Origin of the sequence: Actinoplanes sandaracinus, from assembly GCF_030009775.1 — a bacterium.
In the GTDB taxonomy this organism is placed as follows: Bacteria; Actinomycetota; Actinomycetes; order Mycobacteriales; family Micromonosporaceae; genus Actinoplanes; species Actinoplanes sandaracinus.
The window spans coordinates 121,283-236,625 of the sequence record NZ_JASCTH010000014.1; the positions used below are offsets into that span (position 1 = coordinate 121,283).

Annotated in this window: 86 protein-coding genes and 2 riboswitches (2 of these 88 running past the window's edge); of the genes, 43 read left to right on the forward strand and 43 right to left on the reverse strand. The window is 70.8% G+C overall.

Going from position 1 to position 115,343, the window contains the following annotated elements:
• The 3 genes in view from QLQ12_RS22015 to murJ are tightly spaced (at most 31 nt apart) and all read left to right on the forward strand, a layout consistent with a single transcriptional unit that may run on beyond the window.
• Window positions 1–17 carry the end of a glycosyltransferase gene (locus QLQ12_RS22015; RefSeq protein ID WP_282762166.1) on the forward strand. The gene continues 1,117 nt to the left of window position 1, outside the view, so 17 of the gene's 1,134 nt are visible here — the last part of the coding sequence; the start codon falls outside the window, past its left edge; it ends in the stop codon at window positions 15–17.
• A gap of 31 nt (window positions 18–48) precedes the next feature.
• Window positions 49–822 carry a CDP-alcohol phosphatidyltransferase family protein gene (locus QLQ12_RS22020; RefSeq protein ID WP_282762167.1) on the forward strand — a complete coding sequence of 258 codons (774 nt, stop codon included), beginning with the start codon at window positions 49–51 and terminating at the stop codon, window positions 820–822.
• Entirely contained in the window at window positions 819–2,456 is a 1,638-nt protein-coding gene (gene murJ / locus QLQ12_RS22025) for a murein biosynthesis integral membrane protein MurJ (RefSeq protein ID WP_282762168.1), read from the forward strand. The genes QLQ12_RS22020 and murJ overlap by 4 nt, the downstream gene beginning before the upstream one ends.
• Here murJ and QLQ12_RS22030 read toward each other — a convergent pair.
• Both QLQ12_RS22030 and QLQ12_RS22035 read right to left on the reverse strand, forming a co-directional pair.
• Entirely contained in the window at window positions 2,378–3,772 is a 1,395-nt protein-coding gene (locus QLQ12_RS22030; protein WP_282762169.1) for a hypothetical protein, read from the reverse strand. The two genes, murJ and QLQ12_RS22030, sit on opposite strands and share 79 nt — an antisense overlap.
• A gap of 48 nt (window positions 3,773–3,820) precedes the next feature.
• Window positions 3,821–4,843, reverse strand: coding sequence for an MraY family glycosyltransferase (locus tag QLQ12_RS22035; RefSeq protein ID WP_282762170.1), 1,023 nt, complete (start codon window positions 4,841–4,843; stop codon window positions 3,821–3,823).
• A gap of 126 nt (window positions 4,844–4,969) precedes the next feature.
• Between QLQ12_RS22035 and QLQ12_RS22040 the strand changes: the two genes are divergently transcribed.
• Window positions 4,970–5,608 carry an arsenate reductase/protein-tyrosine-phosphatase family protein gene (locus QLQ12_RS22040; RefSeq protein ID WP_282762171.1) on the forward strand — a complete coding sequence of 213 codons (639 nt, stop codon included), beginning with the start codon at window positions 4,970–4,972 and terminating at the stop codon, window positions 5,606–5,608.
• On the opposite strand, the gene QLQ12_RS22045 is transcribed toward QLQ12_RS22040, so the two are convergent.
• The gene (locus QLQ12_RS22045; protein ID WP_282762172.1) at window positions 5,541–7,022 is read right to left on the reverse strand and encodes a polysaccharide biosynthesis tyrosine autokinase; all 1,482 of its coding nucleotides are present in this window, start codon (window positions 7,020–7,022) and stop codon (window positions 5,541–5,543) included. The genes QLQ12_RS22040 and QLQ12_RS22045 overlap by 68 nt on opposite strands.
• A 113-nt stretch (window positions 7,023–7,135) precedes the next feature.
• On the reverse strand, window positions 7,136–8,113 hold the full coding sequence (locus QLQ12_RS22050) for a class I SAM-dependent methyltransferase (protein ID WP_282762173.1): 978 nt from the start codon (window positions 8,111–8,113) through the stop codon (window positions 7,136–7,138).
• A 152-nt stretch (window positions 8,114–8,265) separates the two neighbouring features.
• Here QLQ12_RS22050 and QLQ12_RS22055 point away from each other — a divergent pair, with 152 nt between their 5' ends.
• Window positions 8,266–8,793 (forward strand): molybdate ABC transporter substrate-binding protein, encoded by a 528-nt coding sequence (locus QLQ12_RS22055; protein ID WP_282762174.1) that lies wholly within the window; start codon window positions 8,266–8,268, stop codon window positions 8,791–8,793.
• Between the two features lie 4 nt (window positions 8,794–8,797).
• Here QLQ12_RS22055 and QLQ12_RS22060 read toward each other — a convergent pair whose 3' ends face one another.
• Both QLQ12_RS22060 and QLQ12_RS22065 read right to left on the reverse strand, forming a co-directional pair.
• Window positions 8,798–9,466, reverse strand: a complete 669-nt coding sequence (locus tag QLQ12_RS22060) for an adenosylcobinamide amidohydrolase (protein WP_282762175.1) — start codon at window positions 9,464–9,466, stop codon at window positions 8,798–8,800.
• A 100-nt stretch (window positions 9,467–9,566) separates the two neighbouring features.
• Window positions 9,567–10,106, reverse strand: a complete 540-nt coding sequence (locus QLQ12_RS22065; protein ID WP_282762176.1) for a GNAT family N-acetyltransferase — start codon at window positions 10,104–10,106, stop codon at window positions 9,567–9,569.
• Window positions 10,107–10,185: 79 nt separating this feature from the next.
• On the opposite strand from QLQ12_RS22065, the gene QLQ12_RS22070 reads away from it, so the two are divergent.
• Window positions 10,186–11,157 carry an Acg family FMN-binding oxidoreductase gene (locus tag QLQ12_RS22070; protein WP_282762177.1) on the forward strand — a complete coding sequence of 324 codons (972 nt, stop codon included), beginning with the start codon at window positions 10,186–10,188 and terminating at the stop codon, window positions 11,155–11,157.
• 6 nt (window positions 11,158–11,163) lie between these two features.
• Here the strand turns inward: QLQ12_RS22070 and QLQ12_RS22075 are convergent, their stop codons facing one another.
• Entirely contained in the window at window positions 11,164–12,834 is a 1,671-nt protein-coding gene (locus QLQ12_RS22075) for an alkaline phosphatase family protein (protein WP_282762178.1), read from the reverse strand.
• Between the two features lie 87 nt (window positions 12,835–12,921).
• Between QLQ12_RS22075 and QLQ12_RS22080 the strand changes: the two genes are divergently transcribed.
• The 3 genes from QLQ12_RS22080 to QLQ12_RS22090 all read left to right on the forward strand — a co-directional run bounded on the left by QLQ12_RS22080 (window position 12,922) and on the right by QLQ12_RS22090 (window position 17,295).
• Window positions 12,922–13,542 (forward strand): TetR/AcrR family transcriptional regulator, encoded by a 621-nt coding sequence (locus QLQ12_RS22080; RefSeq protein ID WP_282762179.1) that lies wholly within the window; start codon window positions 12,922–12,924, stop codon window positions 13,540–13,542.
• Entirely contained in the window at window positions 13,536–15,272 is a 1,737-nt protein-coding gene (locus tag QLQ12_RS22085; protein WP_282762180.1) for an ABC transporter ATP-binding protein, read from the forward strand. Before QLQ12_RS22080 ends, QLQ12_RS22085 begins: the two co-directional genes overlap by 7 nt.
• A 61-nt stretch (window positions 15,273–15,333) precedes the next feature.
• Window positions 15,334–17,295: an ABC transporter ATP-binding protein gene (locus tag QLQ12_RS22090; RefSeq protein ID WP_407651531.1), complete on the forward strand. Its 1,962-nt coding sequence runs from the start codon at window positions 15,334–15,336 to the stop codon at window positions 17,293–17,295.
• Between the two features lie 68 nt (window positions 17,296–17,363).
• Here the strand turns inward: QLQ12_RS22090 and QLQ12_RS22095 are convergent, their stop codons facing one another.
• From QLQ12_RS22095 to QLQ12_RS22130, 8 genes are all read right to left on the reverse strand, one after another.
• Window positions 17,364–20,699: a beta strand repeat-containing protein gene (locus QLQ12_RS22095; RefSeq protein ID WP_282762181.1), complete on the reverse strand. Its 3,336-nt coding sequence runs from the start codon at window positions 20,697–20,699 to the stop codon at window positions 17,364–17,366.
• Window positions 20,700–20,714: 15 nt separating this feature from the next.
• Window positions 20,715–20,793: riboswitch (cyclic di-GMP riboswitch) on the reverse strand.
• Window positions 20,794–21,096: 303 nt separating this feature from the next.
• Window positions 21,097–28,755: a Calx-beta domain-containing protein gene (locus QLQ12_RS22100; protein ID WP_282762182.1), complete on the reverse strand. Its 7,659-nt coding sequence runs from the start codon at window positions 28,753–28,755 to the stop codon at window positions 21,097–21,099.
• Between the two features lie 106 nt (window positions 28,756–28,861).
• Complete coding sequence (locus QLQ12_RS22105) at window positions 28,862–29,479, reverse strand: response regulator (protein ID WP_282762183.1); 618 nt, start codon at window positions 29,477–29,479, stop codon at window positions 28,862–28,864.
• A complete protein-coding gene (locus QLQ12_RS22110) occupies window positions 29,476–30,618 on the reverse strand; it encodes a sensor histidine kinase (RefSeq protein ID WP_282762184.1) in 1,143 nt (380 codons plus the stop codon). Before QLQ12_RS22110 ends, QLQ12_RS22105 begins: the two co-directional genes overlap by 4 nt.
• On the reverse strand, window positions 30,615–31,409 hold the full coding sequence (locus QLQ12_RS22115) for an ABC transporter permease (protein WP_282762185.1): 795 nt from the start codon (window positions 31,407–31,409) through the stop codon (window positions 30,615–30,617). The genes QLQ12_RS22110 and QLQ12_RS22115 overlap by 4 nt, the downstream gene beginning before the upstream one ends.
• Window positions 31,406–32,242 (reverse strand): ABC transporter ATP-binding protein, encoded by an 837-nt coding sequence (locus tag QLQ12_RS22120; protein ID WP_282762186.1) that lies wholly within the window; start codon window positions 32,240–32,242, stop codon window positions 31,406–31,408. Before QLQ12_RS22120 ends, QLQ12_RS22115 begins: the two co-directional genes overlap by 4 nt.
• Before the next feature lie 84 nt (window positions 32,243–32,326).
• Window positions 32,327–33,085 carry an ABC transporter permease gene (locus tag QLQ12_RS22125; protein ID WP_282762187.1) on the reverse strand — a complete coding sequence of 253 codons (759 nt, stop codon included), beginning with the start codon at window positions 33,083–33,085 and terminating at the stop codon, window positions 32,327–32,329.
• Window positions 33,082–34,023, reverse strand: a complete 942-nt coding sequence (locus QLQ12_RS22130; protein WP_282762188.1) for an ABC transporter ATP-binding protein — start codon at window positions 34,021–34,023, stop codon at window positions 33,082–33,084. Before QLQ12_RS22130 ends, QLQ12_RS22125 begins: the two co-directional genes overlap by 4 nt.
• A gap of 154 nt (window positions 34,024–34,177) precedes the next feature.
• Here QLQ12_RS22130 and rnhA point away from each other — a divergent pair, with 154 nt between their 5' ends.
• A complete protein-coding gene (gene rnhA / locus QLQ12_RS22135) occupies window positions 34,178–34,639 on the forward strand; it encodes a ribonuclease HI (RefSeq protein ID WP_282762189.1) in 462 nt (153 codons plus the stop codon).
• A gap of 5 nt (window positions 34,640–34,644) precedes the next feature.
• Here rnhA and QLQ12_RS22140 read toward each other — a convergent pair whose 3' ends face one another.
• Window positions 34,645–35,001 (reverse strand): hypothetical protein, encoded by a 357-nt coding sequence (locus QLQ12_RS22140; RefSeq protein WP_282762190.1) that lies wholly within the window; start codon window positions 34,999–35,001, stop codon window positions 34,645–34,647.
• Between the two features lie 367 nt (window positions 35,002–35,368).
• Here QLQ12_RS22140 and QLQ12_RS22145 point away from each other — a divergent pair, with 367 nt between their 5' ends.
• The 15 genes from QLQ12_RS22145 (at window position 35,369) to cobF (ending at window position 53,799) form a co-directional block, all read left to right on the forward strand.
• Window positions 35,369–36,631, forward strand: a complete 1,263-nt coding sequence (locus QLQ12_RS22145) for an ABC transporter substrate-binding protein (protein WP_282762191.1) — start codon at window positions 35,369–35,371, stop codon at window positions 36,629–36,631.
• A 56-nt stretch (window positions 36,632–36,687) separates the two neighbouring features.
• Entirely contained in the window at window positions 36,688–37,644 is a 957-nt protein-coding gene (locus QLQ12_RS22150) for a DNA polymerase domain-containing protein (RefSeq protein ID WP_282762192.1), read from the forward strand.
• Between the two features lie 124 nt (window positions 37,645–37,768).
• Window positions 37,769–38,881 (forward strand): sensor histidine kinase, encoded by a 1,113-nt coding sequence (locus tag QLQ12_RS22155; protein WP_282762193.1) that lies wholly within the window; start codon window positions 37,769–37,771, stop codon window positions 38,879–38,881.
• The gene (locus tag QLQ12_RS22160; protein WP_282762195.1) at window positions 38,878–39,561 is read left to right on the forward strand and encodes a response regulator transcription factor; all 684 of its coding nucleotides are present in this window, start codon (window positions 38,878–38,880) and stop codon (window positions 39,559–39,561) included. Before QLQ12_RS22155 ends, QLQ12_RS22160 begins: the two co-directional genes overlap by 4 nt.
• A gap of 90 nt (window positions 39,562–39,651) precedes the next feature.
• Window positions 39,652–42,390: a putative bifunctional diguanylate cyclase/phosphodiesterase gene (locus QLQ12_RS22165; protein WP_282762196.1), complete on the forward strand. Its 2,739-nt coding sequence runs from the start codon at window positions 39,652–39,654 to the stop codon at window positions 42,388–42,390.
• 267 nt (window positions 42,391–42,657) lie between these two features.
• On the forward strand, window positions 42,658–43,098 hold the full coding sequence (locus QLQ12_RS22170) for a TIGR03618 family F420-dependent PPOX class oxidoreductase (RefSeq protein ID WP_282762197.1): 441 nt from the start codon (window positions 42,658–42,660) through the stop codon (window positions 43,096–43,098).
• A gap of 391 nt (window positions 43,099–43,489) precedes the next feature.
• Complete coding sequence (locus tag QLQ12_RS22175; RefSeq protein WP_282762198.1) at window positions 43,490–44,395, forward strand: TIGR03619 family F420-dependent LLM class oxidoreductase; 906 nt, start codon at window positions 43,490–43,492, stop codon at window positions 44,393–44,395.
• 628 nt (window positions 44,396–45,023) lie between these two features.
• Window positions 45,024–46,049 (forward strand): ABC transporter permease, encoded by a 1,026-nt coding sequence (locus tag QLQ12_RS22180; protein ID WP_282762199.1) that lies wholly within the window; start codon window positions 45,024–45,026, stop codon window positions 46,047–46,049.
• A 101-nt stretch (window positions 46,050–46,150) separates the two neighbouring features.
• A complete protein-coding gene (locus QLQ12_RS22185) occupies window positions 46,151–47,890 on the forward strand; it encodes an ABC transporter substrate-binding protein (RefSeq protein WP_282762200.1) in 1,740 nt (579 codons plus the stop codon).
• 87 nt (window positions 47,891–47,977) lie between these two features.
• Window positions 47,978–48,967, forward strand: coding sequence for an ABC transporter permease (locus QLQ12_RS22190; RefSeq protein WP_282762201.1), 990 nt, complete (start codon window positions 47,978–47,980; stop codon window positions 48,965–48,967).
• A 31-nt stretch (window positions 48,968–48,998) separates the two neighbouring features.
• On the forward strand, window positions 48,999–50,072 hold the full coding sequence (locus tag QLQ12_RS22195) for an ABC transporter ATP-binding protein (protein WP_282762202.1): 1,074 nt from the start codon (window positions 48,999–49,001) through the stop codon (window positions 50,070–50,072).
• Entirely contained in the window at window positions 50,069–51,100 is a 1,032-nt protein-coding gene (locus QLQ12_RS22200) for an ABC transporter ATP-binding protein (RefSeq protein WP_282762203.1), read from the forward strand. Before QLQ12_RS22195 ends, QLQ12_RS22200 begins: the two co-directional genes overlap by 4 nt.
• 71 nt (window positions 51,101–51,171) lie before the next feature.
• Window positions 51,172–51,801: a carbohydrate-binding protein gene (locus tag QLQ12_RS22205; RefSeq protein ID WP_282762204.1), complete on the forward strand. Its 630-nt coding sequence runs from the start codon at window positions 51,172–51,174 to the stop codon at window positions 51,799–51,801.
• A 36-nt stretch (window positions 51,802–51,837) separates the two neighbouring features.
• Window positions 51,838–53,010 carry a DNA polymerase IV gene (gene dinB, locus QLQ12_RS22210; RefSeq protein WP_282762205.1) on the forward strand — a complete coding sequence of 391 codons (1,173 nt, stop codon included), beginning with the start codon at window positions 51,838–51,840 and terminating at the stop codon, window positions 53,008–53,010.
• 15 nt (window positions 53,011–53,025) lie between these two features.
• Window positions 53,026–53,799: a precorrin-6A synthase (deacetylating) gene (gene cobF, locus QLQ12_RS22215; RefSeq protein WP_282762206.1), complete on the forward strand. Its 774-nt coding sequence runs from the start codon at window positions 53,026–53,028 to the stop codon at window positions 53,797–53,799.
• A gap of 24 nt (window positions 53,800–53,823) precedes the next feature.
• On the opposite strand, the gene cobN is transcribed toward cobF, so the two are convergent.
• Complete coding sequence (gene cobN / locus QLQ12_RS22220) at window positions 53,824–57,357, reverse strand: cobaltochelatase subunit CobN (protein WP_282762207.1); 3,534 nt, start codon at window positions 57,355–57,357, stop codon at window positions 53,824–53,826.
• A gap of 36 nt (window positions 57,358–57,393) precedes the next feature.
• A riboswitch (cobalamin riboswitch) is annotated at window positions 57,394–57,518 on the reverse strand.
• Between the two features lie 94 nt (window positions 57,519–57,612).
• Here cobN and QLQ12_RS22225 point away from each other — a divergent pair.
• The 4 genes from QLQ12_RS22225 to QLQ12_RS22240 all read left to right on the forward strand — a co-directional run bounded on the left by QLQ12_RS22225 (window position 57,613) and on the right by QLQ12_RS22240 (window position 62,947).
• Entirely contained in the window at window positions 57,613–58,914 is a 1,302-nt protein-coding gene (locus tag QLQ12_RS22225; RefSeq protein ID WP_282762208.1) for a precorrin-3B synthase, read from the forward strand.
• A 3-nt stretch (window positions 58,915–58,917) separates the two neighbouring features.
• Entirely contained in the window at window positions 58,918–59,535 is a 618-nt protein-coding gene (locus QLQ12_RS22230) for a precorrin-8X methylmutase (protein ID WP_282762289.1), read from the forward strand.
• A gap of 68 nt (window positions 59,536–59,603) precedes the next feature.
• Window positions 59,604–61,217 (forward strand): precorrin-2 C(20)-methyltransferase, encoded by a 1,614-nt coding sequence (locus tag QLQ12_RS22235; protein WP_282762209.1) that lies wholly within the window; start codon window positions 59,604–59,606, stop codon window positions 61,215–61,217.
• Window positions 61,218–61,471: 254 nt separating this feature from the next.
• A complete protein-coding gene (locus QLQ12_RS22240; protein WP_282762210.1) occupies window positions 61,472–62,947 on the forward strand; it encodes a cellulase family glycosylhydrolase in 1,476 nt (491 codons plus the stop codon).
• On the opposite strand, the gene QLQ12_RS22245 is transcribed toward QLQ12_RS22240, so the two are convergent.
• From QLQ12_RS22245 to QLQ12_RS22285, 9 genes are all read right to left on the reverse strand, one after another.
• Window positions 62,866–64,116, reverse strand: coding sequence for a glycosyltransferase (locus QLQ12_RS22245; RefSeq protein WP_282762211.1), 1,251 nt, complete (start codon window positions 64,114–64,116; stop codon window positions 62,866–62,868). The genes QLQ12_RS22240 and QLQ12_RS22245 overlap by 82 nt on opposite strands.
• The gene (locus QLQ12_RS22250; RefSeq protein ID WP_282762212.1) at window positions 64,091–65,335 is read right to left on the reverse strand and encodes a glycosyltransferase family 4 protein; all 1,245 of its coding nucleotides are present in this window, start codon (window positions 65,333–65,335) and stop codon (window positions 64,091–64,093) included. Before QLQ12_RS22250 ends, QLQ12_RS22245 begins: the two co-directional genes overlap by 26 nt.
• Window positions 65,332–66,729, reverse strand: coding sequence for a lipopolysaccharide biosynthesis protein (locus QLQ12_RS22255; RefSeq protein ID WP_282762214.1), 1,398 nt, complete (start codon window positions 66,727–66,729; stop codon window positions 65,332–65,334). Before QLQ12_RS22255 ends, QLQ12_RS22250 begins: the two co-directional genes overlap by 4 nt.
• Window positions 66,723–67,769, reverse strand: coding sequence for a hypothetical protein (locus QLQ12_RS22260; protein WP_282762215.1), 1,047 nt, complete (start codon window positions 67,767–67,769; stop codon window positions 66,723–66,725). The genes QLQ12_RS22255 and QLQ12_RS22260 overlap by 7 nt, the downstream gene beginning before the upstream one ends.
• Window positions 67,766–69,682, reverse strand: coding sequence for a hypothetical protein (locus QLQ12_RS22265; protein ID WP_282762216.1), 1,917 nt, complete (start codon window positions 69,680–69,682; stop codon window positions 67,766–67,768). Before QLQ12_RS22265 ends, QLQ12_RS22260 begins: the two co-directional genes overlap by 4 nt.
• Complete coding sequence (locus tag QLQ12_RS22270; RefSeq protein ID WP_282762217.1) at window positions 69,679–70,773, reverse strand: glycosyltransferase family 4 protein; 1,095 nt, start codon at window positions 70,771–70,773, stop codon at window positions 69,679–69,681. Before QLQ12_RS22270 ends, QLQ12_RS22265 begins: the two co-directional genes overlap by 4 nt.
• Window positions 70,770–71,627, reverse strand: coding sequence for a glycosyltransferase family 2 protein (locus QLQ12_RS22275; protein ID WP_282762218.1), 858 nt, complete (start codon window positions 71,625–71,627; stop codon window positions 70,770–70,772). The genes QLQ12_RS22270 and QLQ12_RS22275 overlap by 4 nt, the downstream gene beginning before the upstream one ends.
• Before the next feature lie 78 nt (window positions 71,628–71,705).
• The gene (locus QLQ12_RS22280; protein WP_282762219.1) at window positions 71,706–72,380 is read right to left on the reverse strand and encodes an L-type lectin-domain containing protein; all 675 of its coding nucleotides are present in this window, start codon (window positions 72,378–72,380) and stop codon (window positions 71,706–71,708) included.
• 368 nt (window positions 72,381–72,748) lie between these two features.
• The gene (locus tag QLQ12_RS22285; RefSeq protein WP_282762220.1) at window positions 72,749–75,037 is read right to left on the reverse strand and encodes a GcvT family protein; all 2,289 of its coding nucleotides are present in this window, start codon (window positions 75,035–75,037) and stop codon (window positions 72,749–72,751) included.
• Window positions 75,038–75,157: 120 nt separating this feature from the next.
• Here QLQ12_RS22285 and QLQ12_RS22290 point away from each other — a divergent pair, with 120 nt between their 5' ends.
• The 4 genes from QLQ12_RS22290 (at window position 75,158) to QLQ12_RS22305 (ending at window position 80,555) form a co-directional block, all read left to right on the forward strand.
• On the forward strand, window positions 75,158–75,919 hold the full coding sequence (locus QLQ12_RS22290) for a glycerophosphodiester phosphodiesterase (RefSeq protein ID WP_282762221.1): 762 nt from the start codon (window positions 75,158–75,160) through the stop codon (window positions 75,917–75,919).
• A 261-nt stretch (window positions 75,920–76,180) separates the two neighbouring features.
• Window positions 76,181–77,650, forward strand: a complete 1,470-nt coding sequence (locus QLQ12_RS47395) for a hypothetical protein (RefSeq protein WP_456049087.1) — start codon at window positions 76,181–76,183, stop codon at window positions 77,648–77,650.
• A gap of 569 nt (window positions 77,651–78,219) precedes the next feature.
• Entirely contained in the window at window positions 78,220–79,062 is an 843-nt protein-coding gene (locus QLQ12_RS22300) for a siderophore-interacting protein (protein WP_282762223.1), read from the forward strand.
• Between the two features lie 314 nt (window positions 79,063–79,376).
• Window positions 79,377–80,555, forward strand: a complete 1,179-nt coding sequence (locus QLQ12_RS22305) for a CynX/NimT family MFS transporter (RefSeq protein ID WP_282762224.1) — start codon at window positions 79,377–79,379, stop codon at window positions 80,553–80,555.
• Window positions 80,556–80,687: 132 nt separating this feature from the next.
• Here the strand turns inward: QLQ12_RS22305 and QLQ12_RS22310 are convergent, their stop codons facing one another.
• The gene (locus QLQ12_RS22310) at window positions 80,688–84,872 is read right to left on the reverse strand and encodes an AAA family ATPase (protein WP_282762225.1); all 4,185 of its coding nucleotides are present in this window, start codon (window positions 84,870–84,872) and stop codon (window positions 80,688–80,690) included.
• A 174-nt stretch (window positions 84,873–85,046) separates the two neighbouring features.
• Between QLQ12_RS22310 and QLQ12_RS22315 the strand changes: the two genes are divergently transcribed.
• Window positions 85,047–86,558, forward strand: a complete 1,512-nt coding sequence (locus QLQ12_RS22315; protein ID WP_282762226.1) for a glycosyltransferase family 39 protein — start codon at window positions 85,047–85,049, stop codon at window positions 86,556–86,558.
• Here the strand turns inward: QLQ12_RS22315 and QLQ12_RS22320 are convergent.
• Window positions 86,549–87,229 carry a 4'-phosphopantetheinyl transferase family protein gene (locus QLQ12_RS22320; RefSeq protein ID WP_282762227.1) on the reverse strand — a complete coding sequence of 227 codons (681 nt, stop codon included), beginning with the start codon at window positions 87,227–87,229 and terminating at the stop codon, window positions 86,549–86,551. The two genes, QLQ12_RS22315 and QLQ12_RS22320, sit on opposite strands and share 10 nt — an antisense overlap.
• A gap of 187 nt (window positions 87,230–87,416) precedes the next feature.
• On the opposite strand from QLQ12_RS22320, the gene QLQ12_RS22325 reads away from it, so the two are divergent.
• Both QLQ12_RS22325 and QLQ12_RS22330 read left to right on the forward strand, forming a co-directional pair.
• Window positions 87,417–89,855, forward strand: a complete 2,439-nt coding sequence (locus QLQ12_RS22325; protein WP_282762228.1) for a glycogen/starch/alpha-glucan phosphorylase — start codon at window positions 87,417–87,419, stop codon at window positions 89,853–89,855.
• An 85-nt stretch (window positions 89,856–89,940) separates the two neighbouring features.
• Complete coding sequence (locus tag QLQ12_RS22330) at window positions 89,941–90,672, forward strand: AAA family ATPase (RefSeq protein ID WP_282762229.1); 732 nt, start codon at window positions 89,941–89,943, stop codon at window positions 90,670–90,672.
• 49 nt (window positions 90,673–90,721) lie between these two features.
• Here QLQ12_RS22330 and QLQ12_RS22335 read toward each other — a convergent pair whose 3' ends face one another.
• Entirely contained in the window at window positions 90,722–91,744 is a 1,023-nt protein-coding gene (locus QLQ12_RS22335) for a D-2-hydroxyacid dehydrogenase family protein (RefSeq protein WP_282762230.1), read from the reverse strand.
• A 139-nt stretch (window positions 91,745–91,883) separates the two neighbouring features.
• Here QLQ12_RS22335 and QLQ12_RS22340 point away from each other — a divergent pair, with 139 nt between their 5' ends.
• Window positions 91,884–92,384, forward strand: a complete 501-nt coding sequence (locus tag QLQ12_RS22340; RefSeq protein WP_282762231.1) for a SigE family RNA polymerase sigma factor — start codon at window positions 91,884–91,886, stop codon at window positions 92,382–92,384.
• Window positions 92,381–93,247, forward strand: a complete 867-nt coding sequence (locus QLQ12_RS22345) for a hypothetical protein (RefSeq protein ID WP_282762232.1) — start codon at window positions 92,381–92,383, stop codon at window positions 93,245–93,247. The genes QLQ12_RS22340 and QLQ12_RS22345 overlap by 4 nt, the downstream gene beginning before the upstream one ends.
• A 37-nt stretch (window positions 93,248–93,284) precedes the next feature.
• Here the strand turns inward: QLQ12_RS22345 and QLQ12_RS22350 are convergent, their stop codons facing one another.
• The 4 genes from QLQ12_RS22350 to QLQ12_RS22365 all read right to left on the reverse strand — a co-directional run bounded on the left by QLQ12_RS22350 (window position 93,285) and on the right by QLQ12_RS22365 (window position 98,232).
• Window positions 93,285–94,805 (reverse strand): ricin-type beta-trefoil lectin domain protein, encoded by a 1,521-nt coding sequence (locus tag QLQ12_RS22350; protein ID WP_282762234.1) that lies wholly within the window; start codon window positions 94,803–94,805, stop codon window positions 93,285–93,287.
• Complete coding sequence (locus tag QLQ12_RS22355) at window positions 94,802–95,356, reverse strand: hypothetical protein (protein ID WP_282762235.1); 555 nt, start codon at window positions 95,354–95,356, stop codon at window positions 94,802–94,804. Before QLQ12_RS22355 ends, QLQ12_RS22350 begins: the two co-directional genes overlap by 4 nt.
• A 74-nt stretch (window positions 95,357–95,430) precedes the next feature.
• Window positions 95,431–97,164, reverse strand: a complete 1,734-nt coding sequence (locus QLQ12_RS22360; protein WP_282762236.1) for a putative Ig domain-containing protein — start codon at window positions 97,162–97,164, stop codon at window positions 95,431–95,433.
• Between the two features lie 72 nt (window positions 97,165–97,236).
• A complete protein-coding gene (locus QLQ12_RS22365; RefSeq protein WP_282762237.1) occupies window positions 97,237–98,232 on the reverse strand; it encodes a polyprenyl synthetase family protein in 996 nt (331 codons plus the stop codon).
• Window positions 98,233–98,297: 65 nt separating this feature from the next.
• Between QLQ12_RS22365 and QLQ12_RS22370 the strand changes: the two genes are divergently transcribed.
• The gene (locus QLQ12_RS22370; RefSeq protein ID WP_282762238.1) at window positions 98,298–99,464 is read left to right on the forward strand and encodes an acyl-CoA dehydrogenase family protein; all 1,167 of its coding nucleotides are present in this window, start codon (window positions 98,298–98,300) and stop codon (window positions 99,462–99,464) included.
• Between the two features lie 117 nt (window positions 99,465–99,581).
• On the opposite strand, the gene QLQ12_RS22375 is transcribed toward QLQ12_RS22370, so the two are convergent.
• Together QLQ12_RS22375 and QLQ12_RS22380 are read right to left on the reverse strand one after the other, a co-directional pair.
• Window positions 99,582–100,718, reverse strand: coding sequence for a hypothetical protein (locus tag QLQ12_RS22375; RefSeq protein ID WP_282762239.1), 1,137 nt, complete (start codon window positions 100,716–100,718; stop codon window positions 99,582–99,584).
• Window positions 100,715–101,773: a serine/threonine-protein kinase gene (locus tag QLQ12_RS22380; RefSeq protein ID WP_282762240.1), complete on the reverse strand. Its 1,059-nt coding sequence runs from the start codon at window positions 101,771–101,773 to the stop codon at window positions 100,715–100,717. The genes QLQ12_RS22375 and QLQ12_RS22380 overlap by 4 nt, the downstream gene beginning before the upstream one ends.
• A gap of 245 nt (window positions 101,774–102,018) precedes the next feature.
• On the opposite strand from QLQ12_RS22380, the gene QLQ12_RS22385 reads away from it, so the two are divergent.
• Both QLQ12_RS22385 and QLQ12_RS22390 read left to right on the forward strand, forming a co-directional pair.
• Window positions 102,019–103,263: a VWA domain-containing protein gene (locus tag QLQ12_RS22385; protein ID WP_282762242.1), complete on the forward strand. Its 1,245-nt coding sequence runs from the start codon at window positions 102,019–102,021 to the stop codon at window positions 103,261–103,263.
• Between the two features lie 2 nt (window positions 103,264–103,265).
• On the forward strand, window positions 103,266–104,009 hold the full coding sequence (locus tag QLQ12_RS22390) for a peptidase (RefSeq protein ID WP_282762244.1): 744 nt from the start codon (window positions 103,266–103,268) through the stop codon (window positions 104,007–104,009).
• A 44-nt stretch (window positions 104,010–104,053) separates the two neighbouring features.
• Here the strand turns inward: QLQ12_RS22390 and QLQ12_RS22395 are convergent, their stop codons facing one another.
• Window positions 104,054–105,439, reverse strand: a complete 1,386-nt coding sequence (locus QLQ12_RS22395; RefSeq protein ID WP_282762246.1) for an Nramp family divalent metal transporter — start codon at window positions 105,437–105,439, stop codon at window positions 104,054–104,056.
• The gene (locus tag QLQ12_RS22400) at window positions 105,414–106,283 is read right to left on the reverse strand and encodes a shikimate dehydrogenase (protein ID WP_282762248.1); all 870 of its coding nucleotides are present in this window, start codon (window positions 106,281–106,283) and stop codon (window positions 105,414–105,416) included. Before QLQ12_RS22400 ends, QLQ12_RS22395 begins: the two co-directional genes overlap by 26 nt.
• A gap of 121 nt (window positions 106,284–106,404) precedes the next feature.
• Here QLQ12_RS22400 and QLQ12_RS22405 point away from each other — a divergent pair, with 121 nt between their 5' ends.
• Window positions 106,405–107,040, forward strand: coding sequence for a TetR/AcrR family transcriptional regulator (locus QLQ12_RS22405; RefSeq protein WP_282762249.1), 636 nt, complete (start codon window positions 106,405–106,407; stop codon window positions 107,038–107,040).
• Between the two features lie 7 nt (window positions 107,041–107,047).
• Complete coding sequence (locus QLQ12_RS22410; RefSeq protein WP_282762250.1) at window positions 107,048–108,943, forward strand: bifunctional sugar phosphate isomerase/epimerase/4-hydroxyphenylpyruvate dioxygenase family protein; 1,896 nt, start codon at window positions 107,048–107,050, stop codon at window positions 108,941–108,943.
• Window positions 108,944–109,848: 905 nt separating this feature from the next.
• Here the strand turns inward: QLQ12_RS22410 and QLQ12_RS22415 are convergent.
• From QLQ12_RS22415 to QLQ12_RS22440, 6 genes are all read right to left on the reverse strand, one after another.
• A protein-coding gene (locus tag QLQ12_RS22415; protein WP_282762291.1) for an IS5 family transposase occupies window positions 109,849–110,672 on the reverse strand; the annotation gives its coding sequence in 2 pieces (ribosomal slippage) (window positions 109,849–110,337 and window positions 110,340–110,672; 822 coding nt in all).
• 237 nt (window positions 110,673–110,909) lie between these two features.
• Window positions 110,910–112,229, reverse strand: a complete 1,320-nt coding sequence (locus tag QLQ12_RS22420; RefSeq protein ID WP_282762251.1) for a VWA domain-containing protein — start codon at window positions 112,227–112,229, stop codon at window positions 110,910–110,912.
• Window positions 112,229–113,212 (reverse strand): vWA domain-containing protein, encoded by a 984-nt coding sequence (locus QLQ12_RS22425; protein ID WP_282762252.1) that lies wholly within the window; start codon window positions 113,210–113,212, stop codon window positions 112,229–112,231. The genes QLQ12_RS22420 and QLQ12_RS22425 overlap by 1 nt, the downstream gene beginning before the upstream one ends.
• Complete coding sequence (locus QLQ12_RS22430; RefSeq protein ID WP_282762253.1) at window positions 113,209–114,093, reverse strand: DUF58 domain-containing protein; 885 nt, start codon at window positions 114,091–114,093, stop codon at window positions 113,209–113,211. The genes QLQ12_RS22425 and QLQ12_RS22430 overlap by 4 nt, the downstream gene beginning before the upstream one ends.
• A complete protein-coding gene (locus QLQ12_RS22435) occupies window positions 114,094–115,089 on the reverse strand; it encodes an AAA family ATPase (RefSeq protein ID WP_282762254.1) in 996 nt (331 codons plus the stop codon).
• 31 nt (window positions 115,090–115,120) lie between these two features.
• A protein-coding gene (locus QLQ12_RS22440) for a S1C family serine protease (protein WP_282762255.1) crosses the window boundary here: on the reverse strand, window positions 115,121–115,343 show its end. 656 nt of this gene lie beyond the right edge of the window; the window shows 223 of its 879 coding nt (coding positions 657–879); its start codon lies beyond the right edge, outside the window — the gene reads right to left on this strand; its stop codon occupies window positions 115,121–115,123.

Here is a 115,343-nt window from a genome sequence, read left to right on the forward strand (position 1 = left end):
CCACGCTCACCCGATGACAGGCACCTGCCACGAGACGGAGACGTGCCGATGACAGCTCACACCGTCCTGCCCGGAGGCTCGGCGGCCCGCTCGCGGCCCAGGGCCCGGGACTTCGAGAGGCACATGCGCGGGGGCGGCCTGCTCACCGTGGCGATGAGCCAGCGCCTCGGCGCCCGTCTCTGCGTACCGGCCCACCGGCTGGGCATGCGGCCCAGTGCTCTGACAATCGCCAACCTGGTGTGTGGCACCGGCGGATCGGCTCTCGCCGTCCTCGGCGGGCCCCGCTTGTCCACCGGCATCGCGGCTGTCCTGCTCTGGCAGCTCGCCTACTGCTTCGACTGCGCGGACGGGCAGCTCGCCCGGTACACCGGCCGGACCAGCGAGGCCGGAGCCCGGCTGGACGTGATGTGCGATCTGGCGGTGCACGCCGCGGTGGTCATCGCGATCGTGGTCTCCACAGCGTGGTACGTCCCCACGGCGCCACACTGGCTGGCGTCCGCGTTCTCCTGCGCCGTCATGATCAATCTATGCGCGTCCGCGCTGGCGACGAGCGGTCCGGCGGCCGGCAGCCTGTTCACCGACAACAACCGTGCCGTCGTACGGGCCGGCGGTCTGCTGTTCGACTATCCGGTGTTTCTCACCGCGTACGCCGGGTTCCTGACTTTCCTTCCCGGGCACCTGGACCGATTTCTTCTCGGAGTGCTCACCGCCAACCTCCTCTTCCTGGCCGTACGGCTGGGCAAAGCGGCGAACGTCAGCCTTCGGTGGCAGAGGTGCCCGGACCGGACAGCGGACCCGGCCGGCAGCCAGCCGCGTCGGTGAACGACGACGCGGTGGACCGCCGGGCGGTCGCCGAGCGCCCGGACGAGACCGTCTCGCTGCTCCGAGCCGGCCGCGGGATGGCGATCGGCGCGCTGGTCTCCCGCATCACCGGTTTCGGCCGTCTGGTGGTGATGGCAGCCGCTCTCGGCCTGGGCACCGAACTCCTCGACAGCTACAACGTGGCGAACACCATCCCCAGCGTCACCTACCAACTGGTGTTCGGGGGCCTCGCCACCAGCCTGATCATCCCCGCGGTCAGCCGGGAACTGGCGCGCGACCGGGCGGCCGGGTTCGCCTACGCCCAACGGCTGCTGTCGGCGACCGCGTATGTCCTGGCCGCGGTGGTCGCACTCACCGTCGTCCTCGCGCCGTTGCTGGTCGAGCTGTACTCGCCGGGGCTGACCGAGGAGCAGAAGCGACTGACTGTCGTCCTCAGCCGCTTCTTCCTGCCGCAGATCCTGCTCTACGGCATCGGTGCCACGGCGGCCGCAGTGCTCAACTCGCTCAGCGGGCACAGCGCCCCGATGTGGGCGCCGGCCGTGAACAACGTCATCGTCATGGCCATCGGCCTGGGCTACATCGGAGCCGGCGGCAGCACCGAACTCGGCGAACTGTCCGGCCGGCACGAGCTGTTCCTGGGGGCCGGAACGACCGCCGGGGTGATCGGCCAGGCCGGGATGATCCTCTGGGTGCTGCGACGGCAGGGCTTCCCCCTGCGGCTGCGGCGGGACCTCAGAGGCATCGGCATAGGTCGTACCGCCCGGCTCGGCGGGTGGGTGCTGTTGACGGTGATCGCCAATCAGGCCGCGTTCACGATGGCCATCCGGTCGGCCTCGCACCTCGGCCCGGGAGCGGTGAGCACCTACCAGACCGCTTACGCGATCTTCCACGTCCCGTACGCCGTGGCCGCCGTCTCGGTCATCGTCGCGGCGCTGCCCCGGATGAGCCGTGCCGCTGCCGTCCACGACACCGAAGAACTGTCCGCGCACCTGGCGCACAGTCTCCGCGCCATCCTGTGGGTCACCGCCCCGGCGGGCGTCACGCTGCTGGTGCTCGGCCCGGCCCTGAGCGCCATCCTGTTCGCCCACGGCAACAGCGCCGCCGACGCGGTGGCCCTGGTCGGTTCGACGGTTCGCGTCTTCGGGCTCGCCGTCGTGCCGTTCGCCGCCTATGCCGCGCTGACGGCCGCTTTCAACGCCGCACAGGACACCCGGACCGCCGCCGTCATCAACATGCTCGTGGCGGCGGCCGCGGTGACCGGGTTCGTGGGATCCGCCCGCTATCTGACCGCGGAGCACGCGCTCGCGGGGATCGCCGCCAGCTATGCCGTGGCATACACGCTCGGATGTCTCACTGCCGCCGCCGTGCTGTGCCGGCGGCTTCCGGGCATACGCCTCAGCTTCTTCCGCGGCGGCCGTCCGCGGACCGCCCTCGCCGTACTCCTGGTCGCGGCGATCGAAGCGCTGGTCTGGCATGCCGTCGTACGCCTCACCGGACCGGGGTTCGCCGGCTCTGTCGCCGCCTGCTCGTGCGCGACCATCTCCGCCGGCGTCGTCTATCTCCGGATCACGGCCGAGGGCCGTACCCGACCGGTGATCGATCCCCGTGCCGGCGATCTCGGGCGATCTCGGTGATCCCGCGCCGACGACCAGAACACCTGGAACACCAGGAGCACGGCCAGCAGGATGACGACGTGGGAACCGGTCCGCGAGGCGTAACTGAAGGACCCCGCCCACAGCACGTCGATGACTCCCGCCGCGGCGACGCTCGCCAGGGTGTACCGGATGAGATTGTCGTGCCGGTCCAATACCGAGGAGGCCGCGGACACCAGGTAACGATCCAGGATACGAAGCAGAATCCCGGCGCTGGGAACGAAGAACAGACCAGGGATCCCGAAGTTGAACAGCCATTCGCCGAGATAGAGGGCGACCTCGGAATGGTTCGTCCCGATCAGGCCGGGTCGCAGCACCGGCACCAGGTCGGCGCCGAGGCCGACCGGCTTCTCCGGCCACATCCGGCGCGGAACCAGCGCCACCACCGCCGCCCAGAACGTCTGCCCCCACGCGTGAGGCACACTGCCGGCGTCCTCGAGGGCGAGCAACCGGGCGAATTGATAGAGCGGGTGGACGATCGACTCGAACCCGTTCTCCTGCGTTCCGTTGCGCATCTCGGCGACGAGCGCGACTCGGAGCGCGGCCAGCGCCGTGAGCGCCGGCACCGCGCCGACCAGCACCACCAGCTTGACGATCCGCCCACGCGTTCGGTGTGACAGCACGATCAGGAAAGTGAATCCCAGCGAGGCCAGCACGATGCGGCCGAACCCGGTGAAGAAGTACTGCGTGTATGCCGCGACGGCGGCCGCCGTCGTGACACCACACACCACCCATCCCCACCCCTCGGCGCGGAGGATCAGCCCGGCACCGATGAGCGCGGTACCGGCGAAGGCTATGGCGGCCAGGACGAAACCGGTCGTCGTTCCGGCGTCCTCACCCACCAGCCAGATCGCTGTGGACAGCAGCGCCAGTCCCCACCACACCACCGCCGGGGAACCACGGTTCACCGTGAAAGGCCGCTCCGGTTCAGGCCGATGACCGGCCCAGAAGATCGCCCATGTCACCAGGTGCAGGAAATATGCCCAGGACACCGCAGTGAGGATCAGGTCCAGCGTCGGCCCGGGCGGCTGGATGAAGGTGTGATAGAGACCGGCGAACCCGACGAAAAGAGCGAACGAGAAGTTATAGACCCCGACCGCGGTGATCCGGTTACCGTCATGCGACCAGAAGATCCATAGCCCGAAGACGACGCAGACGGCGGAGAGGCCGCCGAGGGCGGCCATCCGGGCGTCGGTTCCGATCAGCCAGCGTACGGCGAGCATGCCGACACCAGCCGCGGCCCAGGCGGCAACGGCGGAGCCGATCGCGACGGTGGAGCCCTTCGGCCGCCTCGTCACGCCGACCGCCGTCCATCGGCGCGGCGAGCGGCGAGGACGCTCGATACGTCAGGCACGTGTCCAGTTCTCTTTCTGGAGGCCGGGTAGCCGCCGGCATGCGGCACGCCGCCGCGCGAGCAGGGTGGGCAGGGCCATGTAGGCGATCAGCAGCAGAACGCCGGCGGCGTCGGTTGCCAGCCGTGCCGTGACGGGCAGCCCCTCCGCGACGAGTCCGGCCGCGCTCAACACAGCGCCGACCGCGACGGTCGTGGCGGTGACGGCCTGATGTGACCAGCCGACATCGGTGAGCCGTTGAAACGCGTGCGAGCGGTGCGGCGCGTACCACCGCTCGGACCGATAGACCCGCCGGACGAGGGTGCAGCCGGTGTCGGTCAGATAGAGCGCCAGCGGGGCCAGCACCGCCTCGAGCGCGAGGCCGGCCATCAGGGCGTACACCGCGACGGCCGCCAGCAGGGCGCCGAGGCCGTAGGCGCCGACATCGCCGGGGAAGACCTTCGCCTGCCCGGCGTTCCACGGCAGGAAGGTGGCCGCGGCCACCACCGTCACGACGCCGACGAGAGTCAGCACCGGTACGCCGTGGATCCATCCGGCCGTCGCGTAGACACCGCCGGAGAGGATCGCGTTCGCGGCGGACATGCCGTTCAGGCCGTCCATGAAGTTGAAGACGTTGGCGTACCCGACCAGCCACAGGGTGGCCAGGGGGAACACCACCGTCCAGGCGGGACCGAGGTGGCCGGGAACGGTCAGCGCCGCCGCCGCGACGACTCCCGCGCCGCACTGCAGCGACAGGCGTACCGGTATGGAGGCCCCGCGTAGGTCTTCCAGCAGGCCGATGCCGCCGAACAGCAGCAGCGGCACGACGAAGACCCGGGTCGTCTCATCGATCGACAATGCCGCCACGAGGGCCATCACGATCGCGATGCCCCCGCCACGCGGGGTCGGCACGGTATGCGAGGAACGCTCGTTGGGAATGTCCAGGATCGACCGGCGCACCAGCACGCGAACGACCACCGGTTGCAGGCACACACCGATCACCCCGGCGATGATCGAGCCGGTCAGCAGAACGTGCATCCCTATATCGGCCCGTTCGGAGGATTTGACCCGTTCGCTGCCGGCGGTGAGTCACATGGTGGCATCGTGCCGGGGAGAACGGCCGGGGAGCGGGAGCCGGCCGCGGACCGATCGAGGTGGACCGTCATGGACCAGGAACAGTTCCGAGTGCTGGTGGTCTGCCACGCCAACCTGTGCCGGTCGCCGATGGCCGAGCGGTTGCTGCGACACGGGCTGGCCGCCCGGCTCGGCTCGGACGACGCCGCGTTCCAGGTGGGCAGCGCCGGCACCCACGCCGAGGCGGACCGGCCGATGCACCCCCTCGCGTGGCAGGTGCTGACACAGGCGGGCGTCGGCTCGGCCGGTTTCCGCAGCCGGCCGCTGACCGGGAACCTGGTGGCCGAGGCGGATCTGGTGCTGACCGCGACCCGGCGGCAGCGCTCGGCGTGCGTGTCGCTCGACCCGGCGGCGGTCCGCCGGACGTTCACGATGAGGCAGTTCGGCCGGTATGCCGCGGCATTCACCGCTCCGGACGCGGCGCCGGCGACGCCACAGCAACGGCTGCGGGCACTGCTCGAACGGGTTCCCCTGATCCGGGCCGGGCTACCGATCGTGCCGGCCGACCAGGACGACCTACCGGACCCGGTGCAGCAGCAGATCACGGCGTTCCGGCAGTGCCGTACGACGATCGAACAGATCGTCGAGGCGATGGCGACCCTCATCGCGGGGAACCCACCCACCCTGCCTTCGGCCCCTCCGCCGGCTGTTCGGCGTCTTCGGGCGTGACGTCCGCCGGGGCGGCGGTGGTCTCCTTGGCGCTGCCGTCCATCCGGCGACGGTGATTCCCGCGGCCCTCCTTGGACGCGTACTCGTCGTAGTAGTAATAGGCGTCGGCGCCCTTCGTGGCGAGCATGTTCAGCACACAGCCGAGAAGCCTGGCGTCCACCGCGCCCAGCGCCTTGACCGCCGTAGCCACCTGGACGCCGGTGGTCTTGCCCACCCGGGCCAGCAGCAGAGCCCCGTCGGTGCGGGCCGCGACGACGGCCGCGTCGGTGACCGGCAGCAGCGGCGGGCAGTCGACGACCACGATGTCGAACGCCTCCCGCAGTTCGGTCAGCAACTGCGCCATGTGGTGCGATCCGAGCAGTTCGCTGGGGTTCGGCGGGAGAAAGCCGCTCGGCAGCACGAAGAGGTGCTCGCCGTACTGCTGCACCACGTCGTCGAGGGCCGCCTGGCCGGCCAGCACCGTGGTCAGCCCGACCCCGCCCTCCAGACCGAGGTAGTCGGCGACCCGTGGGCGGCGCAGATCCGCATCCATGATCAGGACCCGTTGCCCGTTCTCCGCGCACAGCATCGCGAGAGCGCAGGCTGTCGAGGACTTCCCCTCGCCCGGCATCGCGCTGGTGACCACCAGCGTCTTGATCGGCTTGTCGACATCGACGTACTGCAGGTTGGTTCGCAGTTGCCGCAGCGCCTCACCCCGGGCGGAGTGTCCCGCACCCGGCGCGGTCATCTGCCCGGACTTCATCGCGGGGTCGAACGGCAGGCCGCCGATGACCGGGGCGCCGGCGAGCGCCTGCAAGTCCTCCGGGCTCTTGACTGTCGTGTCGAGCAGTTCTCGCAGGATCGCCGCACCGAGGCCGACGAGGAGACCGAGCACCGCGGCGACCGCGAGAGAGCGCACCGGACGGGGCGAGACCGGGCCGTCCGACGTCTCCGGCCCGGCCACCACCTCCACCTTGACCGAGGAGATCTGCTGGCCCAGTGGTGTCTCCAGGGACTCCACGCGATTCTTGAACCGGACTGCCAGCGCGGTGGCGACCTGCTGGGATCGCTCCACTGACGTGTCCGTGACCGTCGCCCGCAACAGGACGGTCTCCGGCACCGCTTCCGCGGAGATCCGCTCACGGACCTCCGCCGGAGTGAGACCGAGGCGCCGGTCCATCGCTACGAGCACCGCCAGCCGGTCGCTGGTCAGCAGGTCCTGATATGACCGGACGCGTTGCTGGGAGAAGAGCCCGCCCTGGTACGCGTCGGAGACCCCGGTGTTCGGGGTGGTGATGAAGAAGGTCACGGACGTCGCATACAGCGGCGTGGTCTGCATCGTGACCAGCGTGGCGATGCCGAGCGACAACAGCACCGCGGTGAGCAGCATCCACCACCGCTTGCGAGCGATCCTGATGTAGTCGCGCAGATCCATGCAAGCCCCCGAATCATGAAGAAAGCCCACAATATCGGTTTTAGGCCTCTAAAAGACTCTAATGCGACGTTACGTGGAGCAAAGGGGGTTTGCCGATCAGCAGGCCGCGCGGATCAACGGCGGGTGGCGCGGGCCAGGAAGCGGTCGGGGACGTCCTCGTAACTGTCGAGGCGCCAGCCGGAGGCGGCCAGCAGCGGGCCGAGCCGCTCCTCGCTCAGCGGCTCGCCGGGTCGCAGCGTGCGGCCGTGGCGGGCGGCCAACGCGGCGCGGCCGGTCGGGTGGAAGATCGCCAGCACTCCGCCGGCGCGGGTCACCCGGGCGAGTTCGGCGAGCCCGGCCTCCGGATCGGGCAGATGGTGGACCAGACCGGCCGCGAAGATCACGTCAGCGGTGGCGTCAGCGACCGGCAGGCGGCGCGCGTCGGCCAGCACCAGAGTGGCGCGGTCGTCGCGGCCGGCCCGGCGGGCGGCGTCGAGCATGCCGAGCGTGAAATCGAGCCCCAGGACCCGGCCGTCCGCGCCGGCCGCGGCGGCGAGCGCGGGCAGCGCCCGCCCGGTGCCGCAGCCCACGTCCAGGACGACGTGGCCGGGACGCACCCCGGTCAGGCGCACGGCCTCGGCGTAACGAGGCATGTCGTCGCCGAACTTGGTGTCCCAGTCGGCGGCGCGGGCGGCGAAGAAGGCGCGGCTCTCGGAGAGGTACCACCGATCGACGCCGGCGAGGTCGGGATGGAGGTGGCGGATCACCGGCCACTCCGGATCGCGGTGGTCGATCACGACCTGGGCGCGGCCCTCGCCGTCGCCCTCGGCGAACCGGTGGCGCGGGCCGCCGCGCAGGAACACCAGGATGCGGTCGGTGGCCGGTTCGAGGACGTTGAGCGCGGAGTCGAACATGCCGCCACCCGGCCCGGTCAGGCCGAGCACCGCGTCGACCCGCCAGGCCCGGGCCGTGGTGGGGAACGCGGCGGCCAGGCGGGCCGCGAACGCGGCGGCGGCACCCGGGTCACCGCCGTCGACGATCACGGTGAGCGGGGCACGCGGCGCCAGAACCTCGGCGAGCAGTGCGGTGACTTCGGCGATGCGTTCCGGCACGCACTCAGCATGCCGGGGCCGGCGTGACGTGCGCAACGCTCAACGGGCGCACTCTTTGTGCCAGTTTGTCACCGGACATTCGCGGTGCCGGGAACCGGCCGGGCTCCGGACGCAGTCGAACACCGGGAGGCGAGCGGCGAGACGGAGAACCGATGAGGGGACTTGCGGCGATGGTCGTGGCGGCCGTCCTGGCGGTGGGCGGATGCGCCGGCACCGGGAAGTCCGACAACGGCGGTGAGGGCGATGGGGCTCCTCCGGCGCGCGGCGAACCGGGCGGGGCCGGACCGGGCGGGGCCGACCCCGCCGGGAGCGGGCTGGTCGAGTTGCGGATCCTGGCGGACGAGTCGCTGACCGAGGCGTTCGGTGCGGTCGAGCAGGGGTTCGAGCAGCACCATCCGAACGTCGAGGTCGTCGTCACGTACGCCGACGGCGGCAACCTGGCCCGCCGGATCGCCGGTGGCGAACCGGCGGACGTCTTCGCCACCGATGACCTGTTCGCGATGCGGACGGTGACCGATGCCGCGAAGGCCGCGCGACCCGAGGAGTGGGGCGGCGGACGGCTCACCGTGACCGTGCTCGCGCATCCGGCCGCCCCCGCGGCGGCGGCGTCGTTCGTCGACTTCCTGCGCGAGGGCGACGGGCGGCGGATCCTGATCGAGACCGGCCTGCTGAGGCCCTGAACGGTCAGATCGAGGTGCGGCCGGACCAGGAACGGCCGGTGGACAGATTGGCCGTGCCGCCTTCCAGCGTCGCCCGGTGCACGGCCCGGGCGAGCGGCGCGCCCCATCGCGACCGCGGCCCGCCGTAGGGCGCGGCCGTCCCGGTGAGCGGGCAGAGCACGCAGACGGCATCGGTGGCGGTGCCGGTGGCGGCCAGGCCGAGATCGCGCAGCGCCTGCGCTTTGGCCTCGGTGACGGTGGCGACCATGTTGATCAGCGCACCGTCGCCGAGCCGCTGCGGCACCCACGCCACGATGTTGATCGTGCCCGGCTGATGATCGAAACCGGCCGCGGAGGAGGCGGCCTGGATGGGCGCGCCCAGGCCGACAGTCGCGTGGACCCGCACCCCGTCATCGTCGGCGGCGACGACGTCGGCCACGTCGACCCCGGTGAGCATGCCGACTCCGGGGCCGGTGAGGCCGAGGTCCACGGCGAGGGCGGCCAGGTGCGCGTCCGGATCGGGGCGGGCGTAGGACATCGACACCGAGGCGTTGACGAGCCACTCGCGGGGCCCGGCGCCACCGCCGAGGACCGCGCTGGAGACCGCCAGCAGCGGCTCGGGGAAACGCCAGATCAGCAGGGGAACGTCGAGGCCGTCCTCCCGGCGATGCGTCAGCGAGGGTTCCGCGAACATTGCCGGATCTTACTTTCACCCGAAGGCGGGAACGGCCCGGATCGCGGTGGCGCTCCTCACGACCACCCGGCGGCGCGGGACGCCGGATCCGGTTCGCTGCTCACTTCCACTCGGAGGCGAGGACCGCCCAGATCTCGGTGTCGTTGCGGACGCCGTTCCACGGGTACGACGAGCGCAGTCGCCCCTCGCAGGTCATGCCGAGCCGCCGGGCGACGTTGGAGCTGTCGGTGTTGTCGGGGTTGCAGTGCCATTCGGCGCGCTGCAGGCCACGTGTGTTGAACGCCCAGTCGATCAGGACGCGGGCCGCCCGGGTGACCAGGCCCCGGCCGGTCGCGGCCGGTTCCAGCCAGACGCCGACCTCGCAGTTGCCGGAACCGGCGTTGAAGGCGACGAACATGGTGCCGCCGACCAGGGTGCCGTTGAGCCAGATGCCGTACAGCCGCTGGGTGTCACGGGCGGCGTTGTCGGCGTAACGCTGAAGGGTCGCGGTGGCACTGGCCAGGTCGGTGCTGACGCTGGCCCACGGGATCCACGGGTCGACGGTGGCACGGGCCCGGTCCATGTGAGCGAGGAACTCCTCGGCCTGCCAGGGTTCGAGCGGGCGCAGCTGGGCATCTTCGGTGAGATCGACAGCGAACACCGGGGAAGCCTAGAACATGGCCGCGGGGTAGGGCCTTAAGCCCGTACCCGGCGCCGCGCGGAAGGCGCACGATGGAGACATGAACGACAGCGACGAGGTCAAGCGGGTGCTGGTCCAGGCGGCGGACGCCGCCCGGTTCGCCCCGTCGATCCACAACACGCAACCGTGGCGCTGGGTGGTCCGGGAGGACCGCCTGGAACTGTTCGGCGTGGCCGAGCGGCAGCTCCGGGAGCAGGATCCGGACGGGCGGATGCTTCTGCTCAGTTGCGGCACCGCCCTGCACCACGCGCTGGTGGCTCTGGACGCCGAGGGCTGGCGGCACGAGGTGGAGCGGCCGGCGGGCGAACCCCTCGCCACCATCCGGGCGACCGGACAGGTTCCGGCGCGGCCCGAGGCGACCCGGCATTTCCAGATGCTGCAGGTTCGACGGACCGACCGGCGGACCGTGACGGACGAGCCGGTGCCCGAGGACACACTGCGTCACCTGGTGAAGGTGACCCAGGAGGGTGGGGCCCGGCTGCACGTGCTCGGCCGCGACCAGGTGCTGGCGCTGGCGGTCGCGGTGGACCGCGCCGGGCACGCGGAGTCGCACGACGACCGCATCCGGGCCGAGACCGCCGCGTGGGTGGGCGGCGAACGGCCCGGGGGCACCGGCATCCCGGCCTCGGCGCTGCCCGAGGAGGTGCCGCTCACCACGGTCGCCGAGCGTGACTTCAAGGTCGCGGGCACTCTGGCGGCGGGCGACGGGCACGATCAGGCGGCGACGTACGCGGTGCTCTACGGGCCGGGCGACGGCCCGCAGGACTGGCTGCGCGCCGGGGAGTCGCTGAGCCGGCTGTGGCTGGCCGCGACCGAGCAGGCGGTGAGCCTGCTTCCGCTGAGCAGCCCGGTGGAGATCCCGTTCACCCGGCAGACGTTGCGCCGGATGCTCGGTGACATCGGTTTCCCCTACCTGGCCGTGCGGCTGGGGACGCTGGATCCGGCCCACTCGGCGCCGCCGAAGACGCCCCGGCTCCCGGCCGGTCAGGTCATCGAGATCGTCCCGGGGTGACCGGGCTCACTGCGGATCGCCCTCGGGACCGAAGGCCGCGAGGAATCGGTCCCGGAAGGTGTCCATCCGCCAGACCGGGGCGGCCGGGTCCGGCTTGAGGCCGTCGGTCCAGCCCCAGGAGGCGATCCGGTCGAAGACCTTCGGGTCTTTGGCGACGATGGTGATCGGCACGTCGCGGGTGGCGTCGGAGCCGACCACGACCGAGGCCGGCTGGTGGTCGCCGAGGAAGACCATCACCAGGTCGTCGTCGGCGTACTTCTCGACGTGGCCGAGCAGGCTGTCGATCGAGTAGGCGATCGACTCGGCGTACACCGCCCGGACCCTCGACTCGTCTTTCCAGATGTCGGCCGTCGACTCGGCGCCGGAGACCATCGGGCCGTAGACGCTGCCGTCGCCGATGGCGTCCCAGTCGAGCGTGTCCGGCACCGGCGTCCACGGGGTGTGGCTGGAGGTCAGGGTGATCTCGGCGAGCAGCGGGCCACGGCCGGGCCGGGAGTACTCCAGCTTCTGGAAGGCGGACATCACGTACTGGTCGGGCATCGGTGACCAGCTGAACTTGGGGCCGCGGTATCCGAGGGTGTAGGCGTCGTAGATCTGGTCGTACCCGTAGAACCGGCCCTCGGGCCAGGCGTAGATGATGCCGGGTTCGACGCCGACGGCGCGGTGGCCGGTGTTCTTGAACGCCCGGGTGAGGGTGAGCCGGTCGCTGGAGACGAGGCTGCGGTACCGCTGTTCGTTGTCGATCCACAGTCCGGACAGGAACGTCGAGTGTGCGAGCCAGCTCCCGCCGCCGGCGGTCGGCGAGCTCAGGAAGCCGCTGCGGGAGGCGAACCCGGCCGCTTCCAGTTTCGCCCGGTTGGCGGTGAGGCTGCCGAGGACCGCGCTGTTGTAGGCCGGGTCCTCGATGGCGTCGCGCCCGTAGCTCTCGATGAACGACAGGATCACGTCCTTGTCGCGCAGCGCGGTGAGCATCTGGTCGGCGGGCCGGTCACGGTAGGCGTCGACCCGCACCTCCTCGGCGAACCGCTTGCGGTCGGCCAGGTCGTTGGGCAGGGCGAGGGCGGTGTGTGCGGCCAGGTCGGCGGCGGCGTGCGAGGCGACCGGCAGGCCGCCGATAAACTGGAAGCCCATCACGGCGAGGGCCACCCAGGCCGCGCCCACGGTGCCGAGGCCACGCCAGGCGCCGGCCCGGTGGTCGAGGGCGACGGCGCTGAGCCGCTGGACCGCCCAGGTCATCACGGTCACCAGCCCGGCCGAGGCGAGCACTAGGCCGACGGCGAGGCCGACGGTCGCGGGCTTGCCGATCGCGTCGATCAGGAAGTTGAACGCGTCGTCGAACAGGATCCAGTCGAGCACCGGGTCGAAGCGCCGGGCCAGCACGGCGAAGAAGCCGATGTCGATCATCTTGATCACGGTGAGCAGACCGAGCAGCACGCCGATCCCGAGGGTGAGCGGGCGGCGGGCCCGGCCGAGGCGTCCCCGTTCGGGTATCAGCAGCAGGAGGGCTCCGGCGACGAGCGCCTCGACCGGGATTCGCAGGAGCGCGGTGAAGACCGAGTTGCCGGGCGGCAGACGGGTGATCTGGTCCGGAACGATAAGCGCGAGGAACACCAGAATCGCGGCGAATCCCGTAGTCACATGCCGGATGACCCGGCGGTACGGCTTCGTTTGGCTCACGTCTCCTTCATACGCCGGGTCCCCGGATCTGGTTCGACCGGGTAATCCGTTTGTCTGAGTGAGCACTCGCTCATTAGAGTGGCGCTCATGGAACCCAGGCGCAGACGCGTCCCGGCGATGGCGCCGGAGGAACGGCGGGCCGCCCTCATCGCGGCGACCATCCCACTTCTGCACGAGCACGGCCCGGAGGTGAGCACCCGGCAGATCGCCCACGCCGCCGGGGTCGCCGAGGGCACGATCTTCGGTGTCTTCGAGAGCAAGAGCCAACTGGTGGTCTGCTCGATGATCAAGGCACTCGACCCGCAGCCGACCCTGGACGCGCTGGCCGCGATCGACCGCGCGGCCCCTCTGCACGAGCGGGTGACGGCGGCGGCCGACCTCGTCCACGGCCGGTTCACCGAGCACGCGCACCTCATGCACGCCGCCCGCAGACTGATCCTGCTCGGCGAGCAGGATCCCGACTCCAAGGCCCGGATGATCGCCTCCCGGGAGGCCCTGGAGGCGGCGGTCACCGACGTCTTCGCGCCGGACGAGGCCCATCTGCGAGTGCCACCGCACAAGGCGGCCCGGCTGTTGCTGCTCTTCTGCGGCGCCAACACCTTCGGGCCCTACGGGGACCCCGAGTCGTTCAGCGGCGCCGACCTGGCATCGCTGCTGCTGGACGGCATCCACCTCAGGGAATCGGGAACGGAGCAGCCGACGTGCTGATCAAGCTCTTGAAGGTCCATCTACGGCCGTACCGGACGGCCATCGCCCTGGTGGTGCTGTTCCAGTTCCTCCAGACGCTGGCGACGCTCTACCTGCCGGCGCTCAACGCCGACATCATCGACAACGGCGTCGTCGAGGGCGACACCGGCTATGTGCTGCGGGTCGGCGCCGGCATGATCGGTGTCACCATCCTGCAGATCGCCGCCCAGATCGTGGCGGTGTACTTCGGGGCGCGGACGGCCATGGCCGTCGGCCGTGACCTGCGCGCCTCCATCTTCGACCGGGTGCAGACCTTCTCGGCCCGCGAGGTGGGCCAGTTCGGCGCGCCCTCGCTGATCACCCGGACCACCAACGACGTCCAGCAGATCCAGATGCTGGTGCTGCTCACCTTCACGCTGATGGTGTCGGCCCCGATCATGCTCGTCGGCGGCATCGTGCTGGCGCTGCGCGAGGACGTCCCGCTGTCCGGGCTGCTGCTGGTCATCGTGCCGCTGCTGGTCGCCGTGATCGGACTGATCATCTCGCGGATGCGGCCGCTCTTCCGGTCCATGCAGACCCGGCTCGACCGGGTCAACCAGGTGATGCGGGAGCAGATCACCGGCATCCGGGTGATCCGCGCCTTCGTCCGCGACGACCAGGAGCGGGAGCGTTACGGCGTCGCCAATGCCGAACTCACTGACGTGTCGGTGCGGGTCGGCCGGATCATGGCGCTGATGTTCCCGACCGTGATGCTCATCGTGAACATCTCCAGCGTCGCCGTGGTCTGGTTCGGTGGCCATCGGATCGACACCGGCGGCATGCAGGTCGGCGAACTCACCGCGTTCATCAGCTACCTGATGCAGATCCTCATGTCGATCATGATGGCGACCTTCATGTTCATGATGGTTCCCCGCGCCGAGGTCTGCGCCGAGCGGATCGAGGAGGTGTTGGACACCGAGTCCAGCGTGACGCCGCCCACGGCGCCGGTCACCACGCTGGACCGGCACGGCGAACTGGAGCTGCGCGATGTCGGCTTCCGCTATCCCGGGGCTGAGGCGGGCGTCCTTTCGCGGGTACGGGTGAGCGCGCACCCCCGCGAGGTGACCGCGATCATCGGCAGCACCGGCAGCGGCAAGACGACACTGCTCAACCTGGTCCCCCGGCTCTTCGACGCGACCGAGGGCCAGGTCCTGGTCGACGGCGTGGACGTGCGCGAGATCGACCCGGCGCTGCTGGCCAAGGTGATCGGCCTGGTGCCGCAGCGGCCGTACCTGTTCACCGGCACCGTCGCGTCCAACCTGCGGTACGGCAACCCGGACGCCACCGACGCGCAGCTCTGGGAGGCCCTGGAGATCGCCCAGGCCAGGGAGTTCGTCGAGTCGATGGAGGGCCGGCTGGACGCGCCGATCGCGCAGGGCGGCACCAACGTCTCCGGCGGCCAGCGGCAACGGCTCGCGATCGCCCGCACCCTGGTGCACCGGCCGGAGATCTACCTGTTCGACGACTCGTTCTCGGCGCTCGACTACGCCACCGACGCGGCTCTGCGGGCGGCCCTGACCGACTACATCGCGGACGCCACGGTGGTGATCGTGGCGCAACGGGTCAGCACGATCCGCGACGCCGACCGGATCGTCGTGCTCGACGACGGCCGGGTGGTCGGCACCGGAACCCACGAGGAACTCATGGGCACCTGCCCGACGTACAAGGAAATCGTTTTGTCGCAGTTGACCGAGCAGGAGGCCGCGGCATGACCGAGCGAAGCGAGCGTCATGAACGCGTTCTTTTCCATTCTCTGCCGGGAGGCTCAGCCCGATGAGTGACCAAGCTGTTCGGCGGCCGGGGCCGCCGCCCGGCGGGCCGCCCGCCGCCCGGATGATGATGGCGGGCGGGCCACCGGAGAAGTTGAAGGACTTCAAGGGCTCCACCAAGCGGCTCCTCGCGATGCTCAAACCGCAGCGGATGTTCGTCGGTGGGGCGCTGGTGTTCGGCGCCGCCGGCGTCTTCCTCTCGGTGCTCGGCCCCTACCTGCTCGGGCACGGCACCGACGTGATCTTCTCCGGCGTGATCGGCCGGATGCTGCCGTCCGGCGTCAGCAAGGAACAGGCCGTCGAGCAGTTGCGGGCCGGTGGTGAGAACGCCCGGGCCGATCTGATCTCCGGCGTCGACGTGGTGCCCGGCCAGGGCATCGACTTCGACCGGCTCGGACAGATCCTGATGTGGGTGGCGCTGATCTATGTCGGGGCTTGGATCTTCGGCGTGCTGCAGGGACGGCTCACCTCGCGGGCTGTCCAGGCCGCGGTCTACGACCTGCGGCAACAGGTGGAGGAGAAATTGGGGCGGCTGCCGCTGTCCTATTTCGACAAGCAGGCCCGCGGCGAGGTGCTCAGCCGCGCCACCAACGACACCGACAACATCGCGCAGACCCTGCAGCAGACGTTCGCCCAGTTGGTGACGGCCCTGCTGATGATCGTCGGCGTGCTCGGGATGATGTTCTGGATCTCCCCGCTGCTGGCGCTGATCGCGCTGGTCACGGTGCCGGTGTCGATCCTGCTGACCACCCGGATCGGCAAGCGGTCGCAGCCGCAGTTCGTCGCCCAGTGGAAGACCACCGGCCAGCTCAACGGTCACATCGAGGAGATGTTCACCGGGCACACCCTGGTCAAGGTCTTCGGCCGGCAGGGCGAGGCGGCTTCGGTCTTCCAGGAACACAACGAACGTCTGTACGCGTCGAGCTTCCGCGCCCAGTTCATCTCCGGCCTCATCCAGCCGGCGATGATGTTCATCTCGAACTTCAACTATGTCCTGGTGGCCGTCATCGGTGGTCTGCGGGTGGCTTCGGGCACGCTGACGCTGGGCGAGGTGCAGGCGTTCATCCAGTACTCCCGCCAGTTCAGCCAGCCGCTCACCCAGGTGGCCAGCATGGCGAACCTGGTGCAGTCCGGCGTGGCCTCGGCCGAGCGGGTGTTCGCCCTGCTCGACGCGGACGAACAGTCGCCGGAGCCGCCGGTCGTGGCGATGCCCGCGGTGCGGGGGCGGATCGCGTTCGAGGACGTCTCGTTCCGGTACCTGCCGGACAAGCCGTTGATCGAGGGCCTGAACCTGACCGTGGAGCCCGGCCAGACCGTGGCGATCGTCGGGCCCACCGGCGCCGGCAAGACCACGCTGGTCAACCTGCTGATGCGGTTCTACGACGTGACCGGCGGGCGGATCACTCTGGACGGGGTGGACATCGCCACCATGCCGCGGGAGCAGTTGCGCGAACAGATCGGGATGGTCCTGCAGGACACCTGGCTGTTCGGCGGGAGCATCTCGGAGAACATCGGGTACGGCGCGGACTCGCCGTCGCCGGAGCTGATCCGCCACGCGGCGGAGGCGGCGCACGTCGACGGTTTCGTGCGGACGCTGCCCGACGGTTACGACACGGTTCTCGACGAGGAGGGCGGCAACGTCAGCGCCGGGCAGAAGCAGCTCGTCACCATCGCCCGCGCGTTCCTCGCCGAGCCGAGCATCCTGATCCTCGACGAGGCCACCAGCTCGGTCGACACCCGCACCGAGGTGCTGATCCAGCGCGCCATGGCGACGCTGCGCAGCGGGCGGACCAGTTTCGTCATCGCACACCGGCTCTCCACGATCCGCGACGCCGACGTCATCCTGGTGATGGAGGACGGCACGATCGTCGAGCAGGGGACGCACGACTCGCTGGTGGCGGCGGGTGGGGCGTACGCCCGGCTCTATTCCGCGCAGTTCGCCCAAGCCGTCGTCGAGGTCGACTGACGCCGGCGGGCTCCGGGAAACGCGGAGCGGGGGCGGCCTTTCGGCCGCCCCCGCTCCGTTCGTCGCGCTTACTTGACGGTGACCTTCTTGGTGCCGGAGTAGCCGGTGTTGATGCCCAGGGACGCGTTGCCCGTGACCTTGGCCCGCAGCGTCAGCTTGGTCTTCGACTTGAAGCTGAAGGTGCCCTTCCAGCCGGTCGCCGTGGTGACGCCCTTGCCGACGGTAACCCACTTGCCGCCGGTGTAGCGCTGCACCGTGACGGCCTGGCCGGCCGTCCGCGGGTTGCCCGCCACCGACACGCCCAGCTTGCCCTTCTTCGGCGAGCTCGCCGAGAAGGACGGCAGCTGCGTCACCTTGACGGTCTTGACCGCCGAGTTGATCTCCTGCGACCGGACCACGAACGCCCAGCCGGCCGCGATCGACCGCGGGGCGAACTCGAAGTAGCCGTCGTCGTTCGCGTTGACCGTGCTGAGCTGCTCCATCTCCGCCGGGTCGGTGTTCGGCAGCGGGGAGCCCCAGAGATCGACGGTGGTGTTCGGCGCCGCCGTGCCCATGAACCTCGCGGGGCCCACGCCCTTGGCCGGGCCGGTGACGGTCAGGGTCGGGGTGACCGGGTTGGCCACGTCGTCCGACTTGATGGTGACCTCACCGACGGACGTGGTGACGGTCGCGCCCTGCGTGGTCGGGGTGCCGAGCTTGACGTAGAAGTTCTCCTCGCTCTCCTTCAGTTTGTCGTCGAGGATCTCCACGTTGATCTTGGCCTGCGTGGTGCCCGGTGTGACGGTCAGGACGCCCTTGCCGTACTCGTAGTCCTCGCCCTTCTTGGCGGAACCGTCGCCCGTCTCCCACGGGATCAAAATGGTCTGCGTGGACTTCGTGGCGTCACCGTTCGGGGTGAAGTCGACGTGGACGTCGACCGAACCCTCGTTCTCGCCGATGCTCTCGTCACGGATCGAGGCCGACGGCGGCAGGTCACCCGGGTCGTCGTTGATCCGGTAGGCACCCGTCGAGACGGGGATGCCGACCGGCGACGCGGTCGTCTCGGTCGCCGTCACGTTGAACGTCTCGGTCGGCTCGTCGATATCATCCGGCGCCAGGTAGATGTCGGTGATTCCGGTCAACGGCGGCGTGGTGTCCACGAACGTCGTACCGGTCTCGCCCCGTGCCACGCTGAGCGTCGCAATGCTGGTCGGCACGTCGAAGTCGGCGATCGGAGTGGCCGCGTTGTCCCCGGCCGCGGCAGCCGTCGCGAAGGTGAGGTCGTACGGGTACTGCGAGACACCGGTGACCTTGCCGGAGATCCGGAGCGAGGTGCCCTCCGAACCGGAGCTCGGGTTGAACGCGAAGGTCGGCGCGGCATCGTCGTTGGTGATCGCCACGCGCGACTCGTGCGAGATGTCCGACGTAGGAGTGGTGTTGTTGGTGAGGGTGCTGACGCTGCTGACGGTGACGGTCAGCGACTCGTCCCTCTCGAACACCGTGTCGCCCTTGACCGGGAACTCGAGGTACCCGGTCGTCTCGCCGGCGGGAACGATGACGCTGTACGACGTCGGGAAGTCGAAGTCGTCGTCACCGACCGTGCTACCGCTGTTCACGCCACCTTCGGTGGCGCTCGGGGAGCCCCCGAAGGACCCGGTGAAGGTGACCGGACCACCGGTCTTGCCGTTCAGCCTGATCGGCACCCGAGCGAGCGTGGTACCGCTGTCTCCCTCCTTCACCGAGATGTCGCCCACCGTCCAGGTCGGCTTCGACGCGGCGTCGGTCTCGCCGCTCTCGGTCAGCGTGATGACCGGCTCCTGGCTGGCCAGCGTGGCAGCCGTGATCGAGTTGTTGGAACTGGAAAGCTTGATGTTGAAGGTCTCGTCACCTTCGAAGGTGGTGTCACCGACCTTGGTGAACGGGATGGTCCCGTTGTACGGCGAGGTCGCCGAGGTGGGAATGGTGATAGTGCCGTTGGTGCCCTTGTAGTCGACTCCGTTGGTGGCGGTGCCGTCGACGAAGGTGTAGTCCAGCTTCACCGGCGTCTGGAGGGTGCCGAAGCTCACAGAGAACGGAACCGAGTCGGCCGGGGTGCCGCTGTCGAGTTCCTGTTCCGTGATCGCCGGGGTGTTGGTGTTGACGTCGACCGTCGGAATCGTGGTTGGGTCGTCGGTGATCGTGCCGGTCGCCGTTGTCGATGCTCCGAGCGCAACCGTGTACGGAGCCGCAGAAGTGCCGAGTGAGACGGTGAATGTCTCCGTGCCCTCGACGACAGCGTCATCAACGATCGACACCGTGCCGTAGGCCGTCTGGGTGAAGGGCGGAATGGTGATCTCGTGGGCGGCCCGATCCGCGAAGTCGGTGCCGCCGCCCACCGCTCCGCGAGTTGTCGCGGCGTCCACCCCGCTCGCGGTCGTGATCTTCACCCGGAGCTCCTTCTCGGACAAGCCTGTGAGCTTGATCGGGAAGGCAGCCGTCTGGGTCGCCGCGTCGGTCGTAGCCGGCGCGTTCTCGATGCTGACCGTCGGCGCCGCGTCGTTGTCGGTGATTCCGATGTCGGTGGTGGCCGTGCCCGTGACCACGTTGGTGATCGCGTACGCCTGCGTCGCCACCGTGAGGTACTGAGTATCGGCCTCGTCGACGTTGTCGTCGTTGATCGGAATGGTGACCGAGCCGGAGGTCTGGCCCGCCGGGATGGCGATCGTCGCGTCATAGGCGAGAGCGGTGAAGTCGCGGGTGGGGCCACCGGTGGAGACGGCGTCTGTTCCCGTGCCGTGCGTGGTCGAGGTGACGGCCGAGACCGGGAGACTGACATCACCCGACACGACACCGCTGAGGCTCGCCACGACCGTCACACTGCCGGCCGACTCGGCCACGGTTGGCGGAGCCGAGATCGACACGGTCCGCGCTGAGGCGGGCTTCGCCCAGATGGTGGCGGTCGCCTCCTTGGACGATCCATCGGCGGCCGTCGCACGCAGCACAACCGTCTCGTCGGTGGTGCCGGCGTCATCGGCTGTGGCGACGGTGAGGGTCGCCGTACACGGAGCTGCCACGCTGCAGCTGGCCAACGCCCCCGTGGTCGTGGTGGCGGCGCTATTGTTGTAGTCCTTTGTGTCCGTGCCTAGGGAATCCAGGGCAGCGGCGCCCGTCGCGGTGCCGCCCGGATACGAGTAGGTGAATGTCGCAGTGGTCGCACCGGTGTAGGTCAGCTTGAAAGTAAGGCTGCCACCCTCCCAGTTGGAGGTCGGCGTGATGGTCAGGCTGTCGGCGGCCGCCGCATAAGCGGGCGACCCGACGAACATGACAGGGATCAGGCCGGCCGCGGCGGCGGCTACGGTCGCCAGGGTTTGCCGGATTCGCTTGTGTCCCCAGAGCGTGAACGGCACCCGCTCTCGCGGCGCCGTTTGGATGGGTCGATGACGCATTCTCTTCCTGTCTCCTTCGGCGGCTGGGCTACCTCCAGCGGGGAGGCCCCTGGCTTTGCGCCCCCGCCTCGCGGCGGGTTTGCCTGTTCGGGTACCGCACCTAGGGCGGTTCGGGGCGCCGGTTTGAACCGGCCCTCTCAGCAGCGCGAACACCGGATGTGAAGATCCGTGTGGGGCGGCGCCAACTGCAATCTAACCGGCGTATCGTTCGTTTCGCGGCGGAACGGGTTTTTCGGTAGAAAGACCTTCACATAGTCGAGTTAGGGCCTCGATGCGGCGCTTGGGAAACGTCATCTCGACACCGGGCCAGCGGCGAACGTACTCGCTGGAGCACCACCATTTCCGGGGAACGGACGAAGGGCGGCCCGGGAGGACCGCCCTTCTCGACCGAACAGTTCTATTTCACCTTGATCGTCTTCGACGGGGACCTACCGGCGAGGATGCCGGCCGACGGTGTCGCGGCGATCGTCGCGCGGTACACGTACTTCCGCCCGGGGCGCAGCGCCCGCTCGGTGGTGACGAACTTGCCGTCCTCGTCGAGCCGGCCGGTGGCCACCGTGTCCCAGCCTCCGCCGTCCTGCTGCTGGACCGTGACGGCCTGGCCCGCACGGTCGGGGTCGCCGGTCACCGTGATCCGGACGGTCCTGCGAGACGGCGAGGAAGCCTTGATCTCCGGCTCCTGCTTGACCTGGATGGTGCGGATCGGCGAGATGAGCTTCCCGGACCGCACCTGGACCCGGGCGCCCTGCTTGAAGGTCGGGCTGAACCAGTACGCACCGTCGCTGTTGGTCTCCGTGGTGAGGACGACGCGGAACGTCCCCCCGCTCGGGCCGGGGGCGCTCAGCAGCTCGACCTTCTCCCCGGCTGGCGCGACCCCTTTGATGAAGACCTTGCCGGCGCCGGCCGGATCGGCCGGATCGTTCAGCGTGGGAGCCTTGGGCTTGTCGTCGTCCTCCAGGGTCACCTTGCCGTCGGACTTCTCCACCGTGACACCGGCCGGTGACGGTGCGCCGAGCCGTACCAGGAAGAGTTGGTCGTCCTCGTCCTGCGTGTCCCCGATCAGCGGCACCGAAACGGTCGCCGACCCTTCGGCCGGTTTGATCGTGACAGTGCCGTCGGCGCCCCGGTAGTCCTTACTGACCTTCGCGCTGCCGTCGACCGTCTTCCAGGGGACGGTGACGGTCTTCTCGGTGGCCGTGGTGTCGCCGCTGAAGTCGAGCGACACGGTGAGGTCGGCGGTGCCGTCGCTCTCTCCCGCCGTCACGTCGGTGATCGACACGGTCGGCATCACGTCGGCCGGGTCGTCGGGAACCCGGAAGTCGAGCGTCGCATCGCCGATGCTCAGGGTGAACCCCTCGTCCATCTCGTCGATGGTGTCGGCGACAAGCCGGACGTCGCCCAGCGATACGGTGCTGCCGCTCACGGTCCCGGCCGGGAGCTTGGTGTCCAGACCGAGTTCGTAGTCGGCCTGCTCGACCGGATCGCCGGCGCCGCCGTCCCCCGACACCGCCGGAGCGCCGAGGTCGAACTCGCGCTGGGCCTCCCCGATGACGACAGCGGTCACCACCGTCGATGCGCCTTCCACCACGGTGACCGGAGTCAGCTTGATCGTGGGCTTGGCGTCGTCGTCCGTGATGGTCAGGGTCGCCTCCCGCGGGCCGCCGGTCGCGTCCTTCTCTCCGGCCACGAGCGCCACCGTGATCTGCGCCTTCTCGTCACCCTCATAGGTCTTGTCCGGCTTGATCGGCACATCCACCGTCACGGATTTGCCGCCCTTGGGGATTTGGGCGGTGGTCACCGGCAGGTCGTAGTCGTCACCGCCGATACCCGTGCCCGCGCCGGTCGCGGTGTCGTCCCGCATGCCGAGGGTGAAGTCGACGGCATCCGGGGCTGGGGCGTCGAGTTCGATGGTCACCTTGGCGACGCCCGCGTCCTCCATGGCCGACACATTGCTCGTGACAGTGAAGGCCGGGGCGGCGTCGTCGTCGGTGATGCTGATGAAGGCCGACGCGACCTGCGGGGCGGCCTCGCCGGGGGTGACGTCGGCGGTCTGCAGCAGGAACGACTCCGGCGACTCGTACTGAGTGTCGTCGGTGATCGGCACCCGGATCGTGCCGCCGGCCTGACCGGCCGGGATCACCAGCGGGTTCGGGCTCGGTGCGCCGAAGTCGCTCGCATCCGCCTCCAGCGGCAGCGCACGGACCCCGACCGAGATCGGGCGCTCGGTGGACGTGGCGCCGTTGCCGGTGGCATAGGTCAGGGTCACCGGCACATCCACGCTGCCGGCCGACTCCGCGCTGGTCGCCGCCCCGAGGGAGACGACCGGCGGCATGTCAGCCGCGTCGTCGGTGATGGTGTAGGTGCTCTCGACCGGAGTCTGGGCGGGGGCGGTCAGATTCTCCAGAATGGCCTTGATCGTCTCGCTGGCCTCGTCGATGGCGTCGCTGGTCAACTGAATCGACCGGAGAGTGACCGGTGCGGTGCTGCCACCGGGCAGGACGGTCGCGGCGCGCGTGTCCACATAGTCGGACGACTCCGCGGGGTCGGTTCCGGCGCCGCCGAGTTTCAACAGGTAACCGATCGGGTCCTCGGCGATCCCGGTCGGGGTGGCGATCACGTCGACGGTCCCGCCCTCGGCACCGGTCGCCGTGTTGAGGCTGATCGTCGGCACCGGGTCGTCGTCGCGGATGAGCAGCGTGCTCACCTGCGCGGGGCCGGCGGCGGCGGTCTCCGCCGACGCCACCTCGACGGTGAACCTCGCGATCTCGTCCTCCTCGAAGACCTCGTCGTTCAGAACCGGCACAGTGATCTTGGCAGTCCGCTGGTCCTTGAGGATCCGCAGGATGGACGAGGGTGTGGAGAAGTCGTCGCCGCCCGGCACGGCGACAGCTCGGCGGGCGGATTCGTCGGTCGCGCTGACGGTGAAGTCGACGTCCTCGGTCGCCGGGGCGTCGAGGCTGACGGTGATCTCGGCGGGGCCGGCCTGGCCCTCCGTCGCGGAGACCTCCGAGGTCACCGTGAACGTGTGCGCCGGGGCGGCGGCGGGGTCGTTGATCGTCACGGTGGTCGCGGAGGCGGCGCCGATGGTGGCGTTCGCCGCGGAGGTCAAGCCGACCTTGAAGTCCTCGCCGCCGGCTTCGGCGACGGCGTCCGACACGGTCGGCACGGTGATGTCCCGCCTGGTCGTCGAGGGCGGGAAGGACAGTTGGACCGGCGCATCGGTGTAGTCGGTACCGGCGGCCGCCGCACCGGGGGTGAGGGTGTAATCGACCGTGACGGCCTTCTCGGTGGAGGTCGCCGCGTTGCCCGCCACGCCGGCGAAGTCGAGTGTGACCGGCACGGTCGCCGCGCCCGGTTCGGTGACCGAGACCGCTCCCGGCACGGTGACCGCCGGGGGCAGATGGTTCGCCGAGTCCTTGATCGTCACGTAACCGTTCGCATCGGGCAGGGCCTCGGGAGAAACCCTCACGCGAACGGTTTCGTCGTGCTCGTCGGCCGAACCGGCCACGGGCGTGATGGTCCCCAGGTCGATGGAGGTGGCGCCCGGCGACAGCGTGCCGCCGGGGATCAGGCCGGCCTGGGTGAAATCGTCCTCCTCAGCGGCGTCGCTGCTTCCGTCGGTGGCACCGGTCACGGACACGGTCCACGGGATCGGCTTCTGCGACTGACCGGTGACGGTCGCGCGGATCGGGATTCCCCCGGCCGTCTCGAACGCCGGGGCCGCGTCCACAGTGATCTGTGGCGGGTCGTCGTCGTTGGTAAGCGACAGGGTGGCCGACTGCGCGCCGCCGGACACGGCTGCGCTGTCCCTGGGTGTGACGACGATCGAGGCCTTCTCATCGCTCTCGAAAACGGTGTCGCCCTTCACGGTGACGTCGAACGTCCCCGTTTTCTCCCCCTGCGGAACGGTCACGGTCGACGGAACGCTGTAGTCGGCGCTTCCGATCCCGGTGCCGGCCTGAACCGCGGTGTCGTCCTCCCCGGTCACATCCAGGACGATGTCCGCGACCGCGGGATTGCTCAGCGTCACCGTAAAGGTCGCGGGCGCGGTGCTGTCGCCTTCCCGCGCAGGGCCACCGGTCACGGAGACGACAGCGGGCAGGCCTTCGTCATCGGTGATGGTGAAGCTGTGCTCGCCCACGCCGGCCGCCTGCAGCCCGACCAGATTGGACAGCACGATCTTGAAGCTTTCTCCGGCTCCCTCGTCCTCCGAGTCACCGGTGATCGGCACGGTGATCTGCTTCTCAGTCTGGTTAGGCGCGAAGACGAGCCGCCCCGGCGCCACCGCCTCGAAGTCGGCGCCGGCGGTCGCCGTATCGGCCAGGACCTGATAGTCGAGTCGCACCTCCGCGTCGACAGCGATGTTGAGCTTCACGTCGAAGACCTGGTTACGGACGCCGGTGTCACCTTCGGTGATCTCGCCGACCGGGGTCACCGTGACGACGCCGTCGACGATCTTGCCGGTCCCGGTCGCTTGCCCGGTGGTCGCGTTGCCCGCATCGGTCACCTCCAGAACCACGGTCTCCGGGACCGTCTCCTCCGTGGCATCGACGTTGGTGGTCACCTCCACGGTCTTGGTCGTGTCACCCGGCGCGAAGAGCACCTCCTGGCCGGTCACCGTCGTGTAGTCGTCGTCTCCTACCGCCGTGCCGCCGGTCGTGCCGACCAGCACCGAGACCGGCGAGGTGCTCGACTCGGCGAGGGTGACCGGAAACCTGAGGACGTTGCCTTCGGGCACGGCCACCGCGTCACCGACCTCCACGGCCGGCACGGCGTCCTTGACGGTGACGGTGGTGCTGGCCGTCGTGGTCTGGAGCGGGTCGAGGCCGTCCGAGGTGGAATAGGTGACCGTGAACGACTCGGACGCCTCGAACTGGTCATCGGCCACGGTGGGGATGGTGATCTCAGCTTCGGTTTCCCCCGGCTTGATCTCCAGCGTCCCGGTCGTGCCGGTGTAGTCGTCGGCGATCGCCGTATCGGCCGCGATGGTGTACTCGACATGGAGGGTCTTCTCGGTCGAGTTGGCCTTGTTCCCGGGGGTCGCGGCGAAGTCCAGCTCGATCGGGATCGAGGCGTCCGCGCCCTCCATGACCGACACCTCGGCGGGGATCACCAGTCCGGGCGGCGCCTCGTCGGCGGAGTCGCTGCCTCTGACCAAGGCGGTGGCCGTGCCCGCGACCCCGGCGTCGATGGTGACCTCGATGCTCTCGTCATGCTCGTCGACGCCGTCGGCCACGAAGACCAGGCCCGGCATGGCGATGCTGTCGTCGCCGGGCTCGATCGTTCCGCTGAGAACCGATTCGCCCAGCTGGCCACGGACGATGTCCTGGGCGCCGGCCGGTTCGCTGTCGGCGTCGGGGACCCCCTTGATCGACGCCGTCCAGGGAATCGGGTCCCCGGCCTCGCCGGACAGGGTGAACACGGTCACGGGGCCCGCGTCGCCTTCGCGCACTTCGGCCCCGCCGGACATGTCGATCTGCGGCGGGTCGTCGTCGTCCTCGATCGTGAAGGTGTACTGCTGGTCGCCGACGCCGGAAGCGCTCTTGTCGGCGACCAGGATCTTGAACGTCTCGTCCGGTTCGTAAGCCTCGTCGCCGTGGATCGGCACCTCGATCGTCTTGACCGTGTCACTCGCTGCGAAGGTGAGCGCGGTGGGCGGTGACGCGGTGTAGTCCACACCGGCCGTTGCCGTGACGTCCGCGGTCTGGTACTCCAGCGTCACCTCGTCGTCGAAAGCCTTGGGGAGCCGAACCTCGAATACCTGACTGCGAACGCCGGAGTCATCCTCGACGATCGTCCCGTCGGTGGTCACCGTGACGGCGTTCTCGACGATCGACCCGGTGGCGCTCGACTGCCCGGGAGTGACTGCGCCCGGATCGAGGATCTCGAGGGTCACCTTCTCGGGCGAGGCCTCGACCTCGTCGTCGGCGAGGGTCGGCACTTCGATCATCGCGAACTGCTGGTACGGCTCGAACGTCAGGTCCAGGTTCTCCACCGGCGTGTAATCGGCCTCGGGGGTGGCGTCGCCGGCCCCCGCGTCGCCGGTCGTCGTGGCGAGCCGCACGGTGATCGGCGCACTGCTCTGCGCGCTCAGGCTCACCGGGAAGCCGAGAGGTCCGCCCTCGATGACGGTGCCGGGCGACCCGACACTCACGGTCCGGGGGCTCTCCGTGATGGTCACCTCCGAGGCCTGAATCAGGGTCGCGTTCTGAACGTTGCCGTAGGAGATGGTGAAGCGCTGATCATCTTCGGCATCGCCGTCAGCGGTGGTCGGGATCAGAACGTTCGCACTGACGGCCGGCGGCTCGAACTCCACCGTGCCGCTTCTGGCGGTGAAGTCATCACCGGCGGCCGCCGAGCCGTCGCCGGTGGTGTAGTCGACCGCGACGGTCTTCTCGGTCGACGTGGCATTGTTCCCCTCGGCCGGATCGAACCACAGTCGCAGAGGCACCCCGGCGGTCTGTCCCTCCAGCACGGTGGCCAGGTGTTGCGGCACGAGCTTGGGCTCCAGGTGATCCGCCGCGTCCTGAATCGTGCCGTGCGCGGTGACCGTTCCGAACTCCTCCACCTGGACTTCGATCTTCACCGTCTCGTCGAACTCGTCAGCGCTGCCCTGCACCAGACCGAGAATGCCGAGGTCGATCTCGGAGTCGCCGCCTTCGAGCGTGCCGGACAACTCCATCCCGGTCGTGTCGACGTCGTCGGCCTCGGCCGGGTCGCTGCCGTCCCTGGCCACGCCCGCGACCGTCGCCGTCCATCGGAACGATCCCTGGAGCTGGCCGGAGACGGGGATCTTCAGGGGAACGGTCGTCCCCTCCACCTGCGGGTCGAAGTCGTTCAGGGCCAACGCCGGCGCGACGTCATTCTCATCGATCGTCAGCGTCCCGGACTCCGCCGTCCCGCCCACGTAGTCATCGTTCTCCCCCGGCGTGACGACGATGTCGGCGTTCTCATCCCGTTCGAAGACGTCGTCGCCCAGAACGGTCACGTCGAACGTCGCGGTGTTCTGCTCCGCGCCAACGGTCACCTGGTTGCCGGGCAGGGAGTAGTCGGAGCCGTCGTCCGCGGTGCCTCCCTCGCCTTTGACATCCAGGGTGATCGGCTCGATGCTGGCGCCGCTCATCCGCACGGTGAAGCTCGCGGTGCGGTCATCGCCGCTGTCGCCCTCGGTGACCGGCCCGTCGGTGGTCACCGACGTGATCGTGGGGACGGGCTCGTCCTCCTCGATCGTGAAGGTCGTCTCGTCCACTCCCCGCGCGGCCCCGCCGCTGAAGCCGGTCAGGCCGATCTTGAAAGTGTGGTCCGGACCGCCGTAGAGATCGTCGCCGGGAATTTTCACACCGACGCGCTTGGTCGTCTCGCCACTCGCGAACTCGAGCACCGTCGGGGAGATCGACTCGAAGTGGGTGTCCGCTGTGCCGGTGCCGGCGACCGTCTCGTAGGAGACCTGCACCGCGCCCTGGAAACCGACATTGAGGTTGATGTCGAAGTACTCCGTGTGTTCGGAGTCGCCTTCGGACACCGCCCCGTCCGACTCCACCGTGAGGACGGCGTCGATCACCTTGCCGGTGGCGGTGCTCTGGCTCGGCGTGAGATCTCCGGGATCGACGATCTCCAACTCGACGGTCTCCGGCGCGCCCTCCGCCTCGTCGTCCGCCCTCGTCGGCACCTCGACGTACTTCACGCTCTCGCCGGCCTCGAACCGCACCTCGACGTTCGTCTGGGCTTCGAAGTCACCCGCCGACGAGGTTCCGGGCACGGCGTCGCCGGCCTCTGTCGTGGAGACCTGGATCGAGATCGGCGTGTCGGTCACCGCCTCGTCGATCGTCACCGGAAACCTCAGTGGCTCACCCTCGGCGGCGTCCTCCGGGGCACCGACACTCACCGACGTGGCTTGGAGAGTCGTGATCTCGGACGAGGCATGGGCCGCCGCCTGCCAGAATCCGACCGCCGCCGTCGCCGCCGCCGCCACCGAGATCACCGCACCGAGCCGCCCTGGCGCCCACAGCCGGAACGGCACTTCCTGGACATCTCGATCGGCCGGACTTTCGCGCATGGTGTCGACTCCTCCGGCATTCGCCGAGGTGGGAGGTGTGCCGACACGAATGTAGTCGCCCGAATATAGGCTTATTAGAGAAATTCACGTTTTGTGGAGGGTTCGGCTACAGCAGGCCATGGCGCATGGCGGTGGTCACCGCGGCCGTACGGTCCGCCACGTCGAGCTTGTTGAAGACCCGCAGCAGATGCGTCTTGACCGTGGCCTCGGAGATGAACAGGCGCCTGCCGATGTCGGCGTTGGTCAGCCCGGCGGCGACCAGGCGGAGCACCTCGGTCTCCCGGGCCGACAACGCCGGCGGTGCCGGACTGCGCACCTGCCTGACCACCGTCGACGCCACGCTCGGCGCCAGCACCGTCTCGCCGCGGGCCGCCGCCCGGACGGCGTCCGCCAGCTCCCGCGGCGAGGCGTCCTTCAGCAGGTAGCCCGAGGCACCGGCCTCGATCGCGCGCAGGATGTCGCGGTCCGACTCGAAGGTGGTCAGCACCATCACCCGCACGCCGGGGGCGGACGAGAGGATCCGGCCGGTGGCCTCGACCCCGTCGCCGCCGGGCATCCGCAGGTCCATCAGCACGATGTCGGGGCGCTCGGCCAGGGCCAGCTCGACGCCCTCGGCGCCGGAGGACGCCTCGCCGACGACGGTCAGGTCGGGTTCGGCGTCGAGCATGCCCCGCAGCCCCATCCGCACCACGGGATGATCATCGACGAGAAGGATGCGGATCACGCGGGAATCTCCAGTTCGATCGTGGTTCCGGAAGCCGGGTCGCTGCGGACGGCCAGCCTTCCACCGACCTGCGCGGCCCTCGACCGCATCCCGGCCAGGCCGTAACCGTCGGCGGCCGCCGGATCGAAGCCCCGGCCGTCGTCCCGCACGACGAGCCGCACGGCATCGGGCGCATAGGCGAGCACCACCGCCGCCTCCCGGGCGCCGGCGTGCCGCCGCACGTTCGTCAGCGCCTCCTGGGCCGCGCGCAGCAGTACCACCTCGACCCGGGTGGGCAGATCGCGGGCATCGCCGGTCAGGCGGAACGGGGCGGGCACACCGGTCTCCTCGGTGAATCGGAGCGTTTGGCGGCGTACCGCGTCCGGAAGTGTCCCGGAAGCCAGAGCGGTGGGTGAGAGGGCGGCGACGAGGGCCCGGGACTCCGCCAGGTTCTCCCGGGCGGTGCGCACCGCCAGCTCCAGCCGCTCGTCGCGCAGCGCCGGGTCGGCGGCCTGGATCAGGGTGATGATGCTGGTGAAGCCTTGAGCGAGGGTGTCGTGGATCTCGCCGGCGAGCCGGGCCCGTTCGGCGGCGACCCCGGCCTCGTGCGAGAGCCGGCCCAGTTCGGCCCGGCTGGCCTCCAACTCGGCGATGAGACGGAGCCGTTCCCGGCTCTGCTCCAGCGCCCGCATGATCCAGAGACCCATGCAGATCCCGGCGCCGGTGGAGATCGCGGCGATGACCAGGTCGATCCCGATGCCGGCGGGATCCACGTGGTACTCGACCGCGACCGGCACCAGGTTGGTCCCGACGACCAGCGGGATGGCCTGCCGGACCGGGACCGTCTGGAAGATCATCGGGATGACCGCGAACATCAGCCAGGTGCTCAGCGGCACGTGGTAGATCGCCACGCTGAAGAGGGCGATCTGGAGGAGCACCACCGACAGGGACACGAGGTCCTCCGCGTCGCGCACGATCAGCGGCCGGCCGATCAGCAGGTGCACGAGGACCATGGCGCCGAGCGCGACGAGAGCGATCGCCCGGTTCCGCGGCTCGGCGCCGGCCACGAGGAGGATCGCGGCCGCGACCGCGGCCGCGATCACCGTGAAGTACAGATCCCAGAGCCAGGCCGACGGCGTGGGGTCGTCGGCGGGGGTCACTTGTCGCGACCGCTCCACCGGAACGTCACCAGGCACAGCACCAATCCGATCACACACCACACGCCGAGCGCCATGGCCACCGTCCCGAGCTGCCAGGTGCCGCCGATCTCACCCGCCTGCGCCTCGTCCGGCAGGAAGACGTAGCGGAAGCCCTGCGCCATCCAGCGGACCGGGAAGAGCGAGGCGACGTTCTCCAGCCAGTCGGGGAGTTGGCTCATCGGGTGGATGAAGACGCCGGAGACGAACTGCAGCGCCACCACCGGCACATTGAGGATGGCGCCGGCGTTGCGGGCGTTCTTGACCAGGCCGCTCACCGCGACGCCCAGCATCGAGCAGGCGATCACCGCGAGCAGGAAGATCCAGCCGAAGGTCAGCCAGTGCGCCGCGTCGGCCGGCAGCGGCATGTCGAAGACCAGCACCCCGAGCAGGATCAGCACGGCCGCTTCGGCGACGCTCAGGGCGAGGACCAGAAGGGCCTTCCCGATGAGGTACGCGGTCGCGGGCATCGGCGTTCCGCGGAGGCGCTTGAGCGTCCCGTCCTCCCGGTCCATCGCGAGCCCGGCGCCCATGGTGACGAACGCCGTGTTCAGGATGCCGTAGGCGATCATGCTGGCGGTGAAGACCCGGCTGACCGCGACCCCGGAACCGGTCGACTCGCTGCCGAAGATGGTGCCGAAGAGCAGTAGGAGCAGCGCGGGGAAGAAGAAGGTGAAGATCACCGCGGTCCGGTCCCGCAGGAACATCAGGATCTCGATCCAGCCCCGGCTCGCGCTCATCGCAAGGGTGCTCATCGCTGTGCTCCGATCAGGTTCAGGTAGGTGTCTTCGAGGGTGGGCCGGGTGATGGTCAGCGTGCTGAGGTCGGCGCCGCTCGCCACCAGGCCGCGGATCAGGTCGCTCGGGTCGGAGACCTGCTCGGTGCGGGCCGTGCCGCCGTCCATCCAGCTCACCCGCGCCTGGCCGGCGCCCCGGCCGCCGAGCGTGGCCGGGGTGCCCTCGGCCACGATGCCGCCGCCGGCCATCACCGCCAGACGGTCGGCGAGAGCCTCGGCCTCGTCCAGGTAGTGGGTGGTCAGCAGGATGGTGGTGCCGTCGCCGGCGAGGGTGCGGATCAGGTCCCAGAACCGGCGGCGGGCCTCCGGGTCGAAACCGGTGGTGGGCTCGTCGAGGAAGAGCAGCTCGGGGCGGCCGACGATGCCGAGGGCCACGTCCACCCGGCGGCGCTGTCCACCGGAGAGGGTACGGATCTTGGCGTTCCGCTTCGCGCCGAGCCCGACGAGCTCGATCACCTCGTCGCTCGTGCGCGGGTCCGGGTAGAAGCCGGCGATGTGCCGGACCATCTCGTGCACGGTGAGGTCGGCCGCGTCGTCGGCGTCCTGGAGCACGATGCCGATCCGGGCGCGCCAGGCCGATCCGGCCCGGCCCGGGTCCTCCCCCAGCACCCGCACGTCACCGGCGCTGCGGCGGCGGTGTCCTTCCAGGATCTCCACCGTGGTGGTCTTGCCGGCGCCGTTCGGGCCGAGCAGCGCGAAGATCTCGCCACGGGCCACGACCAGGTCGATGCCCGCGACCGCGTCCCGCCCGCCGTATGTCTTACGTAGTCCGGTTACCTCGATGGCTTCCATACATCAGATCGTGCTCGTCTCACCGGACGCGAGGGACGACCGCGCGGCTGTCACCGGCTGTCCACCGATCGATGGACAGCGGCCTCACTCCCAGCGGAATCCGCGGGCCGCCAGAGCCGGCCAGACGATCGCCCAGGCGGCCAGGGCCAGCCAGATCCCAGCCGGGACCGCGTCGCCGTGCATCAGGGTCGCCCGCAGCGCCTCGGCGTGCGCGGCCAGCGGCAGCAGGAACCAGCCGGCCGCGCCGAGGGCGGGCGCGCTGAACATGATGCCGCCGATCGACAGCATCACCACGTAGATCAGTGTCGCCGCGCCGGTGGTCGTCTCCGGTTTCAGCACGCTGGCCAGCAGCAACGCCAGCCCGCTGTAACCGGCGGCGGCGAGCACGGTCACCCCGAGCGCCGGGATCAGGGCGCCGGCCTCCGGCCGCCACCCGACCGCGAGACCGACCAGCGCGAGCACCAGCACCTGCACGACGATCTGGGCGAGCACGGCGGCGGTCTTGGCCAGCAGCAGCCCGGGCCGGGTCAGCGGGGAGGCGCCGAGCCTTTTGAGCACGCCGTAGCTGCGCTCGTATCCGGTGGTGATGGCCTGGCCGGTGAAGGCGGTGGACATCACGGTGAGCGCGAGCACCCCGGGGACCACATAACCGAGGCGGTCATCGGTGGGCAGATTGGTGACGTCGAAGAGGCCGGCGCCGAGCATGACCAGCAGCGGCACGCCCATGGCGAGCACCACGGCCTCACCCCGGCGGGCGGTCAGCAGCAGTTCCATCCGGATCTGCCGGCCGAGGATGGTCCGCATCGGCGCGCGGCCCGGAGCCGGGGCGAAGGTGCCGCTCACTGGGCTGCTCCAACCGGTGTCTGCGTGGTCAGGGAGAGGTAGACGTCTTCGAGGGTGCGGCGGCGGGTGTTCACCGCGGTCACGTCGGCGCCCACGCGCGCGAACCAGGCCAGCACCTCGGCCAGTCCGGCGGTGTCCAGCGAGCCGGTGATGGCGTACTCGCCGGCGGAGGTCTCGGTGACCGTGCGCCCGGCCCGCAGTCCGGTCAGGTCGAGCCCCGGATCGGCCCGCACCTCCAGCACGTCGATGCCGGCCGCCGAGGTCAGCTCGGCCGGGGTGCCGGTCGCCGCCACCAGCCCGGCCCGCATGATCACCACGTCGTCGGCGAGGCGCTCGGCCTCGTCGAGCAGGTGGGTGGTGAGCAGCACCGAGACGCCGTCGGCGCGCAACTCCTCGATGAGCTGCCAGGTGGTGTGCCGGGCCTCGGTGTCCATGCCGGCCGTCGGCTCGTCGAGGAAGACCAGCTCCGGGCGGCCGACCAAGGCCACCGCGAGGCTGAGCCGCTGCTGCTCGCCACCGGAGAGCCGGCGGAACCTGGTCCGCTCGAACTTTCGCAGGCCGAGCCGGTCCAGCAGCATGTCGGTGTCGAGCGGGTTCGCCGCGAACGAGGCGAACAGCCGCAGGATCTCACCGGCCGTGGCCCACGGGTAGACACCACCGGACTGCAGCATGATGCCGAGCCGCGGCATCAGGGCGTCGTGGTCGCCGACCGGGTCGAGCCCGAGCACCCGCGCCTGGCCGCCGTCCGGCCGCCGGAAGCCCTCACAGACCTGGAGCAGACTGGTCTTACCGGCGCCGTTGTGCCCGAGCAGAGCCAGCACCCGCCCGCGCGGCAGGCGCAGGGACACCCCACCGACGGCCGTCGTGTCGCCGTAACGCACCACGACGTCACGCACCTCGACCGCGGCCGCGTCGCCACCCACCATGAGTCCGCCCATCCGAGAATCCGCCACCGCCACCATACGGTGGTCCCCGCCCGGCCCCGGCCGGGTGGTGTACGCCGATGGCCTGTCTCACCTTCTCCCGGCTGCCGCCCGGACGCCTCCTACCTGAGGCCGCTCCGGCTCCACCGCCGGTAGTAGCCTCGGACGGATGGGCGTCGTGCAGATCTACACCGACGGGGCGTGCGCGCCGAATCCCGGCCCCGGCGGGTGGGGCGCGGTGCTGCGCTGGGGAAGCTCCGAGAAGGACCTCTGCGGCGGCGAGGCGAGCCGGACGACCAACAACCGGATGGAGCTGATGGCTCCGATCCGGGCGCTGGAGGCGCTGACGCGGGCCCCGCTGACGGTGGAGATCTACACCGACAGTGTGTACGTGCGCAACGGCATCACGCAGTACATGCACAACTGGAAGCGCAACGGCTGGCTGACCGCGGCCCGGCAGCCGGTGAAGAACGTCGACCTGTGGCAGCGGCTCGACGAGGCGGTCCGCCGGCATGAGGTCACCTGGCACTGGGTGAAAGGGCACGCCGGCCACCCGGAGAACGAACGGGCCGACCAGCTGGCCACCCGGGGTCTGCGCGAGGCCGTCGCCGCGGCCGGCTCGACGGGCTGAGACCGTCAGGTGCGCGGGCGGGGCACCTTGGCCCGGGCCACCCGGTCCGGGGGCAGCCGGTAGGTCGCGGCCTGGACCAGCTCGTCCGGCACGGTGTGCCGGCCCTCCCGCTGGGTGGGCACGCCCGCGACGCCCTCCGGCCCGAGCGGAACGACCTCGGGCGCGACGGACCGGCGGCCCGCGGCCCGCGCCGCCGTGCTGAAGACGTTCCGGGTCGCGGCGTCGTACCCGGTGCGGTACGCCTCACGCAGGTCAGGCCCGTTCTGCCGCCGCTGGTGCAGACGGCCGGCGGCATATCCGGTGCAGGCCATGAGGGCGGCCGCCAGAACGATGAGAAGGATGGTGTCGCCCGGTGCGGTCATCCTTCGATTGTGACGAATCGGATAGACCAACAGCTATGGCCCGTTTGACGTACCCCGGAGGAATTAGGTCAAAGGCTCAACTCACTTTGCGTGACAGCTCGGTGGCCCCCTCCCCGCCACTCCACATCTGAACTGGGCCCACGTGAGGACGACCCGTTAACCGTCAGTTACATTCTGCCCGGAGGGTGTGATCCGCGCGGCACGACAGCGGGCCCGGGACACGGCAAAAGCCCAGCTCAAGATTGAAATGGTCGCCCTGTGCAAGGAAGCGACGATAGATCACAAGTTGACACCTTTACGCGTGGAGCGGGACGGTACTTCCGATTGTCCTCGTGACAACGATGGCATTGGACGATGGGGAGAGACCATGCGCACCACACGACGCGCCCTGGCGGCCGTCGTCAGCGCCGCCGCACTGCTGGTGGCGTCCGGCTGCGGGGCCGGGGAGGACGACGCCACGGCCTCGACGGTCGAGGTCTTCACCTGGTGGGCCGAGGGCGGCGAGAAGGCCGGACTCGACGCCCTCGTCAGCCGGTTCACCGCCGCCTGCCCCGGGCAGGAGTTCCAGAGCGGCGTGATCGCCGGTGGCGCGGGCGTCAACGCCAAGCAGGTCCTCAACGCACGGCTGCAGCAGAACGACCCGCCGGACACGTTCCAGGCGCACGCCGGCGCGGAACTGCTCGACCACATCAACGCCGCCCAGGTCAGCGACCTGACCGCACGCTACGAGGCGTGGGGCCTGACCGCCGCCCTCCCGGCGGGCCTGATCGAGACCCTCACGGTGAACGGCAAACTATGGTCGGTGCCGGCCGGTGTGCACCGGGCCAACGTGGTCTGGGCCAACGACCAGGTCCTCGCCGACGCCGGCATCCTGGTCGCGCCGAAGAACCTCAAGGAGTTCGTCGCCAACCTGGAGAAACTACGCCGCAACGGGATCGAGTCCCCGCTGGCCCTGGGCCGGGACTGGACCCAGCTCATGCTGCTGGAGGCGGTGCTGATCAGCGACCTGGGCTCGAAACGGTTCAACGGCCTGTTCAACGGCGAGACGAAGTGGGACGGCAAGCCCGTCCGCACGGCGATCGACGACTTCGCCACGATCGTCGGTTACAGCAACCCCGACCGGGACTCCCTCGACTGGCCGCAGGCCGAGCAACTACTCATCGACGGCAAGGCCGGCTATCAGATGATGGGCGACTGGGTCGCGGCCGACCTCGACCAGAAGAACTTCAGCGGGTACGACTCCTTCACGTTCCCCGGCAACGGCAAGACGTTCCAGTGGCTCGCCGACTCGTTCGTGCTCACCACCGGGGCCGCCAACCCGGCCGGTGCCGAGTGCTGGCTGCGGACCGTCGCCTCCCCCGAGGGACAGCAGGCCTTCAACGCGCGTAAGGGCTCCATCCCGGCCCGCACCGACGCGCCGACCGTGGGCTTCACCGATTACCAGATCGAGGCCGTCGAGGACTGGAAGTCGGGCACCCCGGTCCCGTCCTGCGCGCACGGCTCGGCCTGCTCGCAGCCCTGGCAGAACGCCGCCAACGCCGCGCTCGGCGCCTTCTCCACCTCGGGTGACGCCGCGGCGCTCCAGGCCGCCCTGGCCGCGGCGGCCAGGCAGTTCGTCCGGCAGCCCTGATCATCCGCCCCGGCGGCGGGGCGGCACAGCGCCCGCGGATCGGGCACGATGGAACCATGGGTTCCGAACGCGACGGCGTGCCACTGACCAATCTGGATCAGGAACTGTTCCCGGGCGCCGGGGCCACCAAGCGGGACCTGGTGGACTACCTCGACGCGGTGGCGGACCGGTTCCTCCCCGTGCTGCGGGACCGGCCGCTCTCGGTCATCCGGGTGCTTCGCGGCCAGGACCGGTTCATGCAGAAGAACCTGCCGAAATACACGCCGGACTGGGTGCCCCGGGCCACCGTCTGGGCCGAGGCCTCGCACCGCGACGTCACCTACGCCCTGGCCAACGACCGCCGCACCCTGTTCTGGCTGGGCAACCAGCGGGCCGTCGAGTACCACCCGGCCCTGACGCACGCCGGTTCACCGCACCCCACCCACCTGATCATGGACCTGGACCCGCCCGAGGACGGCGGTTTCGGTCTCGCCGTCGCCGCCGCCCGGCTGGTCCGCCAGGCCCTCGACGACGCCGGGATGGCCGGGGCGGTCAAGACCAGCGGCGCCAAGGGGGTGCACGTCTTCGTGCCACTGGCCGGTGAGCCGGCCCCCGAGGACGTGGCCGCCGCCCAGCGCGCGGTCGCCGCCCGGGCCGAGCGGATCGATCCGGCACTGGCCACCACCGCGTTCATCCGGGACGACCGGCACGGCAAGGTCTTCCTCGACGCGACCAGGGCCGGCGGGGCGACCGTGGTGGCGGCGTACAGCCCCCGGGCCCGGCCGGGCGTGCCCGTGTCGTTCCCGGTCGCGTGGTCCGACCTCGATCAGGTGGCGCCTGGTGACTTCACCGTCCGGACAGCGCCCGGCCTGCTCGGTGACCGCGATCCGTGGGCCGAGGCGATGCCCGCGCCGCAGCGGCTCGACCCGGGTCTGGTCGCCGAGGGACACACCATCCCCGTCGCCCGGGTGCAGGCCATGCACGAGGGCAAACGCCGTGCCCGCGCCCGCCGGGAAGCGGCCGGCGAGGGGTAACCGCTACCGTGACGGCCATGCGGGCGTACGCCGCGGGGAGTAGCCGCGTACGCGGGAGGCGTCGATGACGGTGACAGCGGCGCGACGACGCGCCGGACAGCCGGGCGACAATAGCGTCCCCGGCATGACGAGGAACTTCACCGCAGCCGCCGCCGCACTGACCCTCCTCGGCGTTCCGGCCGGGCTCGCGCTCACCCGCGGCGACACCCGGGTCGTCATGACCGGCACGCTCGCCGTCGCGCTCGCCGGGCTGGTCCTGCTCACCCGCCGGTGGCCGCTGGCCGTGCTCCTGTTCACGATCCTGACCCTCACGGCCTGGCGGATCTCGCACCTGATCGAGGCCGGCTGGCTGTGGCCGGCCACCGCCGCTCTCGTGGCGCTGGTGATGGAGGGCCGGCTCTGGACCGCCGTGAGCGCCGCGGCGGTCACTTTGGCCTGGGGCCTGAACTGGGACATCTTCGTCGATCCGCACGGACCTGACTGGGTGCTCACGCGAGTCGGCGGGGAGGCGCTGTGGGTCGCCGCCGCGCTGGCCGCCGCGACCGCGTACCGGAACACGCTCCGCTGGCGGACCGAGGTCGCGCACCGGCTCGCCCATGACGAGCGGCAGCGGGAACTGGAGGCCGGCCGGCGGCGGGCCGAGGAGCGGGTGGAGATCGCCCGTGACCTGCACGACGTGGTCTCGCACACGCTCGCCGTCGTCGGTGTGCACCTGAACGTGGCTCTGGATGCCTTCGACACCGAGCCGGACGAGGCGAAGGCGTCGCTGAAACTGGCCCAGGAGGTCCGCGGCCGGGCCATGACCGACCTGAAGGCGCTGGTCGGGGTGCTGCGCGAGGGCGCGCTCCCGACCCTCACCGGCCTGGACCGGCTGCTCGGCCAGGTGCGCGAAGCGGGCCTGGCGGTCTCCTTCAACGAGGTCGGCGACCCGGTCGAGGTGCCGGCTCCGGTCGCCGCGGCCGTCCACCGGGTGGTGCAGGAGTCACTCACCAACACGGTCCGGCACGCCGGCGGGGCGACCAGAGTCGTGGTCACCCTCCGCTACGGCCCGTCAGACGTGCTCGTCGACGTGCGTGACGACGGGCCGGCCGGATCCTCGCCGGCGCCCGTCACCGAGGGGCACGGGATCTCCGGCATGCGGGAGCGGGTGGCCGCGCTGGGCGGCACGCTCACCGCCGGGCCCGGGCCGAACGGATTCACGGTACGAGCCCGCATCCCCGTCACGGAGCGCCCATGACCATCTCGGTCCTTCTCGCCGATGATCAGCACCTGGTCCGCGCCGGCTTCCGGAGCCTGCTGCGACGCGGGCGGGACATCTCGGTGGCCGGCGAGGCGTCCACCGGCGACGAGGCGGTCCGGGCCGCCCGCTCGCTGCGCCCGGACGTGATCCTGATGGACATCCGGATGCCGGGCATGGACGGCATCACCGCGACGAAGCGGATCCTGGCCGCGGACGGCGAGCCGGCCGCCGTGGGCGGCGGACTGCCGAAGATCATCATCCTGACCACCTTCGAGACCGACGAGTACGTGTTCGCCGCCCTCGCCGCCGGCGCCAGTGGCTTCCTCACCAAGGAGATCGACCCGGAGGGCCTGCGCACCGCGGTCCGGGTCGTCGCGGGTGGTGACGCGCTGCTCTCCCCCAGCGTGACCCGCCGGGTCGTGGGGCAGTTCGCGCACCGCCCCGTCCCGGCCGCCGCCACCCCGGGCGGCGACCGGCTGGCCGTGCTGACCGAACGGGAACGGCAGGTGGTCGGGCTGGTCGCCACCGGCCTGTCCAACGACGAGATCGCCCGGCAGCTCATGATCAGCCCGCTGACCGCGAAGACCCACGTCACCCGGGCGATAACCAAGCTGGGCGTCCGTGACCGGGTGCAGCTGGTGATCGTGGCCTACCAGGACGGCCTGGTCGGTAACTGATCGTCCGGATCTCCTCAGGACAGCCCGTACCGGCCCGATCTCCCGTTTACCCACCTGTCCGAGGTGGCGATCGGAGAAAGGGGCGAGCGGATGGCAGTCGACACGACGGTCGATGACCCGCGCGCGGCACGCCGCTGGGCGCGCAGCAGTGCCGCTGTCGGCGCTCTCCTCACCATCCTCGTCGCGCTGGTGGTGAGCGGAGTGGGCGGGCCGGCGGTGGCCCTCGCCATCTCCAGCTGGGGCCTGCTGGCGCTGGCCGCCGGCGCGTCCGCCGCCTGCCTGTGGCGGTCGCGTGGTTTCACCGGCCGGGCCCGCTGGGGCTGGTCGACGCTCGCCACGGGCCTGCTTCTCTGGGGCCTGGGCCAGTTCTCCTGGCTCGCCGAACGGGGAGTCGCCGGAGCGCCCGAGGGCCTGTTCGGAGTGTTCAGCAACCCCGGCCTGATCGGGCTGATCGTCCTCATCCCGGCGGGCCTGCTGATCCTGCCGAGCGCTTCCCAGCCGATGGCGAACCGGCTGCGCAGCGTCCTCGACGGCCTGCTGATCGCCTCGTCACTGATCCTGGTCGCCTGGGTCTTCGTGATGGACCCGAACCTGGAGTCCGGAGCGCACCGGTCGTCCTTCTACCTCACGCTGGTCTTCCCGCTGACCGACATCGTCATCGCCACCGTGGTGGCGTACATGCTGCCGGCCCAGCGCCGCCGCCATGGCTGCGGCTCCGACCTGGCGTTCTTCGGCGCCGGCATGGTCGCCTTCGCGATCACCGACGTCGGGCACGTCTATTTCGAGCTGATCGGTGACTCCGGCGCCGCCGCGGTCGTGCACCTGGCCGCCCTGGCCGGTTACGCCCTGATCCTCATGGGTGCGATCCGGCCCCGGCAGCGCTCGGCCGCGCCGCTGAACCTGCCGCCGGGTGTCTGGAACAACGCGATCATGATCCCCTACGTGGCGGTGCTGGCCGCGCTCGCGTCCAGCGTGATGTTCCACGTGCAGACCGGGCACAACGACCCGTTCGTCACCTACACCCGTTCCTTCCTCATCCTGCTCATCGTCGGCCGGCAGGTGCTCACCCAGTTGGAGAACCGGACCCTGACCCGCACCCTGGAGAGCCGGGTCGCCGAGCGCACCGCCGAACTGCACACCCGCGAGCAGTGGTTCCACGCCCTGATCCGGCACAGCTCGGACGTGGTGACGGTGATCGACGCCGACGGGATGATCCGCTACCAGAGCGACTCGATGCGGCGGGTGTTCGGCTACGAGCCCGAGGTGTTCCTCGGCCGCCGGTACACCGACCTGGTCGACGCCGAGGTGGCGATGCGACTGAGCCAGGCGATGCGGCGGGTGGCCGCGCGCCCCTACTCGACGGTCACCCTGGAGGTCGTGCACACCCACCGGGACGGCCGGAAACGACCGTCCGAGGTGATCATCACGAACCTGGTGGACGACCCGCATGTGGCCGGGTTCGTGCTGAACACCCGCGACATCAGCGAGCGCAAGGAGCTCCAGGAACAGCTGCTGCACGAGGCGTACCACGACCCGCTGACCCAGCTGGCCAACCGCGCCCTCTTCCGCGAGCAGGCCGCGACCGCGCTGCGCGAGGCCGGCGCAGTGACCGTGCTGCACCTCGACCTGGACGGCTTCAAACGGGTCAACGACAGCCTCGGCCACCTCGCCGGAGACCAGCTTCTGGTGCAGATCGCCGACCGGCTCCGCGGTTGCGTGCGCGACGGCGACCTGGTCGCCCGGTTCGGCGCCGACGAGTTCGGTGTGCTGCTGATCGGCGCGGACGAGGTCGAGGACAGCGCCGCCGAGCAGGTGGCCCGCCGGATCCTCGCCGACCTCGACGCGCCGGTGCTCGCCGGCACCCGGCAGATCCACGTCCGGGCCAGCATCGGCCTGGCCGGCACCCGGTCACTTCCGGACACCGCCGACAACGCCGGCGACCGGGCCGAGCAGCTGATGCGCAACGCCGACCTGGCCATGCACCACGCCAAGTCGGGCGGGGGCAACGTCGTCGCCGGCTATCACGCCCGCATGCGGGAGGGCCTGGTCGAGCGCCTGGAGCTGGAGTCCGACCTGCGTGCCGCCGTGGAGAACGGTGACCTGCGCCTGCACTACCAGCCCCTGGTCGATCTGGCCTCCAGCCAGGTGATCGGCTTCGAGGCGCTGGTGCGCTGGCCGCACCCGACCCGCGGCATGATCAATCCGCTGGACTTCATCCCGATCGCCGAGGCCACCGGCCTGATCGTGCCGCTCGGCCGCTGGGTCCTGCACGAGGCCTGCCGCCAGGCGGTCGAGTGGTCCACCGCGGCCGGCGGCCGCCCGCTCAAGATGTCGGTGAACGTCTCGGTCCGCCAGTTCGACCGTGCCGACCTCTCCGAGGTGGTCGCCGCGGTGCTGGCCGAGACCGGCATGCCCGCCGACCGGCTGTGCCTGGAGATGACCGAGAGCGTCCTGATGACCGACACCGACGCCAACCTGGAGCAGTTGGTGCGCCTCAAGGCCCTCGGTCTCACCCTGGCCATCGACGACTTCGGCACCGGCTACTCGTCGCTGGCCTACCTGCGCCGCTTCCCGGTCGACACCCTCAAGATCGACCGGTCGTTCGTCGAACGTCTCGGCGTCATCGCCGACGACACCGCCCTCACCGACACCATCGTCCGCCTCGGCAAGAGCCTCGGCATGGCGACGGTCGCCGAGGGCATCGAGGAATTCGGCCAGCTCGCCGCGCTGCGCGAGATGGGCTGCGGCTTCGCCCAGGGCTACTACTTCTCCCGGCCGGTCCCGGCCGCCGAGGCCGGCCGCCTCTTCCTGGAGGGCGCGGCGGTCTGACCTTTCGTACGACCTGCGAAAGCACCGCCGAACCCCGGCCGGCACGCGTTTACACCTGACCCGGGACCGTCCCCGGCCGGATCGATGAGCGGCGCCGGGCCGCCCCCGCGGCGCCGGCCTCACCAACGGCCCTCCTCCCCCGCCCACAGCCCATCCCCACGGCCGGCCGGACAAGCGCGGCGGCACCCGCCCGCTCCTCCCGCGCCCGCCGTCACCGCTGTCGACGCGTCCCGGGGCGCGGTAGGGTCGCCGCAAGGGGTGGTCGGATTGGGCGCACTGCAGGACGCGTGGGAACTCAGCCGGTCCGAGACGGGCCTGGCGATCGTCTCGACCGTGCGGGCCGACCTGACGGTCCAGTCGACGCTGGTCAACACCGGTCTGATCGATCATCCCGGCGACGGGGAGCCGGTGCTGGCGTTCGTCACCTACGGAGCCGTGAAACTGCGCAACCTGCGGGAACGGCCGCAGATCGCGGTGGCGTTCCGCAGCGGCTGGCGATATGCGACGGTCGAGGGCCGGGCGCTGCTGGCCGGCCCGGACGACCCACAGCCATGGCTCGGCCCGGAGCGGCTCCGGCTGCTGCTGCGCGAGATCTTCACCGCTGCGGGCGGGACCCACGACGACTGGCCGGCCTACGACCGGGCCATGGTCGAGCAGCGGCGCACAGCCGTCCTGGTCACCCCGACACGGGTCTACCCCGGAGCCTGACCCAACCCTCCCTCCTTACGCGACTGCCTCCCCACGCGCGGAGGACTCTGGTCGGCTTTGTCGGCCTGGTCGCGGAGCAGCCGCCTGCCTCCACGCGCGCGGACGACTCACCGGCCGCATCCTTCGCGGGCGGCTCACGTGGCCCAGCGCAGCGTCGCCGGAACAGCACGCCCTGGCACAAGCAGCGCGATACGGGTAGAACCGCGCGAGTGGCCCCGAACGGCGCGGCATGGGCGGTGAGGCAGGGACTCCGCCCGAAAGGCGCGGCCGGGCCGCGCGGCACCGCCGCCTCGCGTGGCTCGGCGGCGCCCGCGTAGGTCGTACGAGAAGAATCGGGTGAAGCGGGAGCACCCGCCGACGGTGACTGAGAAGCGGTCGCTAGGTTGCGCTCATGCTGATCAGTTTCGGATTGCCCGTCTCCGGCGCGTGGGCCCAGCCGGAGACGCTGGCCACGATCGCGCGGAAGGCCGAAGGTTACGGCTACCACGGACTGTGGGCGTTTCAGCGCCTGCTCGTGGGCCGGGGGCAGGATCTCGCGCCCGTCTATCACAGCGTGCTGGATCCGATCGTGGCGCTGACCTGGGCGGCCGCCGGGACGTCCCGGATCCGGCTGGGCGTCTCGGTGATCAACCTGCCCTATGTGTCGCCGGCCTATCTGGCGAAGCAGGCGGGTTCGCTGGACCGGCTGTCCGGCGGGCGGTTCGATCTGGGCCTGGGCACGGGCTGGTCGGAACCGGAGTTCGCGGCGACCGGATCGGATCCTCATCCGCGCGGTCCTCGCACCGAGGAGTACCTCGCGGTGTTGAAGGCCCTGTTCAGCGGGGAGGAGGCGGAGTTCGGCGGCCGGTTCTACCAGGTTCCGCCGAGCCGGATGGCTCCGGCCCCGGTGCAGCCGGGTGGTCCGCCGGTGCTGCTCGGCGGGACGGCGGACGTCGCGTTGCGCCGGGCCGGGCGGATCGCGGCCGGCTGGGTCAGCAGCAGCCGGACGAGCCTGCCGGACATCGCCCGGGGCGTCCGCATCGTGAGGGAATCGGCGGAGGCCGCCGGACGCGACCCGGATTCGTTGCGTATCGTGGTGCGTGGTGTGGTTCAGGCCGGGCGCCGGGACGAGGCGCTCCCGCTCTCCGGCGACTGGGTTCAGATCCGCGCCGGCGCTGAGCGGTACGCTGAGGCGGGCGCCACCGAACTGTTCTACGAACCCAACTGGGATCCGCGCATCGGTGGACCGGACGCCGACCCCCGGTCGGCGGCGACGCTAGGTGAGGAACTCCTTGCCGGACTTGCTCCGAACCGCTGATCGTTCCTTAAGTGGGGGAGCGGAATCGGTCGGCCATAAATGGCGGATCTTGTTGCTTCACGCGGTACTCGATCGTTCATCGGCTCGCGCCGATGGGGGTTCGGAATCTGAAACCGCCGGGAAACAGTGAGGCGTAGCAGGGCTTCCACCAGGACTGGTAACTCTCCGCAACTGCAAGAACGCATAAGCGCGGTAAACCCGACATTCCCAGCATGAAGGTCGTTTCGCCGCACCGAAGATGATGTTTTTACCCTCAAAATGGTGTCTTATGGGCCCGACACTCTATCCGCGATATGACCTAGGCCTTATGGCTACCAACCCGTTCCGTTACCGGATCGATGCGTCAACACATTTCTCGTCCTGCGGATCTCGGATAAATTTCTGAACCGCGGCAGACGAATACCGCTCACATACGCTCCAGAGGGGCGCGTCATCGGAGGGGTGATTGGTGCGTGGTACAACCAACTATCGACTCCGGCCGCATACCGACGATCCCGATGTGTTTCGACCACCCGCCGTCATCACGGCAGGAGGAGCCGACCCGCACGGGAACGGGCTGGACCGGTCTCGCTACCGCGAGTAACCGGTTCGATTCGCGACCACGTCCGCCACGAGGAGACACCGCATCATGAGCAACACCCCGGCCGCCGCCGACTCCCGCTCACCGGGCACCGAAGACACGGCCGTCGCGGTTCTCCAGCCCGACACCACCGCGGCGAAGGCGTTCGTCGGGCGCTCGCCCGGCCAACTCGCCTGGCTGCGCCTCAAGCGCGACCGGACCGCCTTCGGCAGCGCCATCACGGTGGCCGTCTTCATCCTGGTCGCGCTACTCGCCCCGGTGATCTCCCGGCTGTACGGGATGACCCCCACCGCGGGCTTCAGCGACAAACTGAACTTCGAGGGCCTGCCGGTCGGCTACCTCGGCGGCATCTCCGGTGAGCACTGGCTGGGCCTCGAGGCGGGCAGCGGCCGTGACCTGTTCATGCAGCTCATCTTCGGCCTGCGCACCTCGCTGATCATCGCCTTCGCCGCGGCGATCATCTCGATCGCCCTCGGCGTGGTGGTCGGCATCGTCAGCGGCTACTTCGGTGGCTGGGTCGACCAGGCGCTCACCTGGCTCACCGACTTCATGCTGGCCTTCCCGTTCCTGGTCTTCGCCCTCGCGATCATCCCGATCATCAACACGGCGCTGTACGACGTGGGCGAAGAGGTTCCCGGCTCCTTCCGGATCACGGTCATCATCGCGGTGTTCGCGCTGTTCGGCTGGATGACCACCGCCCGGCTCGTCCGGGGCCAGGTGCTGTCGCTGCGCGAGCGGGAGTATGTCGAGGCCGCCCGCGCCGCCGGCGCCGGCAGCGCGCACATCCTGTTCAAGCAGCTCCTGCCGAACATCTGGGCGCCGATCCTGGTCGCCTTCTCGCTGGCCCTGCCGGGCTTCATCGCGGCGGAGGCGGCGTTGTCCTTCCTCAACATCGGCGTGGTGGAGCCCACCCCCGACCTCGGCCGTCTGGTCTACTACGGCCGGCAGTGGCTCGGCACTCCCGACTGGGCCTACTTCATGATCCCCGCGACGGCCGTCTTCGTCGTGGTCCTCGCCTTCAACCTGCTGGGTGACTCGCTTCGTGACGCGCTCGATCCCAAGGCAGGGAAGTAAACCGGCCTCGGCCGGATTGAGTATCGAGATATCGACTTCCGTTCGCGCCGTGGCGGGCCGTGTGGCCCAGGCGTGCAACGGTTGAGGGAAGGAGAACCTACGTGCGACGCAGATTCGGAGCGCTGTCTGCCGGCGTTCTGACCGTTGCCCTTGTTGCCAGCGGTTGTTCTGAGACAACCAACAGCAACTCCGGCGGCGACCAGAAGGCAAAGGTTCAGACCGGCACCATCGCAACGGACCCGGCCGAGTCGCAGGGTCCCGCCAAGGCCGTCCAGGGCGCCACCAAGGGCGGCGTGGTGAAGCTCCTCCACGCGGCGGAGTTCGAGCACCTCGACCCGCAGAAGATCTACGTCTCCGACGCTCTGTCGATGGCCACGCAGTTCGCGCGGACGCTGACGGGTTACAAGGAAGACGGCACCGGCAACCTGAAGCTCGTCGGCGACCTGGCGACCAACGCCGGTGAGGACGTCAACGGCGACTGCAAGGTGTGGAAGTACACGCTGAAGGACGGCCTCAAGTTCGAGGACGGCACCCCGATCACCGCGCAGGACGTGGCGTACGGCATCTCGCGCTCGTTCGACCCGGACTGGGGCGACGGCCCGACCTACCTCCAGCAGTGGCTGGCCGGCTCGGTCGAGTACAACACCACCTACAAGGGCCCGTTCGTCAGCCCGAACGACCCGATCCCGGGCGTGAAGGTCGAGGGCGAGAAGGTTCTGACCTTCACCTTCCCCGCGCCTCAGTGCGAGACCCCGTACGCGGTGGCCATGCCCACCTCGGCGCCGGTTCCGAAGGCCAAGGACACCAAGGGTGACTACGACCGCAAGCCGGTCTCGTCGGGCCCGTACATGATCAAGGAACACGCGTACGACCAGTTCATCGAGTTCGTCCGCAACCCGAACTGGGACGCGAAGACGGACCCGATCCGTAACGCGTACCCGGAGGGCATCCGGGTCGAGTTCGGTATCGACGCGGAGAACGGCGCGAACCGCGTCGCCGCCGACGCCGAGGCCGACAAGACCGCGTTCATCTGGGCGAACGTCCCGGCCGCGGTGCTGCCGAAGACGCGTGCCCCGGAGTTCAAGGAGCGGGTCAAGAACGGCCCGTCGCAGTACGTCGAGTACACGTACATCAACATGGACCGGGTCAAGGACCTCAAGGTTCGCCAGGCCCTGAACTGGGCGGTCGACCGCGACGCGATCCTCAAGATCCGCGGCGGTGTCGACACCTTCGGCTCCACGCTGCTGTCGCCGACCATCGGCGGCTACCAGAACTACAACGCCTACGACGGTGGCCCGACCGGCAACCCGGAAGAGGCCAAGAAGCTGCTCGGCGGTCAGCAGATCACCCTGACCTACGCCTTCCCGAACATCCCGGCGCGTCAGCAGATGGCGGCCAAGACGAAGGAGGTCTACGCGAAGGCCGGTATCAACATCGTCCTCGCGCCGCTGGACCCGAACTCGTACTACAAGGCGGTCGGCACCAAGGGCAACCAGTACGACCTGATCCGTGGCGGCTGGGGTGCCGACTGGCCGAGCGCCTCGACGGTCTTCCCGGCTCTGTTCGATGGCCGTACCATCCGTGACTCGGGTAACCAGAACCTCGCCTACATGAACGAGGCCGAGGTCAACAGCGAGATCGACCGGATCAAGGTCATGAAGGTCGACCAGGCCGCCGGCGAGTGGGCCAAGCTCGACAAGATGATCATGCAGAAGTACGCGCCGGTGATCCCGCAGTACTACATCAACAACTACGAGATCCACGGTTCGAAGATCGGCGGGACGTTCCTCAGCGACTCGTACGGTCACATGACCCTCAACACCATGTTCGTCAAGCCGTAACAACCTCTCCAAGTCACGCCGGTGGGATGATCGCTTACCCGCGGTCATCCCACCGGTCGTGGCCAGTCAAAAGGAATGTAGAGAACCGTGCTCCGCTTCCTGATCAAGCGCCTGCTGCTGGCGTCGACCACGCTGGTGGCCATCTCGATCGTCACCTTCCTGCTGTTCTTCGCGGTGCCGACCAGCCCCGCGTGGGTGATGTGCGGGCGCAACTGCTCCCCTGAGCGGATCGCCCAGGTCGAGCAGAGCCTCGGTCTCGATCAGCCGATCACCACGCAGTACACCGACTTCGTCAAGGGTGTCTTCGCCGGCCGCACGTTCGACGACGCCGGCACCATCCGTGAGTGCGACGCCCCCTGCCTCGGCTACTCCTTCCGCAGCCAGGAGCCGGTCACCGATTCCCTCGCCCGTACGCTGCCGGTCACTCTGAGCATCGTCATCGGCGCGATGGTGGTCTTCCTGACCGTCGGCATCGGCCTCGGCATGCTGGCGGCGCTCCGCAAGGGCTCGGTCTTCGACCGGGTCGCCATCGGCGCCTCCGTCGGCTTCGCCTCCACCCAGACCTACACCCTCGGTGGTGTGCTGCTCCTGGTGCTCGTCTACTCGACCGGCATCCTGCCGAACCCGTCGTACACCCCGATCACCGAGAACCCGCTCGCCTGGGCAAGTGGCCTGCTGCTGCCCTGGATCACGCTCGGCCTGATCAACTCCGCGCTCTACGCCCGGCTCTCCCGGGCGCAGATGATCGAGACGCTCACCGAGGACTTCGTGCGTACGGCACGGGCCAAGGGTCTTCCGGCGCGGACGGTCAACCGGCGTCACGCGCTGCGTGCGGCGATCACCCCGCTCGTCACGATCGCGGGTGTCGACCTCGGGTCCTACCTCGGTGGCGTGGTCATCACCGAGAGCGTCTTCAGCCTCAACGGCATCGGCCGGGCGGCCGCCGACGCGGTGGCCGACCTGAACCTGCCGCTGGTCATGGCCACCGTGCTGGTGGCGGCATTCTTCATCGTCACCATGAACATCATCGTCGACATGCTCTACGCGGTGATCGACCCGCGCGTGCGACTCGGCTGAGCCGTCCAGAGCTGACGTGGAAAAGAGCGATATGACGACCTCGACCAGCCCTGCCGCGGCCACCGTGGACCCGGAGGCCTACCTGCAGGTGCGCGACCTCAGGGTGCAGTTCCCGACCGAGGACGGCCTGGTTCGCGCGGTGGACGGCGTGACCTTCTCGGTCCGCCGCGGCCAGACCCTCGGCATCGTCGGTGAGTCCGGTTCCGGCAAGAGCGTGACGAGCATGTCCATTCTCGGCCTGCACAACCCGGACCGGACCAAGATCAGCGGCGAGATCTCCGTCGGTGGCAAGAACATCGTCGGGATGAAGGAGGAGCAGATCCGGCGCCTTCGCGGCAAGGACATGGCGATGATCTTCCAGGATCCGCTGTCCGCGCTGCACCCGTACTACAAGGTCGGCGTCCAGATCGCCGAGGCGTACAAGGTGCACCACCCCTCGGCGAGCAAGAAGGCGGCCACCACCCGGGCCGTCGAGATGCTCGACCGGGTCGGCATCCCGCAGCCGCAGCGGCGCGCCAACCAGTACCCGCACGAGTTCTCCGGCGGTATGCGGCAGCGCGCCATGATCGCGATGGCCCTGGTCAACGACCCGGCGCTGCTGATCGCCGACGAGCCGACCACCGCCCTGGACGTGACCGTGCAGGCCCAGATCCTGGAACTGCTGGAGGACCTGCAGCGGGAGTTCCAGTCGGCGATCATCATGATCACCCACGACCTCGGCGTGGTCTCTCAGGTGGCCGACGACGTGCTGGTGATGTACGGCGGCCGGCCCGTCGAGACCGGCTCGGTGGAGCAGATCATGAAGCGGCCGCAGCACCCGTACACCTGGGGCCTGCTGGCCAGTGTGCCGTCGCTGCACGGTGACGCGAACGTCGACCTGGTGCCGATCAAGGGCAACCCGCCCAGCCTGATCAACCTGCCTACGGGATGCGCGTTCAACCCGCGCTGCCGTTACGCTGGCCAGAACGGCAATCGCTCCTTCTCCGAGGTTCCGGAGCTCCGCTCGGCCGGCGAGGCCGGGCATCAGGTCGCCTGCCACATGTCTTTCGAGACCCGGCAGCGGCTCTACGCAGAAGACATCGCGCACGCAGGAGTGGCCCAATGACTGATCTCGCAGATTCCACGGCGAGTGCGGCCACGACCACCGTTCCGGCTCGGGAGCCGCTGCTCAAGGTCGAAGGCCTGACCAAGCACTTCCCGGTGCGCTCCGGCGGGTGGGGCAAGGCCTCCGTGGTCCGCGCGGTGGAGAACGTGAGCTTCGAGGTGCGCCCCGGCGAGACGCTCGGGCTGGTCGGCGAGTCCGGCTGTGGGAAGACCACGACCGGCCGCATGCTGGTCCGGCTCCTGGAGCCGACGTCCGGCAAGATCACCTTCGAGGGTGAGGACATCACCCGCACCAAGGGTGCGAAGCTGCGCAAGCTCCGCCAGGACATTCAGATCATCTTCCAGGACCCGTACGCGTCGCTGAACCCGCGGCACACCGTCGGCCGGATCGTCGCGATGCCGCTGCAGGTCAACGGCATCGAGCCGCCCGGTGGCGTGAAGAAGCGGGTGCAGGAGCTGCTGGAGACGGTCGGTCTCAACCCGGAGCACTACAACCGTTACCCGCACGAGTTCTCCGGCGGTCAGCGGCAGCGCATCGGCATCGCCCGTGCTCTGGCGCTGAAGCCGAAGCTGATCGTCGCCGACGAGCCGGTGTCCGCCCTGGACGTGTCGATCCAGGCGCAGGTGGTCAACCTGCTCCGCCAGCTCCAGCGCGATCTCGGGCTGTCGTTCGTCTTCATCGCCCACGACCTGGCGGTGGTCCGGCACTTCTGTGAGCGGATCGCCGTCATGTACCTGGGCCGCATGGTGGAGATCGGCACCCGGGAGCAGATCTACGAGAAGCCGGCGCACCCGTACACCCGGGCCCTGCTCTCGGCCGTGCCGGACGTGACCCGGCTCGGCTCGGCCAGCCGCATCAAGCTGGAGGGCGACGTGCCCTCGCCGATCGACCCGCCGTCCGGCTGTGTCTTCCACACCCGCTGCTGGAAAGCCCAGGAGAAGTGCTCGGCCGAGGCGCCGAAACTGCTGCCGAACCCGAACGGTTCGACCTCGGCGTGCCACTTCCCGGAGACCGGCAAGCTTTTCTGACCCGCCTGAACGGATCATCGACCGCCTCCCGCGTCTGCTGCGCGGGAGGCGGTTCGTTTTACCCTGTGCGAGTGGATCAACGATCTCCGACCGTCTATCGCACCAAGTCCTGGCGGAGCCGGCGCCGGGTGGTGACCGTCGCGGGCGCGGCCGCCCTGCTGCTGGCCGGCTATCTGCTCGGGCGCTGGCAGGACACCCCGGCCGAACCCGTGATCAGCACGCCGGCGGCCGCTACCGCGGCGCCGCCGGCCCAGGCGCCCCCATCGGCGGCCCCGTCCGCTTCCCCCGAGGCGACCGCGATCAGGTACGCGGTGCTGCAGGCCGAGTCGGCGACCGAGCTCTCCGGGGTCGAGACGGAGAAGACCGACGACGAGGGCGGCGGCGAGAACGTCGGCTGGGTCAACCGCGACGACTACCTGCGGTTCGACAACTTCGACTTCGGCGCGGTCGCGGCGACCAAGGCGGAGATCCGGATGTCGTCGGGGGCGAGGATCACCGGCCGTGTCCAGATCCGCCTGGACAGCCGGGACGCCGCGCCGGTCGGCGAACTCTCGGTGAGCAACACCGGGAGCTGGCAGAGCTGGCAGACGGGCACCGCCGTGCTCCAGCCCGTGACCGGAACGCACACGGTGTTCCTCACGTTCACCTCGGACGAGGACGACGAGTTCGTCAACATCAACTGGCTGCGGTTCGAGCACTGACCACCCGCAGTCGAACACATGTACTAGTGTGGCGGCATGATCCTGCACGCTGACCTGGACTCGTTCTACGCGTCGGTCGAGCAGCGCGACGATCCCGCGCTGCGCGGCCGGCCGGTCCTGGTCGGCGGGGGCGTCGTCCTCGCCGCGAGTTACGAGGCCAAGGCCTTCGGCGTGCGGACCCCGATGAGCCTCAGCCGGGCCCGTGCGCTCTGCCCGCAGGCCGTGGTGGTGCCACCGCGGATGAGCGCCTACTCCGCTGCCAGCAAGACGGTGTTCGAGGTCTTCCGCGACACCACCCCGATCGTCGAGCCGCTCTCCATCGACGAGGCGTTCCTCGACGTCGACGGCCTGCGCCGGATCCGGGGCACCGCCGAGGAGATCGCCCACCGGCTACGCGCCGACGTCCGCTCCCGGACCGGGCTGCCGATCACCGTCGGGGTGGCGCCCACCAAGTTCCTGGCCAAGGTGGCCAGCGCCGTGGGCAAGCCCGACGGCCTGCTGGTCGTGCCACCCGGCGGCGAACTCGACTTCCTACACCCGCTGCCGGTGGAGAGGCTGTGGGGTGTCGGCCCGGTCACCGCCGCCAAGCTGCGCGAGCGGCAGATCCACACTGTCGGGCACGTCGCCCGGATCGGCGAGGCCGCCCTCGTCGCCATGCTCGGCGGCGGCGCCGGCCGGCACCTGCACGCGCTAGCCCACAACCGCGACCCGCGCCGGGTGGAGACCGGGCGGCGGCGCGGGTCCATCGGCGCACAGTGCGCCCTGAGCCGGTCGCGCGGCCTCAGCGAGATCGAGGCGGTCCTGGACGCGCTGGTCGACCGGGTCACCCACCGCATGCGGCGAGCGCAGCGGGCCGGGCGCACCGTCACGCTGCGGCTGCGGTTCGGCGACTTCAGCCGGGCCACCCGGTCGCGCAGCCTGCTCAAGGCCACCATGCAGACCAGCGCGATCCTGCGGACGGCGTCGGAGCTGCTGCACGAGGCGGCCCCGCTGATCGCCGAGCGGGGTCTCACCCTGGTCGGCGTCGCGGTCGGCAACCTCGACTCCGACGGCGCGGAGCAGTTGGAGCTCCCGTTCTCCGCGCCCCGGGCGGACGGGCTGGACGCCGCGGTCGACCGGGTCCGTGAGCGTTTCGGCGCGGCGTCCCTGCGGCGCGCCGCGATGGTCGGCCGCGAGATGAACCCGTCCGTACCGCTCCTTCCCGACTAAGGCAGACTGCAGGACGTGCGGAAGATCTATGTAGTCGGTATCGGCGCGGGCGACCCGGACCATCTCACCCTGCAGGCGGCCAAGGCGATCGGCCGGACCGACGTGTTCTTCCTCCTGGACAAGGGCGAGGCCAAAGCCAGCCTGGTCGAGCTGCGGGAACGGCTGATCCGCGGCTACTCGAAACCGCGCAAGCGCATCGTCGAGGGCCGTGACCCCGACCGGGACCGCAACCCCTCCGACTACACCGGCACCGTCGCCGACTGGCGGCACCGCCGCTCCCTCGTCCTGGAGGAACTGATCGTCGAGCACCTCGACGAGGACGAGACCGGGTCCATCCTGGTCTGGGGCGACCCGTCGCTCTACGACTCCACGATCGCCATCCTGGAGGAGATCCTGGAGCGCGGGGCGATCGACTTCGAGTTCGAGGTGATCCCCGGCATCAGCAGCGTCTCCGCCCTGGCCGCCAAGCACCGGATCGGCCTGAACCGGGTCGGGCAGCCGTTCCAGGTGACGACCGGGCGGCGGCTCGCCGAGGGCTGGCCGGAAGGCGTCGACGACGTGGTCGTGATGCTCGACGCCCAGCAGGCCTTCACCGGCCACCCGGAGGCCGACATCTACTGGGGCGCCTACGTCAGCACACCCGACGAGCTGCTGGCTTCCGGCCGGGTCGCCGACGTGGGCGCGGATATCGTCCGGACCCGCACCGAGGCCCGCGAACGCCACGGCTGGATCATGGACACCTACCTCCTGCGCCGCCGCGCCGGGGAAGGCCGCACCGCCGGCGAGTGACGACCCGCCGGCGGCTGAGGTCCGTTACGCCGGGCCGTCTTCCAGGTCGCCCTCGGTCTCCAGGTAAAGCTGCTGGAGGGCGGCCAGCGTCTGCGGCTCCGGGGAGTCCCAGAGCTTGCGGTCGGCGGCCTCCAGGAGACGCTCGGTGATGCCGTGCAGGGCCCACGGGTTGGACTGCCGCATGAACTGCTGGTTCTCCGGGTCGAGGACGTAACTGGCGGCCACCTGCTCGTACATCCAGTCGGTCACCACGCCGGCGGTCGCGTCGTACCCGAAGAGGTAGTCGACCGTGGCGGCCAGCTCGAAGGCGCCCTTGTAGCCGTGCCGGCGCATGGCCGCGATCCAGCGCGGGTTGACCACCCGGGCCCGGAAGATGCGGGCGGTCTCCTCGGTGAGACTGCGGGTGCGCGCCTGGTCCGGGTTGGTGTTGTCGCCGATGTACGCGGCCGGCGCCTTGCCGGTCAGCGCCCGCACCGTGGCGATCATGCCGCCGTGGTACTGGAAGTAGTCGTCGGAGTCGAGGATGTCGTGCTCGCGGGTGTCGATGTTCTTCGCGGCCACGTCGATCCGCCGGTAGGCGTTCTCCATGTCGCCGCGGGCCGGCACGCCGTCCAGGCCACGGCCGTAGGCGAAGCCGCCCCACACCGCGTACACCTCGGCCAGGTCGGCGTCGTCGCGCCAGTTGCGGCTGTCCATCAGCGGCAGGATGCCGGCCCCGTACGCCCCGGGCCGCGACCCGAAGATCCGCATGGTGGCCCGCCGCCAGTCGCCGTGCTCGCCCTGGTCGCGCAGCGCGTGCTCGCGCACGTAGTTGTCCGGCTCGTCGAGGGCGGCGACCAGCGTGAAGGCGTCGTCGAGCATCGCCACCACGTGCGGGAACGCGTCCCGGAAGAAGCCCGAGATGCGGACCGTCACGTCGATCCGCGGCCGGCCCAGCTCGGCGGCCGAGATCGGTTCCAGGGCGGTGACCCGCCGGGATGCCGGGTCCCAGACCGGCCGCACGCCGATCAGCGCGAGGATCTCGGCGATGTCGTCGCCGGCGGTCCGCATGGCGCTGGTGCCCCACGCGGAGAGCCCGACCGATTTGGGCCAGTCGCCGTGGTCGGCCCGGTAGCGGGCGAGCAGCGACTCGGCCATCGCCTGCCCGGTCTCCCAGGCGAGCTGGCTCGGGATGGCCTTGGGGTCGACGGAGTAGAAGTTGCGGCCGGTCGGCAGCACGTTGATCAGGCCGCGCAGCGGTGAGCCGCTGGGCCCGGCCGGGACGTAACCGCCGTCGAGGGCGTGCAGCACGTTCGTCAGCTCGTCGGTGGTGCGGGCGAGCCGCGGAACGACCTCGGTCGCGGCGAATTCCAGCACCCGCACTACGTCGGCGTTGTCCGACAGGTCCGAGATGCCGGACGGGGACCAGCCACGCTCCTCCATCGCCGTCACGAGCGAGCGGGCCTCCGCCTCGACAGCGTCGGTCGACGCGGTGGACGCGTCCTCGGTGAGGCCCAGCGCCTCCCGCAGGCCCGGCAGCGCGGCCACCTTGCCGGCCCACATCTGCCGGGCGCGCAGCATGGCGAGGACCAGGTTGATCCGGGCCTCGCCGACCGGGGCGGCGCCGAGGACGTGCAGCCCGTCGCGGATCTGGACGTCCTTGACCTCACACAGCCATCCGTCGATGTGCATGATGAAGTCGTCGAACTCCTCGTCCTCCGGACGGTTCGACAGGCCGAGGTCGTGGTCCATCTTGGCGGCCTGGATCAGGGTCCAGATCTGCGCCCGGATCGCCGGCAGTTTCGCCGGGTCGAGAGCCGCGATGTTGGCGTGCTCGTCGAGAAGCTGCTCCAGCCGGGCGATGTCGCCGTAGGACTCGGCGCGGGCCATCGGCGGGATCAGGTGGTCGACCAGGGTGGCGTGGGCCCGCCGCTTGGCCTGGGTGCCCTCGCCCGGGTCGTTGACCAGGAACGGGTAGATCAGCGGCAGGTCGCCGAGCGCCGCGTCGGTGCCGTCCGAGGCCGACATGCCGACGTTCTTGCCGGGCAGCCACTCCAGGTTGCCGTGTTTGCCGACGTGCACCACCGCGTGGGCGCCGAAGTCGTCGGCCAGCCATCGGTACGCCGCCAGGTAGTGATGCGAAGGTGGCAGGTCGGGGTCGTGGTAGATGGCCACCGGGTTGGCGCCGAACCCGCGTGGCGGCTGCACCATCACCACGATGTTCTCGTCGCGGAGCGCGGCCAGCACGATGTCGCCGTCATCGGTGTAGAGCTCGCCCGGCGGCGGCCCCCAATGCCGCTGGACGCTCTCCCGGAAGTCGTCCGGCAGGGTCTCGAACCACGCCACGTAGCGCTCTCCCGAGATCCGCACCGGGTTCGAGGCGAGCTGTTCCTCGGTGAGCCAGTCCGGGTCCTGCCCGCCGGCCGCGATGAGGGTGTGGATCAGGGAGTCGCCGTCGTAGTCGGTGAAGGATCCGACCTGGTAGCCGCGTTCCTGGAAAGCCGCCAGCAGAGCGACCGTCGAAGCCGGGGTGTCCAGGCCGACCGCGTTGCCGATCCGCGAGTGCTTGGTCGGGTACGCCGACAGCATCAGCGCGATCTTTCGTTCCGACGGCGGCGTGTGCCGCAGCCGGGCGTGCGCCACCGCGATCCCGGCCACCCGGGAGGCCCGCTCCTCATCGGCCACGTAGACCGAGAGGCCGTCGGCGTCGATCTCCTTGAACGAGAACGGCACCGTGATGATCCGGCCGTCGAACTCGGGGATCGCCACCTGCGTGGCCGCGTCCAGCGGCGTCAGGCCGTCGTCGCTGGCCTCCCAGGCCGCGCGGGAGCTGGTCAGGCACAGTCCCTGAAGGATCGGCACGTCAAGGTCGGCGAGCACCCCGACGTCCCACGCCTCGTCGTCGCCGCCGGCGCCCGCCGTGGCCGGCTTGGTGCCGCCCGCGGCCAGCACCGTCACCACCAGCGCGTCGGCCTTGCGCAGCTCGGTCAAAAGCTCGGGCGGCGCGGTGCGCAGCGAGGCGGTGAAGATCGGTAGCGCACGCGCGCCCTTCGCCTCGATCGCCCGGCAGAGCGCCTCGATGAAGGCGGTGTTCCCGGCCATGTGGTGGGCGCGGTAGTAGAGAACCGCGACGGTCTCCCGGCCGTCCTGCCCGGAGCGGGGCAGGAGACCCCACTGCGGAGCCTCGACGGCCGGCGCGAAACCGTTGCCGGTCAGCAGCACCGTGTCGGAGAGGAAGTCGTGCAGCGACGCCAGGTTCTCCGCGCCGCCCTGCGCCAGGTAGATGTGCGCGTCCGCCGCGACCCCGGCCGGCACCGTGGAGAGTTTCATCAGGTCGGCGTCGGGCGCCTGCTCGCCACCGAGCACGACCACCGGCACACTGCCCGCGAGCAGCGTGTCCAGGCCCTCTTCCCAGGCTCGGCGGCCACCGAGGATGCGCACCACGACGAGCTCGACACCGTCGAGCAGCGCGGGGAGATCGGCCACCCCGGTCCGGGCGGGGTTCGCCAGACGCCAGGCCGAGCCGCTGGCCCGGGCACTGAGCAGGTCGGTGTCAGATGTCGACAGCAACAGGAACACGCGCTGCACTCCCCTCGGGGTCCGCGCCCCGGGTAGATCGGATGTCACGGCGACCGGAGTTCCTGGCTCCCAGGGCGAACCCTGGTGACAGTGGCGGGACCGCGCCGGACTCGCACCGGCTTCCTCCGCGGCGTCGCCGCTCGTAGCCCCTAACCATTCCGAACGCTGGTGCGCGCCGTCAAGGCGGGGCGGCGTCTGTGACGCTCCCGACCCGAAGGTGAGGTCCCCTCGGGGGGCCGTCGTAGTATCCGGGCCATGCCTCCCCGCCGATCCTCCGACACGGACGCCTGCCCCGGCGCGCTGCGGCTGCACGCCGCCGCCGACGGCATGCTGGCCCGGGTCCGGCTCCCCGGGGGGATGCTGTCCGGCGCCCAGCTGCGCTCGCTGCGCGAGCTGGCCGAGGAGTTCGGCGACCACCATCTGGAGCTGACCTCGCGGGCGAACCTCCAACTCAGAGCGTTGACAGCCGACGATGCCCCAGCGTTGGCGAGCCGCTTGCGCGCCGCTGGGCTGCTGCCTTCCACCACCCACGACGGGGTACGCAACATCGCGTCACCGCCGCTCGCCGGGCCACCTCTCCGCGCTCTCGTAGGACACCTGGACCGCGCGCTCCTCAGCGATCCCGTCCTGGCCACGCTGCCGGGGAAGTTCCTGTTCGCGATCGGCCGCGTCCCGCTCGCCGCCGACGTGGCGGCGGTCCCGGCCGGCGCCGCGGGTTCGTTCGCCATCCGTTTCGACGGCCACGACACCGGGATCCGGGTCGGCGCCGACGGTGTGGTGCCGGCGCTGATCGCCGCCGCGCACGCGTTCCTGGCCGAACGGGAGGCGCAGCGCGAGTCACCGGACCGGTCACCGCACGCCGCCGGGCCGGCCGTGTGGCGGCTGCGCGAACTCGCCGGCGGCCCGGGCCGCGTCTCCGCCCGGGTGGTGTCCGCGCTCGGCCTGACGCCGGTGCCGGCGCCGGTCGCGGCGCCGGCCGACGCCCCGGAGCCCGGTGACCTGATCGGGGTCGTGCCGCAGGCCGGTGGCCTCGCGGCGATCGCGGCGCTGGTGCCGGTGGGGCGGGTGGGCGGCGTACCCATGAAGATCTTGGAAGAAGCGGACCTGCTGGTCGTGACGCCCTGGCGCGGGGTGGTCGTGCCCGATCTGACGCCGGAGGCGGCACGCGGCTGGGCCGGCCGCCTGGCCGGCGCCGGGCTGGCCGTGACGCCGGGCTCGCCCTGGTCCGGGGTGACCGCCTGCGCCGGGCGCCCCGGCTGCGCGAAGTCGCTGGCCGACGTCCGTGCCGACGCCACCGCCGCGGCCCGCGCCGTTCGCGGCCTGCCGGTCCACTGGGTGGGCTGCGCCCGCGCGTGCGGCAGCCCGGCGGGCCCGCACGTGCGTGCCGAGGCCACCGGCGACGGCTACCTGATCACCCGTGTGCCCGCGTCCGGCGACCACCCCGCCGTGCATGTGCCCGAGGCCGCCCCGGCGAACCGGGGCGAGCCGGTGGACGAAGGATCCGGGCCGGTGACGGGTGATCTGGGTGACGTGGTGGCTGTGGCGAGGAGGCCCTGAGTGATGGACTACATACGCGACGGAGCGGAGATCTACCGGCGATCGTTCGCCACGATCCGGGCCGAGGCGGACCTGTCCGGGCTGCCGGAGGACGTGTCCCGGGTGGTGGTCCGGATGATCCACGCCTGCGGGATGGTGGATCTGGTGGACGATGTCCGGTTCAGTCCGGGAGTGGTCACCGCGGCACGGACGGCGCTGCTCGGCGGGGCGCCGATCCTGTGCGACGCCGAGATGGTGGCGTCCGGGGTGACCCGCGCCCGGCTGCCCGCCGCCAACGAGGTGATCTGCACCCTTCGTGACCCGGGCGTGCCGTCGCTGGCGGCGCGGATCGGCAACACCCGCAGCGCGGCCGCCCTCGACCTGTGGGGTGACCGTCTCGGCGGTGCCGTGGTGGCGATCGGCAACGCGCCGACCGCCCTGTTCCGGCTGCTGGAGATGGTCGCGGCGGGCGCGCCGAAACCGGCCGCGGTCCTCGGCATCCCGGTCGGTTTCATCGGCGCGGCCGAGTCGAAGGAGGCTCTCGCGGAGTCCGGCCTGGAATATCTCGTCGTGCGTGGCCGCCGGGGTGGCAGCGCCATCACCGCGGCCGCGGTGAACGCCCTCGCCTCGGAAGCCGAGTAGGTGCTCGCTCCGGACAGCAGGTCAGCCCCCCACCCCCGGAACGCGATACAGCTCGGAAGCGGAAGAGAATGACGAACGATGCGGCCCCCGGTGACACCGTGGCGGCGAAGACCGGCCGGCTCTACGGGGTCGGGCTGGGACCCGGCGACCCGGAACTGGTCACGGTCAAGGCGGCGCGGCTGATCGGCGCCGCCGACGTGGTGGCCTATCACGCGGCACGGCACGGGCGCAGCAACGCCCGGGCGATCGCCGCCGGCTATCTGCGTGCCGGCCAGATCGAGGAAGCCCTGATCTACCCGGTGACCACGGAGACGACCGATCATCCCGGCGGTTACCAGGGCGCGATCGACGAGTTCTACACCGAGTCCGCGGCCCGGCTGGCCGCGCATCTCGACGCCGGCCGGGACGTGGTGGTGCTGGCCGAGGGCGACCCGTTCTTCTACGGCTCCTACATGCACATGCACAAACGCCTGGCCGGACGGTACGACGCGACGGTCGTCCCCGGCGTCACCTCGGTGAGCGCCGCCTCGGCCGTCCTCGGCAGACCGCTGATGGAACGCGACGAGGTGCTGACCGTGCTGCCCGGCACCCTCGCGCCGAAGGAACTGGCCGCCCGGCTGGCCACCACCGACTCGGCCGCCGTGATGAAACTGGGCCGCACCTTCTCCGGCGTCCGGGACGCTCTGGAGCAGGCCGGACGCCTCGACGACGCGTGGTACGTGGAACGCGCCACCACCGGCCAGGAGCGCTCCGGCCCGCTGCGGGACGTCGACCCCGCCACCGTGCCGTACTTCTCCCTGGCTCTTCTCCCGAGCCCGGCCGCCGCCGCCTTCACCGCCGGTTCCGCCGCCCCGGTCCCCCGCGAGCCCGCGGTGCTCGACATGCCGGACCCCGCTCCGGCCGTCCTGGACGAGGCCGCCGCGGCGACCGGCGGCTCCGGCGGGGTGACCGTCGTCGGGCTCGGCCCCGGCGCCCGGCACTGGCTGACCCCCGAGGCGCAGGAGGCCCTGGCCGAGGCCGACGATCTGGTCGGTTACGGGCCCTATGTGGACCGGGTGCCGCCGAACCCCCGCCAGCGCCGCCACTGTTCGGACAACCGGGTGGAGGCCGAACGCGCCGCGTTCGCGCTGGACCTGGCGAAACAGGGCCGCCGGGTGGCAGTCGTCTCGTCCGGCGACCCGGGCGTCTTCGCGATGGCCGCCGCCGTGCTGGAGGTCGCCGAGGATCCGCAGTGGCGCGACGTGCCGATCCGGATCGTCCCGGGCCTGACCGCGGCGCAGGCCGTGGCGAGCCGCGCCGGCGCCCCGCTCGGCCACGACTTCTGCATCCTGTCCCTGTCGGACCGGCTCAAGCCGTGGTCGGTCATCGAGGCACGGCTGTCCGCCGCGGCCGCCGCCGACCTGGTGATCGCCCTCTACAACCCGGCTTCGAAGACCCGCCGCGAGCAGCTGGTCCGGGCGGTGGAGCTGCTGCGCGCCCACCGCGGGCCGGACACCCCGGTGGTGGTCGGCCGGGACGTCGGCGGCCCCACCGAGACGGTGCGGGTCACGACGCTGGCGGCCCTCGATCCGGCCGGCGTCGACATGCGCTGCCTGCTGATCATCGGCTCGTCGCAGACCCGGTCGGTGACCCGCGGCAACGGCGCGACGGCGGTCTTCACCCCACGGCACTACCCGGCCTGACCGGCCCGGAGCAGTCGGCGGCGGCCACCATCGGCCGCCGCCGCCGGAATGAAGGCGGGTTTCCGGCCCCGCTCCCGCACCGCAACCGCACTACCCCGCATCAGCCCTGATGAGTGGTGCCCACCAGCCGAATGGAGGGGCCAATCCACCTGATGAAAGTGAAGGGCTGAACGATAGTGAGAAGTTCTCGTACCCGCGCGGCGACCCTGGCTTCCTCGCTCCTGCTCGCTGTGGCGGTACCGGCTTCCGCGTCAATGGCGGCGACCACCTCGGAGCCCTCACCCGAGGTTTCGGCGCTCCCGGTCGGCAGCCCGGCCCCCGTCACGGCACGGATCGCGTCGACGGCGACGCTGGAGAGCCGGCTCGCCGCGGTGACGTCCGCCCGGACCATCAACTACTACCCGTCGAACGCCGGCTGGTCGGCGATGTGGACGGCCTTCGACGCCGGCCGCATCGAGGAGGACATGGCCAAGGCGGCGGCGCTGGGCGCGGACAACGTGCGGATCATCGTCTTCCCACAGGCCTTCGGCTACCCCACACCCAAGGCCGAGTACGCCGAGCGGCTCCGCAAATTCATCAGCATCGCCGACTCCCAGGGCCTCACCGTCAAGCTGACCCTGTTCGACTGGTGGTCCGGCTACTCCGACGCGGCCGGCAGCGCCGCCTGGGCGCAGACCGTGCTGACGCCGTACGCCGACGACCCCCGCGTCCTGTCCGTGGAGCTGAAGAACGAGTTCGTGTCGACCGACCCGGCCGCCGTAGCATGGGTGAGCGCGCTGATCCCGGCGGTCCGCTCGGCCGTCCCGCAGATGCCGCTGACCCTGTCGGTGGACGGCCAGAGCGGCGCGGCCGGCCTGGCCCGGATCAAGGCGTCCCTGGTGGACACCCCGCTCGACTACTACGACTACCACTTCTACGGCAACTCCGAGCGAGCGCTGGCCGAGATCCGCCGGGCCCAGAGCGCGGTCAGCCCGGACCCGATCGTGATCGGCGAGACCGGGCTGAGCACCGCCACCAGCAGCGAGGGCGAGCAGGCCGCGTTCCTGGCCCGGGTCTACCAGGCGGCGAACGTCGCCGGCGTCCGGTCGGTGGCCCCGTGGACGCTCTACGACTTCGCCGACGGCGCGATCCCGACCAACTCGCAGGTCTCGAAGGTGCCGGCGCAGTACCGGTTCGGCCTCTACCGGGCCGACGGGTCGGCCAAGTTCGCGGCGACCGTGGTCCGGGCCGCCTGGCAGGGCACCCCCATGTCGGAGGAGGTTCTGGACCTCGGCTTCGAGGCCAGCCCCGGCAGCTCGCCGTGGCGGCCGTACCTCGCCGACGAGGGCGTCGCCGTCCGGGCCCGGGACATGGGCCGCACCGGCACCAACTCGGCGCGGTTCACCGGCACCACCCGGACCGCCACCACCCTGCCGTCGGTCCGCACCTCGCCGGTGACGCCGGTCGAGGCCGGGCAGGGCTGGCACGCCGAGGCGTGGGCCCGCGGCCTCGACGTCACGGGCGCCAACGAGATCGCGCTGAGCTGGTTCGACATCAACGACAAGTGGCTGGGGCAGAACACCTCGAAGCGGGTCGTGGCCGGCACCACCGACTGGACCCTGCTGACCGTGGACGCGGTCGCCCCGGCCGGAGCGACCAGCGTCCAGCTTCACCTCAAGTCGGGTGACAACAAGGGCAGTGTCTGGTTCGACGACGTGGCGCTGTCCCCGGTCCCGGCCGACGGCTCCTGAACCACCCCGATCCGCGACAGCAGGCGGGCGTACGCGTCGACCGTGCTGCTCCAGGAAGAAGGATCGGCGTGCCGCCGGCCGGTCAGGCCGGCGGCACGCATGATTCCCTCACGCAACTCGCCGGGGGTGGCCGCCGGCACGAAGACCGTGCCGCTGTACTGCTCGGCCGCCTCGACCAGGCCGCCGACCGCGGTCACCACCACCGGCAGGCCGTGGCTCATCGCGATGTGCAGCGGCCCGCTCGCCGAACTGCGCCGGTACGGCAGGACCACCACGTCGGCGCCGGCGAAGAAGTCGTTCACCTCGGCGTCGGCGACGTAGCGGTTCACGAAGGTGATCCGGTCCCGCACCGGTGAACGGTCGATCAGCTCGGCCGGCAGGCTCCAGCCCTCCCAGGTCTCCCCCACCACCGTCAGATGGTGGTTCGGGCCCAGGTCGGCGAACGCCTCGATCAGATCCTCCACGCCTTTGTACGGCCGGATCGTCCCGAAGAACAGCAGCCGGCACACGTCGTCGCCGGGTTCGCGCACCGGCCGGTCCGGCAGGTGGTGGTCGAACGGTCCGTGCAGGGCCACTTCGGCCGGGAGCGGGCCCAGGTCGTACGCCTCGGCCAGCGCCTCCCGGTCGAACCGCGAGTGCACCACCACCCCGTCGGTGCGGCGCAACAGCGGGCGGATGCACCGGCGCACGTACCGGGCCGCCCACCGGCGCTGTGCCTCGCCGGTGTCCTGCACCTCGTGAAACTCGACGACCACCCGGATCCCGAGCCGCCGGGCGGCGTAGACCAGCACCAGGTAGGAGTGCAGCACCGCGCCGGTCCACCACTGGAGCACCAGCACGTCGGGACGGAACCGGCGCAGGAACGCCACGGCCCGCACCAGGCTCGGGACGGCCCACCAGTCGATCCCGTCGAAGACCCGCACCCCGTCGGCGTACCGCAGATCGGCCAGGGACTGGCCGACCCGCTCCCGCCCGGGGTAGAGCCGCTCCGGCAGCAGCCGGCGCATCAGGATCGCGCCCACCTCGTACCGGTCGCGCAGCGCGTTGCTGAGCCGGCAGGTGTAGTAGCTGATCCCGGACAGGAAGTGCCATCCGGAACCGACCACCACTATCCGCGGCAGCCTCTCCTCCCGGAGCTCGGCTTCAGCGGGCGGCGGCGATGCAGGCACGGTAGACCTCCTCGATCTGGGGGACGACGCGGGCCGCGGTGAAGTCGAGGCCACGCTGGTGACCGTTGGCGCGCAGACTCGCGGCCAGGTCATGGTCGGTGAGCACGCGCAGCAGCGCGGCATGCAGGGAGCCGGCGTCGCCGGGCGGCACGAGCAGGCCGTTCACACCGTCGTCGCGCACCACGTCGAGCAGGCCGCCGGAGGCGGAGGCGATCAGCGGGGTCCCGGCCAGCATCGCCTCCACCGCCACCTGGCCCATTCCCTCCAGCAGGGACGGGACCACCCCGGCCGCGGCGTTCCGCCAGGCCGCCATCACCTGCGGATGCGGCACATCGGTGCGCAGGTGCACGCCCTGAGGAATCGGCGGCGTGTCGTCGCGGGTGGTGCCGAGACAGACCAGCTCGGGCGGCGCGTCCGGCCCGGACCAGCTCGCGCGCAGCTTCTCGTAGGCGTCGAAGAGCACGTCGATGCCCTTGTGCGGGCCGAGCTGGCCGACGAACAGCAGATAGGGCCGGTCCGGCAGCCACGGCGGCCGTGGCGTCGTGCGGGCCAGCTCGTCGAGACCGTCCGGCACCAGGCTGGAGATCACCTGCACCGGCAGCTCACCCGGCAGGCGGGCCAGGCTCAGCGCGGACGCCACCGACGAGGAGATCGCGGTCAGGCAGTCGATCCCCTGGTGCCGGTGCGCCCGCAGACCCAGCGTGAGCAGGACGGACTTGGGGCGGCCGTACTGGCCGGCCGCGCACGGGACGCAGCGTCCCAGGCTCGGCCCGTCACACCTGCCACCGTCCCGGGAGAACGTCTTGCGCACACAGGTCAGCCCGAAGTCGTGGGCGGTGTGCACGTGCGGCAATCCGAGAGGGCTCGAGTGCAGTGGCAGATAGCTGTACATCAGCCAGTCGTGGCTGTGCACCAGGTCGAAGTCGTTCTCCCGGAGCACCCGCGCGATCGCGGCGGTGGTCAGCGGGTCCGCCGTGGTCGGATGGAACGGCTTGCGCGGATCCCGGTTCAGCCCCGGCGCCAGGGTGTTCGTGACGCTGCGGACGCGGATCACCCGTACCCCGTTGATCACCTCGTGGTGTGGCACGGCCGGCGTCGCCAGGGTGAGCACGGTGATCTCGTGCCCGCGCCGGACCATCTCCTCACCGCTGGTGGCGATGCTGCGCTCCAGGCCGCCGATCACCGGGGCGTAGAGATTGGACAGATGCAGGATCTTCATCGGTTACTCCCGGTGGGTTCCTCGCCGCCGGCCCGCCGGCGCTTCCCCACCCCGTGGGGTACGGCCACCGCTCGCCCCTGGCCGGCGTCCGGCGTTGTGTCCGGGTCGCTGACACCGCGCTGCCCGCCGGCCGGGGTCGGGGGGTGGCGGCGGGTCAGGGTGAGCAGTGCCACCAGGAGGGCGGCGGCGGTCTGGCCGGTCAGCCAGGCGACCCCGGCGCCGGTGACTCCGTAGCCGGGCAGCAGCAGCCAGGCCAGGACCATGCAGGTGACGGCGCGGACCAGGTTGAGCCGGCGGCAGAGCCGGAACTCGCCGCGCGCCCGCCAGTGCGCGACCGCCAGGTTCGCGACCGCGTCGGGGATCGCGGCCAGCACCAGGATCTGGAGCAGCAGGGCGCCTTCGACGGCGTACCCGGCGCTGAACAGGGCGAGGATGCGGTCTCCGGCGACCAGCAGCACGGCGGCCGGGACACCGACGACGGCCAGGACCACGACCGCGGCCCGGGAGACGGCGACCGGGGCGGCGTTGGCGCGTTCCGCGTAGAGCGCCGAGGCCACCGCCGGGGAGACCATGAACAGCATCGACGCGGTCATCCATGCCAGGTAGAAGTGGGCGTTCGCGTCAGCGCCCAGAACGGCGGTGACCAGCACCGGCAGGAGCGCGGCCGGCCCCGCCTGGGTCAGGTTGATCAGGTGGTGCCCGGTGAGGGCGGCCCGCACGTGCGGGAACTCGGTGCGCAGTCCGTGCAGCGTGGGCCGGGCCCCGGGGCGCAGGCGCCGCGGACCGATGCCGGCCGTGACGACGCTGACCAGCAGGGTCGGCAGGATGTACGAGATCAGAACGGCCCCGGCGCCGTGGAAGCCGGCGGCCAGGATCGCGATCAGCGTGAAGGTCTTGCCGGCGGCCACCGTCAGGTTGCGCACCAGCATGCCGTGGCCGGAGCGGTGCGCGACGTAGAGGTTGTCGAGCAGCGTGGTGAGGGTGACCGCGACCGCGCCGGCGGCCAGTGCGGCGGCGCCACCCGGACCGGACAGGAAGGCGAAGTTGCCGGACAACGCCGGGACGATCAGCACGACGACGGTCGCCGAGGCCGCGGTGGCCACCGAGCCGAGGACCAGGCCGCAACTGACGATCCGGGACCAGGTGGCGGTGTCGCTGCCCGGCAGCCGCTGGATGAACATGTGTCCCAGGCCCAGGTTGGCGATCATGCTGACCGCGGTGGCGGCGGAGATGACGGCGGTCGCGGTCCCGATCCGGTTCGGTGGGACGGACCGCGCCGCCAGCATCCAGTAGAGGTAGCCGAGCCCGCCGTTGCTCACCGTGGTCGCCATGATCAGCAGGCTGTTGCGGGCCAGGGAGTCCCTGGACAGCCGGCGGACAGCGGTGATCAGCACGCGGTCTGCTTCCCCGCCGGCGCCGACGTCCCGGTCCCGCCGCCTCGGAGGTCGGCTCCTTCGCCGGGCAGGCCACGGGCGTAGAAGCCGGTGCTGGTGGAGCCGACACTGATGTCGATGGCGCGCAGGCAGCCGTCCGCGGGCAGCGCCGGGACATAGACCGTCAGCGAACGGACCGAGTCCGCGGCGACCGTCATCCGGCGGCTCGCCACCACCTGGCCGCCGACTCGCAGCCGCAGCAGGCCGGTGCTCTCACCGAGCCCGGCGCTGGTCACCCGCACCGGAACGACGAGGCCCCGGGGCGGGACGGTGACCGGGCTGTCGATGCCGGCCGCCCAGTCGTTGAGCGCGACGCTCAGATAGCCCGGCTCGGCGGGATGCGGCGCGGTCAGGTAGCCGCGGACGGCCCCGGCGCCGACGCCGACGGCCAGGACCACCGGGATCGCCACGGCCGCGGTCGTTCGGGCGTACCCCCGCTGGGGATGGGGACGGAGGTCCCCGGCCGGGGAGGGCGGATCGCCGGAATCCGTGGCCGGATCTTCGGCGGGAAGCGCGGACGAGCCGGGAGCCGTGGAGGACCCGGCGTCCGGGAAGGTCTCGGACGCCGTGCCCGATCCGGCGGCCGGGGAAGAGCCGGAGGCCGCGGCAGGCCCGGCGGCGTGCCGGCGCTGGGCGGGGAGGCCGAGCGAGCAGGCCGTACGGCGGCCGGCGAGGCGCTCCCGGAGGAGGGCGCCGGCCCCGAGCACGGTGACCACCGCGGCGCAGCCGATGACCAGCGGACCCGGCCGCACCGGCCGGTCCGCCGCGTGCAGCAGCAGCGCGACCAGCGGCAGTGTCATCAGGCCGGCCGCGGCGGCGAGGCCGGCGCGAATCGCCGGGACGCCCGTCTCGGTGGGGACGCCCGGCAGGGCGCGGATCCAGAGGCCGCCGGTGGCAAGCAGGGCGGCGAGGCAGAGCGGCACGGCGAGCCAGGGGCGGCCGGCGGCGGGGAGGATGCCGGCGAGGCCGGCGTAGGCGATGAGCAACAGCCGGCAGGTCATCGGGCTCCCAGGCGGATGCGCTGGCCGAGGCGGTCGAAGTCGAAGCGGTAGATCGCGATGTGCGGTCCGTCGTAGACCTTGATCAGCCAGGGCAGGGTGTCGAACTTGGTCAGCTGTGACGGGGTGAAACCGGGTCTCCCGTTGTGCGGGATCGGCTCGTTCGTCTCGAAGTAGATCCTGATCTCGGGGACCTGCTCGGCCATCCGGCGGTCCACCACCAGATACTCGAACCGCCAGCTGCGCAGTTGCTCGATCAGCGCCGGTGCCACCGGCCGGCCGGGCTGGGCGAGGTACAGGTCGTAGGTGGGGAAGCTCTCCGAACCGGTGGTCGGCTCCTGCTCGCCGTAGGACCCGAAGATCAGGCCGGAGTACCGGTCGGCGACGAGCCGGGCGCCGCGGCCCTGTGTCTCCCGCAGCCAGGCGGCCGCGGCGAGGAGTTCGGGGGTGGCGGCCCGGGTGTCCGCGCCGAAGACCGGGGGGCCCGGGAACCGGTAGGACGGGTTCATGCCGGCCGCCGTGTTACCGACCATGACCAGCGCACACATGGCCAGAAGCAGGACACCGGAACCGCTGATCCGGTGACGCGCGCGGTCCAACAGTGCGATGATCAAGGGGGCGGTCACCACGGCGATGCCGAGATAGCTGAACGCCCAGGAGCGGCGTGCGCCCTCCGCCCCGGAGGGCGTGAGGATCAGCAGTGTGGCCGGAAAATAGAGAGCGCCGAGCAGCAGCATCGCGGCCGAGCCCGCCTTGGTGATCGGATCGCACGCGCGTCTGCGACGCCACCAGAGCACTGCGGCTCCGACCGTGGCGAGCAGGGCGACCGGTGGGGCGGCGAAGGCGGCGTACTGCTCCCACAGCGGCGCGACCGACTGGCTGAACAGGGTGCGCCCGCCCGAGCCGCCGCCGGCGGCGAGGCCGCTGAACTGGCCGAGGGCCCGGCCCAGGTAAGGCTCCAGATAGCTGCCGGTGCGCGGCGACACCGCGGCCATCCACGTGGTCACGGTCAGCCCGGCCATCAGGGTCAGAGCCCATGCGGTACGGCCGGCCCGCAGCCGGAAGACCGTGCAGGCGACCGCGATCAGGCCGAGCATGCCGGTCAGCCAGATCGCGGTCAGGTGATGGGTGGCGGTGATCGCCACGATGAGCACCAGGGTCAGCGCCGCCCAGCCGGCCCCGGCGGTCAGTGCGGTGGCCCGGATGGCGCGCAGCGCGCAGACCAGCGCCCACACCAGCACACCGATCGCCAGGGACTCGTATCCGAACTGGGTGTCGAAGTAGAGGAACGAGCTGTTCAAGCTGTAGACGATGGCGGCCGCGGCGGCGATCCGCGGGTCCGGCCAGAGTTGACCGGCGAGCACGGCGACGCCGAGAGCCAGCAGCACGTGCGCCAGGATCAGCACGAACAGGGCGGCGTGCCAGACGGTGAGGCCGGTGAGCGTGGCCAGTGAGGCGACGCAGGCGTGCAGGCCGGGGTAGTCGCCGATCACCCGGATGATCGAGTTCTGCTGGAAGAGCACGCCGTCGAGCAGGATGTCCCGGCTCTGACCCCAGTGCGCGTACTCATCGTGGTAGAGCGGGCCGGTCGGGTTGCGCAGCAGTTTCGGCAGATAGGTGAAGCAGGCGTAGCCGATCAGGACGGCGAGGCGCAGGCGGGCGCCGGTGCCGCGGCGCACCGCCCACCAGGCGGCGGGCAGGGTGAAGACCAGCATGCCCGCCCAGAACCAGGAGAACGCGCCCTCCTGCCCCCACTCGGCCCGCCGATATGCGGTGACCAGGGCCCCGGCCCCGATCGCGCCGGTGATCGTCAAGGTGAGCCCGGCGGCGACCGGCCCGGCCCAGGCTCGCGGCACCGGCCCGGAATCCCGGTCGCCCCGCCGGCCGACCGTGTGATTGGCCGTGGCGGCACTCATCGGCTGACGGCCCCCACGGGCGCCGGGCGGCGCGACACCGCGGCGTAGACGTTCCGGGTCGCGCTCACCACGTCCGACCAGGTCGGCAGCAGGGCGGGACGGGTCCGCCCGATGGCGGCGGCGTCCTTGAGGGCGGCGGCCAGTGCGTTCTCGTCGTCCGGGTCGGCGAAGCGCAGCCAGGCGCTGTCCCCGGCCAGGCCGGCCACCTCGCGGTGGGCCGGGATCGGGGTGGCCACGGTGGGCAGCCCGGCGGCCAGGGCGTCGGCCACGGCCATGCCGAAGGCCTCGTGCGCGGAGGCGGAGACGGCGGCCGAGGCCTGCGCGAGGCAGGAGTCGAAGGCGGCCTCGTCGAGGCGCCCGTGGAAGACCACCCGGCCGGCCAACCCGAGACCGGCGGCGAGCTGGCGCAGGCGGTCCCCGGCGGGGCCGGTGCCGACCACGTCGAGGCGGTGCTCCGGCCCGAGGCGGGTCATCGCCCGGATCACCCGGTCGACTCGTTTGTACTGCTCCAGCCGTCCGACGCAGAGGATCCGGCGGGTGCGGGGCAAGGCCGGGCCGCGGGCCGGGCGCGGGTCGGTGCCGTTCGGGATGACCACGGCCCGGGTGCCGACCTCGGGGAAGTCCCGCATCACCAGGTCACGCTCGGCCGAGGTGACGCAGATGACGGCGGAGGCGCGGTTCATGATGGTGCGCCCGAGCGGCCGGTAGAGCGGGTGCAGCGCCGCCCGGAACCGGGTGTGCCCGGTACCGTGATAGTGCGGCGTGAACACCAGCGGGGCGCGGTTGCCCAGGGCGGCGCAGAGCGCGGCGAGAGCGTGATAGCTGTGCGCGTGCACGACGTCGTACTCGCCGGCGTGGGCGCGCAGCCAGCGCCAGAGCGGGACCGACAGCCGGTAGTTGCCGGCCGGGACGGTGAGCGGGAAACGGCGTACGAGCACGCCGTCGACGGTCTCCACCGACCGGACGGCGTGCTGGGTGATCACCTCGACGTCGTCGCCGGCCGCGGTCAGGCCGGCGCACAGTCGCTTCACGTGGGTCTCCACCCCGCCGATGTCGGGATGGTAGGCGTTCGAGACGACCGCGATCCTCATCGGGCGGCACGCTCCGCGACCCGGGCCGCGGTCCGCGCGCGGCGCGGTCTCCACTCGCGGGCGATGGTACGCAGCACGCGCATCCCGTCGGTGAGGGCGTTGAGGTTGCTGACCCCGTGGATCCGGTTGTGCTCGAAGCTGGCGACCTCGGTGATCTTCAGTTCGGCACGGGCGGCACGGAGGTTGAGCAGGGTCTCGATCTCGAACCCGTCTCCCCACAGGCGACCGTCGGTGTTGTTCGGCGCGGGAGAGGTGTGGTCGAGGTCGAAGACGTCGAGGCAGTGCGACCAGAACGCGTTGTAGCCGTAGCAGAGGTCGCTGTAGCGCGTCCCGAACATGACGTTGACCAGCACACTCAGGCACTTGTTGCCGGCCCGCCGGAGCCGGGTGATGTCGGCGCTGCCGCCGGACGGCCGGAACCGGGAGCCCTTGGCGAAGTCGGCGCCGGCACGCAGCGCCTCGACGAAGCGCGGGATCTCCATCGGGTCGGTCGACCCGTCAGCGTCGATCATGACGATGATGTCGCCGGTCGCCTCGGCGAACCCACAGGCCAGGGCGTTGCCCTTGCCCTTGCGGTTCTGCCGGACGACGCGGATGTCGGGCCGCAGCCGGCGGGCCACCGCCACGGTGTCGTCCGTGGATCCGCCGTCCACCAGGACGATCTCGTCGACCTGAGGAAGCCGGGCGAAGACGTGCGGCAGGTTCTGGGCCTCGTTCAGCGCCGGAACGATGATGCTGATCCGGGGCTCGGGCTCGCTGTCACCGTTGTCGACGGCGTCCGCGATATCCGGGAGGTCCGGGATGTTGATGACGGCTTCGGTCTCGTCGGGGAGCACACGGTCGACCGTGGGCATAACTGTCTCCGATCGGGCAGGGTGGAGTCGGCCCGGGCCGGGCCGGAGCATGGGTAAGAGGTCGGGAGTGTGGGTCGCTCAGGCCTGCGGCGCCCCGAGTGACCACGAGTAGACGTCCTGGCGCGCGGACAGGTCGCCGGTGGCGCCGGTGAACCCGATCCAGGCCTGGTCCACACCGGCACGGTCGGCCAGTTCGACCTGGTGGTCGATGACCAGCTGCTCGGCCTCGCCGGTGACGGGACGGACGTACACCCGCAGTCGCGTGCCGGCCGCGTCGTAGTGGACCCGGGCATGGAACGGCTTGCCCTTGAGCGGGACCGAGGTCTTCCGGGACGAGGCGGGCCAGTCCGGGTTGCCGCCGAGCACGACCGCCAGGTGGTTGTCGTCGGGGTCCTTGGGGTTCTGGAAGGTGTCGAACTCGACGGCCACGCTGTCGTGGATGCCGCGGTAACCCATGCCGCCACCCCAGCCGCCGAGAGCCCGCGGGCCCTCGCCCTGCACCACGAACGCGATGCCGTCGGCGCCGGCCTTGCCGTTGCGGATGTGCGCCGTGAACCTGGTCTCGAACGAGTGGTTGAGGTCCACCGGCAGGGTGCTCCACGCGGATCCGACCTGCTTGTATCCGCCGTCGGTCAGCCGGATGACGCGCTCGTCGTCACCGGCCCGCCACATCACCGAGGCGGTTCCGTTCAGGGCCAGCGGGGGCCGCCACGACGGTTCAGCGCCGGCCGCTACAGCCCCTCCCGAGTTCACCGCGGCCACTATCGAGAGCAGGGCGGAGGTCCAGAGACCGCCTCGCACGGCCGTGGACGAACGAGAAAAGCGCACGACATACTCCACTTCAAACGGATTTGCCCGACTTAGACCTGGCCTAAGCTAGGGCAGTCCGTGGAGCCGCGTGAGCGAGTCCCGTTATTTACCCCCGACGGTTTCGTTTCCGGGGTGATCCGGGCCCATCGGTGCCAGGCCCGCAGGCGCACTGGACGAGGATGGCCCGGCTGAGGAATCGGTGCGGGACCACGCCAGACGGGGATCACGCGGCGCCGGTCCTGAAGACTCGATGGTATCCAGGACGGCCTCGCGCCGAGGGCGAATCCCGAATTCACCGTCGGCGGACCCGCTCAGCGCTGGAGCCGCTCGCGGAACGGGTCGAACAGCGGCTCCGCCGCCACAGTGGCGAGGAGCAGCCGGTCGAAGTATCCGATCTCCACCTGGGTGCCGGGCGACGCCAGGCCCGACGGCAGCCACGCGTACGCGATCGGGGCGCCCACCGTCCACCCGTACGCCGCGCCGGTCACGTGCCCGACCGTGAACCCGCCGGCGTAGACCGGTTCCCCGCCGAGCGGCACGTCCCCGGTGTCCGCCAGGACCAGGCAGGTGAGCCGCCGGTCCACCGGCGTTTCCCCGGGCGGCAGCAAGCCGGCCTGGTACGGGTCGTCCTCGGTCGTCATGTCCCGGCCCCAGACGCGGCGCCCCTTCTCCAGGCGCAGACTCTCGTACGCCAGCCGTCCGGCCGCGATCAGCCCGTGCTCCCGGCCCGCCTCCCAGAGGGTGTCCCAGAGGCGTAGCCCGTACCCCGCTTCGGTGTAGATCTCCCAGCCCGGTTCGCCGACGCCGGAGAGCCGCAACATGGTGACCGGGACCATGCCCAGATGGCTCGCCGGCAGGTCACCACCGGTGAGCGGGGCGAGCAGCTCCGGGGCGGCCGGCCCCCAGAGCCCGACCCCGCAGGTACCGCCGGTGATGTCACGCACCGCGACTCCCGGTGGGGCGTGCCGGGACAGCCAGTCCACGTCGAGCGGGCCGTTCGCGCCGACGAGGAACCGGTCCGCGGCGAGCCGAGCCACTGTGACGTCGCCACGGATGCCGCCCGCCGCATCGAGCAGGACGGTGTGCGCCGCCGCACCGACCGGGCGGTCGACGTCTCCGGCGGCCAGACCGTCCAGGAAGGAGAGCGGGCCGGTCACCTCGATCCTGGTCAGCGGAGTGAGATCGAAGAGGGCGGCCTTGCGGCGGGTCAGGCGGGCCTCCGTCTCGGCGATCGGCGACCAGTGCCGGGCCGACCACTCGTCGCGCGGGCGGGGTGCGTCCGGGGGCGGGTTGCTCGCGTACCAGAGAGGGTGCTCCCAGCCGGCGGTCTCGCCGAAGACCGCGCCCAGCTCGGCCTGGCGGGGGTGGAAGGGGCTGAGCCGGAGGTTGCGCACCGGCGGCGGGTCGGCCGGGTGGACGACGCCGCAGCTCTCGACGAAGGTGCGGATCGCCCGTTTCCGCACATAGCCGGGGGCGAGCTGGGCCGCGGCGAACCGGTTGAGGTCGCACTCGTGCAGGTCGATCGCGGGCCGGCCGTCGACCATCCACTCGGCGACGGCCTTCGCCGCACCGGCCGCGTGGGTCATCCGCACCGCTTCCGCCATCCAGAGGCCGCGCACCGCCGACGACTCGCCGAGCAGCGGGAAGCCGTCGGCGGTGACCGCGAGGACACCGTTGAACGCGTCCTCCAGGGTGCTGCCGCGCAGCGACGGGATCAGCTCGATGGCCGCCACCCAGGACTGTTTGAAGGTGTCCGGAGTGAACGGCAGCTTCGCCGGGTGCGCGTCGCCGGGCAGATCGGCCAGGTTCACCGGCATCGGATCGTGCCGGTAGGAGCCGATGCCGAGGCGGTCGCCATGAGCACGGAAGTAGAGGTCACCGTCCGGGTGGCAGAGGATCGGCAGATCGTCGGCGGCGCCGGCCGGAGTCGTCCGGACGTACTGGTGGGCCATCGGCAGCAGCGGCACCGCGATCCCGGCCATCTGGCCGATCTCCGGCCCCCAGAAGCCGGCGCAACTCGCCACCATGTCCGCCGGGAAGTCCTCGTCGCCGGCGCGGACGCCGGTCACCCGCCCCGCGGCCGACGAGATCGCGGAGACCCGCATGTCGCCGAGAAACCGGGCGCCACGCGACGTCGCCCGCGCGGCCTGCGCCTGCGCCGCGCGAACGCCGGAGACGACGCCATCGGAGGGTACGTAAAGCCCGCCGACAATTAATGATTTGTCCAATAATGGGTACCGCGCGGCGCAGGCCGCCGGATCCACGACGGATGACGGCACCCCCCACGACTGCGCGAACCCGAACCGCCGGTGCAGTTCGGCGAGCCGGGCCGGCGTGGTCGCCACCTCCAGACTGCCCACTCGCGAGAGGCAACCCAGCTCGGCGAACTTGTCGGCGGTGTAGCGGGCGAGCCGGGCCATGGTCCGGGACGGGGCGATCTGACAGATCAGTCCCGGCGTGTGCGAACTGGAGCCCCCGGTTTCGAAGAGCGGCCCCTGCTCCAGCACGGTGACGTCGCTCCACCCACGGCCGGTGAGTTCGTCGGCGAGCGCGCAGCCGACGACGCCCGCGCCGATGATGACGACCCTGGGTCCGGGCATCTGAAGGGCGCCTTCCGTGGAGCCGGTCACTGTGGAACACAGGATCTTCAGCCCGGCGGCGGCGGTCAATGCCGCCCGGCTTCTTTTACTCCAGTGCACCAAGCCCGGCATACTGCCCCGGTGGATCACCCGTTCCTGGACGCGCCGCGCCCGCTCGCCTTCGCACACCGCGGCGGCGCCGCCGAGGGTGACGAGAACACCGCCGCCGCGTTCGAGCGGGCGGTCGCCATGGGCTACCGGTTCGTCGAGACCGACGTGCACGCCACCGCCGACGGGGTGGCCGTCGTCATCCACGACGAGAACCTCGATCGGGTCGCCGGACACCGCGCCCGAGTCGCCGACCTGACCTGGGCGGACCTTTCAGCCGTACGGGTCGGCGGCGCGGCCGCCGTACCCCGCCTCGACGAGGTGCTGGACGCCTGGCCGGAGATCCGTTTCAACGTCGACGTCAAGTCCGACGCGGTCGTCGAACCCGCGGTCGCCGCGGTGCGTGCCGCCGGCGCCGAGAAGAGGGTGCTGCTCGCCTCGTTCAGCGACGCCCGGCTGGCCCGGGTCCGTGCGCTGGCCGGGCCACGGATCGCCACCTCGCTCGGCATGCGGTCCTCGGCCCGGCTGCGGGTGCTTTCGACCATGGGCGTACGGGTTCGGCTGCCGGAGTCGGTGGCCGCCGCCCAGATCCCCGTCCGGCACGGCCCGGTAACCGTGCTCACCCCGCGTTTCCTCGCCTATCTGCACCGGCTCGGAATACAGGTCCATGTGTGGACCGTGGACGATCCCGCGGAAATGAATCGGCTACTCGATATGGGCGTCGACGGCATCATGACCGACCGCATCGAGGTGCTCCGCGACGTCTATGCGGCGCGGGGGCTCTGGCCCCTCTGAGTAACTGCCGGCTCACCGGTGCGTCGGCTACTCTCCCAGCTCAGCGACTTTTCCTCAAAACCGCGTGAACCCGGGACATCATCCGAACGGATGATGCCGAGAGTTCGAGCCGGCTTCCACAAATTTTCTTTAGGTTCACCATAAGAATTGCCCAATCCAGGTTCCGGAATTGCTTTCTGTGAGACGTGCTCCTAACGTCTGGGCGTCGGCGCCGGCTCCGGCGCCAGTGGACCGGAATTTTGGGGAAAAGAAGGTCTCGTCATGCGTAGCTCGGGTCAACGACGCACCCGGCTGTTGGCCGCCGGTGCTGTGATCACCGCGATCGGCGGAGTGATCGGATTCACCCAGTTCGCCTCTGCTGCGGACAGCGACAATCGCACCAAAGCCGGCGAGAGCGGAGCCGGCAAGGTGGTCGGCAACAACCTGACCATCCTCACCGACACCTGCGTAGACAGCGACCTCCCCGCACACGACGGCTTCCAAAAGGGCGACCGGTGCGTGTCCACCGAGTTCGGCGAGGTCGGGGCGGCCGCCAACAACCCCACCCTGCTCATCACCGAGGCGCCCGATGACGTCACCGTCGGCACGCCGTTCACGCTGCAGGTCAGCACCCGCAACCTGATCCGGGACCGGTTCCTCGCGGCCGGACAGGGCGGCTACTACGTGGAGAGCAGCGTCCTTCAGAACGGTCTGGTCCGCGGCCACTTCCACACCGCCTGCCGGATGCTGGCCAGCACCGACGAGGCGCCCGAGTCCGCACCGGTGCCGGCCTTCTTCGTCGCCACCGAGGACCGCCGCGGCGGCGCCGACCCGGACACGGTCACCATCCAGGTCCCGGGACTGCCCCAGCAGGGAACCGCCCAGTGCGCGTCGTGGGCGGGTGACGGCTCGCACCGGATCCCGATGATGGAGCGCGCCAACCAGACGCCGGCCCTCGACTCCGTCCGCATCACCGTCCGCGGCGCCGGCAACGACAACGGTGGTGGCGACAACAACGGCGGCGGTGGCGACAACGGCGGCAACAACAACGGTGGTAACAACGGCGGGGGCGGGAACAACAACGGGGGCGGTGGCAACAACACCAACAACGGTGAGGTCAAGCCCACGACGCCCCCCGCGCCCACCACCCCCGTGACGACTGCTCCGACCGCTCCGGCTGCTACGACCGCTCCGACCGGCAAGCCCGCCGCGACGACGCCCGCCGCGCCGAAGCCGAACGCCACAACGGTGACCGCGACCCCGCGCACCAACGCCACCACCACGAAGACGGACAAGGGCGACGAGTCGGCCACCAAGTCCGGCAACAACGGCGGGTCGAACACCGAGACCAACGAGCCGACCACCCCGAAGACGACGAGCCCGACCACCGCGCCCGCCTCCGGAAACGAGGCCGGCACCGGAAACGAGGCGGAGACGGACTCCGGGGCCACCACCAACGCCACCCCGAAGACCACGATCACCAAGAAGTCGGCCGGATCCGAGTTCGACGACCCGGAACCCCAGCCCACCGACACCGACGGGCCCGCCCTCGCCAACAACCCCGGCAACGGCACCCCCGACGAGCCGAAGAGCCCGACCGACACGCTGGCCGAGCCGCCCGCCAACCAGGAGGGCCCGCTCAACCTGGTCAGCAGCAACCTGGCCTGGATCGGCGGCGGCGCTGTCATGGTCCTGATAGGACTCCTGATCGCGGCCTTCCTCCGGGCCCGTCCCCGCAACAACTGGCGCTGACGCAAGCCACGCTGGCTCTCGCCACGCTGGCACTCGCCGGTAGCAACAGCTGGCGCTGACCCCTCGCCAGTGGCACGGCACCACTGAAGGCGGGCAGGACCTCCCCAGGTCCTGCCCGCCTTCGGCGTCCCACCCCAACACCCGGCCGTACCCCAGCCACCCCATCCACTCGCCCCACCACGACTGCGCTACGGCCGGCCCGCTCACCTCCCCCCCAGCCGTAGCCCACGCAGCCTGGGGGGCGGGCACGGCGTGCTGGGGAAGTGCCCACCCACGGGGCGCACGGCGGCCGCCTTGGCCGGTCTGGTCCCGCGTGCTGTCTCAAGCGGTTCGAGGCGGCACTTATGACCGGCCCGCAGGGTTCTTCCTGGTTAGCGGTCGCTGCTCCGCTCGGTGAGCGGGGGTGGGGCGGCCCGTGGGGGACGAATACTGGGTGTGTCCGGCGTTCGGGTGGTGGAGTTCGCCGAAGGGTGAGAAATTTGCAAGAAAGCAGAGGCGAACCGGTAGATCGCCGAGAATAAGGGTAGCCTTACCTGCCGAGATCGTCCCACCGGCAGTGAGGTGAAGTCATGGCGAACAGACCCGCGCGACCGGCCCACGAGGGTGTGATCACCCGGGTGGAGAAGCTGACCCCGCACATGGTGCGCGTGGTGGTCGGTGGTGCCGCTCTGACACGGATCGAGGCCGGGCAGTTCACCGACCACTACATCAAGGTGCTTTTCCCCCAGGCCGGTGTCGACTATCCCGAGCCCTTCGACATGGGTGTGATCCGCGAGACGATGCCGCGGGAGACGTGGCCGTGTGTGCGCACCTACACGGTTCGGAAGTGGCTGCCCGAGATCGGCGAGATGTGGGTCGACTTCGTGGTCCACGGCGACGAGGGCATCGCGGGCCCGTGGGCGGCGAACGCCAAGCCGGGTGACCCGTTCCGTTTCCAGGGTCCGGGTGGCGGCTATGCGCCGGACGCCGGGGCCGACTGGCACCTGCTCGCCGGCGACGAGAGCGCGATTCCGGCGATCGGGGCGGCGCTGGAGCGCATGCCCGACGGCGCGCGGGTGGTGGCGCTGATCGAGGTCGCCGGTCCCGGCGATGAGCAGAAGTTCGACATTCCCGGCGATCTTGGGGTCACCTGGCTGCACCGCGGTGCACGACCAGTCGGCGAGCTGCTCGTCGACGCGGTTCGTGGGCTGGACTTCCCGGCCGGCCGGGTGCAGGCGTTCGTGCACGGCGAGGCGACGTTCGTTCGTGACCTGCGCGGGCACCTGCGGCTCGATCGCGGCTTGAGCATGGATCAGCTCTCCATCTCGGGTTACTGGCGCCGCGGGCTGAACGAGGACGGCTGGCAGTCCAGCAAGCGCGAGTGGAACGAGCGGATCGAGCGCGAGCAGGAGTCGGCGACCGCGGCAGCGTAAAGCGGCCCCGTGGAGCGGCCGAGTAAGGCGACCCCCGGCGCGGACCCGAACAGCGGCGTGGCAGCGCGGATTTATGGAGCGGCAAAGCAACGTGGACCTGTAGAGCCACCGCGCAAACCCGACCAGGCGCAACGCCACGTAGAGCGAGCAAAACGGCCCGCGCAAGACGAGCCCGCATGGCCGTTCATGGCGGCCGCGTAAAGCGTGCGCGAGGCGATAGCGCAGGCCCGGCGGCCGACAAGGCGAAGACGGGAACGAGCGTGACCGCGCCCGTGTAAGGAGTGTGACCGCCAGCACCCCCTACCATGAGTGTCGTGGTGATCAAGGAAAGTGCTCGCACCAGCGGGTTGTTCGCACTGACGGCCCTCCTGCTGGCCGCGGTCAACCTGCGTCTAGCGGTCACGAGCATCGGCCCGGTACTCACCGAGATCCGCACCGGGCTGGGCATGAGCGCGACGGTCGCGGGGCTGCTCACGTCCGTACCCGTGCTGTGTTTCGCCTCGATCGGTCTGGCGGCGCCCCGCCTCGCCGCGCGTTTCGGGCCGGCGCGGGTGATCCTCGGCGGTCTGCTGCTGCTCACCGCGGGTCTCTCGGTGCGGCCGTTCGCGGGCGGGCCTGCTCTGTTCCTGCTGCTCAGTGCGGTGGCGCTGGCCGGGATCGCAGTGGTCAACGTGCTGTTGCCGTCGATCGTGAAGGACCGTTTCCCGGACAGCGTGGGCACGGTCACCGGTCTCTACTCGGTGGCGCTCAACATCGGCGCCACCACGGCCGCTGCCGCGACCGTGCCGATCACCGGCGCCTTCGGCGGCGACTGGCGCCTCGGCCTGGCCTGCTGGTCCCTCGCCGCCGTGGTCGCCCTGCCCCCGTGGTTGCTGTTGGCGCGCGAGCGCGGCGCCGCCGGTGGTTCCGCTTCCGGCGCCGATCCGGTACGGGTGAGCCGGCACCCGGTCGCCTGGGCTCTCGCCGTGTACTTCGGCATGCAGTCCACCTCCGCCTACGTGATCATCGGGTGGCTGCCGGAGATCTACCGGGACGCCGGGGTGTCGCCGGCCATGGCCGGGCTGCTGTTCGCGGTCACGTCCCTGCTGGGGGTGCCGCTGTCGTTCCTGCTGTCGTCGTACGCGGGCCGGCTCCGCTCGCAGAGTGGCATCGCCGTGGTGCTCGGTGTGTTCGGCATCGCCGGCTGGGCCGGCCTGTGGGCGTCCCCCGCCGCGGCGCCGTGGCTGTGGGCGGTCCTCCTCGGCGTGGTGAACGCGGCGTTCCCGCTGGCTCTCACGATGATCGCGCTGCGCGGCCGGAACCCGGGCACGGTCGTCCGGTTGTCCGCTTTCGCCCAGAGCGTCGGCTATCTCTTCGCGATTCCGGGGCCGATTCTGGTCGGCGCCCTGCACGACTGGTCCGGTGGGTGGCGGGTGCCGCTGGGTTTCATGGTCGCCCTGATGATCCCGCAGATCGCCGCGGGTTTCGCGGCCGGCCGCAACCGCCAGATCTGACCCGCGATCGCCGGCGGGGACCGACCAGAGGAGCGGCCTGTCGCGGGTCGGGGCACCCACGACACCGACCAGGAACCGGGATCGGAAACCCGCGACGCCGACCAGGAACCGGGATCAAGCGCGCGACACCGATCAGGAACAGAGCGGCGAGACCTTCACACCGTCGTTCCGGCTCATCGGCACGGCGATGCCGCACAGTCTTCGTACGGCCTCGGCGGGATCGATCTGCCACACTGCGGTCTGCTCGTCGGTCCCCGAGCTCGCCAGCAGCCGGCCGTCCGGCGAGAAGGCCAGGCTGATCCCGCCCTGCGTGTGCCCGGTCAGTACGGCGGTCGCCGCACGCGTGCCGGTGTCCCACAGCTGGACGTCACCGTCCACGTGGGTGACGGCCATGGTCCGCCCGTCCGGCGAGATGACCACCCGCTGGATCGAGCCGGTCTGCAAAGGGATGGACCACAGCGACCGGGAGCCGTCCGCGGTCCGCACGTCGACGGTCTGATTGGTGCCGGTGATCGCCAGCGACCGGCCGTCCGGAGCCGGCGTCAGATCGAACGCCTGATAGTCCCCCAGATCGTGGGAGCCGGCCGGCGCCAGGTCCGGCAGACGCCAGAGCAGTAACTCCGACCGGGGGCGGGTCCCCGGGGTCACTGTCGCCAGCAGGGTCGTGCCGTCCGGGGAGAAGGCCACCGCGTAGCTCGTCCGGTCCTTGCCGAGCTCGATCGTCTGGAGCGCCCGCCGTTGGCGCAGGTCGTAGACGAGCAGACGGCCCGGCGGCTCGATCCTGTCGAAGATGTCCGCCACGCCGCCACCGGTCGGCACCGCGAGCAGGGCGCCGTCCGGCGAGATCGCCACGTCCTTGGGGTCGCCGTCGAGCGGGATGGCCGACTCCAGGCGCCCGTCCGGGCCGTGCAGCTCGACCGCCCGGGCCCCCTTGTCCGGGGCGGACCGATCGGTCGCCACCACGAGCGTGCCGTCGGGCGCGTAGAGGAGGGCACGAGGAACGCCGTTCGCCGGGAACGAGGTGATCAGCCGCCGGGTCACCGCGTCCCACACGCGCACCCGGCCGTCCTCCCCGCCGGCGGCCAGCCGGCTCCCGTCCGGCGAGTACGCCAGGTCGAACACCTCGCCGCCGTTGGGCAGCCACTCCGTTCCGCGCCGGAACACCGTGGTGGGCTGATTGGCGCCGGTCACCACGAGCATCTGCCCGCTCGCCGACGCGGCCACGCCCAGGATCGTGCCGTTGCCGTTGTTGATCATGGTGGTGGTGTCGCTGTCCAACGCCCACAGCCCGAGCGTGGAGGCGCCGCCTTTCGCCGCCACGAAGCCGTCGGCGGTGACGGCCAGACCGCCCGCTCCTCCGATGTCGCCGAGCGAGTTCAGCTCACGGAGTCTCCGGCCCGAGGGCACTTCCCACCGGGTGAGCAGGCCGCGCCGGTCGACGGCGATCAGGGTGCCGTCCGGGGCGAAGTCGACGCCGAGGGCCGCCGGGATGGTGGTCACCTCCCGGCCGTCGCCGAGCTGCCACACCTTGGCCGGTGTGTCCTTGTTGTCCTTGGCGATCGCGACATGACGGCCGTCCGGGCTGACCGCCAGGTCGAAGCCGAGGTAGTCGCCGGTGGGCATCGACCGGGTCAGCCGCCCGGTCGGCGCGTCCCAGAAGCCGAGCTGGAACGTCCCGTCGACCGTCATGTCCCGGCTGGCCACCAGGGTGGAGGCGCCGGGCAGCCAGGCCACCGCGCCGAACCCGTCGAGCGTGTGCAAGGCTCGGCCGGTCGCCGCCTCCCAGATCGTCACCCCGTTCTCGGCCAGTGCCCCGGAGGCGAGGAACCGCCCGTCCGGCGAGAACTCCACGGACTTGACCAGCGACGGCTCCGCCAGCCGCAACGGCTCGCCGGCCGGTTGCAGGGTGGCCGCGTTCCACAGCCGGACCGTCCCGTCGTCGTGCCCGATCGCGATCCGGGAGCCGTCCGGGCTGACCGCCGCGGAGAAGCCGCCCGGTTCGGTGCCCAGCCGCCCGACGACGTTGCCCATCTGCGCGGAGAGAAGGGCGCCGCGGGCCTCCACGGTGGGCGCCTCCGCCCAGGCGTCGAGTGCCAGCCGCACGGCCCTCACGTCGTCGCGGACCAGGGCGTTCACTGACTCGGCCGCGTACTGCCGGGACCGCGACTCGCGTTCGCTGGCCTGGACCACGAATTGCTGCCGCACCGCGGCCAGGCCGCCGGCGACGGCCAGCAGCAGGGCCACCGCGAGCCCGGCGACCACGCGGCGCAGCCGGCGGGTGGCGCGCTCACGGGCCGCCTGTTCGCGTTCGGCGGCGGCGCCGCCGGCCGCCAGGTACTCGCCGACCACCGGGGGTACGCCGTCGCCGCCGGACGGGACGCGTTCGCGGGCGGTGAGCAGGCGGGAGCCGCGCGGCAGCAGGTCGGGGTCGCGGCCGGAGCGGTCCCAGTCACGGGCCGCCTCGGTGACCGACTGGCGCAGCAGCAGGTCCTCGCGGGCCTCGGCGACCCAGCCGGCCAGCCGGGGCCAACTGGTCAGCAGCGCCTCGTGACTGATCTCCACGGTGTCCGCGCCGACCGTGACCAGCCTCGCCCGGACCAGGCGGCGCAGCACCCGGGAGTCGCTGGCGGCCCGCTCGCCACGGCGGCGCACGGCCGTGCCGTCGCCGGTGACCGTGACCAGCGCCAGCAGGGCGTCCCGGAGCCGGTCGCGGTCGTCGGGCGGCAGGTCGAGGTAGATCTTCTCAGCGGTGTCGGCGATGGCGTGCCGGATGCCGCCGGTGTCCCGGTAGGCGGCCACCGTGAGCCGGATCCCCTCCCGGCGGTCCCAGGTGGCGCGCAGGGCATGCGCGAGAAGCGGCAGCGCGCCCGGCTCGTAGCCGTCCCGGCCGTCCGCGCCGAGGTCGTGCAGGAGCAGGTCGGGCAGGCCGGATTCGACGGTGAGGCCGGCGTGCTCGGCCGGTTCGACGACCGCCCGGCGGACCGCCCCGGCGTCGAGAGGACCGAGGACGACGTGACCGGCGGCGAGGACCTTCGCCAGCGGGGGCAGGGCGACGCAGTCCGGGTAGAAGTCGGAGCGGACGGCGATGACCACGAGCGCGGGGGCGGCGCTGGTCAGCGCGGTCACGTAGGCGAGACGCTCGGCCTGGTCGGGGCACTGGGTGAACAGTTCCTCGAACTGGTCGACCACGATGACCGGGCGGTGGCCGGCGGCGGCCGCCCGCGCGGCGAGCCGCCCGAGCCGGTGCGGCTCCTTCCGGACGGCCGGCAGCGGATCGTCGTGGGGCGTCCCGGCGTCCGGGGCGGCCAGGCTGTGCAGGCGGGTCACCAGGTCGGCGAGCGGCCGCGCCCCCGGGCTGGTCAGAACCCACGCCCAGGTGGCGGCGTCCTCGCCGAGCGCGCCACCGCCGAGCGCCGGCAACAGCCCGGCCCTCAGCAGCGACGACTTGCCCACGCCGGACACCCCGGTGACGATCAGCGGCGGCCCGCCGACCGCCTGCTCGGCCAGGCGGCTGAGCAGTTGCGCGATCTGCGTCTCGCGGCCGCGGAAACGCGGCGCGTCCTCCGGCTGGAAACTGACCAGGCCGGGGTACGGCGGAACGGCCCCACCGGGTACGTCGGGCGGCACCTCGTCCGCGGCCGGGAGCCGCTCCTGGGCGACGACGGCCAGGTGCCGGCGCACCTCCTCCAGCCGCCGGTTCAGTTCGAGGCTCTGCACCGCGAACTGCTGCCGTAGCCCGTCGACGCTCTGCCGGACGTCGGCGAGCATCCAGCCGAGCTCACCGACGCCCAGCCCCAGTTCCCGGAACGCGGCCTCCAGATGGTGGCGCAGCTCGTCGTCGGTGACGGCGGCCTCGGCGATCGCGGCGCCGACCGCGTCCACCCCGCGCAGCACCCGGGAGACCTCCTCGTGCAGGGCCCGGCTCTGCTCGTCGGCGGCGGCGAGCCGCGGCAGCAGGTCGGCCGCGATCGCGTCGCGCCACTGCTCCCCGGTCCGGCCGGCCGCATCCGGGTCCTGGTCGCGCAGCCGTTTCGCGGTGTCGTTGAGGGTGTCGGCGAGGAAGTTGCTGCCCAGCCCACCGACCTGGTCGAGGGCGGCGGAGAAGGCTTCGGAGGCGCCCAGCCCGGCGCCGGCGACCGGGGCGACCACGGAGGCGGTCAGGAAGGCGAGGATGGCGTACGGGCTGGCCGAGCGGAGCCCGGACCGGGTACGCCGGCCGGTGGACCGAACCCACGCGCGCACACCGTCGCGGGCCCGTTCGGCAGCCCGATCCGAGGCGTCCTCCGGGGCCGGCTCCTGGGGTTCGAGCTCGGTCAACGCTCCTCCATGGACATCGACGCGTTTCGCCGTCTCATGATGGCACCACCGATCCGCCGGAAGCTTGTCCCACTGGGACGCCGCTTCTGGCACGCTCCGCCGGAGTCGTCTATACGACCGTTTTGGACCAGTTGAGCGTTGGCGACAGGTGCGCACGGCCCGTACGGTGGGATCGTGGTCGATGCACTCAGTGACGTCACGGAGACCCAGCGTATAGAGTCTGCTCGGCGGCCTTTCGCAGGGTGGCCGGTCTGTCTGATCGGGATCGGCGTCACGCTACTGCTTCTGATCACCGCGAACAGATACGACTACCACCGCGACGAGCTGTACTTCCGCCTTCTCGGCCAGCATCCACAGTGGGGATATATCGATCAGCCGCCGTTCACGCCGCTGCTGGTCCGGTTCGGGACCGAGATGTTCGGCGACACGCTGTGGGCGGCCCGGGTGCCGGCCGCGCTGCTGCTCGGGCTGACCGCGGTCCTGGCCGCCGCGATCGCCCGGGAGGCGGGCGGCGGCACGGTCGCCCAGTCGATCGCCGCGTCCGGTGTACTCGGGGTCTTCCCGCTGTCGTCGGCGCACGTCTCCTCGACCGGGACCACCGACATGCTGATCTGGCTCGGCGTGCTCTTCCTCGTCATGCGCGCGCTGCTCTGGGAGCGGCCACGGGCCTGGCTGGGCGCCGGAGTGGTGGCCGGGCTCGGGCTCTACAACAAGCACCTGGTGGTGCTCCTGCTGCTGTGCCTGGCCGCGGGGCTGGCGCTGGCCGGGCCCCGGGCGGTGTTCCGCTCGCCGCACCTGTGGGTCGGGGTGATCCTGGCCGTGGCGGTCGGCTCACCGAACCTGATCTACCAGGTGGTGAACGGGTTCCCGCAGGCGGAGATGGCGGCGGCGATCGCGGAGAACAAGGGCGCCGAGTCCCGGGCCATGCTGTTGCCGCTGCAACTGGCGTTCCTGACGCTGCCGCCGGTGTGGATCGCCGGGATCGTCACGCTGGTCCGCGATCCGCGGCTGCGGCGGGTGCGGGCGATCGCTGTGGCGTACCCGCTGATGCTGGTGCTGGTGCTGGTGACGGCCGGTCAGCCGTACTATCCGGTGGGTCTGCTCTTCGGGTTGTTCGCGATCGGCGCGGTGCCGGTCGAGCGGTGGCTGACCGGGCGGCGCGGGCGCCGGGCGCTGGTCGCGGCCGGGGCGGTGGTCATGTCCCTGGCCGGGATCGTGATGTCACTGCCGGTGATCGGCGAGAGGGCCGTCGCCGGGACGCCGCCGGCGGAGGCCAACCAGACGATCGCCGACCAGATCGGCTGGCGCGAGTACGTGTGGCAGATCGGCACGGTGTACGCCGGGCTGTCCGCGACTGATCAGAGCCGGACGGTGCTGTTCACCGGCAACTACGGCGAGGCCGGCGCCCTGGACCGGTACGGGCCCCCGCTGCGGTTGCCGAAGGCCTACAGCGGACACAACGAGTTGCACCGGTTCGGGCCGCCACCGGACTCGAAGAAGGTCGTGGTCGCCGTCCTGCAGACGTCGCCGGAGCGGGCCTCGGAGCTGATCGGGGCGTGTGTGGCGCGGGCGACGCTGCGCAACTCGGCCGGGGTGGAGAACGAGGAGGTCGGCACTCGTGTCTACGTGTGCCGGCCAGCCGAGCCGTGGTCGGTGATCTGGCCACGGCTGCAGCACTACGACTGACCGGCCGGCCCGGTCCACGGGCCGGCGCCGGGGTGACGGTCGATGCACACGGCCGTCACCACCAGACCGTTCCCGATCAGGTACCGCCCGTGCAGCGTCTCCCACGGGCTCTCCACCAGGATCCGCGCGGCGAACGTCCGCCGGACCGGGTCGATCCGCAGGGCGGCGTCCTCGAAGCCGAGCCAGCGCTGGGTCAACGGGAACCACGCCTTGTAAACCGATTCCTTGGCGCTGAAGAGCAACCGGTCCCAGTGGACGGACGGGTCCTCCGCCGACAGCGCGGCCAGGTGGTCGACCTCGCCGTCGGCGGTCACCACACCGAGCACCCGGGGCGGCAGCGGGGCGTGCGGTTCCGCGTCGACGCCGATGCCCGCCATGTCCTCGATCCGCGCGACGGCCGCGCCACGGAAGCCGGCGCAGTGGGTGAGGCTGCCGGCCACGCCGGCCGGCCAGATCGGCTCACGGCGCGGGCCGCGCCGGATCGGCGCCGGATCGAACCCCAGGGCGACCAGGGCCTCGCGGGCGCATCGGCGCGCGGTGACGAACTCGCGGCGGCGACTCGCGACCGCGGTCGCGATCAGGTCCTCCTCGCCGGGGAAGCAGGGCTCCTCCTCCTCGTCGGCGAACGCCTCAGCGGTGATCACGGATGACGGCAGCAGCGAGCCCAACACCGAAGGAGTGTCCCACCCCGGCCGTGCGGCCCCAGAGAGGGTGGGGCACTGCGACGGCCGGGTGAACCCCTGCGGCCTTTGTTTCCACTGGGGACGACTGTGGTGCGGCAACCGGACATCGCGGTCGTTAGCTCCCCGGAAGTAGGAAGGGCGGTCACCGGAAACCTCAGCCGGGCACAATGGCGGCATGGATCTTCGACAGGGCATCGGTCTACGCAAACTGGGCATGACCCCCGATGAGTTCCAGCAGGACCTGTTGAGCAACCTCTATTACCGTCGCGGCACCACCGTCGAGTCGGCGAGCGCGCGGGACGCGTACGAGACGCTGTCCCAGACCGTGCGGGACCGTCTCGCCGAGCGGCGGGCCCGCACCGCCGCCGCGCACTACGCCAGCAACCCCCGCTGGGTCTACTACCTCTCCGCGGAATACCTGCTCGGCGCCCAGCTCGAACAGAACCTGCTCTATTCCGGCACCGGCGAGCTGGCCGCGGAAGCAGTGAAGGCGCTCGGCTTCAGTCTGGAGGACGTCGAGGACCTCGACGTGGAGCCCGGCCTCGGCAACGGCGGTCTGGGCCGGCTCGCCGCCTGCCTGGTCGACTCGATGGCCACCCGCGACATTCCGGCGGTCGGCTACGGCATCCGTTACGACCTGGGCATCTTCCGCCAGTCGATCGCCGAGGACGGGCAGACCGAGCATCCCGACGACTGGGCCTTCCAGGGCAATCCGTGGGAGTTCCCGGCACCCGACGACCGGCAGACCGTCGGTTTCTACGGGCACACCGAGCCGCTGCCCGGCTCGCCGGCCCGCAAGCGCTGGGTGCCCGGCGAGATCGTGCTCGGCGAGCCCAGCCACATGCTGGTCCCCGGTTTCGGCACCGAGACCGTCAACATCATCCGGCTGTGGAAGGCCCACGCCAGCGAGGCGTCCTTCGACCTGACCAGCTTCTCCGCCGGGCAGTACGCCGAGGCGGTGCAGGAGGCGGTCCGCGCCGAGAACATCAGCAAGGTGCTCTATCCCGACGACAGCACCGAGCTGGGCCGGGAGCTGCGCCTCAAACAGCAGTACTTCCTGGTCTCCTGCTCGCTGCGGGACATCATCCGGCGGTTCCGGCTGCGCAACGAGGGCTGGGACACGTTCGCCGACAAGACGGTCATCCAGCTCAACGACACGCACCCGACCATCGCCATCCCGGAGCTGATGCGGCTGCTCGTCGACGAATACGAGCTGGACTGGGACGCCGCCTGGCAGATCACCCGGAAGACGTTCGCCTACACCTGCCACACCCTGCTGCCGGAGGCGCTGGAGACGTGGCCGGTGCGGATGTTCGAGAAGCTGCTCCCCCGGCACCTGGAGATCGTCTACCTGATCAACATGCTGTTCCTGCGCGAGGTGGAGGCTCGTTTCCCCGGCGACCACGACCGGCTGCGCCGGATGTCGATCATTCAGGAGGAACCGGATCGCCGGGTTCGGATGGCGCATCTCGCGGTGGTCGGCACCGAAGCCGTCAACGGCGTCGCCGAACTCCACTCGAAGCTGCTGCGCGAGACCGTGCTCGACGACTTCGCCGAGCTGTGGCCGGCCAAGTTCCAGAACGTCACCAACGGCGTCTCGCCCCGCCGGTTCATGCGGATCGCCAATCCGCGCCTCGCCGACCTGATCACCGAGGGCCTCGGCGACGACGGCTGGATCCGCGACCTGGACCGCCTCGCCGAACTCGAACCGCTCGCCGACGACGCCTCGTTCCTGGAGCGCTGGTGGGCCATCAAACGGGCCAACAAGGTCGACCTGGCCGCCGGTGACCCCGACTCGCTCACCGATGTGATGATCAAGCGGTTCCACGAGTACAAACGGCAGCAGCTCAAACTGCTTCACGTGATCACCCAGTACCACCGGATCCGGGAGGATCCCGGCGGCGACTGGGTGCCGCGCACGGTCCTGTTCGCCGGCAAGGCCGCCCCGGCCTACCACGCGGCGAAGGACATCATCCACCTCATCGCCACGGTCGGCGCCAGGATCGCCGCGGACCCGGTCGTCTCGCCGTACCTGAAGGTCGTCTTCCCCTCGAACTACAACGTCTCCCTGGCCGAGCGGATCATCCCCGCGGCCGACCTGTCCGAGCAGATCTCGCTGGCCGGCAAGGAGGCCTCCGGCACCGGCAACATGAAGCTCGCCCTCAACGGCGCCGTCACCATCGGCACCCTCGACGGGGCCAACATCGAGATCCGGGCCCGCGTGGGCGCCGAGAACTTCTTCCTCTTCGGCATGGACGCCTACCAGGCCGCGCAGACCCGCCTCGACGGCTACGACCCGCGGCGCCACTACGACCAGGACGCCGAGTTGCGCGCCGCCGTCGACGCCCTCACCTCCGGCGTCTTCGGCGACGTCGGCCACCGGGTGGCCGGAAGCCTCCTGGGCCGGGACGAGTACCTGACCCTCGCCGACTACCGCTCCTACATCCAGTGCCAGGACGACGTCGAGGTGGCCTGGCGCGACCAGGCGCGATGGACTCGCATGTCGGTCCTCAACACCGCCCTGAGCGGCTTCTTCAGCTCCGACCGCACGGTCGCCGACTACGCCGCCCGCATCTGGCGCGTCTCCGCCGTCCCGGTTCCCCGCGAGGACTGACCCCACCCGGCTCGCCGGCGGCGCGTGCCGGACGCGCCGCCGGCGATCGGGCGGGCCGCTCTCCGCGGCGCGGTACCGTGCGGCGGTGTTCATCAAGGCGATCCGGCTCGACGGCGTCCCCCACGACGGCTACCCGTTCAGCCTCCCCGCCGTCCGCGCCCTGGCCGGTGGCGGCGACCTGCGTCTCCCCACCCCGGTGACCCTGCTGGCCGGTGACAACGGCAGCGGCAAGTCCACCCTGATCGAGGCGATCGCGGTCGCGGCGGGCTTCAATCCCGAGGGCGGCAGCACGTCGTTCAACTTCGCCACCCGCGCCAGCGAGTCCTCCCTCGGCGGCCACCTCACTCTGGTCCGGCCGCCCGGGCGCCGGCCACGCACCGGCTTCTTCCTGCGCGCCGAGTCCTACTACAACGTCGCCACCGAGATCGAACGTCTCGGCGACTCGCTGCTCGCCTCCTACGGCGGCGTGTCCCCGCACCAGCGCTCACACGGCGAGTCGTTCCTGGACCTGGCCACCCACCGCTTCGGCCCGGGCGGGCTCTACCTGCTCGACGAGCCGGAGGCCGCCCTGTCCGTGCACGGCTGCCTGGCCCTGCTGCTGCGCATCGCCGACCTGGTGGCCGCCGGCAGCCAGTTCATCATCGCCACCCACTCGCCGGTCCTGCTGGCCTCCCCCGGCGCCACGATTCTGGAGATCACCCCGGACGGCCCGATCCAGCGGGTCGACTTCGACCAGGCGCAGCCGGTGGCCCTGACCCGGGCCTTCCTCGCCGACCCGGCCCGTTTCCTGGACCGTCTGCTCGCCGACGAGCACTGACCGGCCGGGGGCCGCCGTCCGAAGCGGCCCGGCCGGGGCGGGCTGAGTCCTACAGGAGGCGGATCGGCGCGCCGGCCAGGTAGGCCTCGACGGCTTCGACCGCCTGGCGGAAGTACAGCTCGTAGTTGGCGCGGGACACGTACCCGAGATGGGGTGTGGCGAGCAGTCGCGGCGCCGTACGCCATGGGTCGTCGAGGGGCAGCGGCTCGGTGTCGAAGACGTCGATGGCCGCGCCCGCGATCGAGCCGGCGCGCAGCGCCGCGAGGAGGGCCGCCGGTTCGACGAGCGCCGCGCGAGCGGTGTTGACCAGGTAGGCGCACGGTTTCATGAGGGCCAGCCGCCGCCCGTCGACGAGGCCCCGGCTGCTTTCCGTCAGCGGCACGTGAACGGTGACGAAGTCGCTGGTGGCTAGCAGTTCGTCGAGCGACGGCGCGAGAGCGGCCCCGAACTCGGCGGCGCGCTGCGCGGTGAGGTTGCGGCTCCACGCCCGCACGTCCATGCCGAAGGCGCCGCCGATCCGGGCGACTGGCCCGCCGATCCGCCCGAGACCGATCACTCCGAGGGTACGGCCGTGCAGGTCGGCCCCGAGTGTGCTCTGCCACGGCCCGCCCGCCCGGAACGCCGTGTTCTCGGTGACCAGGTCACGGGCCAGACCGAGCAGGAGTGCCCAGGTCAGCTCGACGGTCGGGGTACCGACGGCGTCAGTGCCGCAGACGGTGATCCCGAGCCGCCGGGCCGCGTCCAAGTCGATCACCGTGTTCCGCCGGCCGGTCGCGATCAGCAGACGCAGTTTCGGCAGCCGGGCCAGCAGCGACTCCGGGAACGGCACCCGTTCCCGGACGGTGATCACGATGTCGAAGCCGGCGAGCGCCTCGGCCAGGGCGTCCTCACCGCTCAGGTGGGAGGTGAACGGAACCACCTCGACCCGCCCGGCCAGCGGCGACCAGTCGGCGATGGTGGTGGCGACACCCTGCAGGTCGTCGAGCACGGCACAGCGCATGGGAGAGCCTTTCAACGCGGGCAGGAGAGCTGGGCCGGTGGCGATCGAGATGAGCAGCCAGCCGGTCTCCACCGGGAGAACCTACTCCGCCGACGATTCGGGTGATATTCGCGTCTCACCGGCCGAGCAGTCCTTGCCGCGGGCCGGTCATGATCTCTACCGTCGTCCGGTCCGGGGGATGAGATCCGGTCGGCGAGTGAGAGGGGGGTGCATGCGCGACGACGCGTTCCGTGCGTATTTCGAGCGGCATCATGCCTCTCTGTCGCGTCTGGCATACCTGATGACCGGCGAATCCGATGTCGCCGACGATCTGGCCGCCGACGCGCTGACCGAGGTGTGGCGGCACTGGGACCGGGTGACCGCGGCCGGCGACCCGGCCGCCTACGGCCACGGCATCGTGATGAACCTGGCCCGCAACTGGGTGCGCCGCCGCGGCCGGGAGCGGCTGCTGTCGTTCGGGTCGCTGCGCCGCTCGCGCGACACCGACGTGCCGGCGGTCCTCGACGTGCGCGGCGCCCTGAGCCGCCTGCCGGAGCGCCGCCGCGCCTGCGTGGTGCTGCGTTACGCCTTCGACCTGCCGGAACGCGAGGTGGCCACGATGCTCGGCATCTCCGTCGGTGCGGTGAAGAGCGCGACGTCACGCGGCGCGAAGCAGCTCGCCGAACTGTTGGGCGACCATGTCCGCATCGACGGCTGGGAGGCGGCACGATGAGACTCTCCGACGACCAGCTCCGGGCGGCGATGCGGGCCGAGGCCGCCACGCACCGGCCGGACCGCGACGCCATGCTGGACCGGATCACCAGGTCCGCGTTTCAGGACACCGGCCACGGCCGGTGCCGCTCCGTCACCGCCAGGCGGGCGCCGCGGGTGCGGTTGTCCGCCGTGGTCGCCGCGGTCGTCATCGTCTTCGGCGGTGGTGGTGTGGGCACATGGGCGCTCGCCGGCGCCGACGACCGGGACGAGGCCACACCGGTCCCGGCCGTCACGACCGCCTCAGCCTCAGACTCCGCCTCAGCCTCCCCGGCGCCCTCCGCTCCGGCCCAGCCCGCCACCGGTGCACCGGAGACCACCAGGCCGTCCCCCGGCCGGACCGCCTCGCCGAGCCGGACCACCGGCCCGTCCGCCACGGCCACCCCGTCGGCCACCCTCACCCGGGGCCAGCCCGGGCTCACCCGGGTCAGTCAGGGACCGCTCTGGTCGGACGGCTCGATCGACCCGGACAGCGGCGACACCCAGGGCGCGAGCGTGGTCACCCTGAAGACCACCGAGGAGCTCACGTCCCTGGAGGTGGTGATCCGGGTGGCGCGTACCGCCGGGCTGGTGTCCCGGGGCGGCACCAAACAGACCTCCGGCGCCAGCGTCAGCACGGCGGTCACCGAGGAACCCGGCGCCTTCCTCTACCGTTTCACCCTGGCCTCGGCGGACACTCTGGCCCCGGGCGCCTACACCTTCACCGCCAAGTACACCTATCCGGCGGGCGGCCGCAATGCCGGCGGCGACACCTACGAGGCCGTCGCCACCAGCGCGGGCGGAGCCGGCCTCGACGTCTACGGCAACTTCTACCCGGCGAACTGAAACGGCCCGGCCGGGACCGGCCGGGCCGTCCGGGGTGCTACTTCTCGGTGACGTCGGTGATCGGTGTCGGCACGCTCAGGTTTGGCGGAGCGTTCCATTTCTGCAGCTCGGAGGCGCTGCACACGCCCACCTTGACCTTGCTGGTGCCGTCCGAGTGGGTGTCCTTGACGGCGGCGGTGAGGTCGGTGGGCTGCAGGCAGAGCCCGCCCTTCGCGCTGTTGTCATGGATCCGGTAGCTGCTGGCGTACGAGCCGGTGTCGTGGAAGACGGTCCACCCGAAGGCGCTCTTGTCCGTTGCCGAGGCGTAGAGGGTCGCGTAGTTGGTGACACACTTCTCCACCGTCACGTAGGCGTCGCCGGCGGCGCTCATCGGCGATTTCAGGCAGTACTTGATGCCGTCCTTGGTGACGACGATGGGGCCCTTCTTCGAGATCTCCTTCTTCGCCTTGTCCGGGACGGGGTGTTCCCAGATCTGGTTCCAGTCGACGATGCTGTTGGGGCTCTGCTTGCAGAACCAGGCGATCATGTACGTGCTGGCGGTGTTCTGGTTGGTGACGTCGAGACAGCGGCTGAACTGGGCGAAGTTGACCAGCTGGTTGGTCGCGTCACCGGCCATGCCGGCCCCGATCTTGGGGTCCGAGCGGAAGATGTTCGTGCTGTTGTTCGCGGTGCAGGTGGCGAGGATGACGCCGCTGCCCACCGTGTTCGGTGTCTTCACGTTGACGCAGAGGTTCTCGATCGCCTGCGTCGCGCTCGTCGAGTGGAACCGGCTGCTGCCGTCCAGGCTCCACTGGTAGACGCCGGTCGGCTTCTCGGTCGACGGGCATGCCTGGAAGACGACGGCCTTGTTGGCGGCGTGCGGCACCTCCGAGAAGAGGCACATGCCTTCCTTGTTGGCCGCCGTCTCCGAGTTGATCAGCTTGAGGTACAGCTTCTCGGTGTAGGCGAACTGCTGGGTGCTGCTGCCGCTGCACCGCTGCATCAGCACCGCCGCGCCGGGCGCCGGCGGCCGGACCATGGCGTCCAGGCAGAGGGGCCTGTCGGTGGGCGAGGAGACCCAGATGGCGCCGCCGGGGATGTTGTTGTTCGTCGTGGTGAACCTGTAGGTCGCGGTGACCGTCCGGGTCTCGGTGGTGCTGCTGCCGACCGACTCCACGGTGGCGGAGGTGGGAAGCTCGGTCAGGGGGTCGCAGGCCAGCTGTTCGCCGGCCTGGTTGCGGTACGTGATCTTCACCGAGTACAGCAGCCGCTCACCGGTGCCGTCGATCCCCGCGTCGCCGCTGAACGTGCAGCCCGGCATGTCCTCCAGCCGGCCCGCGACGTCGCTGCTGGAGTTCACGTCGGCGGCCGCCCGGACCCGGGCCATCACCATGTCGAGACCGACCTGGGCGCCGTTCAGAGCGGAGCTGCGGTCCTGGAAGGCCCGGGTGTAGGTGACCTGCCGCACGATCAGCGGCAGCATCGCCGCGGAGAGAACCAGTCCGATGGTGGTGACCAGGATCGCCATGGGCAGCGAGCCCCTGTCGTCACCGGAGAGACGACGGAACGTCACATTCATACCCTTCCTCCATCGCACGGGTTCGTCTCGGTGGTGTCCTTGTCGGTGTTCTGAGCGGTGAAGACCGAGTCGAAGGGCAGGGTGACGGAACCCGCCTTGATGGTGAAACGCAGCCTGACCTGCTGGAACACGAGCTGATAGTTCGCGCCCATCCCGGAGCTGGGACTGGCCGACAGGTAGGGCTGGTCCCCCGGCCGGTACCGGACGATCGGGTCGGGGCCGCCGCTGATCACTTCGATCCCGGCGGCGAGCGGCATCGGGGCGCCCCGCGGGCTGTCCGCCTTCCAACTGGCCATGGTCAGCACGCCTTTGGAGAGCTTGAGCTGCCGGCATCCGTCCGGGGTGGCGAACTCCACGTACCAGGAGCCGGAAGCGGGGACGTATCCGGGCTTGGAGACCCAGTTCGCGTAACGCATCTCCCGGTCCAGCCGGCGGAAGCTGTTGTCGACCTGGTCGCGTACCTCGGCGGTGTTGTCGATCCGCTTCGTGCCGGAGTAGATCTCCGCCGTGGCGCCGACGATCACCACCGTCATGAACGACATGAGCGTCATCGCGACCACCACCTCGATGAGGGAGTAGCCCCCGTCGCCGGAAACCGTCCGGGCGCCCGTCCTGCCCCGCGGACTCAACTGATCGTCCAGATGAAGGTCATCACCGCGGTCTGCGGCGGCAGAAGCTTGCTGCTCGCGGTGACCGTGACCAGGTAGGTGCCGGCCGTGGTCGGTTTACCGACGATGGCGTCCTTCCCGTTGTTCCACCTCAGGCCCGGCGGCAGGCCGGTCGCCTCGTACGACACGTTCTTCACCAGGAGCACGTCGGCATTGGTGGCGAGCTCCAGAGTCGTGTCGGCGCCGACCGCGGTGACCCGGTCCGCGCCGACCGGAGCCGGCGCCGTGAAGGTCAGTGCGGTCTTCGTGTCCACGACGAGCTCGAAGGTGCGGCTGACCACCGCCCCGGCGCCGTCGGTGACGGTGATCGTCGGCACGTACCGGCCGGCGTACTTGGGAGTCCCGGAGAGCAGGCCGGTCGCGGGCGCGATCGTCACTCCTTCCGGCAGGTTGGCAGCGCTGTACGTGTAGGTCCCGAAGCCACCGGTCGCCACCCGGGTCAGGTTCATCGCCGTACCAAGATTGATCTTCTGGGCCGGGACGGCCGTCAGGGCCAGCGGCTGCTGGATGACCGTGTGGGTGATGTCCTTGAAGGCCGTCTTGCCGTTGGCGTCCTCGACCGTGACCCGGAAGGTGTGGACGCCGGGCAGGGTGAACGTGCCGGTGATGGCGCCGGTGACGGTGCCCGCGGCCGGCCCGTCGGTGCTGGTGATGTCCAGTTCCGGCGGCAGATTGGTCGAGCTCAGGACGAGCTTCGGGACGCCCTGCGCCGCGGTCACCGCCAGGTTCACCGCCTCGCCGACCCGGCTGGTCGTGTTGGCCGGCACCGTGATGGTCGGCGGCGTCACGACGTGCCACGTGATCACTCCGCTGTCCGAGCGGCCGAGCACGTCGGTGACCGTCACCGTGGTCTTGAAGTCGCCGACGGTGGGCGGTATGCCGGGGGTGACGAGACCGTTGTTCGCGGTGATCGTGAGCCAGGACGGCAGGGTCCCCCAGGACCACTTGTTGGGCTGCTGGCCGTGGTCGACGTCGAGCCGCTGCGTCCTGTTGTCGGTCGCGTTCGCGTAGAACCACATCTCGGTGGTGACCAGGTCCGGGACGCCGGCCTTGGAGTCGAACGTCGGCTCGACCGGCTCCGAGGCGATCAGGGTGGAGGTGAGGTAGCCGCACGTGCCGGCGGCGCAGGCCTTGTTCGGCCAGGTGACGAGAACCACGACCCGGAAGTACTTCAGGATCTCGGCCACGTTGCTGGGTGGCGTGCCGACGGTCGGGTTCACGCAGTCGTCGGCACGCATGTAGTAGATGTCACACCTGCCGACGAAGATCTCCTGCTGGTAGGCCGAGGTGCCGACATTGATGGTCTGGGTCGAGGTGGAGACGGCCGCATCAGCCCCGGCGGTGGACAGCGGGTCCGTGATCTCCGGGTCCGAGACACGCTGCATGCTGTCCAGGTATCGCTTGATCTTCGGGCGGGCGGCACCGGTCAGAGCCCGGTCCCACTGCTCCTTGACCTTGATCGCGCTGCGGCCCAGCAGCAGCGAGCTGCCCTTGAGGCCACGCACCTGCTCCATCGCGCTGGCCGCGACCTGCACCGCCTGACGCTGATCGCGCTGATGGGCCACGGCGCTGCTGCCGTTGACGAAGAACGCGCCCAGACCGGCCATCGCGCCACTGATCACCGCCAGCGCCACGATCAACTCGACGACGGAGAACCCGTCGTCGGAGGACCGGACCGGTTCGCCGCGCATCTCGCTCCCTGCTGTGTCATTCCGGGGAAATCACACAGTTTTATCGGCAGGAAGACGGCAAAGCGGAGGTTTTCAGCCGGTTCGGTCGGTGATGTAGTGGCAGAGGTGCTCCAGCGTGCGCCGGGCCGCCCCGCCGGGCAGGGTGGCGACGCTGCGCCGGGCCGCCTCCGCGTAACCGTGCACCGTCTCGCGCGCCTGCTTGAGGGCGGCCGACTCGCGCAGCAGACCGAGCGCCTCGGCGTGTTCCTCGTCGTCGGTGAGCGGGCCCTTCGAGAGCAGTTCCCGCAGACGGCGGGGGCTCTCGTCACCGGCGAGCGCGTAGAGGACCGGCAGCGTGGGCACGCCTTCGCGCAGGTCGGTGCCGGGAGTCTTGCCGGACTGGGCCGACTCGGAGGCGATGTCGAGCAGGTCGTCGGAGAGCTGGAAGGCGATGCCGATCGCGGTGCCGAACTCGGCGAGCGTGACGACGTGCCGTTCGGGCAGCCCGGCGAAGAGGCCACCGAACCGGGCGCACGTGGCGATCAGCGAGGCGGTCTTGTCCTCGACCACACGCAGGTGGTGGCGGACCGGGTCGCCGCCGCGCGGGCCGACGGTCTCCGCGAGCTGCCCGCGGACCAGTTGGGACAGGGTGCTCGCCTGGAGGCGGACCGCCTCGTCGCCGAGCCCGGCGGCCATCCGCGCGGCCCGCGCCAGCAGGTAGTCACCGACGTAGACGGCGATCCGGTTGCTCCACCGCGAGTTCGCGCTGGCCGCGCCGCGCCGCAGCGGCGCCTCGTCCATCACGTCGTCGTGGTAGAGGGTCGCCAGGTGGGTCAGCTCCATCATCACCGCCGACGGCAGCAGCTCGGGGCGGTCCGGGTCGCCGAGCTGGGCGCACAGCGCCACGGTCAGCGGCCGGAAACGCTTGCCACCGGCCCGCACCAGGTGCCGGGCCACCTCGTCGATCAGCGGGTCCGGGCTGGCCACGGCGACGAGCAATTCGGTCTCCACGTTCGCCAGGAACTCCGCGACGGAGTTTCGGACGGCCGGATCGACGAGGTCGCTGAGTCCAGGGATCGATGCCACCATGATCAGAAGGCTAGATCATGGTGGCTGAGAGGACACTGACGAGCCCGCCGGTGCAGAATCAGCGCATGACCATCACCGATCCGCTCGATCTGCTGGACATCGACAGTCTTCTCAGCGACGAGGAACGGCAGATCCGCGAGACGGTGGCGCGGTTCGTGGCCGAGCACGTGCGGCCGCACGTCGCGGAGTGGTTCGAGGCCGGCACCTTCCCCCGCGAGCTCGCCCCTGAGCTGGGCAAGCTCGGCGTCCTCGGCATGCACCTGGACGGTTACGGCTGCGCCGGGACGAGCGCGGTGGCGTACGGCCTGGCCTGTCTGGAGCTGGAGGCCGGCGACTCCGGCCTGCGCAGCTTCGTCTCGGTGCAGGGATCCCTCGCGATGTTCTCGATCTGGAAGTACGGGTCGGAGGAGCAGAAGCTCCAGTGGCTGCCGCGGATGGCGGCCGGTGAGGCGATCGGCTGTTTCGGCCTGACCGAACCCGACTTCGGCAGTGACCCGGCCGGCATGCGCACCCGCGCGGTCCGTGACGGTGACGACTGGATCCTCAACGGCTCCAAGATGTGGATCACCAACGGCAGCATCGCCGACGTCGCCACCGTCTGGGCCCGCACCGAGGAGGGTGTGCGCGGCTTCCTGGTCCCCCGGGGCACGCCCGGCTTCACCACCCACACCATCAAGCAGAAACTCTCGCTGCGCGCCTCCGTCACCGGCGAGCTGGTCCTCGACGAGGTGCGCCTGCCCGACTCCGCGCGGCTGCCCGAGGCGCGCGGCCTCGGCGCCCCGCTGAGCTGCCTGGGCGAGGCCCGGTTCGGCATCGTCTTCGGCTCGACCGGCGCCGCGCTCGACTCGCTGCGGGCCGCCATCGCCTACGCCACCACCCGCGTCCAGTTCGGCAAGCCGATCGCCGCGTTCCAGCTCACCCAGGAGAAGCTGGCGAACATGGCGGTCGACCTGAACACCGCCGCCCTGCTGGCTCTGCACCTGGGCCGGCTCAAGGACGCCGGGCGGGTCAAGCCGCACCAGATCAGCGTCGGCAAGCTGAACAACGTGCGCCGGGCGCTGGCCATCGCCCGCGAGTGCCGCACCATCCTCGGCGGCAGCGGCATCACCCTGGAGTACTCCCCTCTGCGTCACGCCAACAACCTGGAGTCGGTCCTCACCTACGAGGGCACCAGCGAGATCCACACGCTGGTGATCGGCGAGGCCCTCACCGGCCACGCCGCCTACCGCTAGATCAAGACCCTCATCGGGTACGCCGTCGGCCGCCCCAGCCGCAGCCACCCGTTCCGGACCACCACGCGAGGTCCGCCGCGGCCCGGGCCGCGGCGCGACCGCCGGGCTGCCGCGTGGTCACGGTGGGCAGGTTCCGGTCTTGCGGAGTGACTCCAACCGGCCGAGCATCGCCTCGAGGACCTGGTGATCGGGGGGTTCGACCACGACCGGCGGGGTGGGACGGTCGTCGAGGGCGCGGCCCTGCGGGCGGAAGCCGTACTCGGCGGCGATGTCCTTGAGGGTGGCGTCGTCGCGCAGCAGGCGCCCGGCGGCGCCGCCGGGCCCGGTGAGCGGCACCAGGGTGTGCCAGGCGTGGACGGTCGGGTTCGGGAACAGCATCCGGTGGTCGCCGCCGTCCGGCACCCGGTGCCGGGACGCCCGGTCGAGGAACTGCGACTCGTAGACCAGGGCCATCGGGGTCCGGCGCACACCGTCGGTGAGGTACTCCTCGAACAGCACGCCGCTGGTGTCCGGTTTCTGGCCCTGGTAGGACACCAGCCGGCAGAGGTCCGGCATCACCCTCGGCAGGTCGTCGACCCCGGCGAGCGGCTTGCCGCCGTTGAGCACCGCCGACGCGATCAAGAGGAACATGACCGCCGAGTTGGAGTCGGCCGGATCGGTGGTCCGCAGGAGCACCACGCCGCCGTTCGCCGAGGCCTGGTCGATCTGCTTCCAGGTCCTTCCGGCGCGGGCCATCTCGATCAGCCGCTGGATCGAGACGACGTCCCGGCCGTCGACCGTCTCCACCGCCTTCTCCCGGCGCAGCACCTCCACGGCCGGGGCGAAGGTGGCCACACCCATCACCGAGGAGAACGGCCTGAAGGACTCCGCGACGCCGAGCTTCTCCATGATCTTCTCTGCGGCCGGGGTGCTCGATGGGAAGGCGAAGTCGTATCCGGCGGTCCCGGCGGAGAGTCGGGCGACCATGTCGAGCGACCCGTCCGGGTCGATGCGCAGGTTCAGCCCGGCGCACCGGAAGATCTCGACGACCCGGGCGTCCCGCAGGAACGCCTCCTTCTCCGAGCCGACGATGCCGATCACGTTCGTCTGCCTGCCGGCGCACCCGGTGGCGGCCGGGACCTCCTCGTCCCGCCGGGCGACCTGCCAGACGACGACCAGGATCAGGAGCACCGCCACCGCGACCGCGAGGAGCCGCAGCACCGGCCCTCGTGCCGCCGCCCGTTGCCGGGCGCCGTCGGCGGTGTGGCCGCTCATACCACTGTTCCCGGGCCGATCAGCCGCGTGGCGTCGCCGGGGCCGGCCGGCGGCTCCGGCGGGCGGATGCCCCAGCCGAGGAAGGCGCCGGCCGCGGCCAGCGCGGGCAGCGCCCACAGCGCCGACACCGGGTCGAGCATGCCGCCGGCGGCCAGGACCGCGCCGGCGGCCGTGCCGGTCACCCCGCCGACGGACGGCCAGACCACCTCCCGGGACTGCCACGAACGCGACGGGGCAGACGGATTCAGGGCAGCGCACGCTTCGTCGCCGAACTCACCGGCGCTGGAGTAGCGCTCGTCCGGGTCCTTGGCCAGTCCCTTCTCCACCACCTTCCGTAGAGCCGGCGGGATGCTCGGCGGCAGCGCCCGGGGCGGGTCGAACAGGTGGGCCCGCAGCGGGAACGGGCGGCCGGTGTCGCCGAACGGCAGCTTGCCGGTCAGCGCCTGATAGAGCACCACGGCCAGCGAGTAGATGTCGGCGCGATGGTCCGACCGGGTGCCGAGCAGCCGCTCCGGCGCGATGTAGGACGGGGTGCCGACGATCTGGCCGCCGCGGGTGATCTCCGGGTCGGCGGTGTCGATCCGGTGCGCGATACCCCAGTCGAAGAGGTACGCGTGGTCGCGTCCCTGCCGGTGCCCGCGCTCCAGCATGATGTTGGACGGTTTGACGTCCCGGTGCCGCAGGCCCTTCGCGTGGGCGGAGGCCAGCGCGGACGCGATCTGCTGCACGATGTCGACCGCCCGGGCGGGGTCGAGCGGGGCGGTGCGGATCTCCTCGGCCAGGGTGATCCCGCGGATCAGGCGCATCGCGATGTACGGCGACGGCGTCGCGGCGAAATCGTAGACCGCCACCACATACGGGTTCTCGATCTCGGCGGCCAGGCGCATCTCCCGCAGGAAGCGTTCCCGCAGCTCCGGGTCGAGCAGGGCGGCGGAGGTGAGCAGCTTGAGCGCCACGGTGCGCCCGGTGTGGCTGTCGGTGGCCTCCCACACCTCGCCCATTCCGCCCTTTCCCAAGAGCGTGATCTTCTGGTAGCGGCCGATCTCCTCGGGCATTTCTGACTCCGGGTTTGCACATGCCTGCTCGGGACAGCAGCGTACGACCGGCCCGCCCATCAGAAATCCGCTGAAATCAGTGCCAAACCTCACCGCTTGGCCATCAATTCACCGGGCATTCATCGGATCGGCGGCGACCGTCCACATGACCTTGAAAAGAACGGCCGGTGTCGGGCCGGTCACCCACCGGCAGGGCGGGGAGCCGTCACGTCCGTACCGCCGAGGCATGTTTATGATCTTGCCGCGTGATCCACAAGAAACTGTCCATAGTGGCAGCAATAGGATTGATCGCGGCCTCCGCCTTCCTCGGCACCACCCCCGCCCACGCCGACGAACCCCGGCCCGAACCCCCCGTGGTGGAGCTCGTCCTCGACGTCAGCGGCTCGATGAAAGCCGCCGACATCGGCGGCGAGACCCGGATGACTGTCGCCAAACGGGCCTTCGACGAGGTCGTCGACGCCCTGCCGGAGACCACCCAGCTGGGCATCCGGGTACTCGGCGCGACCTACGGCGGCGACGACAAGAAACTGGGCTGCAAGGACACCCAGCAGATCGTGCCCGTCGGGCCGGTCAACCGGGTCGCGGCCAAGAACGCCATCGCCACCCTCAAACCGACCGGCTACACCCCGATCGGCCTCGCGCTGCGCGAGGCGGCCGCCGACCTGGACGGCGCCGGATCGGCCCGCCGCATCGTGCTGATCAGCGACGGGGAGGACACCTGCACCCCGCCCGACCCGTGCACCGTCGCCCGTGAACTCGCCGCCGCCGGCACCAGCCTGGTCGTCGACACGCTCGGCCTCACCCCTGACGAGAAGACCCGCAAGCAGCTGGTCTGCATCTCCCAGGCGACCGGCGGCACCTACGCCTCCGCGAAGAGCGAGGAGGAGCTGACCGACCGGATCAAACAGCTGGTCGGCCGGGCCGCCCTGCCGCCGCCGGTCACCCCGGCCGTGGTCACCGGCGCGAAGGACTGCGTCACCGCTCCGCTGCTGTCGGCCGGCGTCTACACCGACCGGGAGCTGATCGGCGAACACCGCTTCTACCGGGTCGCCGTCGCCGAGGGCGACGAACTGCGGGCCTCGGTCAGCATCGCCCTGGACCGGCCGCTGAACCGGGACTACGGGGTGCTGCTCAAGGCCGCCACCACGGACGGCCGGGAACTGGTGCGCGGAGTCGACGCCGGCAGCGGGCGCGCCGACGTGCTCTCCACCGGCCTGCGCTGGTCCGGCGACGCCGAACCGGACCTGTCGGCGAGATCGGACGTCTGCCTGATCGTCAGCAACTCGTTCGCGTCCACCACCTCGGCCGGCGCCCCCGGCATGCCGGTCGAGTTGAGCATCGACCTGGTCGCCGCGTCGGACACCCCGGACGCGCCGGGCCTCGGCCGCGGCTGGCTGCTGCTGTTCGTGCTCGCGATCGCCGGCCTGGCCGCCGGTGTGCTGGCCGGCTGGCTGACCCGCTGGTGGGTCGCCAAGTGGGGAGAGAACTGATCATGCAAGCACTCATCACCGCCGCCGCGCTTCTGGCCCTGGCCGACCCCTCGGCCGGGCCGGTCCCGATCACCAGTGTCGCGGGCACCTCCTTCCTGACCGCGGTCACGATCGCCCCGCAGCAGCGGGTCGAGATGGACGCCGTCACCGGCGACTACCTGTACTGGCAGTTCCCGGCCGAGGCCGGGCAGCGGCCCGAACTGGCGATCACCGTGGCCCTGCCGCAGGCCGGCGACCGGTCCGGACCGCAGTCGTGGAACGTCGAGGTCTTCGACGGGCTGCGGCGCCGGCAGGCCTGCGTCGGCGGGGAACAGAGCCCGGTCGCCGCGGCCGCCGCCACCGAGGTCGTCCTGGGCTGCCGCCTCCGGCAGGTCCGCTCCTGGGCCGAACCGTGGGACGGCGACCCGCTGCCGGGCACCTACTACGTGAAACTGTCCAGCACCGAGTTGCCGGAGAAGGACCTGGGCCTGCCCGTCAAGGTGCGGCTGGCACTCACCGCGCCGACCGGGGACACCGGCGCCGACCAGGGCGAACTGGCCGCGCCGCTGGTCGCCGGCAACCGGCCCGGCAAGGTGCTGACCACGCCGGCGCCGGCGCCGTCCGCATCCTCCGAACAGGACACGGCGATCTCGATGGACTGGCTGCCGGACTTCTCGTCCCGCTGGGTCTGGACCGTCACCGGTGGTGTCATCGCCGCGATCACCGGTCTGGTCGGCTTCTCCTGGACCCGCCGGCGCCGGGCCTGACTCCCCTTCCGGTGGCCCGGGCACGCGACCGGGCCACCGGAGGATCAGATCTTCTCGAGCTGAGTGACGATCATCGCGAGGGCGAAGAAGCCGTAGAAGCCGATCGCGACGAGCATCCCGCCGAGCCGCCAGCCCCGCATCCGCATCGGCGCCGGCAGGTCACGGGTGTTGAGCCGGACCAGCAGGACCGAGTAGAGCAGCGTCACCACCGAGGCCGCGCAGGTGGAGACGATCAGCAGGGCGAGCGGCTGGGTGAACCCGGCCAGCAGGATGGCCGAGCCGAGCACGATCTCCACCCACACCACGATCAGGTAGAGGCGCGGCTCGGTCCAGCGCGTGGACCCTTCCAGGTAGTTGCGGCGCAGGAAGTCCGACGCGACCCGGCCGATGATGTCCAGCAGGCCCATCGCCGCCGCCCACAGCGACACCGCCGCGACCGCCAGGAAGAGCAGCTTGAGCCAGTCACCGACCTCGGCCGCGAAGATGTCACCCTGGATCCGCAGGAACGACGGGTCGGACTTGAGGTCGCCCCGGCCGAACAGCGTCTCGTAGGCGAGCAGGCTCATCACGCCGATGGTCACGAAACACACCGCCACGAACGTCACCAGGTGCTCGGCGTTCGCCCGTCTCCACCACAGGTTCCAGCGGCTCAGCGAGGTCTCGTCCAGCGGGAAGGTGTACCGGTCGCCGCCGGCCGCCTCCTCCTGGCCGGTGATCGGGGAGACCAGCCGGGGGACGTGCGCGCCCATGCCGTACCGCTTGTCCCGGATCCAGTTGCTGAGCACCAGGTTGTGCACACCACCGGCCCCGGCGGCGCCGATCGCGCTGAGCAGCATGGTGAACGTGATGCCCTCCGGGATTTGCCCGAACTCGGTGACCGTGGCCTTCGCGCCCTCGCCCCAGGTGCTCAGCGAGATGACGAAGACGACCACGACGGCGAGGAAGAACAGAGTGAGGACGACCTTGACCGTCTCGACCCGCTCGACGGTCTTGTAGATCACCTTGGACAGTGACAGCAGCACGCCCAGGATGCCCAGCCCGGCCACGGTGATCCAGACCGGGTCGCCGCCGCCGAACAGGTAGGTGAGGATGGTGGAACCGCTGGTCGCCCAGCCCGGCCACACGTACTGGAAGGCGCCGGCCAGGCAGATCATGATGCCCCAGCCCTTCCACCATCGGGAGAAGCCGCCGATCACGGTCTGACCGGTGGCCAGGGTGTAACGCTCGATCTCCATGTTGATGACGAACTGCACGGCCAGCGTGGTGAACGCCAGCCAGAGCAGCCCGAGCCCGCCGAGAGCGGTCAGGTACGGCCAGAGAATGATCTCGCCGGCCGCCATGCCGATGCCGACGGCGACGATGCCGGGGCCGACCATCCGGCGCAGTGAGGGGGGTTCGGGGAGTTCACGAGTGGTGGTCTCGGTAAGCATTGCCGCGCTCCAAAAGACGGGATCTGCCCCTGTCCAAGAGATGGGAGAGGTGGAGCAACATCCGCTCGATGTCGGGGGTACGCCCGGTGAACAGCTCGAACGCGGCGGCGGCCTGGAAGGCGCACATCGCCGCGCCGCCGACCGTCCGCAGTCCGGCGGCACGGGCCGCGCGCAGCAGCTCCGTCTCGACCGGCAGATAGACGATGTCGGCGACCCACAGGCCGCGGTGGAGCAGCGCTGCGGGAAGCGGGATTCCCGGGTGGTGGCGCATGCCGACCGGGCTGGCGTTGACCAGTCCGTCGGCGCCGGCGATCAGTTCCGGTGTGACGGCCGGGGTGTGGTCCGCCCCGAGGCGGGCGCCCAGATCGGCACGCCGCGTGGCGTCCGGGTCGACGATGGTGAGCCGTCCGGCGCCGAGGGCGCGCAGAGCGTGGCCGCAGGCGGCTCCGGCTCCGCCCGCACCCATCTGCACGACGTGGCGGGTGGCCACGCCGGGCAGACCGCACCTGAAGGACTCGGCGAACCCGTACGCATCAGTGTTGTGACCCTGTCGCCGGCCGTCTCGGAAGATGACCGTGTTGACCGCGCCGATGGCGCGGGCCTGCGGTGACAGGTCGTCGAGGTGCTTGATGACCTGCTGCTTGAAGGGGTGGGTGATGTTGAGTCCGGCGAAGCCGTCGCGCTCGGCCTCGTCGAGCAACCGGTCGAGCTCCGCCGGGGCGGCGGCGTCGAACAGCGTGTAGGTGAGCCCGAGGCGGTGGTGGCGCCCCTCGGCCTCGTGCAGTGCCGGTGACAGCGACGCACCGATCCCGGTCCCGATCAACCCGCACCGGACTGCCGCCATCCTGAACTCCATCCACAGAACGAGAACCGCTAATGTACTAACTGGTACGTTAGTTATCGGGTGTGACGGGGAACACTGTCAAGCCCCACGGCAGACTTGCTTCATGCACAAGGAGAAACCGGTGCCGGCAGAGACGGTCGAGCGACGGCGCGACGCCGAACGCACCCGCACCGAGCTGCTCGACGTCGCCACCGAAGAGTTCGCCGACCGCGGTTACAGCGGCGCCCGGGTCGACGAGATCGCCGCCCGGACCCGCACCACCAAGCGGATGATCTACTACTACTTCGGCGGCAAGGAGCAGCTATATCTCGCTGTTCTGGAGCGTGCCTACGCGGAGATCCGCGCCGCCGAACAGACCGCCGACGTCGACCACCTCGACCCGCCGGCCGCCGTCCGGCGGCTCGCCGAGGTCACCTTCGACCACCACGAGGCGCACCCCGCCTTCATCAAGCTCGTCGGGGTGGAGAACGCGCAACACGCCAGGCACATGACCCACGTGGCCCGCCTCGTCGACCTCAACAGCTCGGCTGTCGACCTGCTCGGCCGGGTCCTGGAGCGGGGCCGCGCCGACGGCGTGTTCCGCGGCGACGTCGACGCCCTCGACGTCCACATGATGATCAGTTCGTTCTGCTTCTTCCGCGTCGCCAACCGCCACACGTGGGGCGCGCTCTTCGACCGGGACCTGCTGGCCCCGGACCGCCGGGAGCACTACCGCACCATGCTCGGCGACCTGGTGACCGGCTACCTACGAAGGTGAGGACCCGATGCGCCGGTCGATTGCCACCGTCTGCGTTTCCGGCACCCTGGACGACAAACTGACCGCCGCCGCCGCGGCCGGCTTCGACGGCATCGAGCTGTTCGAGAACGATCTCGTGGTGTCCGCGTGGTCACCGGCCGAAGTCCGCACACGCTGCGCCGACCTGGGCCTCGGCATCGACCTCTACCAGCCGTTCCGCGACTTCGAGACGGTCGACGACGCGCTCCTCAAGAAGAACCTGGACCGCGCGGAACGCAAGTTCGACGTGATGGCTGAACTAGGCGCCGACACCGTCCTGGTCTGTTCGTCGGTCCACCCGTCAGCCGTCGACGACGACGATCTGGCGGCCGCACAACTGGCGCGACTGGCCGACCGGGCGGCACAGCGGGGCATGCGGATCGCCTACGAGGCGCTCGCCTGGGGCCGGCACGTCTCCACATGGGACCACTCCTGGCGGATCGTGCGGCGCGCCGACCACCCGGCGCTCGGGCTCTGCCTCGACTCGTTCCACGTCCTGTCCCGCGAGGTCAGCCCGGACGGCATCGCCGACATCACCCGCGGAAAGATCTTCTTCCTGCAGCTCGCCGACGCGCCCCGCCTGCGCATGGACGTGCTCCAATGGAGCCGCCATCACCGCCTCTTCCCCGGCCAGGGCACCTTCGACCTGCCCGGATTCGTCAGCCGGGCGCTCGCCGCCGGCTACGGCGGGCCGCTGTCGCTGGAGGTCTTCAACGACGTGTTCCGCCAGTCCGACCCGGCCCGGACCGCGGTCGACGCGATGCGCTCGCTGACCGCCCTGGAGGACCGTCTCGGCACCCGGCGCCTCCCGGCGGCCCCCACGCTGACCGGGCACGCCTTCACCGAATTCGCCGTGGACGGGCGCTCCGGCCCCGAACTGCGGACCGCGCTGCGCGGCCTGGGCTTCACACACACCGGGCAGCACCGCACCAAACCGGTCGAACTCTGGGAACAGAACTCCTGCCGCATCGTGCTCAACAGCGCGATCACCGGACCCCACACGCCCGGCACCGCCAGCATCAGCGCCTTCGCGATCACCTCAGATGATCCGCAACGGTCACTGGAGCGCGCCGCCGCTCTCTCAGCACCGGCTCACCCGAACGTGCGCGAACCCGGCGAGGCCGAACTAGCGGCAATCACCGCCCCCGACGGCACCAGCATCTTCGTCACCCACCCCACCGCCAACTGGCGCGCCGACTTCCTCTCCACCACCACTCCGGCCAGTTCCCTATCCACCACCCCAACCGACTCCCTCTCCACCACCCCGGCCAGCTCCAGCCCTCGCCTCGCCAGCACTCCGGCCGGAGCCGGCGCCGGCCTGCTCGTTACCGACCACCTGGGGCTCACCCAGCCGTTCGACCACTTCGACGAGGCCGGCCTCTTCTACCACTCCGTGCTCGGCCTGGACGATGTCGCCGCCGAGGAATACGCCGCCCCGTTCGGTCTCATGCGCTCCCGAGCCGTCGCCGGTCCGAATCGGACAGTCTGTGTCGCTCTCACCGTCGCCCTGCTACGCCGCGGCGAATGGGCCCCAGCGGTAGCCGACCCGCAGCACGTCGCCTTCGCCACCACCGACATCGTGGCCACCGCCGCCGCGCTGACCGTGCCGGTCCTGCCGGTCCCGGCCAACTACTACGCCGACCTGGCCGCCCGCTTCGACCTCGACGGCGACTTCGTCGCCACACTGAGCCGGCACGGCATCCTCTACGACCGCGACCCCTCGGGGGGCGAACTGCTGCACCTCTACACCCCGGTACTCGGCGGCCGAGTCTTCTTCGAGATCGTCGAACGCCGCGGCGGCTACCAACGCTTCGGCGAACCCAACGCTCCGGTCCGCATGGCAGCCCAGCGCCACCGCCGCCTCACCACAACCCCACCCGCCTGACCACTCCCCCACCCGGCCCGACCACCGCCCCACCAGCTGACCCCGGCGCCAAACCCTCACCACGGGGGCACGCCTGTCCTGCCCGCACATTCCACCGGCCAACTCACGCCACAGGGGACACAGACGGCCGCCTTTGACCGTGTGGAGAAGACATTCACGACCAGCACCGCCTCACGACCGCACCGCAACACGACCAGCACCGCAACACGACCAGCACCGCAACACGACCGCGCCGCAACACGACCAGCACCGCAACACGGCCGCGCCGCAACACGACCAGTGCGGCAACACGACCAGTGCGGCAACACGACCAGTGCGGCAACACGACCAGTGCGGCAACGCGATCAGCGCAGCATCCCGGCGAGCGGGCCTAGACCGCCCGCCCGGCTCCCCGTGGACGGAAACCCCTGCGTCGCCGCTGTCCTGCTATTCCGTGCAATCCGGTGCCTAGGCATGCGGGCTGTCCGGGTGCACGAGCCTTCCGGGGACGCGGTCCTCGCTGGCGCACCGGGAAACGCGGAGCGAGCTTTTCAGCGATGGTGTCGTCAGAAAACTCGACACCCGTTGTGGGTGTGGGCTACACCCACAACGGGTGTCAGGTTTTGAAGAAGGTGGGTTACCCGCACCTACGCTGCTTCGTGAGGGCCCCGCTGCCGGGCGGACTAATGATCCGGTGCACAGCCCGGCTCAGAATCCGCTACCCAGCCCAGCTCGGGACCCCCTGCCCCAGCCCAGCTCAGGATCCGAGGCCCAGCCCGGCTCGGGATCCGAGGCGCGGCCAGCTTTTGATCCGCTGCCCAATCTGGCTCACGATCCGGTGCCCGACCAGCTCAGGATCCGGTTCCCCGCCTGGCTGAGGACCCTGGTCGCTCAGGGTTCACTGTTCAGCAGGCTAAGACCGCATCTCATTTGGGGTTGTTGCTGGTCAACAGGTTCAGTCTGGCCGCGCGGCGGTAGCAGATGACAGCGCAAGCCAGGCGCAGGAATCCGCGGAAGTGGGAAGCCTTGCGGTCGTAGCGGCGGACCAGACGCCGGAACCGGGTGACCCACTCCAGGCAACGCTCAATGACGTAGCGATGCCGGCCGAGCCGGGTCGAGGACTCGATGCCCTTACGCGCGATCCGGGCCTTGATCCCGCGCTGCGTCAAAGCTTGGCGGCAGGCCCGGTAGTCGTAGCCCTTGTCGCCGTGCAACTTCGCGGGCCGTTTCCGGGGCCGGCCGACCGGCTGACGCACGGGCGTGACGCCGTCGACCACATCCTCCAGCACCCTGTGGTCGTTGACGTTGGCAGCCGAGATGTCGGCGTGCAGCGGAAGCCCGTTCCGGTCACTGATCGCGTGAACCTTGGAACCGGGCTTACCGCCGTCTACCGGGCTCGGCCCGGTCAGGTCCCCCCTTTTACCGCCCGCACGTGCAGGGCGTCAATGCTGGCCCGCGACCAGTCGATCTGCCCGGCAGCGCCGAGCACATCAAGCGTGGCCCGGTGCAGCGCTTCCATCACCCCTTGTTCGACCCACTCCGTGAACCGGCGGTGCGTGCTGGCCGACGAGATCGGGAACGACTCCGGCAACTCGTTCCAGGCGCAGCCGGCGTCGAGCACGTACAGGATCGCCGCAAGCGCTACACGATCGTCGATACGCCGCCGCCCGCCGCCTTGATGCCTTTTCGGGTGCTCGGGCAGCAGCGGCTGCGCCAGGTGCCACAACGCTTCCGGGCAGTACTTCTCCACATCACCCACGGCCCGTACAACGAATGATGTTGCGCTGCAACAACCCCAAACGAGATGCGGTCTAAGGACGCTGAGGGCCGCGTCCGGGGCTGGGATGCGGCGGTCAGTGCCATCCGGTGACCACGGATTCAGCCCGGAGGCCGCGCTACGGTCCGGTGTGGTGCCCACCCCGCGTCGTGGAGGCGGGACGGTCCCGGTGCGGTTGAAGGCCCCGGACGGCGTACAAGGGAAGGGTCGTCAAGGGCGAGGGTCCGCCGGAGGGTGACCGGCCGCAGACGGGCGAGGGCCCGCCGGAGGGTGACCCGCCGCAGACGGGCGACGGTCCGCCGGGAGGTGACCGGTCGCAGACAGGTAGCCAGTCGCGGACGGGCGAGAAAGCGGTGGAGCATGGCCCGTCGCGGAGGGGTGGCCGGCGGCGGATGGGTCAGTAGATGGGTAGCCGGCAGCGGGCCGGTTAGGGAGCGCGGATGGGTGGCCGGCTGGGGTGGGGCGACGGGTCGCCGGGCCGCGGTTCCACCAGAGGGAGAGGCCGATCCCGCTGATCGCCAGGAGCGTGCCGAGGAGGAGGAACCAGACCGTGACCTCGACGTTCTGCTTGGTGAGGGCGAACTCGCGGGGCAGGTCGCCGAGGACGTCGGTGAGCTGTTCGGCGTCCTCGGCCTTGAAGTAGCGGCCTCCGGTCAGGTCGGCGACCTGTGTCAGCGCGTCCTCGTCGATCTCGCGGTTGCCGCCGCCGCGGCCGCCGCCGAAACCGCCCCCGCCGAAACCACCGCCGCCGAAGGCCGAGTCGCCGCTGACCTGTTGGGCGGTGCAGACCATCTGCTGCGGGTTGGTGGTGCCGAAGCCGATCGTGTAGACGCGCAGCCGCCTCGCCGCGGCTTGCCCGGCGGCGGTGACCGGGTCGACGCCGGTGGTGTTGGAACCGTCGGTGAGCACCACGATGGTGTCCGGCTGGTAGTCGACCGGCAGGCCGTCGGGGGGCGCGCCGAGGTCGACACCGGTCTTGGCCACCTCGGGGTTGATCTCGGCGATCGCGTCGACGGAGGTGAGGATGGCCTGGCCGATCGCGGTGCCGCGGGCGGTCTTCAGGTTGTCGATCGCTTCGAGCAGGGGCTGCTTGTCGGTGGTCGGCGGGACGAGGAGCCCGGCGATGCCGGAGAAGGCGACCAGGCCGATCCGGGTGTCGCCGTCCTGGGACTCGACGAATCCGCGGGCGGCGTCGACGGCCACGGCGAGCCGGTTCGGGGCGATGTCGGTGTTGCACATCGACCCGGACACGTCGATGGCCAGCAGGATGGTGGTGTCGTTGGACGGCACGGCGACCGAGGCCTGTGGCCGGGTGACGCCCCCGGCCAGGGCGACGAGCCCGGCCAGGAACAGCCAGACGGGGACGCGCCGGCGCCAGGCGGTCCGGCCGGGCAGGGCGGCGCGGATCAGGGCGATGCTCGACACCGTGACCGCGGTCCGTTTCCGGCGGCGGTTGAACCACCAGCGGGCGGTCAGCAGGAGCGGTACGGCCAGCAGCGCGGTCAGCGCCCACGGCCAGCTCAGCGACATCAGACGATCCTTCCGTGCCAGCGGACGCCCAGCAGCCCACCAAGGGTCAGGAGCACCAGGGCGGCCGCGGCGAACGGTGCGGTCAGCTCGAGGGGTTCCTTCTCGGTGGTGAGCCGCAGGTCGATCGACTTCGTGCTGTCGGTGAGCGCGGCCGCGTCGCCGGCCTGCTGGTACGCCCCACCGGTCACCTGCGCCACCGTGGTCAGCAGGGTCTCGTCGAGGGCGGTGCCGAGCTGGAAGCCGTCCACCTCGACGGTCGCGCCCTTCGCGGTGCCGACGCCGACGGTCTGGATCCGCACTCCGGCGGCCGCGGCGAGTTCGGCGGCGGCCCGCACGTCGGGCCCGCCGGTCTCCTCGCCGTCGGAGAAGACCACGATCGTCGCCGACGGCCAGTAGCCGAGGTCGGCCGGAGCCGGGGCGGCCGTGCCCGCCGCGCCTTGGCCCGGGGGCAGGCTGACCGGTTTGCCGGTGATCGTGCCGAGCGCGACCAGGATGGCCTGGCCGAGGGAGGTGCCGCCGCTGGGTGTGACCCGGCCGATCGCGGCGACCGCGGCGGCGTGGTCGTCGGTGGGCGCCTGGGTGAGCAGGGCCTGGTCGCCGAAGACGAGAACGCCGACGTCGACGGTGTCCGGCTGGTCCTCGACGAACGCCTTCGCGGCCTCCTGGGCGGCGCCGAGCCGGCTGGGGGCGACGTCGTCGGCCGACATGCTGTTGGAGATGTCGAAGGCGAGCAGAACGGTGCCGGCGACGCGGGGCACGGCGACCTCGGCCTGCGGGCGGGCCAGGCCGGTCAGCATCACCGGGAGGGCGGCGAGAAGGAGCGCGTACGGCAGGTGGCGACGGACTCCGCCGCCGGTCAGGGAGGTGAAGCCGGCCGCTCTCAATCCCGCCGCGCGTCGCTTCTGCAGGGCCAGGTAGCCCGTCACGGCCGCTGCGGTGATCACGACGGCGACGGCGATGAGAGCCGGGTAGAGGAAGGTCACCGGCGTCTCCGTCCGGATCGGCGGACCATGTCGACCAGGGCGGTCAGCATGTCCTGGTCGGTGGTGATCCGGTGGGCGTCGACACCGGCCTTGCGCATGGCGGCGGCGAGTTCCTCCTCGCGGGCGCCGGCCTGCTGGGTCAACCGGGACCGCAGCAGCGGGTCGCTGGTGTCGACGAGCAGTTGTTCGCCGGTCTCGGCGTCCTCGACGAGGATCAGGCCGAGGTCGGGGAGTTCCAGTTCGGCGGGGTCGACGACGCGGATGACGACGACCTCGTGGCGGTGGGTGAGCTGGGCGAGCGGGCGGTCCCAGCCGGGTTCGCCGATGAAGTCGGACATCACGAAGACGAGGCTGCGCCGCTGGGCGGTGGTGGTCGCAGCAAGGCGCAGCATCGCCGTTAGGTCAGTAGTCTTGTCCGACTTCTTCGTGACTTCCGCGGTGGCTTCGCGCGCTATCCGCAGCACCTGATCTCGTCCGGCGCGCGGCGGAACGATCTTGGCGGCCTGATTGTCGAAGAGGATCGCCCCGACCCGGTTGCCCCCTTGCGATATCAGCCGGGCGATGCTGATCGCGAGTGAGGAAGCGACCGACTCCTTGCCCTCTCCCCCACCGAAGCGCATCGACGCCGACCGGTCGATCACCATCCAGGCCGTCATCTCACGGTCCTCGGTGTACTGCCGGACGAACGGCTCGTCGAGTCTCGCCGTGACGTTCCAGTCGATGTGCCGGACGTCGTCCTCCGGCGTGTACGCGCGCAGGTCGGTGAAGTCGAGACCGGCGCCGTGCCACACGGTCCGGTAGGAGCCCTGCAGGCGCCCGTCGAGGCGGCGCCCGAGTTTCCACTCCAGGTGCCGCAACAGCCGGTCCGGGGCGTTCGTCATCTATCGGCCCCGGCCGCCGGCCGGCTCCGGGAACGACAGGTTCGCCAGGATCTTCGAGATGATCAGGTCGGCGGTCACCTCGTCGGAGAGCGCCTCGTAGGAGAGGACCAGCCGGTGCCGCAGCACGTCGAGGGCCAGGTCGCCGAGGTCCTCGGGCACCACGTATTCGCGGCCGCGGATGAAGGCGAGCGCTCGGGCGGCCAGCACCAGGCTGATCGAGGACCGTGGGCTGGCGCCGAAGGTGACATAGCGGGCCAGGTCGGTGAGGCCGGCCCGGGACGGGTCGCGGGTGGCATGGGCCAGGTTGACCGCGAACTCGATCAGGGACGGGTCGACGTAGACCTTGTCCACCTGCTCCTGGAGGCCGGCCAGCGTCGGCGGGTCGATGATCCTCTGGATCACGGCGGCCCGGCCGAGGGCCCGCTCGACCACCACAAACTCCTCGGTCACGCTGGGATAGCCGACCACGACCTTCATCATGAAACGGTCGACCTGCGCCTCGGGCAGCGGATAGACGCCCTCGTTCTCGATCGGGTTCTGGGTGGCCATCACCAGGAACGGGCTGGGTAGCCGGTGCGTCTCGCGGCCGATGGTGACCTGCCGCTCCTGCATGGTCTCCAGCAGCGCGCTCTGCACCTTCGCCGGCGCCCGGTTGATCTCGTCGGCGAGCAGCAGGTTGGTGAAGACCGGGCCGAGCTGGACCTGGAACTCACCGGATTTCTGGTTGTAGACGCGGGTGCCGACGATGTCGGCGGGCACCAGGTCGGGGGTGAACTGCACCCGGTGGAAGTCGCCGCCGATCGCCTCCGCGAGGGACTTCACCGCCAGGGTCTTGGCGAGGCCGGGGACGCCCTCGACCAGGATGTGCCCGCGGGCCAGCAGGGCCACGACCATTCGTTCGAGCAGGTTGTCCTGGCCGACGATGGTCTTCTTGACCTCGTAGAGCACCTTCTCGATCGGGCCGGCGGAGGCGGGCGGGGCGTCGGTCCAGCTCATGTATCCGTCGCTTTCTCTGTCGGGGGACGTGTCAGAGGGGCGGGGACTGGCCGTCGCCCTCGCCGCCGCCGAGGGCAGCGCCGATCGGGACGGCGAAGCCGATGCCGATGAAGGTGCCGGCGCCGCTCGGGTTGGCCAGCGCGATGACGATGCCGACCACCTGCCCACGGTCGTTGATCAGCGGCCCGCCGGAGTTGCCGGGGTTGACCGCCGCGTCGAACTGGATGAGGCCCTCGATGTCCTGCTTGCCGTCG

Bases quoted from the DNA above. Each gene is read 5' to 3' on its own strand.
- QLQ12_RS22285 (WP_282762220.1), bottom strand. From the start codon at position 75,037: ATGCCCGGACCCAGGGTCGTCATCATCGGCGCGGGCGTCGTCGGCTGC.
- QLQ12_RS22095 (WP_282762181.1), bottom strand. From the start codon at position 20,699: ATGCGTCATCGACCCATCCAAACGGCGCCGCGAGAGCGGGTGCCGTTC.
- QLQ12_RS22325 (WP_282762228.1), top strand. From the start codon at position 87,417: ATGGATCTTCGACAGGGCATCGGTCTACGCAAACTGGGCATGACCCCC.
- QLQ12_RS22160 (WP_282762195.1), top strand. From the start codon at position 38,878: ATGACCATCTCGGTCCTTCTCGCCGATGATCAGCACCTGGTCCGCGCC.
- QLQ12_RS47395 (WP_456049087.1), top strand. From the start codon at position 76,181: ATGCGTAGCTCGGGTCAACGACGCACCCGGCTGTTGGCCGCCGGTGCT.
- QLQ12_RS22420 (WP_282762251.1), bottom strand. From the start codon at position 112,229: ATGTCGCTGAGCTGGCCGTGGGCGCTGACCGCGCTGCTGGCCGTACCG.
- QLQ12_RS22060 (WP_282762175.1), bottom strand. From the start codon at position 9,466: ATGTTCGCGGAACCCTCGCTGACGCATCGCCGGGAGGACGGCCTCGAC.
- rnhA (WP_282762189.1), top strand. From the start codon at position 34,178: ATGGGCGTCGTGCAGATCTACACCGACGGGGCGTGCGCGCCGAATCCC.
- QLQ12_RS22070 (WP_282762177.1), top strand. From the start codon at position 10,186: ATGAACGACAGCGACGAGGTCAAGCGGGTGCTGGTCCAGGCGGCGGAC.
- QLQ12_RS22020 (WP_282762167.1), top strand. From the start codon at position 49: ATGACAGCTCACACCGTCCTGCCCGGAGGCTCGGCGGCCCGCTCGCGG.
- QLQ12_RS22100 (WP_282762182.1), bottom strand. From the start codon at position 28,755: ATGCGCGAAAGTCCGGCCGATCGAGATGTCCAGGAAGTGCCGTTCCGG.
- dinB (WP_282762205.1), top strand. From the start codon at position 51,838: ATGATCCTGCACGCTGACCTGGACTCGTTCTACGCGTCGGTCGAGCAG.
- QLQ12_RS22155 (WP_282762193.1), top strand. From the start codon at position 37,769: ATGACGAGGAACTTCACCGCAGCCGCCGCCGCACTGACCCTCCTCGGC.
- QLQ12_RS22370 (WP_282762238.1), top strand. From the start codon at position 98,298: ATGACCATCACCGATCCGCTCGATCTGCTGGACATCGACAGTCTTCTC.
- QLQ12_RS22260 (WP_282762215.1), bottom strand. From the start codon at position 67,769: ATGACCTGCCGGCTGTTGCTCATCGCCTACGCCGGCCTCGCCGGCATC.
- QLQ12_RS22115 (WP_282762185.1), bottom strand. From the start codon at position 31,409: ATGAGCACCCTTGCGATGAGCGCGAGCCGGGGCTGGATCGAGATCCTG.
- QLQ12_RS22390 (WP_282762244.1), top strand. From the start codon at position 103,266: ATGCAAGCACTCATCACCGCCGCCGCGCTTCTGGCCCTGGCCGACCCC.
- QLQ12_RS22355 (WP_282762235.1), bottom strand. From the start codon at position 95,356: ATGACGCTCATGTCGTTCATGACGGTGGTGATCGTCGGCGCCACGGCG.
- QLQ12_RS22375 (WP_282762239.1), bottom strand. From the start codon at position 100,718: ATGAGCGGCCACACCGCCGACGGCGCCCGGCAACGGGCGGCGGCACGA.
- QLQ12_RS22120 (WP_282762186.1), bottom strand. From the start codon at position 32,242: ATGGAAGCCATCGAGGTAACCGGACTACGTAAGACATACGGCGGGCGG.
- QLQ12_RS22145 (WP_282762191.1), top strand. From the start codon at position 35,369: ATGCGCACCACACGACGCGCCCTGGCGGCCGTCGTCAGCGCCGCCGCA.
- QLQ12_RS22410 (WP_282762250.1), top strand. From the start codon at position 107,048: ATGCGCCGGTCGATTGCCACCGTCTGCGTTTCCGGCACCCTGGACGAC.
- QLQ12_RS22040 (WP_282762171.1), top strand. From the start codon at position 4,970: ATGGACCAGGAACAGTTCCGAGTGCTGGTGGTCTGCCACGCCAACCTG.
- QLQ12_RS22250 (WP_282762212.1), bottom strand. From the start codon at position 65,335: ATGAAGATCCTGCATCTGTCCAATCTCTACGCCCCGGTGATCGGCGGC.
- QLQ12_RS22045 (WP_282762172.1), bottom strand. From the start codon at position 7,022: ATGGATCTGCGCGACTACATCAGGATCGCTCGCAAGCGGTGGTGGATG.
- QLQ12_RS22200 (WP_282762203.1), top strand. From the start codon at position 50,069: ATGACTGATCTCGCAGATTCCACGGCGAGTGCGGCCACGACCACCGTT.
- QLQ12_RS22265 (WP_282762216.1), bottom strand. From the start codon at position 69,682: ATGAGTGCCGCCACGGCCAATCACACGGTCGGCCGGCGGGGCGACCGG.
- QLQ12_RS22180 (WP_282762199.1), top strand. From the start codon at position 45,024: ATGAGCAACACCCCGGCCGCCGCCGACTCCCGCTCACCGGGCACCGAA.
- QLQ12_RS22195 (WP_282762202.1), top strand. From the start codon at position 48,999: ATGACGACCTCGACCAGCCCTGCCGCGGCCACCGTGGACCCGGAGGCC.
- QLQ12_RS22090 (WP_407651531.1), top strand. From the start codon at position 15,334: ATGAGTGACCAAGCTGTTCGGCGGCCGGGGCCGCCGCCCGGCGGGCCG.
- QLQ12_RS22230 (WP_282762289.1), top strand. From the start codon at position 58,918: ATGGACTACATACGCGACGGAGCGGAGATCTACCGGCGATCGTTCGCC.
- QLQ12_RS22360 (WP_282762236.1), bottom strand. From the start codon at position 97,164: ATGCGCGGCGAACCGGTCCGGTCCTCCGACGACGGGTTCTCCGTCGTC.
- QLQ12_RS22175 (WP_282762198.1), top strand. From the start codon at position 43,490: ATGCTGATCAGTTTCGGATTGCCCGTCTCCGGCGCGTGGGCCCAGCCG.
- QLQ12_RS22395 (WP_282762246.1), bottom strand. From the start codon at position 105,439: ATGCTTACCGAGACCACCACTCGTGAACTCCCCGAACCCCCCTCACTG.
- QLQ12_RS22055 (WP_282762174.1), top strand. From the start codon at position 8,266: ATGAGGGGACTTGCGGCGATGGTCGTGGCGGCCGTCCTGGCGGTGGGC.
- QLQ12_RS22275 (WP_282762218.1), bottom strand. From the start codon at position 71,627: ATGCCCACGGTCGACCGTGTGCTCCCCGACGAGACCGAAGCCGTCATC.
- QLQ12_RS22165 (WP_282762196.1), top strand. From the start codon at position 39,652: ATGGCAGTCGACACGACGGTCGATGACCCGCGCGCGGCACGCCGCTGG.
- QLQ12_RS22270 (WP_282762217.1), bottom strand. From the start codon at position 70,773: ATGAGGATCGCGGTCGTCTCGAACGCCTACCATCCCGACATCGGCGGG.
- QLQ12_RS22240 (WP_282762210.1), top strand. From the start codon at position 61,472: ATGGCGGCGACCACCTCGGAGCCCTCACCCGAGGTTTCGGCGCTCCCG.
- QLQ12_RS22235 (WP_282762209.1), top strand. From the start codon at position 59,604: ATGACGAACGATGCGGCCCCCGGTGACACCGTGGCGGCGAAGACCGGC.
- QLQ12_RS22080 (WP_282762179.1), top strand. From the start codon at position 12,922: ATGGAACCCAGGCGCAGACGCGTCCCGGCGATGGCGCCGGAGGAACGG.
- QLQ12_RS22035 (WP_282762170.1), bottom strand. From the start codon at position 4,843: ATGCACGTTCTGCTGACCGGCTCGATCATCGCCGGGGTGATCGGTGTG.
- QLQ12_RS22430 (WP_282762253.1), bottom strand. From the start codon at position 114,093: ATGACGAACGCCCCGGACCGGCTGTTGCGGCACCTGGAGTGGAAACTC.
- QLQ12_RS22400 (WP_282762248.1), bottom strand. From the start codon at position 106,283: ATGGCGGCAGTCCGGTGCGGGTTGATCGGGACCGGGATCGGTGCGTCG.
- QLQ12_RS22140 (WP_282762190.1), bottom strand. From the start codon at position 35,001: ATGACCGCACCGGGCGACACCATCCTTCTCATCGTTCTGGCGGCCGCC.
- QLQ12_RS22130 (WP_282762188.1), bottom strand. From the start codon at position 34,023: ATGGGCGGACTCATGGTGGGTGGCGACGCGGCCGCGGTCGAGGTGCGT.
- QLQ12_RS22340 (WP_282762231.1), top strand. From the start codon at position 91,884: ATGCGCGACGACGCGTTCCGTGCGTATTTCGAGCGGCATCATGCCTCT.
- QLQ12_RS22225 (WP_282762208.1), top strand. From the start codon at position 57,613: ATGCCTCCCCGCCGATCCTCCGACACGGACGCCTGCCCCGGCGCGCTG.
- QLQ12_RS22350 (WP_282762234.1), bottom strand. From the start codon at position 94,805: ATGAATGTGACGTTCCGTCGTCTCTCCGGTGACGACAGGGGCTCGCTG.
- QLQ12_RS22365 (WP_282762237.1), bottom strand. From the start codon at position 98,232: ATGGTGGCATCGATCCCTGGACTCAGCGACCTCGTCGATCCGGCCGTC.
- QLQ12_RS22345 (WP_282762232.1), top strand. From the start codon at position 92,381: ATGAGACTCTCCGACGACCAGCTCCGGGCGGCGATGCGGGCCGAGGCC.
- QLQ12_RS22435 (WP_282762254.1), bottom strand. From the start codon at position 115,089: ATGAGCTGGACCGACGCCCCGCCCGCCTCCGCCGGCCCGATCGAGAAG.
- QLQ12_RS22380 (WP_282762240.1), bottom strand. From the start codon at position 101,773: ATGCCCGAGGAGATCGGCCGCTACCAGAAGATCACGCTCTTGGGAAAG.
- QLQ12_RS22300 (WP_282762223.1), top strand. From the start codon at position 78,220: ATGGCGAACAGACCCGCGCGACCGGCCCACGAGGGTGTGATCACCCGG.
- QLQ12_RS22150 (WP_282762192.1), top strand. From the start codon at position 36,688: ATGGGTTCCGAACGCGACGGCGTGCCACTGACCAATCTGGATCAGGAA.